Source organism: Limnohabitans sp. TS-CS-82 (genome assembly GCF_002943475.1).
Genome location: NZ_PTQX01000011.1, coordinates 1 through 113,885 on the forward strand (window position 1 = coordinate 1; position 113,885 = coordinate 113,885).

Below are 113,885 nucleotides of genomic sequence, written 5' to 3' on the forward strand. Positions count from 1 at the left end.
TGTCCGCGCCATAGACCTGCAAGTTGGCGTTCCAAACGCGTTGAATGTGAGGGATCAATTCATCATCGCGCTTGGCTCTTGCACAGCGAAGTTGTGGGTTGCGTTGCAGGGCGGCGTGTCGCCTGTAGCAAGACGGGGCAATTTGCAAAACCTTGCAAATTGGCTCGACCCCGAAGGTATTGCGATGCTGGTCGACGAAACGCTTCAAGACTTGAGTCGGCGGTCGAGCTCCGCCTGGGCGAAAAACGCGCTGGCCACCTTCAAGATCTCATTGGCCCGACGCAGCTCTTTGTTCTCGCGTTCAAGCTCCTTGATTCGGTCATGCTCAGCGCTGGTGGTGCCGCCGCGCACGCCGCTGTCGACTTCGTGCTTACGAACCCATTCGTGAAGGGTTTGAGGGGCGCAGCCGATCTTGAGTGCAATTGATTCAATGGCCGCCCATGTGGACGGATATTCGCCACGGTGGTCTTGCAACATGCGAACAGCGCGTTCGCGTACTTCGGGGGAAAAACGATTTGATTTGCTCATAGCTCCATCTTCTCAAAGGTTGGAGCCTCCTCAAAACACGGGGCGATTCAAGAACGATGAGTTCAAAATTCTTTTTCCCATTAGCAGAAGGAATTTGAGACAAGCATTCGTAGCGTGCCGTGCATAAATTAACGTGAGGCAGAGCATGAGAAATCTTTTGCGCCAATTCATCAGAGCAATTAACGAGAGCAATCTCAAGCATGTGCAGAATCTCCCTGAATTCTCTGGCGAGCCACCGCACTGACACCTTGCTTATCGAGCATCCACTGGATTGGTTCGGAAATCAAATTGAGCGCTATTTGGGTTGCTTGCGCCTGCAATGCGCAGGAAGGTTGCTTTTCAATGACCTCAAGAACCCACGAGGGCATAACATCGAATGCAGCCTTCAGGGTTAGAAGCATGAAAGGCTTGTCAAAAAAGTCAGTTGGATAGTTTTCAACGACCTTGAGTATTTCTTGAGCCCGCGCGTCAAATTGCAACTCACCTATATATCCAGCTAGCTCCTTCTGAGTTGTTTGCCAAGTTAAAGGCAAATCAACAGCTCCTAATAGATGACCGATGCGAGCCATCTCACGAATGTATTGATCACATTCAGGCTGAGTGAGTGGCGACTTAGCCAGATGTTGGTATGTGCTTAGGAATGAACTTACCTCAGCAAGATGGATCCACCGTATCAAGGCTGGTTCATTTGCAATATATGGGTTCCCTTTGAGATCGGTGCCGCGAATATGTGCATGAATAGTGTTGACACGGCGAATTGCACTCATAGCCATGGCATCGCTGCCATAAGTTGTGGCCGCGACAAAATAGGCGGTTCGACCTAGACGATCCTTGAGTTTGTTTCGAAAATCTGAATGATCCCAAACTGCCGATAACGCTCGCGGGTGCAAAGACTGAACAATCAAGGACGATAGTCCACCAACCATCATGGCCGTGAAGTTCGCATGTACCTTCCAGGTCACAGAGTCAAGCCCAAAGAAACCTGCGTCACCTTTTGGCGACATGAAATCATCCAAATTTGATTTGGAACCTGTCATTGCACGAACACGCTCGCCTATTGTTTGCAGCGCAAAGTTGGAGAGTGATTCAGTTAGAGACATAAAAATTTAAGTTAACTTTTTAACCAAGAACGTCTTTGGGTTTATCTGCTGCTTCAGCCTCGAAGGGGAGTGATTCTTCATGCTTTGGAAAACACATCTTTTCCCCGTCCCATCTTTGACCACACCAACAAAATCCGTCTTCATTGATGATGCAAGTTCCCGTTCCGCAGCATCTTGTGTCTTCTGTCATATTTATCTCCTTGGTTATTTGAATTAATGCCGTAGCAATTTTTTAATGACTCATCGAGTTTTTGCAAGTCATCAATTTCATATGGATGACGCGATCAGCAGCAGTTACTCTGCTGTAAACAATTGGTGATTTACAACTCGAAAAGATTTCACGGTTTTTGGGCGCCGTGATTTCTGTGTGATCTAGGTAGACGTTCAAAAGGCACAGTTGATCAACAGATACACGCAGATCTATCCACTCAAGAATTGGGCCCAAGTGTTCTAGGCTATCCAAGTCATGAATCCATTGCCAAGCCTGTCCGCACGGCACCCGACGACCACGGCCGTTTTTGTTGTGCAGCATGTATGAGAATCTCATGTTTTGATCACAACTTGCTCAAGTTCCAGCTCGTCAAGCCCAATGGCGTTTCTGGCGTTCTTCGAAATCATGATGCAAACTCCTATTGAGTAGAATTTTCAGATATTTACCTACGCAAAACAGGTTTTGTTTCATAAAAAACTGTATTTCATAATATTATCTATTCAAGATCTACTCAATTGTAAAATTTTGACAAACACATCGCTTTGAAAGATATAAAAGTAGTCATTTTCAAAAAAGAACAATGACTCGACCTGTCTTAAAAATCCCTTTTGTCTGTATGGGAAACATCTGTCGTAGCCCAAGTGCAGAGTGGGTGTTTAAAAAGAAATTAGACGAGCAGAACAAGGGTTTGAACACGTTTTAGACTCGATCGAAGAATCATCAGAAGGTCTCATGAAATTAGTCATCCAAAAGGTCCTGCCATGAATCAAGAACCCTTAAACGTGCTCGGGACACCCCTTGTCCCTTGTTCATACGATCCTTTGACTGGGTACTTTAGAGACGGTTGCTGCAACACAGACGAGCAAGACCAAGGTAGCCATGTCATCTGTGCAAAAGTAACGCAGGCATTTTTGGATTTCTCCCTCCAACAAGGAAACGACTTGATCACACCACGACCTGAATATCGGTTTGCGGGTTTAAAGGCAGGTGATCGCTGGTGCCTGTGTGCTCTCAGGTGGAAACAAGCGCATGATGCTGGCGTCGCTCCGGCCGTTGTTCTTGAAAGCACACATGCCCACGCTCTTGATTACGTTACTTTGGAGCAGCTTCAATCATGAAGACACGAGCGCGTGTCGAGTTACGTGACCTGTCCTTGAAAACCCAAATTGGGACATATGGTCCTGATGAAACCAGGCCCGACGTTCATCTGCTGGATCTAACACTTGAGATCGATACGAATCTAGTTTTAATTTCGAGTGATGCGATGGCACATGTCTTTGACTATGACCCGTTGATTGCAGAAATTGATCGTCTTGCTGGACTTTGTCACTATGAAACGCAAGAACGACTCATGACACGGATTGCTAGCGCTTGTGCTGCTTATCTTGAGATCAAAACGATTGAAATTAACCTTCGTAAAGCCCCAGTTCGAAGTGGCAGCGGCTCACTAGGTGTTCGTTTATTCCTGGATGAGACAACTACTAATGGGCTGCGAAATACCCATCAGGACGCAAAGCGGTGACCATGAATGTTTTCAATAAGCTCAGGAGATTTCAGCGTTCACCCGCTGGAAAGAGAGTCGATTAAATGAATAAAAGAGTTTCATTGATCGTTTTGTGTCTTGTTACTTTAGGAGTTATCTCTTCCCATGTTTCATTGGCACAAAAAGAAAATGGTTCTTTGCTCGTGGTTGATGAACGCGAAATTGATATCGTGGGTGAGGCTAATAATCAGTGGATCAGATGGGCGCGTCGCTGTGACGATGTCTTGCGTCTTTCCAATGACGATCGACGGTATTTAGAGGTAGAGAAAACCATTAAAGCGTACAGCCCACCTAATTCAGACTCAGCACAACTTGCAAGTGTTTGGACAATCGGCGAATGGACACTGGCAGAAGTGGAATTTAAGGAGCTGCTGCCTGCCGTTGTGCTAACAAAGCGTATCAATGACATTTCAGTCATCATCCCAAATGCCGTATGGAGCGGATACACGAAACCATGGAAAGCCGCACCCTACATTCGGGAATATTTGTCAAAACATAGCCCTGAAACGCCGACCCCCTTGTTAGATTGTTTTGAGCCGCAGTCTCATGCCTTTAGATGATTAAAAGGTGGTTAGCAAAGAGCGCCGATCTGTTTCAATTTTTCCATGCAAATATCAGACCCAAGAGTTTCAAACCATAAGATTGACCCAGCATCTCTGGATGCTTTGCCACGTAGTTTTGGTGTTTATATCTTCAAGGGCGATGGAGCGCTGCCACTGTATATCGGCAAGAGCGTTGATATTCGCAATCGGGTGATGAGCCATCTTCGGGCGCCGGATGAAGCCAATATGATCGCGCAAACACGCCGAATTGATTTCATTGAGACAGCAGGTGAAATTGGTGCGCTGTTGCTTGAATCACGCATGATCAAAGCACAGAGCCCGCTGTTTAATCAACGCCTACGACGTCTGCGCACGCTGTGCTCTATTCGTCTGAATCAAACAGACAAGGGCATGGAGCCAGAGATCGTAGACAGTCAATCTGTCCATTTAGGGGGAGCGACTGGAATGTATGGCTTGTTCTCATCAAGTCACGCTGCAAATGCGAAACTTAAAGAGCTGGCACAGCAGTATCGTCTTTGCTTGTCTGTTTTGGGCCTTGAAAGAACCTCTAAACGAGGTTGCTTTGGATTACAGGTCAAAACGTGTCTTGGTGCTTGTATTGGCAAGGAAGATCGGACAGTTCACGACAACAGATTTTTATCTGCATTAATAGATTCACAGGTAGAAATTTGGCCCTTCGATGGCCCCATTGATTTGATCGAAACGTCTGGTGAATGGGTTCAGAAACATCGGATCAATAACTGGTGCTATATAGGAACGCAGTGCTCAAAAGCAGGGGACATAAGTCCGCTAACCGCCTTCGATAAAAATGACTTTGACCTTGATAGCTACAAAATCTTGGTCAGGCCTATCCTCTTAAAAGCAGTCAATTTTGAAAAAATATAAGGTGACGGACCTTGACCCCAGCACTGGCTCCACAGTTAGGGCTGCTCGGTTCCCCGCCTGACCCGGTTGGCCGCTTCACCATGTGGGAAGGCCCGTCGAGCGTAATTGTAGGACACAAGTGGGCTTTTCAAGAGCATGGCCTGCTCGCTTTAGAATCTCGCGCTTATGTCCTACCTTGTGCTCGCCCGTAAATACCGCCCCAAAACCTTCACGGAGATGGTGGGGCAAGAGCACGTTGTCCAAGCGCTGACCAACGCGCTGACCACGCAACGCCTTCACCACGCCTACTTGTTCACCGGCACACGCGGTGTGGGCAAGACCACGGTGTCGCGCGTGCTGGCCAAATCGCTCAATTGCCAAGGCGTGGATGGCACGGGGGGCATCACCGCCAACCCCTGCGGTGTGTGCCAAGCCTGTACCGACATCGATGCCGGTCGCTTTGTGGACTACACCGAGCTCGACGCCGCCTCTAACCGCGGCGTAGACGAAGTGCAAAGCTTGCTGGAGCAAGCCGTCTACAAGCCCGTGCAAGGCCGCTTCAAAGTCTTCATGATTGACGAGGTGCACATGCTCACCAACACCGCGTTCAACGCGATGTTGAAGACGCTCGAAGAGCCACCCGAATATTTGAAATTTGTGCTCGCCACCACCGACCCGCAAAAAGTGCCGGTCACCGTGCTGTCGCGCTGCTTGCAGTTCAACCTGCGCCCCATGGCCCCCGAAACCGTGCTGGAGCACTTGGGCCATGTGTTGGGCCAAGAACAAATTGCTTCCGAGCCCCAAGCCTTGCGCTTGTTGGCCCGCGCCGCACGCGGCTCCATGCGCGATGCCTTGAGCTTGACGGATCAAGCCATTGCTTTTGGCGGCGGTCAGTTGCAAGAGGCCTCGGTGCGCCAAATGTTGGGCAGCGCCGACCGCTCGCATGTGTTCCGTTTGATTGAGGCGTTGGCGCATGGTGACGGCAAATCGGTCGTCGACACCTCCGAAGCTTTGCGTTTGAACGGCCTCAGTGCTGCAGCAACGCTGGAAGACATGTCCATGGTTTTGCAGCGCATGGCCGTGCTGCAAGCTGTGCCGAGCATGGCCGAGTCGGATGCAGACCCCGAAGCCGTCGACATGGCGCGTTTGGCTGACTTGATGCCCGCCGATGAAACCCAGTTGCTGTACAGCCTGTGTTTGCACGGCCGCCAAGAATTGGGCTTGGCCCCTGACGAATACGCCGCGCTCACCATGGTGCTGCTGCGCTTGCTGGCCTTCAAGCCCAAAGGGGCCGCCTCCAGCGCTTCGGCCTCGGCTGAAAAAAAAACTCTGATTGAGGCGCAGCGCGCGCCGTCAGCACCCGCGCCAACCGCTCACCCCGTTGCGCCTGCAACGGTTTCGCCGAGCCTGAACAAGCCGCCCATCGCCACGCCAGCTGCCGTGGCGCCTATCGCAGCCCCGAGTACGACGCCCTTATCCGCCATCCAGCCCGTTGCGCCTGTGGCCATTCAACCGGCCAATGCCGCAGAACCGGCCCAACATGTGTCACCTGTTTCTGCGCCACCGGTTCAAGCCGCAGAGCCGACGCGCTTGCCTCCAGCGCCTCAAGGCCAAGCCCTGCCTGTGCGCGAGATGCCTGCGCCCGCTAATCAGGCGCCCGAATTCATCCCCTCTGACGACGAAGACGACGCGCCTTACACCCCCGACTACGACGACTTTGACCACGACTCGGATGCCGCCGTCGTCGCCATGCCCGTGCGCGACCAGCCTGTGCCCAGTGCGCAACTTGAACCCTTGGTGCCCACCACCGTGGTGCCGCAGGTCGAAGCCACGCCCGAAGGCGAGTTTTGGCATGGTTTGGTCATGCAAATGTCGGCCGCCGAAACCATCAACGCCTTGGTGCGCGAGTTGGGCCTGCAATCGCAACTCATGGCACGCGACACCGACACGTGGATGCTGCGCGTCGAGCGCGAATCGCTCAACAGCACCATGAGCCGCGAGCGCTTGCAAGCCGCGTTGGCCACGGCCGGTTACCCCGTGCGCTTGACCGTTGAAGTCGGCCGCGTGCAAGACAGCCCAGCCAAACGCAACGCCGTAGCTGCCGCCCAGCGTCAAGCGGGCGCCGAAGCCATCATCCTCAACGACCCCTATGTGCAGACCTTGATGCGCGACTTTGGCGCACGCATCGTGCCCGGCAGCATCAAGCCTGTTTAAGTTTTCAATCTCTATTTATAAAAGGACGACCCATGTTCAACAAAGGACAACTCTCTGGCTTGATGAAACAAGCCCAAGCCATGCAAGACAACCTCAAAAAGGCGCAAGACGAGCTGGCTCACATTGACGTCACCGGCGAGTCGGGCTCTGGCTTGGTCAAAGTCTTGATGACGTGCAAACACGATGTCAAACGCATCACCATCGACCCCAGCCTGCTGGCCGACGACAAAGACATGCTCGAAGACTTGGTCGCCGCCGCCTTCAACGACGCCGTGCGCAAAGCCGCTGAAACCAGTGAAGCCAAGATGAGCAAACTCACTGCCGGTTTGCCACCCGGCATGAAGTTGCCCTTTTAATGGCCGCTGTTTCTGCGCTCGATGGCCTGATTCACGCCCTGCGCCGGCTGCCCGGTGTGGGCGTCAAAACCGCGTCGCGCATGGCCTATCACATGCTGCAGCATGACCGCGAAGGCGCTCAGTTGCTCTCGCAAGCCCTGCACGAGGCCGTCGGCCAAGTGCGCCACTGCGAGCTGTGCCACACCTTCACCACCCAAAGCATTTGTGAAACGTGTTTGGACGACAGCCGCGACAACGCGCGCCTGTGTGTGGTCGAAACCCCTGCTGACCAATCGGCCATTGAGCGCACTGCCGCGTTCAAAGGCTTGTACTTCGTCTTGATGGGCCGCATCAGCCCGCTCGACGGCTTTGGCCCCAAAGACATTGGCTTGGAAAAGCTCATTGACCGAGCCAGCGATGGCGTGGTGCAAGAAGTCATCTTGGCCACCAACTTCACGGCTGAGGGCGAAGCCACCGCGCATGTGTTGACCGAAGCTTTGAAGAAGCGCGGCGTGCAAGTGACGCGCTTGGCACGCGGCGTGCCCGTGGGCAGCGAGTTGGAATACGTCGACTTAGGCACCATTGCGCACGCGATGGTGGACAGACGCAACGCTTGACGGTCTTTTCAGGGCATCCCCTATTGACATATTTGTGATTTTTTGTAATTCCCTGTTATTTTTATCGAATTAGAATGAGGCAGCCGTTTATGCGGCCGAATTCAGCAAGGAAAAAATTCAATGAACGTCAAATCTCGGTTGATTTTGGGTGGGATCGTCTCCTTTGTGGGGCTGATCTTGGTGTCCATCGTGGCGCTGTCCATCGAAAAATCCACCATGTTGGAAGACCGCAAGATCAAGACGCGTCATTTGGTGGAGTCGGTGCACGGCGTGGTCACGCATTACCAAGCCTTGCAAAAGGCCGGCACGTTGACGGAAGAAGAGGCCAAGGCTGCGGCCATGCAAACCGTGAAGGCTTTGCGTTACGAGACCAAAGAGTATTTTTGGTTGAACGACCAAACGCAGCCTGTGCCGGTCATGCTCATGCACCCCACCGTACCCGCTCTGGATGGCAAGGTGCTGGATGCGCCCAATTTCAACTCGGCCACCAGCCAGCAGTTTGGTTTGGACACGGCACCCCAAAAAACCGACGGCAAAAAGAACATCTTTGTGGCGTTTACCGAAGTGGCGACCAAGTCAGGTTCGGGCTACGTCACTTACAACTGGCCCAAGCCCAAAGCCGGTGGCGGCACGACCACCGAGGTGTACGAAAAATTGTCTTTCGTGCAAAAAATTGATGGCTGGAATTGGGTGGTGGGCAGCGGCATTTACATCGACGACGTCGAAGTGATCTTCTGGCAACACGCCACGCAGTTTTCGATGTTGGTGTTGTTGGTCATGCTCATCATTGCGGCCGTCATTCGCTGGCAAGTCAAGAGCATCACCGAGCCTTTGGAGGCTCTGCGCAACATGGTCACCTTGGTTGAAACGACCTCTGACTTTTCGCGTCGTATTCAAGATATTTCTGACGATGAGGTGGGGCAAACGGCGCGTGCGTTTAACCAACTCATGGCGGCACAGCAGTTGGCCATTTCTGAAGTGAACAACGCGGTGGAAGCTTTGGCTGCCGGTAACTTTGACGTAGCGATCACCGCCAACCTCAAAGGCGACTTGCGCACCATGAAAGATGCGGTCAACGCCAGCGCTGCCAGCGTCAAAACCACCATGGACGCTTTGGCCGAAGTGATGACGGCCTTGTACAACGGTGACTTCAACCAACGTATGTCTAGCCAAGTGAAGGGCGACTTGCGCCACTTGGTGGACCAAGCCATGCAGGCCATGCAAGCCTTGTTGGGCGATGTTGCGAACGTGATGAACGACGTGGCTTCGGGTGACTTGACCGGCCGCATCACGGCCGACGGTCGCGGTGATTTGGCCAGCCTCAAAGGCAACATCAACCAGTCGCTGGACGCGCTGAGTGCGGCCATGCGTGCCATCAACAGCAACACCCGCCAAGTGGCGGCGGCGGCCAACCAGACCAGCCAAGCCATCAGCCAGATCAGCGATGGCGCGCAAAACCAAATGCACGGCATTGCCCAATTGGCCAACGCGGTGAAAGAAACCGCCGCTTCCGTGACCGACGTGTCGCGCAACACCGAAACCGCCAGCAGCCGCTCGCGTGAGTCGGTGGACATCGTGCGCAGCGGCAAGGCCAAGATGGCCACGATGGTGGAGGTGGTCAACGGCATTGCCGCCAACTCCGAGAAGATCAACAAGATCACTGAGGTGATCGAGAGCATCGCGAACAAAACCAATTTGTTGTCGTTGAACGCGGCCATCGAAGCAGCGCGTGCGGGCGAGCACGGCAAAGGCTTCTCGGTGGTGGCGGAAGAGGTGGGCAAGCTCGCGGCCAGCAGCGCCGAGAGTACGCAAGAGATCACGGTGCTGGTTCAGCAAGCCGTCGCAGAAGCGCGTCGCGCGGTCGCCACCGTGCAAGACGTCAGTGCCGACATGGAACGCATTGAAGCCGGTGCCACCGAAGCCGACGGCATGATGCAGCGCATCTCCGCCGCTTTGGAGGAGCAAAGCAATGCGGTGCAAGAGATCAACGCCAACGTCTCGACCTTGGACCGCATCGCGCAGTCCAACGCCTCGGCCAGCGAAGAGATCACGGCCACGGTGATCGAGTTGTCCAAAATCGCCGACGGCACACGCCGCGAAGTGGAACAGTTCAAGATCTGATTTAGAACGTGTTTTGCAAATGCATGATGCGGTCTGCCGTGTAGCGCACGATGCCGCGAATGCCGGGGTTGGCATGTTCCAAGCCGCGCAAGGCCTTGTCGATGGGGATGTTCATCAAGGTCACGGTGTCTAAGCTGCTCAATTCCCAAGGCAATGTCTTGTCCAGCAGGGCTTCGGCCAAGCCCAGCACGCTGCCTGGCCCTAGCTTGTACTTTTTCTTGCCAATGGCCGCTTCAACGTGGCCTTGCACAATGATGTAGCCCAAGCCCAACTCGGTGTCGTCTGGCGAGCCCAAGACCGTGCCAGCCTCGTGCACCGTGGTGTGCAGTTTGTTCGAAGCGAGCAACTTCAAGAACATCAACTCGTCGCTGCTCATGCCCTTGTTGTCGCCTGTGGCGTAGACCTCGTCGAGAATTTTTTGCACTTGGGTGGACGACAGGTTGTTGTCGTTGGTCACCTCGTAGTCCAACTCATCGCTGTCCACAGACTTGCTGATCTTGTTGGCCATGTTCAGTTGCAGCAGCATGGCCTCGACCACGGGCGTCAAGATGCCAGGGTCTGATTTGAGGATGGCGCGCAGCGGTTCGGTGCTGATCTCCAGACACACCACACGCGTGTGGGCGCGGGCCGATGCACCGCGCACGCCGCCTTCCAAAATAGCTTGTTCGCCAAAGGACACGCCCTTGTTGAGCACGGCAATGCTGTTGCCCGTTTTGGCATCAAAAATCTCGACCGAGCCTTCCAAAATGATGGCCAGATGGTCGGCCTTGTCACCTTGGTTGAATAGCACTTTGCCTTCTTCGTACACCACCGACTCACCCGCGCCTTCGCTGCTCACCTTGCGGCGGGGCACGCGTGGCGCTGCTGCGGCTTGCGGTGCCGCATCTGCCGCTGCTTTGCGAACGGGGGCCGAGGGTGTGGACACGGCGGAGGCACGCACGGGGGCGGCGCCGCGCGCGGGCAAGGACTTGACGTTGAGCTTTTGGACGCGTTCCAAATCGGCCAGTGTGGCGCGGCCATTGGCCACTTCAATCGCCACCCGCAGCTCGTACTCCATGCGACGGGCGAATTCTGACAACACAAAGCCGACTGGAGGACGGCCAGGCGTGTGCATGAACCGCTCGACAGCGTCGGTTTTGGGGGTGCGAGAGGCCGTTGGGGCTTCTTGATTGGGTTGTGCGGACATTGCGGCTTAAAAAGGGGAGGCGGCGTTCAGCGCGTCAACCAAGTTGTTGGGCTTTACGCCTGTTCAAGTTCGGCAATTTGCTGGTCAATGGTGGCTTGGATACCCAGTAATCGGCTCGACGGGCTAGAAAATAAGGCCATGTGCTTTAAAAAAAACAAACGACCTTTGGCAGTCAGTAGCGATTGTGAGCGATCAGGGGACACCGGCGCCCATTCGTCCGAGAGTTGTTGGGTCAAACTGTGGCCTGTGGCGGGCAGGGTGCTGGCCAAAATGTCACATTCTTGAATCAAGACCAACAAACAGCGTGGGTCCGACACATCAAAGGGCACGCCAGCGATGGCCTGGTGTGACTCGGGCACAAAGGCCGGATCGGTCTTCAAGATCAGCGACCCGATCAAGGCTTGGTCGGCCTTGTGCACCTTGTGCTTGGTCATGTGTGGCGTCAGCGCCTTGACCGACAAGGCTTCAATTTCAGAGCGGAATTGGTTGATCTGGCCGTTGTGCAAAAAGTCGTGGCTCACCACGGTCAGCATGGCCAACCATTCGGCGTGGTTGGGCAGTTCGCTGGCAGCGCGGCCCGCCACTTGGCGCTCATTGGCCAAGAGCACCGTCAAGGACACCACCGCATCGGCAAAATGCAAGCGGTTGTGGTACTGAGGCTCTTGGTGACTTTTAGCGCGGCGCTGGCCGTCTTTTTCAATGGCTTGGATGACCGAGAAGATGCAGTCATGCAGGGCTTGATGGCGCGCCGACAGACGCGCACCTTGGCTGAAGCCCAATTGGCCCAGCGCACTGCGAACGACGACAGCCATACCAGGCCAAGCATCGGGCCACTTGGTGCGTAAATTGTCCAACGTGGCTTCTAAATACAAAAGATTCATGACCACCTTATAGGATGAATTTCTCAACTTCACGGCGTGTGGAATCTGCAATCTTGGACAGTTCCATCACGGTTTCCGTGATTTCTTCAGAGGCAGCAGAGTTGCTGCGCGCAATGTTATCAACACTGGAGAGGTTGGCGTTGATCTGCTCCACAGCGGTGCTCTGCTCTTCGAGCGCGCCCGCAATACGTTGCAGCATGTCGTCGGTCTCTTGGGAGCCGCTTTCAATGCGCGCCATATCGGCACTGACTTCTTGCACAGCCAGCACCGCACGGCGGGTTTCTGCCACGGCGTGCTGCACCAACTGGGCAATTTCTTGTGAACTCTCGGCGCTGTTGACGGCCAGCTTGCCCACTTCATCGGCCACCACGGCAAAGCCTTTGCCGTGCTCGCCTGCGCGGGCAGCTTCAATGGCGGCGTTGAGCGAGAGCAGGTTGGTTTTGTTGGCAATCTTTTCGATCACGACGGTGATCTTATTGATCTTTTCAGAGTTGGCCGCAATGCTGTTGACCACCTCCACCATGTGCGCCATTTTGCGAATGCCGTCGCGCACGATGCGCACCGACTCTTTGGATTTTTGGCTGGCCACTTCAGTGTTACGCGACACATCGGCCACCGAGGTGACGGTCTGACGCACGGCCGTGGCCACTTGGCCAATGGCGTGGGTTTGGTTCAGCGCGCCATCCGAAATTTGTCCCACCGCTTGGCTTGATTGGGCCGAGGCGGAGGCCACTTGGCGGGCGTTTTGGTTGATCACCCGCATGGAGCCACTCACGGCATCCAAGGACAGGTTGATGTTGTTTTTCAAGGTCAGCAAATCGCCACTGCCTTGGGCGTTGACGCGCAAGCTCAAGTCGCCTTGCGAGACGCCTTTCATCACGCTGCCCACGTCACCCAGCATGGTGTTGAGCGATTGCATGGCGTCCACCGCTTGCGTCATGGCGCGCTTGTATTCGCCAGTGACTTCGATGTGCAGATGCTTGGAGAAGTCGCCATTTTGCAGGGCTTGCATCATGTCGTTGAGGCCATTCATGGTGGACTTCACGCTCTCCGCTGAGTCGTTCACGGCAGCCTTCATCACGGCCATGTCGCCCTTCAACGGGGCTTCCACGCGACGGCTGAAATCGCCAGCAGACACGGCGCCCACCACCGAGTTGACTTCTTGCACCGCGTTTTGCAGCGATTGCAACAAGGCGTTCAGCGACAGGGCGGTTTGACCGACTTCGTCACCGCTTTCGATCTTCACACGAAGAGAAAAGTCAGCGCGGTCTTCGATGGCAGAAATCTGCGCTTGCATGGCGCGCAAGGGGCGGGCGATTTTTTTACCGGCCACATAGGCCAGCAACAAGCCCGCGAAAATGGCAAACAGCAAAGCAGCGATTTGCACGCCTTGTTGCAAATCGATGCGCTCGTTCAAATTCTTTTGGGCGTTGGAAGCGCCGATGCGGCTGGCCGCACCCACCATGTGCAGGGTTTCGATGAGCTGGTCGTACGCGTTGTCGGCGTCTTGCATCATCATGGCGCCCAAATTGGTGTCCGATGTCGATGAGTCGTACGCCTCGCGTACCGCGTTTTCGTAGGTTTGAATGGGTTTGATCAGGCTGCGCAAGCGTGCGTTCGGGCTGGCTTCGAGGTCACGGCCCACATCGCCCAAGGCGGTGAGCTGCTCCGTCATCATGGTTTCAGCCGATAAGGCGGCTTTGTCGCTCTTGAGGTTGAGCAAGGCCAAGCTGCGGTAAGCCGCCGCATGGGTGGCATTGACCGTGGCTTCGGTTTCTTGGGCCATGCGCTCCGTGGCCACCGAATCTGCCAATAGCGCATTCACGCTGACTTGAAACGCATGCATGTTGGCGTAACTGAAAATGCCAAAGCCCAACAACAAAACAGCCACCAAAAGGGGGGCCATCATGAGCTTGTTGGCAATGCTCATTTTTTTGTAAACAGCGGTCATGGGTTCAGTTCAGCAGAGTTCAGAGCGTCATGACCTCCAAGGAGGCCATGACGGCAGAGGCATCAGAGTTTGTAGACGCCGCCGCAAACGATCACATTGCCCACCTTTTCGCAATAGGCCTGCTTGGCTTGCACGGTTTTGGTCAACGGATCGGTGAACTTGTAGTCTTGCCAGAATTTGCCCTTAGAGCTGGCCAACTCGACGCGCTCTTTGATGAACTCTTTGCCGTCTGGATCTTTCAGATTGATCAGTTCTTTGCCAACTTGCTTGGGGTTTTGACCGTGTGCCAAGCATTTGCCGGTGATGTCGTACACCACCAAATACAAATCGCGATCCGCAAACGCTTTGCTAGGGGCTGTCAGCTCAACATACGCGCCGTCACCTTTGGCTTTGACCGCAGCAACACCCTTGGCCACCATGGCTTCGGCTTCGGCTTTGGTGGCGCGTTCACCGGCTGCAAAGCTCACCGACTGGGTGAGCGCCAAGACGCAAAGTAATGCAGTTGCCAATAAGCTTGTTTTTTTGATCATTTTGTCGTCCTTGTTGTAAAAATAGAATTAATTAGATTTCCACCAACTTAATCTTACATTGAGAATTTCTCAACTTCACGGCGTGTTGCATCGGCAATTTTTGACAGTTCCACCACACTAGCCGTGATTTCTTCAGACGCGGAGGCGTTGCTGCTGGCAATGCGGTCCAAATTGAACACGTTGGCGTTGATTTCTTCGGTGGCGCTGCTTTGCTGCTCCAAGGCGGCGGAGATGCGTTGCAGCATTTGGTCGGTCTCGCGTGAGGCGAGTTCGATGCGCGTCATGTCTTCGCTGACTTCTTTCACTGTGGCGACGGCTTTGGCGGTTTCAGACACCGCTTGTTGCACCAATTGCGCAATCTCTTGTGAGCTTTCCGCGCTGTTGGCGGCCAGTTTGCCCACTTCTTCAGCCACGACCGAGAAGCCCTTGCCGTGTTCGCCTGCGCGGGCCGCTTCGATGGCCGCGTTCAAAGAGAGCAGGTTGGTTTTGTTGGCAATCTTTTCGATCACCTCGGTGATTTGGTTGATCTTGTCCGAGTTGGCGGCAATGCTGTTGACCACATCCACCATATCGCTCATTTTTTTCATGCCGTCGCGCATGATGGCAATCGACTCTTGTGACTTTTGGCTGGCCACGCTGGTGTTGCGCGATACATCGGCCACTGACGTGGCGGTTTGACGCACGGCGGCTGCGACTTGCGAGATGGCGTGGGTTTGGTTTTGTGCGCCGTCCGAAATTTGGCCGATCGCATGGCTGGTTTCGTTGGCCGCGGTGGCCACTTGGCGTGTGTTGCCGTGGATGGCACGCAAGGCAGCGCTCATCGAATCCAGCGAGGTGTTGATGTTGTTTTTGAGGGTGATCAAGTCGCCGCGCCCTTCGGCGGTCACGCGTTGCGACAAGTCGCCCTGAGCCACGCGGCTCATCACATGGCCGACGCCGCCAATCATGGCTTCAAGAGCCTCCATGGCCGATGTGGCTTGGTCCACGGCTTGTTTGAATTCACCATGCACTTGCGCGGTAGAGCGGGCTGCAAAGTTACCTTGTGAGAGCGCGTGCAAGACCTTGCTCAAATCTTGGATGGTGGTTTGAATGCTGTCCACAGAGGCGTTGATAGCCTCTTTCATGGTTTTCAGATCGCCATGCAAATTGGCGTTCACGCGTTGGCTGAAGTCGCCTTCGGCCATGGCAGTGACGGTGCGGTTGACTTCACCAATCGCTGTTTGCTGGGCTTCTAGCAAGGCATTGAAGGCTTGGGCAGTTTGGCCCACTTCGTCATTGCTGCTGACGGCCACGCGTTGTGAGAAGTCTGAGCTTTTGGCCACGTTGCGCACCACTTGGCGCACTTTTTCGAGGGGGCCGCTGACCGAGCGAACAATCCACAGTGCAAATACGGCGCCGAACGCTAAGCCGACCAAGATCAGGCCAATGTTGAACACGCGGTTGAAGGCGTAGCTGTCGTTGGAGGCGTCGTATTCTTGTTTGGCAACTTTGAGTTGAACTTCGATCAGATCCGAGAACTTGCCGCTGATGGGGTCGACGGCGGGGTAGAGCGGTCCTGCCGTGAATTCGGCAATGGCTTGCTTGTCTTCGCGGGTCAAGATGTCGCGCAGATGGTCCAGCTCAATTTGGGTACTTTTAAACAGTGGCTCGATTTCTGCCACCAAGCGTTCTTCTTCGGCGACCAGCACGGTGTTTTTGTAGTGCTTCCATTTTTCGGCAATTTGCAACTCGGCATCGGCCAAGTTTTTACGGCCTTCTTCCCAAGAAATGTTGCCGTTGCGCACTTTGTGTGAGGTGTCCACGATGTTGACGGCGTACATGTCAGCAATGACCTTGAGATCGCGCAGGGGGACCACGCGGTCGGCGTACACCGTTTGCAAACCCGCCACGCACATGGCCATGCCGCGCAGCCCGTTCACGCCAATCGTGACTGACAGCATGCCCAGCAGCGCCACCAACAGCATCAATCGTGTGCCTACGTTTAAATTTTTTAACACGGGTCTTCCTTTTTGTCTTTTGTTTTATCGGTGCGAACGGCTGAATCTGAAGGACTCAGTGAATGGCAAAGGGTTGGCGTTCGATCAACTCAAACGCCTGCAAGGGGTTGACGGCTCGCGAATAGCAAAAGCCTTGGATGGACAAATGGCCGAGACTCTTGGCAATCGAGAGTTGCTGGGGCGACTCCACGCCCTCAATCACAACTTCAAGGCCGAGGCTCTTGGCTAAATTCACGATGCCGCGCAGCAGTTCGAGGTCGCGGCTAGAGTTCGTCACGTCGGAGATGAAAGAGCGGTCCACCTTGATTTCGCGCAAGGGAATGCTGCTCAAGCGCGACAACGAAGAGGTGCCCACGCCAAAGTCGTCCACGCTCAGGCGAAAGCCCGCTTGCTGCAATTCGGTGAAGATGTCTTCGCCTGTGCCGCCCAAGTTGGCCAGCACGGTTTCTGTGATTTCGAGGTAAATCTGATCGGGCGATACGCCCGCAAGTTTGACCAAACGGCTCAAACTGGCGCGGAAGTGCTCGGACAGCAACTCACCGTTGGACACGTTGAACGACACCGGCAAATGCACGCCTTTGGCTTGCCATTGCGCCATGGTGGTGACCACTTGTTCAAAAATTTGCAGCCCGACATCGAGCATCAAGCTGGAGCTTTCCAGCACCGGCAAAAACTCCCCCAGCGGGATCAAGCCGCGCTCTGGGTGTTGCCAGCGCAGCAAGGCTTCAAAGCCCAAAATTTGCCCTGTGTCGGAACACACTTTGGGTTGGAAGAAGGGCTGAAACTGTTTGCGCTCCATGCCCAAAATCACGTTGTGTTCGGTGGTGCGAGGGCGAGAGGATTGGCCATCTTTGGCGGTGTAGATCAGGCAGTCATTGCCTCCGCGCATTTTGACGGCACGCATGGACATTTCGGAGTCGGTCAGCAGGGCTTCAAATTCAGCGTTGACCAATGTGCCCGACGCTACGCCTGCGCTGAGGGAGAACACAAAGCGCTGGTTGTGTGTTTCGAGAGGCTCGCCCAAGCAGCGTTGCAAGCGTTTGCACCAATCGGCCAGCCCTACAAAGGGGTATTCTGAAATCAGCACCAACGCAAACTCATCACCCGACATACGACACATGCCCACGTCCCAGCCGTTGGCATCGCTTTCGCGGCGTAAAAACGCGTCGATGCGCTGGCCAATGGCGGTGATGGCGTGGTCGCCGGCATCGTAGCCCAGCAACTCGTTGACCCGCTTGAAGCGGTCAATGTTGATGCACGCCACCGCCACACAGGCCTGAGGCGCGCTGGCCAGGGCTAAAGCTTTGACTTCGTTGAAACGCTCTTTGAGGTAATTGCGGGTGTGAAACACCGTGGCCGTGTCGGGCTTCTTTAAGCCTAAGCCCTGCAAGGCTTCGCGCAGCTGTTCTTGCAAAGCCAGTTCTTTGCTGCGGTCAGAAAAAAGCGCCACAAAGCGTTCATTCGATGTGCTGACGTTGTTCGGTAGCAAACGCAGCGTCAGCTGCACAGGCACGGCCTGCGCGTTGGAGGTGTGAATGAACGTGTCCAAACTCAGCGTTTGGTGGTTGGCCGCATGTTGGTGGATTTGATCGATGAAATAGGGCAGGTCGTCGCGCAACTCAGTGATCAGATTGACCACGCGCGCGCCTTTGAGCTCCAAATGTCCGAAACGAAACAGACGCTCAGCCGCTGCATTGGCATCGATGACCCAACCTTGGGCGTCAAACGTCAGGATGGCCTCTTGCGAGGCATCCAGCATGGCGCGTAGTTGTAATTCTTGATCGGTTGGCACGTGCATCAATGACAGGTTTTTTCCGTACCCATATTCTTCATTAAAAATGGTTTTTCTAGATTAATTGTTAATTTCGAAAAAATTGCTAATGACATTATGAATGAATCGCACTTAAACAGTGCATCACCGAGAGAACGGCAAGGTCACGATGAAGCTGGTGCCCACGCCCATTTCAGATTGGCAGTCAATGCTGCCGCCCATACGCGTGACGATGCTGCGCACCATCGCCAGTCCCAAGCCCGTGCCTTTGCCGACTTCTTTGGTCGTGAAGAAGGGTTCAAAAATACGCGGCAAGGTTTCCGGGGGAATGCCGCTGCCGTTGTCGATCACGGCCACAGACACAGTGTTGTCGGTGGGGCGGGATGCCGCAATGACGATGCGACCGTCGCGACGCTCGCCAATCGCATGGCTGGCGTTCACGCACAAGTTGACCAACACTTGTTGCAAGCTGCCGCTTTGGCCTTTGAGTTGGACGTTCGCCGCATCGGGGGTGACGGGTTCAATGGCAATTTCAATGCCTTTCAAGCTGGCTTGCAGCAGCGATTTGGTTTCGTCAATCACCGGCGAGAGCTCAAACAGCGTGAGGTTTTCTTCTTCTTCCTCGGGCGGACGTTCGCGGCCCAAGCCGTTGAGTTTGATCACGATGTCGCGTGCGCGGGTCGTGGCTTGCATGATGGCGCTCAAATTCTTGGCCGCTTTTGAGTCTTCGCCGATCTTCATTTCCACCAATTCGGCGTGGTTTTGAATCACGCCTAAGAGGTTGTTGAAGTCATGCGCCACGCCGGCCGCGAGTTGGCCTAAGGCGTCTAAGCGCTGCGATTGCTCCATTTTTTGCACCATGCGCAGGTTTTCGGCTTCTTTTTCCTTGAACTCCCGCATGTCCTTCATCGTGATCACGGCGCCGGTGATCAGGCCATGGGCGTCACGCAAAGGCGCAGCGGTCAGGACCACGGGGATTTGCTCGCCTTCGTGCTGGTTCACCACCCACTCCACGTTTTGGACGGCATGCATGGTTTGGGCTTTGGCTTCTTCCACGCTGTTGCCCAAGCAGGCGATCACCCACAGCTCGGTTTCGGTGTTGACGGTGAAAAACTGTGTGCTCTCAGACACCACGTTCTGGTCCGACTTGAGCCAATTCAGCACATTGGCTTGCGTGGCGATAGCGGTCAGACTGTGTAGGCTGACGGGTTGTGGCAGTTCGTCCAAGCAGGCTTTGGTCAAGATGGACAGCAGGTGGTGGCCGTGCAAGCTGTGGTGGGCGTAGCCCAAAAAGGTTTGACTGGCTAAGTTGGTGAACTTCACGCGCTCGGAGGCGTCAAAGCCCAGCACAGGGTAGGGCATGTCGGCGAGACGCTGCCAGAAGCGCTCGGGGTCCATGTCGTACAAACGTTGCATCACGTCGCCGTGGTACTCGGGCACCCAATGTTCGATCAACTGGTTGTTGTCGGCCGAGGGCAGTAAGGCGCCCAAGGTATGGCCTAGCACATGCACTTTGGCATAACCAAAAATCTCTAAGGCTTTGGGGTTGGCGCTGAGCAACGCACCGGTGCGGTCCACGCGCAGCACACCGTCTTGCATGGCATCCATGGTTTTTTCGAGCAAGCTGTTTTGCAGTTTGATTTGCTCGTTTTTATGAATCAGCGAGGACACATCGTGCACGTTGATGACGGTTTGCTCGGGAATGCCGCGCACGCTGAACATGATGGATGACGAAATTCGCACGGGCGTGCTGGGGCCTTTTTTGTTCTTCAGCAAAGTCACCACGGACTCGTCGTCGTCATTGATCAAACGATTCAGGGTGGTGGTGATCGTGACCGACCAAGGCAGGTCGCGTTCGTTGCGAATGAAGGCCAGCACGGTGCGTTGGCCGTTCACGGTGTGGTTGACCAAGCCCAACTCGATGGAGAGCTTTTCCCCCTCTTTGGTTTGCAGGTACAGCATGCCGCTGTAGCCCGTTTTTTGGTCGTTTTTGTCGCCTAAGAAGCTCTTTAAGAGTTTGGCGTAGTTGTCACGCAAAGGCTCTGGACTGAGCACGGTCAAGGGCTGGCCGATGAGCTCTTTGCCAAAGTACCCGGTCATTTGATTGGCGCGCGAGTTGGCAAACTGGATGCAGCCTTCGGCGTTAATTTGCACGCACCCCAAAGGCGTTTGGTTGAGCAAATTCATATAACCGCCGGGTTCGATGAACTCCAAGCGCGTCAAGCTCTTGCTCAGGCTGTTTAAGAACAGGGACAGCGTGGCCTCGTCGTCGTCGAACAAGATGGTGCTGCGCTGGCCGATCACTTCTTTGCGACTCAGACCCGACAGGCTCAGCAACGCGGTGTTGCAATCGCGAATGTCGCCCAGTTCGTCCACCACGATCAGGCCGCTTTGCATGGACGAGAACAGGCCGTTCACGTACTGAATCTGTTGCTCAATCGAAATTTGGCTGTCTTGCAGTTTTTCTTGGTTTTCTTGCAGTTGGTTGGTCAGCCGGTGCGAGTCCATCAACGAGGCCAGCAAGGTTTCGCGGTTTTGGGCGGACTCGTACGCCACGCCGATGGCTACCGAGCCAGGCAGCATCAACTCGGACACATGGGTGGGCAATTGGTAACGTGACTTGACCACGAAAATGCCGCGCACTCGGTTTTCAAAATGGAACGGAATGATCAAAAAGTGGCGGGATTGCTCGGCACGCGAGGCATCCAGCGCTTCAAGGCAGGTCTCGGGTAAGTCTTTGTTACGCAGCAGCAGCCCATCGCTGGCGGCTTGCTTGAGCAAGTGGCTGGGCAATGGCAATTCGTTAGGGAAGGTGGTGCTGTCATGCGACTCGCTGCCCAAGAGCGTCAGCTTTTGGCGTTGAATCATGGAGTCATCCACCACGCCGAAGCCGTAGGCGTAGAGGGCGCACGCTTGCACATCCAAGTAGTGGGTCATTTTTTGGCTGATTTCCATGGCCAACTGCGAAGGCGAATGCTCGTTGCGCACGGTTTCGTTGATCAGGGCCAAGCCGTTGTCGATCCACAAACGGTGGTGGTTTTTGGCTTGGTTGGCACGCAGGCTATCGACCATCACGCGAATATTGGCCATCGCGCTGGATTTGTCGCCAGCCGCCACATCGATGGTTTGCTCTAAATTACCCAAAACAATGTCATGCGTGACGCTCACCAAGCGTCTGGGTTCTCCGCCCACCAGACTGCGCACGATGCTCACCAACCAGCCCAAAGAGCCCAAAATCAAAGCCAAAGTCAGCGCCACAAGTGCGTAGAACTCAAAAGTCATGCGCTTGTAAGACGCCTGCACCCTGTCGTAATCTTGTTTGGCTTGGACCAGTTGTTGGTTGGTTAATGTGTCGAGCGCCCCCAAAAGAGAGGTGCCGTATCGGTTTTGCGAATTTAAAAGTTCGTTTTGCAAAGCTGTGCTGATGTGTCCTTTTTCGCGGCCCAAATCCAGCAAACGCGTCATTTCATAGTGCCAGCGTGAAAACGCAGATTCATAGCCAGCGCGAGCGGGTTGCAATTCAGGCTCAATGCCGCCTGCTACCAAGGCGTCTTGCACCACTCGGCTGGTTTGCTGCATGGCGTAGGCTTTGCGCATCAGGCGGTCAATGCTTTGGTTTGAGGTGACATCGGCGGACGACAGACTCGCGCCAAAATCCATCAGCGCATGCTCCATCTCCAGCAGCCGCTTCATCGATACGACGCGGTTCTCGTACATGCGCGAGAGCGATGACTCTAAAGCCTGCATCTGCGACCCTGTGAGCAAAGCCAGCATCGCCATGACCAAGATCAAGAGGGCACCCATCCAGCGCACAGCGCCGCGTAATGTGAAAGATAGATTTTTGATCAGGGCATTCATACGAAAAGGAGAACAGTCTCAACTTTCAAAGTGTTGAGTCGAATACAAAAAGTGCTTTCAAGTTTCTCACGCATTTGCGAAAGACTTGTGATCTAATCAATAAAATCGCTAAATAAGCGTTCATTTTATTTAAATTTACAAAAAAGAAAAGGTTGGTAATGGCGACGATATTGTTGGTTGATGACGAAGACTTGTTGCGTGAAGGTGTACGCGAAATTTTGGAAATGTCTGATTTTTCCGTGATCGAAGCCTCCGATGGGCAAGAAGCTTTGCGTCAATTTGCAATGGCTGAAAAAGTCGATTTGGTGATCACCGACATCGTGATGCCCAATATGGACGGTGTTGATTTCGTCACCAAATTGCGCGAAATGTTCCCAGATGTGCCAATTTTGACGATTTCAGGCGGCAGCCGTGTCGTGAGCGCACGTTTTGGTTTGGACTCGGCGTTGTTGTCTGGTGCCAATGCCAGCTTGACCAAGCCGTTCACGGCCAAGCAATTGATCGAAAAAGTCAAAACCTTATTGACCGCTTGAGGCTTCGCAAGATATACCGTCCATGAGTTCGTTGAATCTGAACCTTGCTTCTGAACCGGTCACCCCCGAGTTAGTCATTGAAGCCGTCGCCACAGGCCGTAAGGGTTTGGAGAGCGCGCGCGTTTTGTTGGTGGACGACAGTGTCATGTTGCGCATGGGTTTGCGTCGCTCGCTTGAAGAAGTGGGGCTTCGAAACATCCGCGAAGCCAACAACGGCAAAGAAGCCATCGAAATTTTGATGCGCGAGCCCTTCGACTTGATGTTGCTCGACATGGAAATGCCCGTGATGAGCGGCATGGAAGTGTTGGAAGTGATCCGCGAAACACCTTACCAAGCTTGGCCACCCGTCATCGTGATTTCCGGTGGCGCGGGCAGCTCGGGCATTGACGATGCGGTGCGATGCATTGAGTTGGGCGCTGAAGATTACTTGCCCAAGCCATTCAATCCAGTGTTGTTGCGTGCGCGTGTGACCACCTGCATCGATAAAAAGCACTTGAAAGACCAAAACGCGCTACGCATGCGTCAGCTCAAAAAGCAACACGAGCAGCTGAGTCAAGAAAAAGAAAAGACCGAGCAGTTGTTGCTCAACATCTTGCCGCGCACGATTGCCAAGCGCTTGAAGGCGGGTGAGGAGCGCATTGCCGACGCATGTCCATCGGTCAGCGTGTTGTTTGCCGACATGGTGGGCTTCACCAAAATGACCCGCACCATCACGGCGACCGCCTTGGTGGAAATGCTGGGCGATTTGTTCTCTCGGTTTGACTTGATCACCGAGCGTCACGGCCTCGAAAAAATCAAAACCATTGGTGACTGCTACATGCTTGCGGGCGGTGTGCCTGAAGCGCGTACGGACCATGCCGAAGCCACCGTCATGGCCGCGATGGACATGTGCGAAGCCTTGAAAGAACTGTATGAGCGGACCAACGGCGCGCTGAACATGCGCATTGGCATCCACAGCGGCGCGGTGGTGGCGGGTGTGATTGGTATTCGCAAGTTCACTTACGACCTCTGGGGCGACACGGTCAACGTGGCGAGCCGCATGGAGTCCACCGGTCAGCCCGGAAAAATTCACGTCTCTTCAGCCACTGCCGATTTGCTAGCGGGCAAGTTCGAGTTGGAGGCGCGGGGCATGATTGAAGTCAAGAGTTTGGGTCAGGTCGAGACATTTTTTGTTGGGCCGCAAATTAAGGCATCGGCTTGATGCCATGGGAGTTGCTTTGAAAAATTCTGTACGGAGAAACCAGCCATGAGTCTGCGTGACATTGTCCCCACGGACAAAGAAATTGTGATGCGTGAAGATGACTTCATCGTCTCGAAGACCGATTTGAAAGGCCGCATCACGTACGGCAACAAAACCTTCATCGAGTTTTCAGGCTTTGATGAAAAAGACATTTTGGGGATTCAGCACAACCTGATCCGTCATCCTGACATGCCACGCGCGGTGTTCAAGTTGTTGTGGGGCAGCATCCAAGACGGCAAAGAAATTTTTGCGTATGTGAAAAACATTTGCAGAGATGGCAGCTTCTATTGGGTCATTGCCAACGTCACGCCCTCGATTGACGAGGCTGGCAAAGTGCTGGGCTATTACTCGGTGCGTCGCAAACCTCACCCACGCGCGATTCCAGTGATTTCGGAGTTGTACCGCAAGATGTTGGACGAAGAGCGTCGTGCAGGCACGCGTGATGCGATTGCGGCATCCAGCCAATTGATGGAAAAGTTTTTGAATGAAAAAGGTATGAGCTATGAGCACTTTGTCCTCTCTCTTCAGTCGGCTTGAGTTGAGCCCGGCCAAGGGCTTGTGGCTGCAGGCGCTTTTGGGCGCAATCGCCGTGGCGTTCTTGTTGGTGTTGACCAGCATGTCACCCGTTGTCATCGTTTTAGCGGTGGTGATGGTGGTGGTGTTGGCGTTGTCCATCCGTGGTCAAAACAACGAGGCCGCTTTGGTCAAGCGCATGAATGCGGTGTTGAGTGGCGCTGCCAGCGGCGTGCTTGAGCCGCGCGTGACCAACATCACCAGCACCGGCCCATTGGCTGAATGTGCTTGGAGCTTGAACGAAGTGCTCGACCAAGTCGAAGCCGTGTTCCGCGAGTCACTCACGGTGGTGTCACGCATGAGCGCGGGCAACTTCTCACGCCAACCCCAACCCGCAGGCTTGAAGGGCATTTACCCGCAAGTGCTGCACAAAATGGCCGAAGCGCAAAACAGCGTCTCGCGCACGGTGAAAGCCTTGCGTTCAGCCATGGGGTCTATGGCTTCGGGCGACTTCACGGTGCGCTTGGATGCCAGCAAAGACCAAGGCGAGTACAAGTTGATTCTTGAAAACGCCCAATTGGCGATCAGCTCTTTGGACGTCGTGCTGGGCCAAGTGGTGCATGTCATGGACGCCATGGTGCGTGGTGACTTGACCAGCCGCGTGCACGCCCAAGGCGAAGGCAGTTTGGGCAAGCTCAAAGACGACATCAACCGTTCTTTGGATGCGTTGGCCATCTCCATGCGCAGCATTGGCGAAAACGCCCAGCAAGTGGCCGGTGCCGCCAGCGACACCAGCACCGCCATTGGTCAATTGGCCGATGGTGCGCAAAGCCAAACCCACTACATCAGTGAAGTGGTCACCGCGATTCGCCAAACATCGAGCGCGGTCAGCGACATTTCCAACAGCACCGAGTCGGCCAGCCGTCAGGCGCAAGAGTCGGCCACCATCGTGCGCGATGGTCGCGTGAAGATGGAGCAAATGGTCGAGGTCGTCAACGGCATCGCCCGCAACTCCGAGAAGATCAACAAGATCACGGACGTGATCGAGAAGATTGCCAACAAGACCAACTTGTTGTCCCTCAACGCAGCGATTGAAGCGGCCCGCGCCGGCGAACATGGCAAAGGTTTTGCCGTGGTGGCCGATGAAGTGGGCAAGCTCGCTGCCAGCAGCGCAGACAGCACCAAAGAGATCACGCAGCTGATTCAGCAAGCCGTGTCCGAAGCCAACCGCGCCGTTTTGGCGGTGCGTGAGGTGAGCGGTGACATGGAGCGCATCGTGGCCAGCTCGTCGCAAACCGATGGCATGTTGCAGCGTATCTCTGCCGCCGTGGAAGAGCAAACGCGAACCATGCAAGAGATCAACAACAGCGTCTCCAACCTTGAAAAGATTGCGCACACCAACTCCGCGGCTTCAGAAGAGTTGGCTGCCAGCATGATCGAGTTGTCGAAGGTGGCTGACTCGACACGTCGCGAAATCGAAAAATTCAAGATCTGACGGAACACGCCATGGAACTGGTTCTCTTTGAAGTTGGCAAGGGGCGATTCGCCTTCTCAGCCATTGGTGTCAGCAAGGTCTTGGACGTTCTGCCCGTGACGCCGCTGCCCTATGCGCCCGCCGATGTGGAGGGCTTGGTCAACGTGGCGGGCGCGGTCTACCTGAAGGTGGACTTGGCCGCGCGTTTGGGAATGGGTGAGCGTTCAGCCGATCCCAACGGTAATTTGTTGGTGGTCACGGCCCAAAAAGACACGGTCGTGGTGCAAGTGGACCGCGTGTTCAACAAAATCAGCCTAGAGTCAGACGCGATCAAGCTGTATGACGAAAGCGATTCTGATGCGCTGGTGCGCGGCGAGTTCATGTTGCCCGATGGCATGGTGTTGTTGCTCAACGAGGCCTCATTGGGTCTGCAAAACATGGAGCCTGTGGGCGTGCCTGAAGGCGGCGGCGGTTTGGTGGGGCAAATCGAAGCCACCACGGTGACGCAAGCGGCCGAGTTGGTGAACAACGACATGCCCACTGTGACGGTGCAAGACGGTGACGAAACCTACGCCTTCCACATGGAAGACGTGTTGGAGATCATCGAAATTCGCGATCTCACGGCCCTGCCTGGTGCTGGCCCTGAGGTGGAAGGTTTGATGCAGTTGCGTGGCTCGGCTTTGCTGGTGCTGTCGCTCTCCAAGCTGCTCAAATGCGAGCAGACGGTTGCTCCTAAATTTGTGTTGGTGGTGGCCGTTCATGGCTCACGTCTGGGCATTTCGGTGGCCGACATGGTGGGCATTGAGCGCTACGAAAAAGACATTTTGCAAACCATCACCGGTGGTGACTCTCAGCTTGAAGGCTACTTGCCTGGTTACGGTGCTTGGGAAGGCCGCATGACCGGTTTGGTGGCTTTAGGCGGCTTGGTCTCGCTGGACAGCATGGCGCATTTCCGCCGTTATTTGATTCAACACGGAGTGGACATGGCTGCCATCTCAGAGCAAGAAATGAAATCTGTACGGCGCTTGCTGTCTTTCCGTTTGGGCGATGAACGCTGCGCGTTGCCACTGTCGTTGGTGGATCGCGTGGAGGAATATGGCTCTGCCGTGAACTTGCCACAAGGCGACGACTCGCTCGCGGGCGTCGTGCAAATCAAAGGCGAGGTGGCGCCTGTGCTGGACATGCGTGACATGTTGGGCATCAAGGGCAAAGACACCTCCGCTTATGTGGTGGTGCGTATTCAAGGTGCGCCTTGGGCGTTGGTGGTGGACAAGGTCGATCGCGTGATTGAGATTGCCGAAAAAGACATCACACCTGTGCGCACCAGCCAGAACGATTATTTGACCGAAGTCGGTCGTTTAGATGGCGAGTTGATTTCTCTGCTGTCTTTGGAGCCCTTGTCTAGGGCTGCCTAATTTCAAAGGAATATGTTTGTCTAAAGACAATGTCGATGATTTGATTGCGCAAATGCGTGCCGCCGTGCAAAACGCAAAGGGCAGCACCGCGGCGCTGAACAACACATTTGCACCTGCGGCTGCTGCGCCGGTGTCTGCGCACACGCGTTCCGATACAGCCACACAGCTTGAAATCGTGAACCAACTGATGCTGGGTGTGGAGTCACGTTTTGGTATCAAGCCAGGCACCTTGGTCGAGCGCAAGTTGGTGCGCATTTTGAAAGAAATGCCTATTTCCGTGTTGCGCGATTGGGTCAATTCGATGAACACCTGTTCGTCGGAGCACCCCGAATGGCAATCGTTGGTGGAGAACTTGACGGTTCATGAAACCTACTTCTGCCGCGACCCTGATTTGATGGACATGCTGGGCAAAGACATCTTGCCTAACTTGATCGCTTCGCGTGAAAAAAACCGCCAATTGCAAGTCTGGTCTGGTGCGAGTTCAACCGGCGAAGAGGTCTACGACTTGGCCTATATGTGCCTGCGTGGTTTGCAAAAAGCAGGCAAGGCACGGCAACAAGCCGATGGCCGTGTGGTCCCTGAAGGCGGATGGTCTTTGTTTGTGATGGGCAGCGATGTGTCCAACCAAGCTTTGCGTACCGCCCGCGAAGGCGTGTATGGCGAACTGGGCATGGGCTCATTCCGCAATTTGCCAGACCATTGGCGCGCCATGTTTGACGATGTGTCGATGGCGCCTTCTAACGCCATGCCTGGTGTGCGCTACCACAAGGTGCGCGATTGGGTGAAGAGCTGTGTGCGCTTTGAGCGCTTCAATTTGATGAACAGCCGCCCACCTGTGCAAGGTATGGATTTGGTGTTTTGCCGCAATGTGCTGATTTACTTTGAAGACTCGGTGAAGAAGTCGGTGCAAACCATGTTGGCCCGTTCCATGTCCACTGGCGGCGTGTTGGTGATGGGTGCATCTGTGCAAATGCTGGTGCCTGAATATTTCGAACAACGCTTGGGTAACGGTGGCCCTTGGTATGTGCGAAATGGGGTGTCCGTATGATCAAGTTGCTCATCTCCGACGACTCCGCGTTCATGCGTATCGCCATTCGCAAAATGGTCGAAGGGCATCCCGACATTGAGGTGGTGGGTGAAGCTCGCACGGGCCAAATGTGCGTGGAAATGGCCGAAACACTGCGTCCTGATGTGATCACCATGGACGTCGAAATGCCCGTCATGGATGGTTTAGAGGCCACCCGCCAAATCATGGCGCGTTGTGCTTGCCCGATCATCATGTTGAGCAGTTTGACCGAGCGCAATTCGGTCACCACCATCAAAGCTTTGGAGCTGGGTGCGGTTGATTTCATCGCCAAAAAATCCTCGTTTGTGCAACTCGACATCGTGAAAATCGGTGATGAGTTGGTGGACAAGCTGCGCTATTGGGCCAAGAAGCGGTCGCGTTTTTCTGCGGGGGGCTTGCGTCCTGCAGTGAGCAGCGTGGACACCTCTAAGCCGGTGTTTCAGCGCAAAACTGAAAACCAAGGCGTGCCAGGTTTGGTGGTGTTGGGCATCTCGACAGGCGGGCCCGCCACCTTGCCGCAAACGCTCAAAGCGATGGGCAAGCTGAAATGTCCCTTGGTCGTGGCCCAGCACATGCCGCCCATGTTTACCAGCGGTTTTGCCCGTCACTTGAGCACCGAAACGGGCTTGGAAGTGGTGGAGAGCACCGACGGCATGGAAGCCAAACCAGGCATGGTGATCATCATCAAAGGCGGGACCGATGTGGTGATTCGTGAGCCGTTTCCTGGCCGCATCATGTTGTACGAGCGCACCAGCCCCGAGGCGCCAATTCACCCCAATGCTGACGTGTTGTTTCGCTCAGCGGCGACGGTGTCGTGCCCAGTTGTGGCGGTCGTGATGACCGGCATGGGCAATGACGGCATGAAGGGCGCGCAAGAGTTGGTGGCGCGCAAAGGCAGCGCCGTTTTGGCGCAAACGCCTGACAGTTGTATCGTGGACGGCATGCCGTCTTCTGTGATTGATGCCGGCTTAGCCACCGCCGTACTCGCGCCCGCAGCGCTGGGTGCTCGGTTGGCACGCATGGCAGGTGTGGGTGGCCTGTTAGGCGCATCCCTTGTTTGATTTGTTTTGAGGTGAATTGAAATGTCGAAGAAAAATATCCTGATCGTTGATGACTCTTTCGTGATGCGCGCTTTGTTGCGAGGCATCATCAGTGCCGACCCTGATTTGGCAGTGGTGGGCGAAGCGACCAACGGCCTTGAAGCCTTGCAAAACATCAAAGAACTCAACCCTGATTTGGTGTTGCTGGACATCGAAATGCCGCACATGGACGGCATCGAGTGTCTGAAGCGTTTGCGCCTCATCAGTAACGTGCCCGTCATCATCGTGTCTTCGGTGGCCCAAACAGGTTCACCACAAGCGTTGGAGACACGCAAGCTGGGCGCTGCAGAAGTGATCGCCAAACCATCGGGTGCCATGAGCTTGGACTTGAATGCGAAGAAGGGCCACGAGATCGTGACCGCGTCACGCAAAGTGCTCGGCATCTGATTTTTCGCTCGCGAAACAATCAACGCACCACGTCATTCAGGTAATCAGCGCACAAGGGGCACAAGTCAATGTCAGATGACTTTATCGAGACCATATGGGCTCAATATGCAGTAGAAACCGAAGAGCATATTGAGGGCATTGAATCACTGTTGGTGCGTGCCGACGGCGGCGAGCTGTCGGGCGAAGAAATTTCTAGCCTCTTTCGCGCTTTTCACTCGCTCAAAGGTTTGAGCCGTGTGATGGAGTTGGGTGCGCTTGAAGCTGTTGCGCATCGTGCCGAAGATTTGCTTGGACTGGTTCGCGAAGGTGTGACCGGTTTGGACAAACCGACGGTCGACGTGTTGCTACGCGCTTTAGACGCCATCAAAGGACTGCGCGACATTGCGGTGGCAGAGCGCTCCGATGGTCAAAAGCCTGAAGCCTTGTGCAAAGAACTCGAAGCGGCGTTTCGCAAAGCCTCTGGCGGTGGTGCGGAAGCCGCTGAACCTGAGGTGCCTGCTGCACCTGCTGCCGCGACGGAGCAAGCGACTGCCCCTGCAGCCCCTAAAACACCCGCGAAAAAAGCAGTACCCCCTGAGCCCAAACAGTTGGTGAAAATCTCTGCGTCTGGCACCGACGAAGATGCGCCCGACGATCAGTCGATCTTCTTGCGTTTGCTCAAGAACGGTTTGCCCATCCTTGAGCAATTGGCTTTGTCGATTGCCGCCAAAGAAGACCCCAAACAAATTTTGTCCGTTGCCAACGACATCCGCCGTCCGTTGATTTGGATGGTGCGTGCGTCCAATAAATTGGGTTACTTGGGGATCACCAAGCGCATTCAAGACATTTCGGAAGCCTTGCCCAAAGACGAAACCATCAGCCGTGAAAACGGTGAGTTGGTGGTGGACACCATCGTGGCGTTTTTGAGCGATTTGCGTAATTTGGGTGAAACCACAGGCAGCGATCTCGGTGGTGAGTCGCTGAGCCAAGTGCTGTCGCGCACCTTGCGTGAGAGTTTGGACCATCTGCTCAACAACATTGCTCAAAATTTAGAAACTTTAGAGGCCGCAGTCGCCTACGCCGATGAGACCGTTGCGGGCAATGTGTCGCAAGAATTCTCGCGCGTGAACGCTTATCTGACCTCGTTGTACCCAGACGCCCATTGCGATGTGCCGTTGTTGTTGATGGATGCTTATGCCCGTGCAGCGCGTTCGCATTTGACGTTGAACAACGAAGTCATCAGCTTGACCCGCGATGCGGTGGCCTTCGTTCGTGATGTGTGCCAGAGCAAAGACAAAAAACCATTGCTCAACGCGACGTTCGTGGCGCAACAAGACAGCTTGTCGCAGCGCATGAAAGACTATGTCTGGGCGCACGACAACGCCAGCGACATGTCGGCCCAGGAAATTCAAGCGTTCCATACCTCTTTGCGCATTCCGCCTGAGTTGGCTGAGTTGTTGTCCTCAGAAAACACGCGTGAGTTGAAAGACATGATCGACGATGGGTCCAAGGCCTATTTGATCGTGGCGCATTTGGAGTCGTCAGAGCAAATTGCGACCTCATTTTTGTCGTGGGTTTCTGAGCGTGGCCGCATCATCACCAACCGTTCGGTGTTTGTGGACGATGAGAGCTGGTACGAGATGTTGTTCATCTCCAAAGGCGACTTCGAAGAAATTGACGCAGAGATCAAACAACTCGATGCCGGCAAAAACCTCATCAAGTTGTTGGGCCAGTTCGGTGTGACCAGCGGCCCCGCCATGATTGAGTTTGCTGACGTGTCGACAGACGCAGCGCCTGCTGTTGCATCCACACCTGTGGCGGCGGTCTCCGTTCCTGCGCCCACATCGTCACCTGCGGCATTGCCGGACCCTGTGCATGCGCCTGTGATGGTGGACACGCCAGCGCCCGCCGTGGCGCCTGTGGCCACGGCCCCTGTCTCTGCACCCGAACCTGCCGCTGCGGCCGCAGCCCCGACCGCCAACGCGTCACCGGCGCCAGCGCCAGCAGCTGCACCCGCCGCCCCCGCGCGTGCCCCAGCCCCCGCAGCTGCCGCTGCCAACGTGATTCGTGTGCCGGGCGAAATGCTCGACCAGTTCATGAACCAAATTGGCGAAATGGTGTTGGTGCGTGGCCAGTTGGCCCACGTCATTGCCGACCAGCGTTTGCGTGAGCAAGCGGTGGCACTGCGCCGTTCGAGCGATGCCGGTTTGGCCGACCTCACAGGCGTGGCGCAATTTCAGCGCTTGATTGATTTGATTGACGAGCAAAACCGCCGTCTGCAAGAAACAGACACCTTGATTCAAGGCGCCTTGTCTCGCTTGCAAGACAGCGTGATGGGCTTGCGTGTGGTGCCCGTGGAGTTGGTGTTCAAACGCTTCCCACGCATGGTGCGCGATTTGGCACAAGCGCAAGGCAAGCAAATCCGTTTGGAATTGACGGGCCAAGAGGTCAAGATCGACAAGGCCATGGTCGAGTCGCTGGCTGACCCGTTGTTGCACATGGTGCGCAACAGCGCCGACCACGGCATTGAAACGATTGCGGAACGCAAGTTGACGGGCAAGCCCGAAGAGGCGGTCATTCGCATTCAAGCCGAGCAGCAGGGCAGTCGCATTTTGATTCGCGTCAGCGATGACGGCAAAGGCATTGACCCCGAGCGCGTGCGCCGCAAAGCGGTGGAGCGCGGCTTGGTCAAAGAAGAAGACAGCCTGCTGATGAGCCGCGACGAGATTTTGAAATTCATCTTCCGTGCGGGCTTCAGTACAGCAGATGTGGTGACTGAAACTTCGGGCCGTGGTGTGGGCATGGACGTGGTCCGTACCAACGTGATGCGTTTGGGCGGCAACATTCACCTCGATTCCGAGTTGGGCCGTGGCACCATCTTCACCATGCAAATGCCTTTGTCGGCGGCGGTGCAAGAGGTGTTGTTGGTCAACACAGCCGGTCAAACCTTGGCGGTGCCAGGGCGCTATGTGGCCGAATTGGTTGAAATCAGCGAAGCCGATGTGCAGTCGGTCAAAGGCCGCACGGCCATCATGTTGCGCGGTAACTTCTTGCCCATCGTGCGACTTGAAGAGTTGTTGGGCTTCAAGCAAACCAGCGAAGGTCAACACCGTTTCGTGGTGGTGCTCTCCGATGGTCAACGCACCTTGGGTGTGTCGGTGGATGAGTTTGTGGGCCGCCAAGAGCTGTTCACCAAAGACATCCATCCACGCTTGGCTGCTTTGCCAGGTGTGGGCGGTGCATCGATCTTGGGCGACGGTCGCGTGGTGTTGATTCTGGATGGCGCAGCGATTTACCGCTTGGCCGAGAACATTGGCAACCATGCGCAACTGCCTCAGTTGCCCCAAATGTCTCAAATGCCAGTCGCTGCCTGATCTGTATGGCCATTTATCTCCAAGTTCGCGCGGGTCCTTTGCAACTCTTGGTGGACGCCTTGGGCGTGCATGAGGTGCTGAGTCTGGACGACTTGGCGGTAGGCGGGCAGGGTGGTCATGTCGAGTGGCGCAAGCAAGTGCTGAACGCCGTCGCTGTGCACACGTTTTTCGGTCAAACGCAGGGTGAGCGCTTGATGGGCGTGGTCTACAGCGCGACCGAGGGCGATGAGCCGTTGATGCTTGAGGTCGATGAGGTGGTGGGTTTGCGCAACATCACCCCCGCACAGTGGCTGCCCATGCCACGCTTGCCCGATGCCACCAAGGTGTTTTTTGACGCGCTGATTGGGGACCTCAATTCAGACGCGCAGGTTTATCGCCTGCGCCGTCCTTTGGACCGCGCGTTGTTTCAGGCCGACGTGACGCCTGACGACATCACGAGTTAAGTTCGGGAATGGCAGAACGGATGGAGTTCTGCAAATACAGCTGAAGGAACAGACCTTCTAAGACCGGACGAATCAGCGAAGTTTGGCTCTGCACAATTTCTTGCAACGATTCAGCGGTCATTTGGATACAGACCATGTCGGTCACGGCAATGGCCGTGGCACCGCGCACACCGCCCGTCAAAATGGCTTGCTCTCCAAACGCTTCGCCTGCGCCTAAACGAACCAAAAATGTGTTGGCGGGCGGCACGAACAAGTCGACTTCGCCAGATTCAATCATGTAGAACGTGTGCGCTGCATCGCCACGTGAAAACAGCACATCGCCCGCTTTGTAACTTTGAATGGGGAAATAGGCTTCGCTCATCGCAAACTTTCTGGGGTTTGGTCTACGCCTAAAGTGCGCATGACCGTGACGCGACAAATGCTGCGCAAGCCAGCGTCAGTGGTGCGGATTTCTTCCACCGCACGTTTGATGGGGATGGTTCGGGTGTTTAACAAGGTTTCGGCTTGCAGTGTCCAACGCATGGGCACGCCCGCAATGCCTTCGGCCAAGCCAATCACGGCACCGGGCCCCATGTAAAACGAGGTGTCACCCGCGATCACACGCACTTGCCCTTGAAAGATGACGTGGGCCTCTTCCACCATGTCGCCTTGGCTGAACAAGATGTGGCCTTTGCTGAAAATGGCACTGCGCAAAAAGCTCGAAGAACGCAGGCGCGAAAACAAATGTTCCTCGCTGCTGAGCTTGGTGTCTTGTTCGGCATCAGTGAGGGGGACGCCATGGCTGTCAAGCAGTCCCATTTTTGACAATTTTTGGGTATTGATCCCGAAAAAGAATGAATCCACGATGAAATAAACCCTTGATATTTATTGTGATTTCATCACTTTTGCTAAACTAGTGACAATTTTAAACCTTACTGAGAATACTGCTGATGAACGACCCCGTTCTTGCAACGTTTGACGCTGCCACGTTTCTGGCAAGCGAAGCTGCTGCATGGATGGAATGTTTTGAATCTGAGCAAGTTGTCCGTGGTTTAGCGCAGAGCTTACAACGCCTGCATCAGGCTGAGCGTTGTGAAATTGGCGTCGCCCGCCCCGCGCATGACGATGACCGCGCACAACCCTTTGTGGGCCGTTATTTGTTGGTAGACGGCACCTCTGTGCGTGTGTTGGAAATGATCGCCCCTCAAGTCGTGGGTGAGCATGTGGGGCAATTGGGCGAGCATTTGCGCATCCTCGCGCAGCGTTGGTTAACGGCGGTTTCGGCCTTGGCTGCGCAAAATCAACCGCAGTCCGTCGCTACGCAAGCTGTGCCACAAGGCCATGACGCGGAGCGTTTGGCGTGGATGGCCCATTTGACCCACAGCCTTGAAGCCGCGCAGCGTCATGCCTATGGCGTGGCATGCATTCATGTCGACATCAAGGCCTTCAAAGCGCTCAACGATGTGCTGGGGGCAAGCACAGCACGCAATATGTTGTACGAGATGGGCACGCGCATCATGACCATGTTGCGCAAGCACGATCGCGTGATTCGTCTGGGCGACCACGAGTTCGGCATCATCATTGACCGGCTCACGCAGCCCGAAGGCATTGCGGCGGTGGTGCAGCGTTTGATGAACAAACTTGAAAGCCCACCTTCGCCGCTGGCTCCTTGGAAGGGCGTGCGCCTCGGGGTGGCGTTGTTTCCTAATGATGCGACGACGGCCGAAGATTTGGTGGCCTTGTCGCATCTTCGTTTGACAGATGCCAAACACCGCGATGTGTTGGAGGATGAGCGTTGGGCGCGTGAGATGCGTGCCCAATCTCGGACTGCCGGCTCTTCGACACAAACTGAGTTGAAAGCAAACCTCTCCAAATGACGATGATTTTTTGTGGTGTCAAGCGGCGCACCTTGATGCTGCCTCGTGTGTGCTTGGTTGCTTTGTTGGGTCTGTGCGCAGCACTGTTGCCTGCGTTGTCACATGCGCAGGCGGCCAATTGCTTGGGCGATGTCAGCGCAAGCAAACCTTACGTGGTCTCTGTGGTGCCTCAGTTGCCTGCGTCTGAGACTTACAGCCATTGGGCGCCTGTTTTGGAAGCGATTGGCCTTGCCACCAAACAGTGCTTCACGCTGAATATTTCCAAAACAATTCCTGATTTTGAGTTGGAGTTGTTGGCCGGTACGCCTGATTTTTCGTACATGAACCCTTACCACCAAGTGATGGCCTATCGCCGTCAGGCTTATCGGCCTTTGGTGGCCGATGCCACCCCCTTGACGGGCATTTTGGTGGTACGTCGAGACAGTGGCATAAGTAAGTTGGAGGACTTAAATGGCAAGCAATTGGCATTTCCGTCACCCAACGCGTTTGCCGCATCGTTGATCACGCGTGCCACCCTGAGCCAACGTGGCATTGACATCAAGCCCCTCTACGTGAAAACGCACAGCAATGTGTACCGTAGCGTGCTGCAAGCCGATGTGGTCGCGGGTGGCGCTGTGAACAACACCTTGGTGCGAGAGCCAGAGGGTTTGCAGTCTCAACTCAAAGTGCTCTTTGAGTCGTCGGGCTATCGCGCCCATCCGTTTTCTGCGCATCCGCGGGTGCCCGCCGCCGTGCAAGAGAGCGTGCGCAAAGCGCTCATCGCCTACGCCAGCACCGACGCAGGCAAAGCGGCCATGAACAAGGCGCAAATGCCTCAACCCGTGGCCGTGGACTACGCCCGTGATTACTTGCCTCTTGAATATTTAAAAATTGAAGCGTTTGTCGAAGTTCCCAAGCGCTGATCGTTGACCACCTACATGACCGATTTGAAAAAAAACTCATCCCGAGCTTTCGCTCGTATGGCGATCTTCCTTGTGGCGTTGGTGTCATGTTTGTTGCTGGGTGGCTCGTGGCTGGTGTACAGCCATTCTGAAAAACTCTTTGAAGAGCGTCGCCAAACCTCCATGGTCATGCTCACGGAAGGCGTGTCTTTGGCAGTGTTAGAGAGCTTGTTGGTGCGCGACTTCGGTGCGATTGAGGCACGCTTGATACAAGCCTTGTCCAACGGTAACGTGCAATCTGCAGCGGTGACAGATGTGCGTGGTAATGTGATTGCCAATGTGGCTCGTGATCCCAAAACAGGCCGTCCGATGGCGGTGTTTTCTACGCAGCGCATGACGCTGCCTACCAGTGGTTCAACTTCGGTGTTGGACGATGATGGTAATTTGTTGAGCTGGCATGCCCTCAATGGCGCGAACCCTGTGGGGTGGTTGCGTTTGGAAGTCGTCGACGACACCAAAAAAGCTTTGCGTAGCTTGGCGCGTGAGACCTTGACTGTGGCGGTGATTTTTTCGGGCTTCATGTTGTTGGTGTTTGGTTGGATTTTGCGCCGCGCCTATGTGGTGATTGATGGCAACGAAGTGCGTCTGCAAACCGAGAACTCCCACCTGACCGACAAAGCCAACAACGACCCCCTCACGGGCTTACCGAACCGAACAGCCTTGATGCAAAAGTTGCAAGACAGCATGGCGCGCGTGGACGAAGCGGGCTCAGGCAGCTTGGCGGTGTGCTTCATCGATTTAGACCGTTTTAAGCCCGTCAATGACGAGCACGGCCATCGCGTTGGCGACAAGGTGCTGCAGTCGGTTACCAGCCGTATTCGTACCATGGCACGCCAAGGCGATTTTCTGGCACGCATTGGCGGCGACGAATTTGTGTTGATCGTGCACGGCTTAGAAAACACATGGGAAATCGAGCCCGTGCTCAGCCGTTTGTTGCATGTAACGACCACCCCATTTTTGGCGGAAGGCCACTCGGCGCGTTTGGGCTTCAGCATTGGCGTGACGATTTATCCACAAGACAAATCGGATGCCAATACCTTGATCAACCATGCCGATCAAGCCATGTACAAAACCAAACGCACCGGTGGTGGTGGTTGGGCACTTTGGCAAGCGGGTGCGGAGTGATGCGCAAGGGTTTGGTCTGGCCCTTGTTGTTGGCGTGGTTGGTTTACAGCACTGTTGCTTTGGGTTGGTACATCCACCAGAACCCTGGTTTTTTAAATGCTTTTTGCAGGACAACTTGAGATGAATCTGAATCAATCTAAAAGAGACGCTCACAACATTGAGTTGATTCTTCAGCCGCAAAGGGCCAAAGCCGATGTGGTGATGTTGGGCACCTTGGTGTTCTTGGCTGTGATCAGCGCTGGCATTGCTTACTTCACGCAAACGTGGGGTGTGGCCTTGGCGATTGGCTTGCCTGCGGTTGCCGTGCCATTCGTCATTTATTCGATGGCGCCTGGTTCACTGGGTTCGCGCTTGGCCAATGCCAGCGCGTTCATGGTGTATTCGGCGTTGATGATTCAGCAAACCAGCGGCATGTCCGAAATGCATTTCGGTATTTTTGCGTTGCTGGCCTTCTTGTTGTACTACCGCGATTGGCGTCCGTTGGTAGCCGCAGCAGCGGTGATCGCGGTGCACCACGTGGGCTTTGCTTTCTTGCAAGCCACGGGGTTCGGCGGCATCTTTGTGATCGACGGTGCGATCAACCCTTGGATCATCATCTTGCATGCCGCCTTCGTGGTGTTTGAGACCTCGGTGTTGATTTTCATGGCCGTGATCTTGCGTCGCGAAGCCGTCGAGGCGGCCTTGGTGGCTGAGTTAGCGGGTGACATCAGCCAAGGCAATTTTGCCGCGAAGGGGCATCAAACGACACAAGCGGGTTTCCCATTGTTGAAGCAAGTCTCGGACATGCAAAAGTCTTTGGATTCAACGCTGCAAGACATCACCAAGGTGATGAACGGCGTGGCGCAAGGTAACTTTGCAGGACGCGTGACCGTTGAAGCCAAAGGCGATTTGAATGCGTTGAAGCAAAACATCAACCAAAGCATTGAGGCACAACAAGCGGTTTTCCACGACATCACGTCCGTGATGAATGCGGTGGCGCATGGCAATTTGGCAGACCGTGTGACAGTGTCGGCCAAAGGTGATTTGGAAGCCTTGAAGCACAACGTGAACCAAAGCATCGAAGCTCAGCAGTCGGTGTTTGAAGACATCACCTTGGTGATGAAGGGCCTGGCCCAAGGCAATTTGAACGGCCGCGTGACGGTGGCTGCCAAGGGTGACTTGGAAGCGCTCAAAGCCAACATCAACAGCTCATTAGAAGCGCTGCGCAACGCCATGATGTTGATCCACAACAACACCCGTCAAGTGGCCGCAGCCTCGAACCAGACCAGCAACGCGATTGGTCAGATTTCGGATGGCGCTCAAAATCAAACGCACGCCATTGGCCAAGTGGCGACGGCCGTGCGTCAAACCGTCACCTCGGTGTCGGATGTGTCCAAGAACACCGAGTTCGCCAGCCACCAATCCAAAAAGTCGGTCGAGTCCGTGCGCTCCAGCATGCGCAAGATGGAAGAGATGGTCACGGTGGTCAACAACATCGCGAGCAACTCGGAGAAGATCAACAAGATCACGGAAGTGATCGAAAAGATCGCCAACAAAACCAACCTGTTGTCGCTGAACGCGGCCATTGAAGCTGCGCGTGCAGGCGAGCATGGCAAAGGATTTGCCGTGGTGGCCGATGAAGTGGGTAAGTTGGCTTTGAACAGCGCCCAAAGCTCGCAAGAGATTGCTGCCTTGGTGCAACAAGCGGTGGAAGAAGCGCACCGTGCGGTGGCCGCTGTGATGGAGGTCAACAAAGACATGACCAACATCGAGCAAGGCGCGCGCGAAACCGACACCATGCTGCAACGCATTGCGGCCGCCCTTGAGCAGCAAAGCGCCGCTGTGGAAGAGATCAACGCGAACCTGAGCAACGTGGACAACATTGCCCGCAGCAACGCGGCTGCTTCTGAAGAAATCACGGCCACCGTGATTGAACTCTCCAAAATCGCGGATGCAACACGCCGCGAAGTTGAGAAGTTCGAAACTTAAACGTGAGATGTGTCCCGCTCAGAGATTGGGTCAGCCCCAGCTCTGAAAAGGGCATGGCGTTTTAAGCCTCTTGCAAGCCCAGTACGAAGTCGTCGTAGCTGATTTGGTTGGCCGCCAAGGTGTCGGTCAACAACTGAGTGGATGCCGCGATGGCATCGCGCGTGCCTGCGCTGCGCTCGGCCTGTAGCATTTGACGGTACAGCGGTTGAATTTGCGCAATGGCCTTGGGGTTGGGTTTGCGGCGCACGGAGAAGTAACCCAAGAGCGTGCCTTGTGCGTCATACGATGGCGTGACGTTGGCAAGCACCCAATAGAACGAGCCGTCTTTGCAGATATTCTTCACAAAGGCAAACACCTCTTGACCTGCTTGTATGCGGTCCCACAAAAGCTTGAACACAGCCCTTGGCATGTCGGGGTGGCGAATGATGTTGTGTTGCGTGCCTAAGAGCTCGTTCTCTGTGAATCCTGAAAATTCATTGAACGTGCGATTGCCATAGGTGATGCGACCCTTGATGTCGGTCTTGGAGACGATCAAGTCTCCTTCACGCATGACTTTTTCTTCGTTCGTTGGGGTGATGCGCAAGGATGTCATTTCAATCTGTCTTGGTTAGAACACAGATTTTCTTCACCCTACGCCGATGACGATTTGATGTGCGTCAACTCCACGAGCAATAGACCCCAAATAACATCCATCCACGCCGTGGTCGATTTAGCGCTTGGCGTACTTGGTGCCCGCATTGGCCTTGCTGTTGCTCGTTACCGTGACTTTTTTGCCTTTGGTGGCTGCAATATGCGTGTTGCCGCTGCGTACTTTGCCGGACACAAACAGCACCACTTGCTGGCCTGACTTGAAGCTGGCATTGGCCGCCACCTTGTTCCATTCCGCCACTTGCTCGGGTTTGACGTTGTTGCGTTTGGCGATGCTGGCCACGGTGTCTTGCTTGCTGGCTTTGATCGTGATGCGTTTGAGCACTTGTTCGGGCGACAAGTCGAGTCGGCCGTTGTCGGCCACGCGGGCTGTCACGTCATCGGCCATGTGCGAGGTGCGAGGCACCAGCAGCGCAGAGCCTGCGCGGATCATCATGTGGGGTGGGATGTTGTTGATGCTGCGAAAGTCGGCTTCGCTCATGCCGACTTTTTGGGCAGCGTCGGACACCTTCATGGTGCTGGGCGCAATCCAAGCAGTCCATGTGGCCATGCGACCTGTGGCGGAGGCTTCGTAGTTGCGCTGGAACACTTCGGCGTTGTCCCAAGGCAGCAAGATGGCAGGAATGCCAGCTGCTAACAACACAGGCCGGTGGGCCGATGGGTTCAAGGCTTTGAAGTCGTCCAACGAAATTTCAGCCAATTTGGCTGCCACCGTCACATCCATGTCGCGCGGCAGGGGCACGCTCTGAAAGTAGGGGTGGTTGGGAATGTTGGGCAGCGACACGCTGTAGGTGCTCGGGTTGCCCACAATGTTTTTCATGGCTTGGAGCTTGGGCACATACATACGCGTTTCCATGGGCATGTTCAAGTCAGCGTAGGTGGTGGGCAAGCCCGCGTTTTGATTGCGCGTGATGGCCTTGCGAACGTTGCCTTCGCCCCAGTTGTAGGCGGCCAGTGCCAAGTGCCAGTCGCCAAACATTTTGTAGAGACGTTCTAAATAGTCGAGTGCGGCGCGGGTTGAGGCTTGCACATCGCGGCGGTCGTCACGAAAAGCGTTTTGCTTCAAGTCAAAGCTTTTTCCGGTGGCTGGCATGAACTGCCACATGCCACTGGCGCGAGCGCTTGACACGGCTTGGGGATTGAAGGCGCTCTCAATGAAGGGCAGCAACGCCAACTCGGTGGGCATGTTGCGCTGCTCAAGTTCTTCGACGATGTGATACAGATATTTGCTGGAGCGCTCGCCCATGCGTTGCAAATAGTCGGGCTTGTTGCTGTACCACTGCGTGCGGTCAGTGACCAACTCGTTGTCCAAGTTGGGCATGGCGTAGCCCTTGCGAATGCGTTCCCACAAATCGTTGGGCAGGGCCAAGGGCGTGACCGTTTCATGGCGAACTTGACCTTTGGCGATGGGGCTCAGGCCGGGGGCTGTTGGCATCAGCGGCGCATTGGACGCTCGCGGTGTTATCAGGGGCTCAGCTTGTTCTAAGTTGGCGCAACCCGCTAAAACGGTAAGAGCCAGCAGCAACGCAGTGTTTAAAAATCTCATTGAAAGTCGTTTTTCCATTGGCGCAGAGCCGCAAAGACAGCCACATCATCGGCTTGGGTCTTGGCATTGAGGCCTGCGTGTTGTGCCACAGCGTGTCGCACATCGGGGTGACGAGCCCGTAAGAACGGGTTGATCTGCAATTCGGTACCAAGTCGGGCGGGCAGGGTGGGTGTTCCTTGTGCGCGCAAACTTTGGCAATGGGTCTGGTAGGCCTGCAAGTCTGTATTGCGGGGGTCTACAGCGAGGGCGAATCGCAAGTTGGTCAGAGTGTACTCGTGGGCGCAACACACCTGCGTGTGGGCGGGTAAGGCGGCTAGAACGTCGAGGGAGTTCAGCATTTGCGCGGCTGTGCCCTCAAACAAACGCCCGCACCCGCCAGAAAACAAGGTGTCGCCGCAAAACAACACAGGACTGGGCTGCGCGTCGGGTAAAAAGTACGCCACATGGCCCGCTGTGTGGCCAGGGACATCGAACACGTCCACGCGCTGACCTAATAAAGACAAGGGCTCGCCGGCCATCACGGGGGTGAAGGGTTGGGGGATGTTTTCGCGCGCGGGACCGAAGACTTGCGCACCTGTTGCGGCGCGCAATTGGGCAACACCACCCACATGGTCAGCATGGTGGTGGGTGACTAGAATCGCGGTCAGTGCCAGACCTTCACGTGCTAGTGCTTGCAGCACAGGGGCGGCGTCTCCGGGGTCGACCACCACCGCTTGGTCGTCTTGTTGCCACAACCACAGGTAGTTGTCGGTGAAGGCGGGCAGTTCAACAAGTTTCATGACATCTCCACGCATAAAAACCGATAGTTTGCACGACTGGCTGGCAACCCCAACGGGGCAGTATTTGCTGCGTTGGGAGCAAGCTCAGTTTGACCGTGCGGTGAGCGACGTTTTTGGTTTCCATGCGTTGCAATTGGGCTTGCCCGAGTGCGACGCGCTGGCCACCAATCGCATGCCGCATCGTTGGTTGGGGTGCGACCGCTTGCCAGTTCATGGGCCGTTGGGGCGTGAGTTGTTGTTGACCCAGTATGAAGCGTTGCCGTTTTCGGATGCCAGCCTTGATTTGTTGGTCTTGCCCCACACGCTTGAGCTGAGCTTTGACCCCCATGCCACGCTGCGAGAGGTTGAGCGTGTGTTGGTACCCGAAGGGCGGGTGGTGATTTGTGGTTTCAATCCCACCAGTTTGTGGGGTGTGCAAAAAAGCTGTGGCAAAGGCCCGCCCGAGGTGGGGGACTTCATTGGCCATTGGCGTTTGCGTGATTGGTTGCGGCTCTTGAGCTTTGAGGTGCAGGACAACCACTTTGGCTGCTACCGGCCCGCCTTGCGCTCGGAACGTTGGTTGCAGCGCTTGGCTTGGATGGACCCTGCGGGTTCGCGCTCGTGGCCCATTTTTGGCGGCGTTTATATGGTGTCGGCGATCAAGCGTGTGCGTGGCATGCGCTTGATGGGACCGGCTTGGAAGACATCACCGGCCCGCGCGGCCAAGGCCGTCACGACGGCCACCAAAGGAATGGAATGAACGCAGTTGAGATTTACACCGATGGCGCTTGCAAGGGCAATCCCGGCCCAGGCGGCTGGGGCGCTTTGTTGCGCTCACCTTCGGGCGAGGAGAAAGAGCTGTTCGGCGGCGAGTTGGGTACCACCAACAACCGCATGGAGCTGTTGGCCGTGATTGAGGCCTTGCGTGCGCTGAAGCGACCTTGCCACGTCTCCTTGTACTTGGACAGCGAATACGTGCGCAAAGGCATCACCGAGTGGATCCATGGCTGGAAAGCACGCGGGTGGCGCACGGCCGCCAAGCAGCCTGTGAAGAACGCAGATTTGTGGCAAATGTTGGATGCTTTGGTGCACGACGGCGATCACCACATCCATTGGCATTGGGTCAAAGGCCACGCCGGTCACGTCGACAACGAACGTGCCGATGGCTTGGCTAACCGAGGTGTGGAATTGGTGCTGTCCTCTCGGTGACAAGCTGTGTGAAGCCTTGGTAAATCTGTGGTGACGTACACCCCGACTGGTACATTGACCGGCTGTGTGAATGAAACTCAAAAGAAATAACTTCATGGCATCCAAAAAGATTTATCCCCTTGTCGCGCTGATCGGTATTGCTGCGGCATCGGGTGTGGCGTGGTGGTATCAAAACAGCCCAAAGTCGGACACTGTGGTGGCCGGTGCCAGTGCACCTAATGGCGCCAAGATGGTGGGGGTGGAAGTTGTGCCGGTGAAAAAAACCACCTTGCGCGACGACGCTCAAGCCGTTGGCAGTTTGCGCTCGCGACAAAGTGTGATGCTGCGTCCCGAAGTGGCGGGTCGCATTGTGTCGCTGGGCTTTTCCGATGGCGCGCGCGTGAGTGCGGGCCAGCTGTTGGTGCAGTTGGACGACACCTTTCAACGTGCAGAAGTGCAGCAGTCGTTGGCACAAATGTCGGTGGCGCGTGCCAATTACAAGCGTAACCAAGACTTGGTCGCGCAAAACTTTGTGGCGCAACGCGTGTTGGATGAAAGCGCCGCCGCCATGCAAGTGGCCGATGCGCAATTGGGGTTGTCGTGTGCCCGTTTAGAGCGCATGCGCATCGTGTCCCCGTTCAATGGCGTGGTGGGACTGCGCAACGTCAACGTGGGCGATTATGTGAAAGACGGCGCGGACCTCATCAATCTGGAAGACATTGGCATGCTGTATGTCGATTACCGATTGCCTGAGCGTTACCAAGTGCAAGTCAAGCCCGGCCAAGTGGTGGACATCAAGCTGGATGCCATTGCCAACCGCTTGTTCAAAGCGACGGTCGAAGCCGTCGATCCTTTGATTGATGCCAATGGCCGCTCAATTGGCGTGCGTGCCGTGCTGGTCAATGGCCCAGGCGAAGCCTTGGCGCCGGTTGGTGAACGTCGCCAAGCTTCGGCGGACGCTGCCGCGCCCAAAGCCAGTTACACCTCCGTGCCTGTCGGGCGCACCACGCCTTTGCCCACACCGCAAAGCTTGGGTTGCCCGCCTGGCATGTTTGAGCATCGCAAAAATGCAGCCCCTTCGGGTGGCAATGGCCCATTGCGTCCGGGCATGTTTGCCCGTGTGACCGCGGTGTTTTCGGTGAAGCCCAATGCGCTGGTGGTGCCTGAAGAGGCCATCGTGCCGCAGGGGGGCAAACAGTTTGTGATCAAAGCGGTGGCACCTGCCGATTTACCCGCAGCCTCAGCCAGTGCGCCGACTTTGCCGGCTGACACGAAGTGGGTGTCTCAACGTACCGAGGTGCAGTTGGGGGTTCGACGTGCGGGTCAAGTGGAAGTGATCAGTGGTCTTGCTGAGGGCGATGTGGTGGTGTCCGCGGGACAGCAGCGCTTGCAAAAAGACGGTTCGCCCTTGCGTGTGGTCGACATGGGTAAGTCGCCTGCCAATCCTGCGTCAGCCGCCGCATCGGCGTCTTCTGCAGCAGCGACTCCAGCCAACCGCTAACCCCTTCGCAAAGAACACCTTATGCAGTTGCCTGAGATATCCATTCGTCGTCCGGTGTTTGCCACCGTACTTTCGTTGCTGATTGTGTTGGTGGGTTTTGTGTCGTTCACACGCTTGAATGTGCGCGAATATCCCAAGATCGACAACCCCGTGGTCACGGTGGAAACCAAATACACCGGTGCGTCCAGTGCGGTGGTCGAGTCGCAGGTGACCAAGGTGCTGGAAGACTCCTTGTCGGGCATTGAAGGCGTGGACGTGATTACCTCCATCAGTCGCCAAGAGCAAAGTCAAATCACCGTCAACTTTGTGCTCTCTCGGGATGCGGACTCGGCAGCGGCCGATGTGCGCGACAAAGTCAGCCGCGTGCGTCAAAAGTTGCCGCAAGGCATTGACGAACCGGTGATCGCCAAGGTGGAGGCTGACGCATTTCCGGTGATTTGGCTGTCCTTCAGCGCGGACACCTTGAACGTGCTTCAGCTCACGGATTACGCCAACCGCATTGCCAAACCGATGATGCAGACGGCACCCGGTGCGTCTGACGTGCGTGTGTACGGTGAGCGTAAATATGCGATGCGCATTTGGCTCGATGCCGATCGTTTGGCCGCCTACAAGCTCACGCCACAAGATGTGGAAGACGCGTTGCGTCGCTCTAATGTCGACGTGCCGGCCGGTCGTGTGGAAAGTAAGTTGCGTGAATTCAACGTCACCACCTCCACAGATTTACAAAAACCTGCGGAATTCAGCCAAGTCGTCATCAAGACGGTCAACGGTTTTCAAGTGCGCATTGGCGATGTCGCGCGCGTGGAGCAGGGCCCGCAATTGGAACGCACCTCGACGCGCTTGAATGGCAAAGACGCCATCACCTTGGGCGTGATTCGCAATGCCACGGCCAACCCGCTGGATTTGAGTGCCGCCGTGCGCGCCATGATTCCGCGCATCAAAGAGAACTTGCCGCCTGGCGTTGAAATCGAAATAGCCAACGACAACTCGGTGTTCATTGATCGCTCCATCAAAGCGGTGTATCAAACCATCATTGAAGCAGCCATTTTGGTGGCCTTGGTGATTTTTGTGTTCTTGCGCACCTTGCGCGCGTCGATCATCCCGCTGGTGACCATTCCTGTTTGCTTGATCGGCACGTTTGCGTTGATGGCCATGTTTGGCTTCACCGTGAACACGCTCACCATGCTGGCCTTGGTGCTCGCCATTGGTTTGGTGGTGGATGATGCCATCGTGGTTTTAGAGAACATTTACCGCCACATCGAAGAGGGCATGTCGCCTTTTCATGCCGCCATCAAGGGCGCGAAAGAAGTGGGCTTTGCGGTGGTGGCCATGACCATGACCTTGGCCGCGGTGTACGCCCCGCTGGCGTTCACGCCGGGGCGCACGGGCAAATTGTTCACCGAGTTTGCGTTGGTCTTGGCCGGTTCCGTGGTGGTGTCTGGCTTTGTGGCGCTCACGCTCACACCCATGATGTGTTCGTTGATGCTCAAGCACAACCACAACCCGAGTTGGTTTGATCGCACGATGGAGACGCAGTTGCAGCGTTTGTCCGGCGCTTATGGGCGTGTGCTGACGTGGACCCTGTCTCGCGGACGTGTGGCTGGGTTTGAGATGTCTCGCCGCTGGTTGGTGGTGGCGGTCATGGTGGCAGCCGGTATGGGGACGTTCACCTTGCTCAAGTCGACCAAAAGTGAATTGGCGCCACTCGAAGACCGCGGCGTGATCTTGACGGTCATCAACGGTCCTGACGGTGCCACGATGGACTACACCACGCGCTATGCCAAAGCCATTGAGAGCATGTCGTCCAAGTACACCGAGTTCGATCGCATTTTCACCGTGGTGGGCAACCCTACGGTGGCGCAAGGTAACGTGTTTTATCGCGCGTTGCCTTGGGAAGAGCGCAAGAGAAGTACGCTTGAAATCGCCCGTGACATGACGCCCGCTGTGGCTTCGTTGCCCGGTGTGACGGCGTTTCCGATCACCCCGCCGTCCTTGGGGCAGGCGTTCCGCGAACGCCCGTTGAACTTTGTGATTTTGACCTCGGACAGCTATCAAAACTTGTCGCAAGTGGTGCGTAGTTTTCAAGAAGAGTTGGCTAAAAATCCGGGCATTGTCAGCGTGGACACCGACTTGCGTTTGAACAAACCCGAGATCAGCATGGAGGTGGACCGCGAGCGTGCCGCAGACATGGGGGTTCCTGTCGATGCCATTGCCCGTGCGGTGGAAACCATGATGGGTGGCCGACAAGTGACCCGCTACAAACGTGAGGGCGATCAATACGATGTGATCGTGCAAACTGCGCCCACGGGACGTGACACGCCGGATGACATCGAGCATATTTTTGTGCGCGGTCGCAACGAAGCCATGATCCCGTTGTCCGCGTTGGTCAAGATCAAAGAGGTGGTGGTGCCGCGCGAGTTGAACCACTTTGGCCAGCGTCGCAGCGCCTCGATCACCGCCAACTTAGCGCCGACCTATTCCTTGGGGGAGGCATTGACCTTCATGGATGCCACCTCGAAGAAGTTGCTCAAGCCCGGTTATTCGACCGATTTGAATGGCACATCGCGTGAGTTTGTGAAGTCGTCCGGCTCGTTGGTGATTGTGTTTGTGCTGGCACTGCTGTTCATCTTCTTGGTGCTGTCTGCGCAGTTTGAGAGTTTCATCGATCCTTTGGTCATCATGCTCTCTGTGCCTTTGTCGATGGTGGGCGCTTTGTTGGCTTTGCAGTTCAGTGGCGGCACTTTGAACGTGTTCAGCCAAATTGGTTTGATCACTTTGGTGGGCCTGATCACCAAGCACGGCATTTTGATCGTGGAGTTTGCCAATCAGTTGCGTGAAGAGGGCATGGAGTTGTTTGCGGCCATCACGCAATCGGCCACCTTGCGCTTGCGTCCCATTTTGATGACCACCGGTGCGATGGTGCTGGGTGCTATTCCCTTGGCCTTGGCAACGGGTGCGGGTGCTGAGAGCCGCAAACAAATCGGTTGGGTGATTGTGGGGGGCATGAGCTTGGGTACCTTGCTCACGATTTTTGTGGTGCCTACCATGTACACCTTGTTGGCACGTCACAAAGTGCCAGGCGCCATCACGATTCGTCACGAAGATGACGATGTGGGTGCGTGACGCATGTCTGTTTGAGGTGAACGTGGGGCCACGCGATGACGTTTGATTTCTCTCAACTTCAATGCCCCGTCATTCAAGCGCCCATGGCGGGCGGTGTGAATACGCCTCAGCTTGCCGCAGCGGTGGCCAATGCAGGCGGGGTGGGGAGTTTTGGGTTTGCCTACAGCAGCCCCGACAAAATCAGTGCCGATTTGGCGGCCACCCAAGCCTTGACGGCAGGGCCGTTGAATGCCAACTTCTTTGTGTTTCAACCCGTGGCATTGCCTGACGTGGCACAACAAACAGCAGCCTTGGCTGCATTGCACGCACTTGGCTTGTCTGAGGACTGTGTGTTGCGCATGCCGCAAGCGCCGTTTTATCCGGATCTAGAAACCTTGCTACTGCCCGTGTGGCAGTATCGGCCCGCCATGCTGACCTTCCACTTCGGTATTCCGTCTGCGGCCGTCATGCAACAGGCCAAAGCGTTGGGGATTGCCGTGGGCATCACCGCGACGAGTCTGGCTGAAGCGAAGCAGATTGAAGCCGCGGGCGCTGACTTCATCGTGGCGCAAGGATCAGAGGCAGGCGGGCACCGTGGCACGTTTGAGCCCGATGGCGCTGACGCAGAGCTGCCGTTGGACGACTTGCTGCATGCTCTGATGCCAAGCATACGCTTGCCCATCGTGGCTGCGGGTGCCGTTATGGATGGCGCAGACATTCACCGCGTGTTGCGTTTAGGCGCAGTGGCCGCGCAAATGGGGACAGCGTTTTTGTGCTGTGACGAATCGGGGGCGAGCCCCGCGCACAAAGCGTTCATTCGCCATGAACATGCCAGAAGTACGGCCTTCACGCGTGGTTTTTCGGGGCGACGTGCGCAAGGCATTGCCAACGATTTCATCGCAGCGCTGCAAGGCCAGCCTACCTTGCCCTTCCCCATTCAAAACACCTTGACTGGCCCCATTCGCCAGCGCGCTGTGCAACGCAACGATGGTGAGCATCAAAGCCTGTGGGCGGGAACTGCCTACCCAAAAGCGCAAGCCTTGCCTGCGGCGATCTTGATGCAGCGTTGGGGTGAGCAGCTGTTGGTTTGCCAGCAAGCTTGAGCTGGTCTGAGGCAGTGCTGCCTGCTGGCAGAGCGGCTATGGGGCGGTATTTAAATCGCCCCGTCAAACATCATCACATCGACCTCGTCGCCCACGGCCACGTTGCCTTGGTCGTGGTGCAAAACAATCAAGCCATTGCCTTGCACCATGGAGCTGAGGACGCCTGAACCTTGGTTGCCGGTGGTACGCACTTGCAGCGAGCCATCCGCGGCGCTGCTGACAAAGCCACGTTGGTACTCGGTACGGCCTGCTTTTTTGCGCAAAGGCTCCAAGCACTTGGCGCGCAGCAGTGGCGCAGCTTGTGCTGTGCTGCCCATCATGCGCAGCAGTGCAGGGCGCACAAAAGCGAGGAAGGTGACCATCACTGCCACGGGGTTGCCGGGTAAGCCAAACAGCACCGATTTGCCAATGCGCCCTACGGCCATGGGGCGACCCGGGCGCATGGCGATTTTCCAAAAGGCCACATCGCCGAGTTTTTTCATCATGGCTTTGGTGAAGTCGGCTTCGCCCACGCTCACGCCACCGCTGGTGATGATGGCATCGGCTTCTTGCGCAGCTTTGGCAAACGCTGCTTCTAAAAGCGCCGGGTCGTCGCGCACCACGCCCATGTCGATCACCTCGCAGCCCAGGCGTGTGAGCAAGCCAAAGATGGTGAAGCGGTTACTGTCGTACACCGCGCCTTCACGCGGTGATTCGCCCAAGCTCATCACTTCGTCACCGGTGGAGAAATAAGCCACGCGCAAACGGCGGTGTACCCGCACATCAGGCAGGCCTAAGCTGGCGATCAACCCAAGGGCGGCCGGTGTGAGGTGTTGTCCCGCTTTCAAGGCGGGTTGGCCTTGCATTAGGTCCTCGCCCGCTAAGCGGCGGTTGTCGCCGGCTTTCAAGAGCTTGGGAGGGAGGGTGACTGTGGTCACATCGTGTTCGGTCTTGATGTGGGCCAACTCTTGCGGCACCACGGTGTCGAGTCCATCGGGCAGGATGGCGCCGGTCATGATCTTCAAGCATTCGCCAGTGTTGACTTTGCCCTGCCAAGCTTTACCAGCCAAGGCTGTGCCCACCACGCGCAGGGTGAGGGGCTGGTCAGGTTGCAGTTGCGCGGCATCGAACGCAAAGCCGTCCATCGCCGAGTTGTTGTGGGCGGGTACGCTGATGGGCGAGATCACGTCTTGGGCCAATATGCGGCCTAAGGCGTCAAACAAAAACACGTCTTGCGCTTCGCTGGCGGATAAGGGTTGCGTCAAGTGGTTCAGAAAATCGCCCACTTGGCGCACGCTCAGGGCTTGTGGGTCGTAGCCTTGCAGGGCTGCGGCGATGTCGTCGATGCTTTTCATGGCGCGGCGTTTTCGAGGGCTTGCAGTTCGTTCAATGTGTTGACGTTGGCAAAGGCCAGTGGGTCATCGTTGGGCGCGTCAAAGGGCACGATGGCGGTTTTGTGTTGGGCGGTCCACGCGTCGATCTTGCGCCCGCCTGCATGGGTGAATTGCACCAAGCTTTCAGCCAGCGCAATCTTCATCAAGCAAAACACGGGTTGGGTGCGAATTTGGGTGCGGTTTGAACCCTCGCCATCGCTCTCAGTTTCGGGTGCAGCGGCCATCGCGATGTCGGCATCTTCGCGCACTAAGGCTTGGGCCAAACGCTCGGCCAAGTCCAGCGGCAAACGCGGCGTGTCGCAAGGCACGGTCAGCAAATAAGGCGTTTCGCAGCGCTCCAGGCCAACCAAAAAGCCAGACAACGGCCCCGCGAAGTCGGCCGAGGCATCGGGCCAAACGGAGGAGCCAAATGACTCATAGGCAGACAGGTTGCGGTTGGCATTGACCATCACGCTTTCGACCTGTGGCCCCAAGCGCATCAGGGTGTGCAGGGCGAGGGGGATGCCGTTGAAGTTTTGCAGACCTTTGTCAACGCCGCCCATGCGGCTGCCGCGTCCACCGGCCAAGATGAGGCCCGTGATGTCTTGTGGATGAATGGCGTCGGTCATGGCAAGGTGTGTGAGGGAAGAGGGGTTAACCACCGATGTAGCTCATCTCCACGCGACGCACCGCAGGGGCGTTGTCGGCGGGTAAGCTGGCTCGGAGTTCGGAATAGCGGTCGTCGCGGCGGTGCCAAATGTGGCCGATGGCCGAGGCGAGTTGGTCGTCGGTGGCGCTGTCTTGGCGCATCAGGGTACGCAAGTCATAGCCTTGGGTGGCAAACAAGCACAGGTAGAGCTTGCCTTCCGTGGACAGACGTGCGCGGTTGCAATCGCTGCAAAACGCTTGGGTCACGCTGCTGATGACGCCGACTTCGCCCAAGCTTGGGTCGAACTGACCGGCTACGTTGGCGTAGCCCCAACGTTGCGCGGTTTCGCCGAGCGCGCTGGCTTCAAGCGGCACCAAGGGGAATTCTTGTTGCAGCTTGGCAATCACGTCTGCAGAGGGCAGCACATCGTCCATGCACCAACCGTTGGTGGCGCCCACATCCATGTACTCGATGAAGCGCAGCGTGATGCCGCTGCCGCGAAAGTGGCGTGCCATCGGCAAAATTTGGTCAACATTGGTACGGCGTTTGACCACCATGTTGACTTTGAGACCACTCAAGCGGCCCTGTGCGTCGAGTCCAAGGCCGGCGGCTTTGGCGGCTTCGATGCCTTCCAACACATCGGCCACCGGAAAGTCGACGTCGTTCATTTGACGGAACACAGCGTCGTCTAAACCATCCAGGCTGACCGTCACGCGGTTCAGGCCAGCGTCTTTGAGTTGCTGGGCTTTGCGTTTGAGCAAGGAGCCGTTGGTGGTGAGGGTCAGGTCGAGTGGTGTGCCGTCAGGGGTGCGAATGTTGGCCAGTTGTTCGACCAAGATTTCTAAGTTTTTACGCAGCAGTGGCTCGCCGCCTGTGAGTCGAATTTTGCGCACGCCGTGGGCTACAAAAATGTGGGCAAGGCGTGTGATTTCTTCAAAGTTCAACAAGCTGCTGTGCGGCAAATACGCGTAGTCTTTGTCGAACACCTCTTTGGGCATGCAGTAGTTGCAGCGGAAATTACAACGGTCTGTCACGCTGATGCGCAGATCGTGCAAGGGGCGACCCAAGCTGTCGCTCAACAAGCCGAGGGTGGCAATGGGCTGTGCAGGCACAGTGGCCACCAAGGCTTGGAGCCGTTGATCGACTAAGGGAATAACGCGTTCAGACATGGCCGTGATTTTGCCTGATTGGCGATAACCCTTGCGCGAGAGACGCGGTGGAGACAGCGACTCGGGATAACCATGACCGAAGGGTTCAGGTACAGATCTCAGAATCACGGCATGTCTGAATCCATCATCTTAGAAACCCGTGAATTGGTGAAAGAGTTCAAGGGCTTCGTCGCCGTCAACGGTGTGAACCTGTCGGTCAAGCGTGGACAAATTCATGCCTTGATTGGTCCTAACGGCGCGGGTAAAACCACGGTCTTTAATTTGTTGACCAAGTTTTTGATCCCTACGCGGGGTCAGATTTTGTTCAACGGCAAAGACATCACCTCCGACAAACCCGCGCAAGTGGCGCGCATGGGCTTGGTTCGGTCGTTTCAAATTTCGGCAACATTCCCTAATTTGACAGTGCTTGAAAACGTGCGTGTGGCGCTGCAACGTGCCACGGGTTTGTCGATGCACTTTTGGCGCTCTGAGCGCGTGTTGCATCAACTCAACGACCAAGCCATGGCTTTGTTGAACGAAGTGGATTTGCATGACATGGCCGACATCACGGCGGTTGAGTTGCCTTATGGCCGCAAGCGCGCTTTGGAAATTGCCACCACCTTGGCGATGAACCCTGAGCTGATGCTGTTGGATGAACCCACCCAAGGCATGGGCCATGAAGATGTGGGCCGAGTCACAGAATTGATTAAAAAAGTGGGCGCAAACCGCACCATTTTGATGGTGGAGCACAACATGAGCGTGGTGTCGAGCATTGCCGACACCATCAGCGTGTTGCAGCGCGGCCAAATCATTGCCGAAGGCCCTTACGCCGTGGTCTCGAAGAACCCCCAAGTGCTGGAAGCCTACATGGGCACCACCGACAACGAATTAGAGGGTGCCCATGTCTGAGCCTCAAGAGTTTTTGCGCGTTTCAAATTTGCACGCGTTTTACGGCGAGTCGCACATCTTGCATGGCGTGGACATGACCGTGAACCAGGGCGAGGTGGTGACCTTGCTTGGACGCAACGGTGCAGGGCGCACCACCACTGTTAAATCACTGCTAGGTTTGGTGGGGCGACGCACGGGGTCTGTGAAGATCAATGGCCAAGAAACCATCACTTGGGCACCGCACCAAATTGCACGCTTGGGGCTGGGGTATTGCCCAGAAGAGCGTGGCATTTTTTCAGCACTGACCTGTGAAGAAAACTTGCTGCTGCCCCCGGTAATTGCACCGAATGGCATGTCGGTGGACGAAATTTACGAGATGTTTCCCAACTTGTTAGAGCGCCGTGACAGCCCTGGCACGCGCTTGTCTGGCGGCGAACAACAGATGTTGGCGGTGGGGCGAATTTTGCGCACCGGAGCCAAGTTTTTATTGCTCGATGAAATTTCTGAAGGCTTGGCGCCCGTCATTGTTCAGACCTTGGCGCGCATGATTTTGGCGCTCAAGGCCAAGGGCTTCACCATCATCATGGTGGAGCAAAACTTCCGCTTTGCCGCACCGCTGGCTGATCGCTTTTACGTGATGGAGCACGGCCAAATGGTGCAAGGTTTTACCGCCGCAGAACTGCCTGACAAGATGGCCTTGCTGCATGAATACCTCGGTGTTTGATTTTTTCCTAGGAGACAACTTGATGAATCGCAAACTTATCGCAATGGCAGCCACTTTGGCCTGTGCTTTCACGGGCGCAGCGCAAGCGCAAATCTCAGACGGCATCGTCAAAATCGGTGTGCTCAACGACATGTCGGGCGTGTACTCTGACATCACGGGCCAAGGCTCGGTGACCGCCGCCAAGATGGCGGTGGAAGACTATTTGAAAGCGTCTAAAAGTGCGCTCAAAGTGGAAGTGGTCGGCGCCGATCACCAAAACAAACCTGACGTGGGTTCCAACATCACACGCCAGTGGTATGACGCCGACAAGGTTGACATGGTGGTGGACGTTCCCACCTCGTCAGTTGCTTTGGCGGTGAGCCAAATTTCCAAAGAAAAAGGCAAGATTCACGTCAACACAGGCGGCGCTACGTCAGACCTGACGGGCAAGTCTTGCAACGCCAACACCATCCATTGGCTGTACGACACCTACATGTTGGCCAACGGCACGGGCAAAGCGATTGTGAAAAACGGTGGCAACACCTGGTTCTTCTTGACCGCAGATTACGCCTTCGGCCAAGCCTTGGAGCGCGACACGGAGGCAGTGGTGGTGAAGAACGGCGGCAAGGTGTTGGGCAAAGTGCGCACACCATTCCCGACCCAAGACTTCTCGTCTTTCTTGCTGCAAGCGCAAGCATCCAAGGCCAAGATCATTGGCTTGGCCAACGCAGGCGGTGACACCACCAACTCGATCAAGCAGGCTTACGAGTTTGGCATCACCAAGGGTGGTCAAAACTTGGCCGGTTTGTTGGTGTTCTTGCCCGACGTGCACGCCTTGGGTCTGGAAAAAGCACAAGGCTTGTTGCTGACCGAGACCTTCTATTGGGATTTGAATGACAACACCCGTGCTTGGTCCAAGCGTTTTGCGGCCGCCAACAGTGGCAAGTACCCCTCGATGAACCATGCCGGCGTGTACGCCAGCGTGATCCATTACCTCAAAGCGGTCGATGCTGCCAAGACCGACGACGGCACCAAAGTCACCGCGCAGATGAAGACCTTGCCCACCGACGACGTGCTGTTTGGCAAAGGCACGATTCGCCAAGATGGCCGCAAGCTGCACCCTGCGTACTTGTTTGAAGTCAAGAAGCCTTCGGAATCCAAAGGCCCTTACGACTACTACAAGCTGATGGCGACCATTCCAGCGGACGAAGCTTTCCGACCATTGTCTGAAAGCGACTGTCCTTTGGTGAAAAAGTAAAACGAAACTGAGCAAGTCGAACGCACATCATGGAAATTTTTGGCATTCCCTCCCAAGCCCTGTTTGGGCAGTTGTTGATCGGACTGATTAACGGTTCGTTTTATGCGCTGCTCTCACTGGGTTTGGCTGTGATTTTCGGCTTGCTGAACATCATCAACTTCACCCACGGCGCGCAGTACATGCTGGGCGCTTTTGTGGCGTATTTGGGCCTGAGCAAACTGGGGCTCAATTACTGGGTGGCGTTGGTGGTGACGCCGGTTTTGGTGGGCGCGACGGGCGTGGTGATTGAACGCACCATGCTGTCGCGGCTCTACAAACTCGACCACTTGTACGGCTTGCTGCTGACGTTTGGTTTGGCCTTGATCATTCAAGGTTTGTTTCGCAATGAATTTGGTTCCTCGGGCATGCCTTATCCGGTGCCCGAGGTGTTTCAAGGCGTGTTCAATTTGGGCTTCATGTTTTTGCCCAAATACCGCGCTTGGGTGATCGTGGCGTCCGTGGTGGTGTGCTTCTCGACGTGGTACGTGATTGAGCGCACCAAGCTGGGCGCTTATTTGCGTGCGGCGACCGAGAACCCCAGTTTGGTTCAGGCCTTTGGCATCAACGTGCCGCGCATGATCACCTTGACCTACGGTTTTGGCGTCGGCTTAGCCGCTTTGGCTGGCGTGATGGCTGCGCCTATTTACCAAGTGAACCCAATGATGGGCGTGGACATCATCATTGTGGTGTTTGCGGTGGTGGTGATTGGTGGCATGGGCTCCATCATGGGGGCGATCTTGACGGGCTTTGGCCTCGGCTTGGTGGAGGGGTTGACCAAGGTGTTCTATCCCGAAGCGTCTAACACTGTGATTTTCGTCATCATGGCCATCGTGCTGTTGATCAAGCCCGCAGGGCTCTTTGGTACCCAAAAGTAAGACTCCCATGCGCAACCCTTCGCTTTCTGCTGCTCCTGTCCAATCGATGACGCATCAATGGGTGGCGTTTGCCATCATGGTGCTGGCATTTGCCATTGCGCCGATTTGGATTTATCCCGTCTTCTTGATGAAGGTGATGTGCTTCGCCTTGTTTGCTTGCGCGTTCAACTTGTTGATTGGGTTTGGTGGTTTGCTGTCTTTCGGTCACGCCATGTTCTTAGGCACCGCAGGCTATGCCGCCGCCCATGCGGCCAAGGTGTGGGGCTGGAACCCTGAGTGGGCGGTGTTGTTTGCCACCGCGTGTTCGGCGTTGCTGGCGGTGGTGACGGGGCTGTTGGCCATTCGTCGCCAAGGCATTTACTTCGCCATGATCACCTTGGCGTTGTCGCAAATGGTGTTTTTTGTGTATTTGCAAACCCCGTTCACGGGCGGAGAAGATGGCATTCAAGCGGTGCCGCGCGGTCAATTGTTTGGTCTGTTTGATTTGTCGAACAACACCGCGATGTACATGTTTGTGATGGCCATTTTCTTGATCGGTTTTGCCATGATTTGGCGCATCGTGCATTCACCGTTTGGCCAAATTTTGAAAGCCATTCGCGAGAACCAAGACCGCGCGATTTCGTTGGGTTACGACACCGACCATTACAAATGGGTCGCGTTCATCATGTCGGGCGCGATTGCGGGCATGGCAGGTGCCACCAAGTCGTTGGTGTTTCAACTCGCGTCGCTGACCGATGTGCATTGGTCCATGTCAGGCGAGGTGGTGTTGATGACGCTGGTGGGTGGCTTGGGCACTTTGTTTGGCCCCGTGCTGGGCGCCGCGGTGATTGTGTCGATGCAAAACTATTTGGCCCATTTGGGCGCTTGGGTGACCATCATCCAAGGCTTGATCTTTGTGATTTGCGTGATGGCGTTTCGACGCGGCATCATTGGCGAGATTGCCAACTGGATCAAGAAACCGCTTTGACACCTGCCCTCACCGGCGGTGAGACCTCATGAAAAAACCGCCTAGGCGGTTTTTTCATTTGTTTCAGCCTGTTCAGCGGATGAATTGTTTGACGTAATCTGCGCCTAAGCCGACGGCTTCAAAGTGGGCACGGTATTTCTCGATGCGGGTGAACACATCGTCATAGCCGGTGGCGTTGCCTTGGGTGTCGACGTACATCAGCGAGCCATGGACGGTGAACATGGTGACCATGTCTTGGCAATCGTCGGGCACCACCAAGGTGTGGGTTTCACCCGGTGGCTCAAACACATAGCTGCCTTCTTCGGCGACCCAGTCGTGCTCTAAATACAGCCATTTGCCACGCAACACATGGGCGTGCACTTGACCGGAATGGCGGTGGCGCTGCAAAAGGCCTGAGCGCTTGACTTTGAGCAAGTGGATGTAAAAACCGCCCGACACGTTCAAATGCAGTGGTCGCGACCAAATGCCGGGCGCGACAGGCGCCCACAGACGCTCGTCCGTGGTTTGCACGTCATGAATGACCATGTCGGGGGCCATGCCCCACGGTTGGGGTTTGGCGTAAGGCACGCGGTCATCTGCGGCGGGAGGTGCTGTGTTGGGCTGCGTCACGGTGGCTCCAAAAAGTGAAGGCTATACCTTATGGCAGGGGGTAGAGCTTGTCAGCCTAATGGGCGACAGCAGCCTTGACGGATTGCTTAATCCATAGGCAACTGATCGCGCAAGCCCCATGAAAGTAAAATCAGACCTAATCTTCGCTGTTTGTTTTAACTTTTCTAACGAGACACCATGTCCCTCAACAAAGTCACCCCCGGTAAGAACGTGCCAGAAACTTTCAACGTGATCATCGAAATTCCGATGAACGCTGATCCTGTGAAGTACGAAGTGGACAAAGAGTCCGGCGCGTTGTTCGTCGACCGCTTCATGGGTACCGCCATGCATTACCCCACCAACTACGGTTACGTGCCTCAAACCATCGCTGGCGATGGCGATCCCGTGGACGTGCTGGTCATGACCCCGTTCCCATTGCCACCCGGCGTGGTGGTGCCTTGCCGTGCGTTGGGCATCTTGATGATGGAAGACGAAGGCGGCTTGGACGGCAAAGTGTTGGCTGTGCCCACCGAGAAAATTTTGGCCCGTTACAGCAACATCCAATCGTTGGCTGATATCCATGATTTGCAGTTGCAGCAAATTTCTCACTTCTTCGAGCATTACAAAGACCTCGAAAAAGGCAAGTGGGTCAAGGTCAAGGGTTGGGAAGGTTTGGATTCCGCCAAGAAAGAAATCTTGGACGGCATCACGAACTACAACAACGCCAAGTAATTCCTGGCGCTGATGTGCAAAAGCCCGCCTCGGCAACGAGGGCGGGCTTTTTCATGTCCGTGTTCAAGCACGAGTGCGGTGTTTTATTGTGGCTCGTGGTGTTTGAAAGGGCTGCGTGCGGCCAAGTGGTCGAGGTAGCTGTCGACGCCTGCACGTTCGCGCTCTAAGAATCGTTCCACCGCATCGGCAAAAGCGGGATGCGCCAACCAGTGTGCGCTGTAGGTGGCCACAGGCATGAGGGCGCGGGCCATTTTGTGCTCGCCTTGAGCGCCGCCTTCAAAGCGCTGCACGCCGTTGGCGATGCACCAACTCAGGGGTTGGTAGTAGCAGGCTTCAAAGTGCAAACAATCGACGCGTTCTAAGGCGCCCCAATAGCGGCCGTAGGCGATGGGTTCGGGGCCGCCCAAGCCTTGAACCGCAATGAGGCTGCTGGCGATGGGCTGGCCTTCACGTTCGGCGATGCACATCACCCAGTTTTCAGGCATGTCGGTGTGCATGCGTTCAAAGAATTCACGACTCAGGTAGGGGGAGTTGCCGTGTTCGAGGTAGGTGCGTTCGTAGCAGCGGTAGAAGAAGTCCCAGTCGGCGGAGGGGATGGCCGTGCCGACTTGGGTGCGAAACACCACGCCCGCATCGGCAACGCGACGGCGCTCTTGGCGGATTTTTTTACGTTTCTCTTGCGACAGGCTGGCTAAAAAAGCCTCGAAATCGGTAAAGCCGTGGTTGTGCCAATGGAATTGCACGGTTTGTCGCTGCATCAAGCCCAGCGCGTCGCAGGCCACACGGTCGTTCGGGCTGTTGAACAGCAGGTGAAAGGAGGACAGTTCCAGCTGCTGGCACACCCCCACGACGGCTTCGAGCAGGGCTTGACGGGTTGTTGCGTCGACCGCGAGCAAGCGCGAGCCTGGCACAGGGGTGAAGGGCACGGCGCTGGTGGCTTTGGGGTAGTAATGCAAGCCGTGCTCGCCATAGGCATTGGCCCACGCCCAATCGAAGACGTATTCGCCGTAAGAGTGGTCTTTGAGGTAGAGCGCACAGCCTGCGATCAACGCCTCGTTGTGCCAGAGCGTGACAAAGCGCGGTGTCCAACCTGTGTCTGTTGTGGCGCTGCCGCTGCTGTGTAGGGCGGCCAAATAGGCGTGACGCATGAAGGGGGAGGGGACGTCTTGGCTTTGGTTCAAAGCGTCCCAAGCGGCGGCAGGGAGATCGCTGGGGTTGTCGAGCACGCGAATGACATAATCAGTCAGCTTTTTAGACATGTTTTTTTCGGACGGTGTTGCTTCTGCCATGACTCTCAAAATTTGCGTTGCTCAGTTGAATTTTGTCGTGGGTGACATGGCTGGGAATGCCCAAAAAATCATCCACTGCGCCCAAGAGGCTTACGCGCAAGGCGTACGTTTGGTGTTGACGCCAGAACTCTCTTTGTGCGGCTATGCGGCCGAAGATTTGTTCTTGCGCCCCTCGTTCATGGCGACGTGTGATGATGCCTTGAAAACAGTGTCCCATGCGCTGGCAGGTCTTGCCGGTTTGCATGTGGTGGTCGGGCACCCCACGGGCGAGAGCCACCGCACACGGTCTGTGTCGGTGCAGCAGCGCTTCAACATGGCGAGTGTGGTGTGCGAAGGTCGCGTGGTGGCCGCTTACGCCAAGCGCGAATTGCCTAATTACCAAGTCTTTGACGAGCGCCGTTACTTCACGCCGGGCAATGCGCCCTGTGTGTTTGAGGTGCAGGGCGTGCGCGTGGGTTTGCTCATTTGTGAAGACGCTTGGTTTGATGCGCCTGCCGCAGATGCCAAAGCGGCGGGGGCGGAGTTGTTGGCGGTGATCAACGCCTCGCCGTTCCATGTGGGCAAGGGGGATGAGCGCGAGCAAGCCATGCGTGGTCGCGTGCAAGCCACGCAATTGCCGTTGATTTACGCCCATTTGGTGGGGGGGCAAGACGAGGTGGTGTTTGAAGGGCGTTCATTCGCTTTGAACGCAGACGGTGGTTTGGCTGCACGCGCTCCGAGTTTTGAAGCGCGTCATTTCCACATCACGTACCTGGCTGGTGCGGGGGCTGCCTTGCAAGGCGAGGTGGTGCCTGAGGCGTCGCTGGAGTCTGATTTGTGGCACGCATTGGTGTTGGGCGTGCGAGATTACATTGGTAAAAACGGCTTTCCTGGTGCCTTGCTCGGCTTGTCTGGTGGCATCGATTCGGCTTTGGTGTTGGCGATTGCGGTGGATGCTTTGGGCGCCAACCGAGTTCGCACGGTGATGATGCCGTCGCCTTACACGGCCGAGATCAGCTGGGTAGATGCCCGTGACATGGCGCAACGCTTGGGTGTGCGCTACGACGAGGTGTCCATCGTGCCGGAGTTCGAGGCGTTTTTGGGCTCGCTCAAGGCCGACTTTGAAGGCACGCAACTCGACACCACCGAAGAGAACATTCAGGCCCGCATTCGCGGCACGCTGTTGATGGCCTTGTCCAACAAGTTTGGGTCTATCGTGTTGACGACGGGCAACAAGAGTGAGATGGCCACGGGCTACTGCACGCTCTACGGCGACATGGCGGGTGGTTTCGCGGTGATCAAAGATGTGGCCAAGACCTTGGTGTTCAAGTTGGCCCATTGGCGCAACGCGAATGACCCGTTTGGCACAGGCGCTGAGCCCATTCCAGAGCGCATCATCACGCGCCCGCCCAGCGCTGAGTTGCGCCCCGACCAAACCGACCAAGACAGTTTGCCGCCTTACGAGGTGCTGGACGAGATCGTGTCGCGCTTCATGGAGAACGACCAAAGTTCGGCCGACATCATCGCCGCTGGTTTTGCGCCCGCAGATGTGGAGAAAGTGACGCGTTTGATTCGCATCAACGAGTACAAACGCCGCCAGTCGCCGGTGGGCATTCGCGTGACGCATCGCAGTTTTGGCAAAGATTGGCGTTATCCTATTACCAACAAATTTCGCGCTTGATGTTCTGTTCAGAGCGTCGTGCGCAACCTCTCTTCATCTCGTTTTAAAGTTCAAGGAGCCTTCCCCATGAAGCAAATTACAGCAGTCATTAAACCGTTCAAACTCGAAGAAGTGCGTGAAGCGCTGGCGGAGTGCGGTGTGACAGGCTTGACCGTCACGGAAGTCAAAGGGTTTGGTCGCCAAAAGGGACACACCGAGTTGTACCGCGGTGCGGAGTATGTGGTGGACTTTCTGCCCAAGGTGAAGGTCGAGGTGGTGGTTAAGTCCAGCGATGTGGACAACTGTGTCGACGCCATCGTTCGCGCAGCCCGCACCGGCAAGATCGGTGACGGCAAAATCTTCGTCACGCCGGTGGAGCGTGTGGTGCGTATCCGTACCGGCGAGTTGGACGAAACTGCGATTTAAACGCGTCGCCCCAAATTAAAAGCCGCTGTCTGCAAAGACGGCGGCTTTTTTAATGGTTCTCGCGTGAAGCTTGGCGTTCAGATCGTGGCCAATTGAGGTTGGGGCGTGAAGCCCGCGGCTTGCACCAAGTCGCGCAACAGGGGTTGTGCTTGGTCGCCGGTACGGATTAAGTCCATTTGCCAGTCGCTCAAAAAGCCTTGGTCTACGCTGCTTTTGGCAAAGCTCAAAAGACCGTCGTAATAGCCTTGTGTGTTGAGCAAGCCAATGGGTTTGTCGTGGTAGCCGAGTTGGCGCCATGTCCAAACCTCAAAGAATTCTTCAAAGGTGCCAATGCCGCCTGGCAGCGCTAAAAACACATCCGCCCGTTCGGCCATCATGCGTTTGCGTTCGTGCATGGTGTCAACCACATGCAGTTCGTTGCAGGCGGTGCGCGTGTTTTCTTTGGGTTGAAGCGCTTTAGGAATGATGCCCACGACGCGACCGCCAGCATCTGCCGTTGCTTGCGCCACCAAGCCCATCAAGCCGTTGTTGCCGCCGCCGTAAACCAATTGCCCGTTGTGGCTGCCAATCCATTGGCCGACTTCGCGAGCGACGTGCGCGTAAATGGGTAGTGCGCCATCGCGTGAGCCGCAATACACACAGACTGAAAAAGCGGGGGTGTTGTTGTCAGTGGTCATGAGGCGATGACGTGGGTCCAAACTGCGCCAAACCAAACGCCCAAGCACAGCACCAAGCTCATCAGCACCGCAGCGCTGCCAATGTCTTTGGCGCGTTTGGCGAGCTCGTGCCACTCAGGGCCAATTCGGTCGATGGCCGATTCGATGCCTGTGTTGAGTAACTCGACAATCATGACCAAAAAGAGCACGCTGACGAGCATGGCAATTTCAAGCCATGTTTTGCCCAACCAAAATGCAGAAGGTACCAAGACAAAAGCGGCGATGGCTTCTTGGCGGAATGCTTTTTCAAACCAAGCTGCGCGTAACCCGCTGAGTGAGTAGCCAAAGGCATGAACGAGCCGATTAAGCCCTGTGCGTTGTTTTTGAGGGTTGACGTCCATATCGGTGACTTTAACGGCTCAGCGGTTCAGAGTGGATGAGCCGTGTGCCTGCCCAGATGTCGTGCCAAAACTGACCTTCTGGTTGAAAACGACTCAGCACGGCCCACACACACGCCCAGCCCAAAAGCAACCAGAGCGTTTCAGCACCAGACAGTGACAAGCCAGAGATCAATATCAAAGGCGGTAAAAACCAAACCCAGCTCAAGCAATAGCGCCATAAGGCACGGGCTTGTGTGAGTGCGTGTCCGGAGGTGTCGACCACTCTGATGCGCCAAGTTTTCATGGCTAAAGTTTGACCTTTGTGACCAAACCAAGTGAAGTAAATGCCAAAAATTAAAAAGAGAAAAGCTTGTAAACCGTGTCGGTTATCGAGAGCGTGTCGGGTTTGGCTTAGTGTGCTGAACAAGTAGCCCGCCATGAACATGACGGCGAACAGCAGCAAACCTTCGTAGATCCAACATGCCATGCGTCGACGCAAGCTAGGCGCGCGGAGTGCCGCGCCGGTTACCTCAAGATGCGCGCTCATTCGGGCGAAACCGTGCTTTCGGGAATGGGCGCGACGTCCGGTGCTGCACTGGTGGTGATGGGCAGCAAAGTGGCTGGCGCCACTTGATCAGAGGCAATACGCGGCAGTGCTTTGGTGTTGCTGGCAGCGGGGGGTGTTGTGATTTTTCCAGCCGCCACAGGCTTGACGGCGGGGGCCGCACCGATGACGGGTTTGGCGTGCTGAGCGGCTAGTTTTTGTCTCGCTTCGTCTGGCAGTGCCAAGTAGGCTTCCCACTTTGCGCGCTTGTCTTCTTGCAGCAATTGCTGGGCGTTGGCGAAGTTCAAGCGGGCCGCTGCGCGCTGTTGTGCGGTCAGTCCTGCCCATTCGCGCATGCGGCTTTGGATGGTGGCGCGCTCGTCGGCAGACAGTTGCGCAAAGTTTTGCGAGACGGCAAGCCATTTGCGTTTATGCGGCTCGGTCATCGATGGCCACAGCTGGACCAAGGGCGATAAGGCTTGTTGTTGTACCGATGAGAGCTCTTGCCACATTGGGCGGCTGAGCGTGGTGACTGTTGCCATCTGTGGCGCCGTGACTGCCGTGGTCTGCGCGGCACTCAAATTGCAAACACTGAACATGGCAAAGCCTGCCAACAAAGATGGCATGAAAAGCAACGAAAGCGGGCGCAACACAGGCATGGGGCTCGATTTACTCTTGTTTATCAAGAGCGATGGGGTTTTTGAGGAATTGAAGGAAGCCTGGATCTGCGTAGGCGGCTGGGGGCAGGTCATCGGTCAACAACACAGAATCGATTTCGGCCAATTCATTGGCACGATCGTCATCTAAAAGTGTAGAAATAAGTGCCAAACCAGCCACCAGCGCAATGAGGGGGAAGAATGAGGCCAAACGGCTCCACAGGTTCAGACCTTCGTCGCCAAAGTGAAGCAAGGCCGTTGCGTTTTGGCTGACCACGGCTTGACTGGTTTGCAATCGAGTTTGCGGGGTGAGGCGGGCTGCAACAGCGCGCGTACGTGCTGCGCGCAGTCGCTCGGTGATGTCGTGGGGCAAGTCCAGCGTGTCGGCACTGAGGCGCGCAGCGATGCGCTGCCCCAATTTGTCTTGAAGCGAAGGGCTGAATGTGTGTGTGGTCGTCATGGTTGAATTCCCTTTGCTTTGAGCGCTTTGCTGAGCGCTAGAACTGCACGCGAACAGTGCGTTTTGACACTTCCTTCTGAACATCCCATGGCAGCTGCCGTCTCAGCAACGTCGAGGTCCTCCCAATAACGCAGCAGGAAGGCTTCTCGTTGACGCGCTGGCAGATTTTGTATCTCTTCTTCAATATCTTCGACACGCGCTGTGCTGGAGAAATTATCTTCTGCGCTTTGTGTCGTTTGTGTGTCGTTGTCTGCGGCCAATGACTCTAAAAGGTCAAAGTCACCGTCCTCGCTGCCCGATTCGAAATCGCTGAAGTTGCTGAACAAGGCGCGTTTGGTTTTATTTCGGCGAAACCAGTCCAAGGTGGTGTTGGACAAAATCCGATGGAACAACATGGGCAGCTCGTTGGCGGGCTTGTCACCGTAATGTTCGGCAAGTTTCATCATGCTGTCTTGAACGATGTCAAGGGCCGCTTCATCGTCTCGAACGTGATAAACCGAGCGCTTGAAGGCTCGTTTTTCTACGCTGCGGAGGAAGTCGGAAAGTTCTTTTTCTGAGGCCACGAAGGACAGTGTTCAAGATGAGACGGGCGCGATTATGTCACTTGCTTCATGTCTGCGTCGATGTGTTGGCCGATTGTGGGCGTCGCTTGATGCCATAATCGTGGGCTGCAATTCGACAAAAAATAGGCAAACGGGTCTGGGTCCGACGCAATCACTCATGCGTCCATGGCTGAAGGCCTCAAGTTTCGACGCTGCCCCACAAGGGTTCGCCAAGAAGCACCCCGGGTTTTTCGTTGACGAAATTCACTAAGGTTAATCATGAATACTTCCAATGCGGATAAAAACTCCGCCACAGCCTTGAACGGGCAATCGCAGGAGCTGATGGGCTCTGAGATTCTCGTGAAAGCGCTTCAAGCTGAGAGCGTTAAGTACGTCTGGGGCTATCCCGGCGGTGCCGTTCTCTATATTTACGATGCTTTGTACAAGCAAGACACCATTCAGCATGTGCTGGTTCGCCACGAGCAAGCTGCGGTTCATGCGGCTGATGGCTATGCGCGCGCCACAGGCGATGTCGGCGTTGCCCTTGTCACGTCGGGCCCTGGTGCGACCAACGCCGTGACGGGTATTGCCACGGCTTACATGGACAGCATTCCGATGGTGATCATCACCGGTCAAGTGCCCACGCATGCGATTGGTTTGGATGCATTCCAAGAGTGCGACACCATTGGCATCACACGTCCGATCGTCAAGCACAACTTTTTGGTGAAAGACGTTCGCGATTTGGAAATCACGCTCAAGAAAGCGTTTCACATTGCCCGCAGCGGTCGCCCAGGCCCTGTGGTGGTGGATATTCCAAAGGATGTGTCTTTCAACAAGACGACTTACGAAGGCTATACCGCCGACGTACAAATGCGTTCTTACAACCCTGTGCGCAAAGGCCACGGCGGTCAAATCCGTAAAGCGCTGCAGTTGTTGATGGCCGCAAAGCGCCCCTACATCTACACCGGTGGTGGTGTGTTGTTGGGCAATGCGTCGCAAGAACTGCGCACCTTGGTTGACATGTTGGGCTACCCCTGCACCAACACCCTGATGGGCTTGGGCGCTTACCCATCCAGTGATCCCAAGTTCTTGGGCATGCTGGGCATGCACGGCACGTTGGAAGCCAACAACGCCATGCAAAACTGCGATGTTTTGTTGGCCGTGGGCGCGCGTTTTGACGACCGCGTGATTGGTAACCCCAAGCACTTCGCGCAGAACGAACGCAAGATCATTCACATTGACATTGACCCTTCGAGCATTTCCAAGCGCGTGAAAGTCGACATCCCCATCGTTGGCGATGTCAAAGACGTGTTGGTCGAGATGATCGAGATGATCAAAGAGTCGGGCCTCAAGCCAGATTCACACGCCTTGGGCGGCTGGTGGGAAACCATTGATGCATGGCGCAAGCGCGATTGCATGAAGTACGACCGCGAGAACACGACCGTGATCAAGCCACAGTACGTCATCGAAACCTTGCACAAAATGACCAAGGGCACGGACACCTACATCACCTCTGACGTGGGTCAGCACCAGATGTGGGCCGCGCAGTACTACGGCTTTGACGAGCCACGTCGCTGGATCAATTCGGGCGGTCTGGGCACCATGGGCGTGGGTATCCCTTATGCCATGGGCATCAAGTTGGCCAAGCCCGACAGCGAAGTGTTTTGTGTGACGGGCGAAGGCTCGGTGCAAATGTGCATTCAAGAACTGTCTACTTGCTTGCAATACAACACGCCAATCAAGATCATGGCGCTGAACAACCGTTACCTCGGTATGGTGCGCCAGTGGCAAGAGATCGAATACTCGGGCCGTTACAGCCACAGCTACATGGACGCGCTGCCTAACTTCGTGAAGTTGGCCGAGGCCTACGGCCATGTGGGCATGTTGATTGAGCGTCCCGAGGATGTCGAGCCCGCGTTGCGCGAAGCACGCAAACTCAAAGATCGCACGGTGTTCATGGACTTCCGAACCGACCCCACCGAGAACGTGTTCCCGATGGTCAAGGCAGGTAAGGGCATCACCGAAATGCTGTTGAACAGCGAAGATTTGTGATCAGGGAGAACAAGACATGAAACATATCATTTCCCTGATGCTCGAAAACGAACCCGGCGCACTCTCGCGTGTGGTGGGTTTGTTCTCTGCCCGTGGTTACAACATTGAGTCGTTGACCGTGGCGCCTACCGAAGACGCCAGTTTGTCACGCATGACCATCCAAACCCACGGTTCAGATGACGTCATTGAGCAAATCACCAAGCACTTGAACCGCCTTATTGAAGTGGTCAAAGTGGTTGATTTGACCGAAGGCCCTTACACCGAGCGCGAGTTGATGATGGTCAAAGTTCGCGCGGTGGGCAAAGAGCGTGAAGAGATGAAGCGCATGGCGGATATATTCCGTGGCCGCATCATTGACGTGACGGAGAAGAGCTACACCATTGAGTTGACGGGCGATTTGACCAAGAACGACGCGTTCTTGGAGGCGATCGACCGCAGCGCAATTCTTGAAACTGTTCGCACGGGCGCTTGTGGCATTGGCCGCGGTGAGCGCATCTTGCGCGTTTGATTTTTAACCCCTTTCAAAAGATTTTTTAGGAGAGACCATGAAGGTTTATTACGACAAAGACTGTGACTTGAGCCTGATCAAAGGCAAAACCGTGGCCATCATCGGCTACGGCTCACAAGGCCACGCCCATGCACAAAACTTGAACGACAGCGGCGTCAAAGTCGTCGTTGGTCTGCGCAAAGGTGGCGCATCTTGGGACAAAGTCGGCAAAGCCGGCTTGACCGTGATGGAAGTCAACGATGCAGTGAAAGCCGCTGACGTCGTCATGATCTTGTTGCCCGACGAAATGATTTCTGAGGTCTATGCCAACAACGTGGCCCCTCACATCAAGCAAGGCGCTTCATTGGCTTTTGCCCACGGCTTCAACGTGCATTACAACCAAGTCGTGCCACGCGCTGACTTGGATGTGTGGATGGTGGCGCCTAAGGCCCCTGGTCACACCGTGCGTAACACGTACACCCAAGGTGGCGGCGTGCCTCACCTCGTGGCCGTGCATCAAGACAAGAGCGGCAAGGCCCGCGACTTGGCTTTGAGCTACGCCATGGCTAACGGTGGCGGCAAGGCTGGCATCATCGAAACCAACTTCAAAGAAGAAACAGAAACCGACTTGTTCGGTGAACAAGCCGTTTTGTGCGGTGGCGCGGTTGAATTGGTGAAGATGGGCTTTGAGACTCTGGTCGAAGCTGGTTACGCCCCTGAAATGGCTTACTTCGAGTGCTTGCACGAGTTGAAGCTGATCGTTGACTTGATCTATGAAGGCGGCATCGCCAACATGAACTACTCGATCTCGAACAACGCCGAATACGGCGAGTACGTGACCGGTCCTGAAGTGATCAACGCACAAAGCCGTGAAGCCATGCGCAACGCTTTGAAGCGCATTCAAGACGGCGAATACGCCAAGATGTTCATTCAAGAAGGTCGCTTGAACTACCCAAGCATGACCGCACGCCGTCGCAACACTGCCGATCACCAGATCGAAGTGGTGGGTGGCCAATTGCGCGCCATGATGCCTTGGATTGCCAAGAACAAATTGGTTGATCAAACCCGCAACTAAGCTTCGCTTGTTTGCATGAACAAAGGCCACTTCGGTGGCCTTTGTCATTCATGGGGACGGCGCCATTTCGAGCGTGCTAGCCCTTACACTCAACGTCTACTTTTCGGAGCAAGACTCATGTCAGATTTACACGATAGCGCTGAGGAATACGTGCCTCGCAAACCGCGCAAAGGCATTTATGTGTTGCCTAATTTATTTACCTTGGCGGCTTTATTTGGTGGCTTTTATGCCATCGTGATGGCCATGAATGATCGCTTTGAAATGGCCGCCATTGGTGTGTTTTGCGCCATGGTGCTAGACAGCTTAGATGGCCGTGTGGCCCGCATGACCAATACCCAAAGCGCCTTCGGCGAACAAATGGACTCTTTGGCCGACATGGTGTCGTTTGGTGCGGCGCCTGCTTTGATTTCTTACGAATGGGCCTTGAAAGGGGCCGGGCGTTGGGGCTGGATGGCTGCCTTTGTCTACATCTCTTGTGCAGCTTTGCGTTTGGCCCGTTTCAACGTGAACACCGCTGTGGTGGATCGTCGCTTTTTTCAAGGTTTGCCATCGCCCGCTGCGGCAGCGTTGGTGATGGGCTTTATCTGGGTGATGAATGACATGGGCTACAAAGGCGAAGAGGTCATGTGGCCGATGTTCGCCATGTGCTTGTATTCCGGCTTGACCATGGTCACCAACGTGCCGTTTTACAGTTTCAAAGACGTGCAAATGAAGAAAAGTGTGCCGTTCGCTGTCATCGTGATGCTGGCTTTGGTGATTGCGGTCATCAACATTCATCCCCCCATTGTTTTGTTTGCTTTGTTCATGTTTTATGGCTTGAGTGGCTACGCGCTGTATGCGTGGCGCCGAGCAAAAGGGTTGCAAACCAGTGTCATCAGCATGTCTACGGATGAGCCTGATGAGCAAGGTTTACACAAATGAGACAGGGAACGGGTTTGGCTTTGTGCTAAATTCGAGTCATGCAAAATTTTTCGCTGACACTACTGCTTCTATCCCCCAACGGGCGGAGTTGGTAGCGCACGCGCAATCCCAAACAAGGCCCGTATGCACCTGCAGCGGGCCTTTTGCTTTGGGGTCGATCAACACGTTGCAAGTTTTCTCAAGTTTTTAGGAGTTCTGACCATGACCGACAAGCTCATCATTTTTGACACCACCTTGCGTGACGGCGAACAATCGCCCGGCGCCTCCATGACGCGCGACGAAAAATTGCGCATTGCTCGCCAGTTGGAACGTCTGAAAGTCGATGTGATTGAAGCCGGTTTTGCCGCCAGTTCGAATGGCGACTTTGAAGCGGTGCAAGCGATCGCTAACGTCATCAAAGATTCCACCATTTGTTCATTGTCTCGTGCCAATGACCGTGACATCAGCCGTGCTGCCGAGGCATTGAAGGGCGCCAATAGTGCTCGTATTCATACCTTCATCGCCACGTCGCCATTGCACATGGAGAAGAAGTTGCGCATGTCGCCTGAGCAGGTGTTGGAGCAGGCCAAACAATCGGTGCGTTTTGCGCGTAATTTGGTGGGTGACATTGAGTTCAGCCCTGAAGACGGCTATCGCAGCGAGATGGACTTTCTCTGCCGCGTGATCGAAGCGGTGATTGCCGAAGGTGCCACCACCATCAACGTGCCTGACACGGTGGGTTACGCCGTGCCAGAGCTGTATGGCAATTTCATCAAGACCTTGCGTGAGCGTGTGCCTAACAGCGACAAAGCCATTTGGTCGGTGCATTGCCACAACGACTTGGGCATGGCGGTTGCCAACTCTTTGGCCGGTGTGAAGATTGGTGGAGCGCGTCAAGTGGAGTGCACGATCAACGGTTTGGGCGAGCGCGCGGGCAACTGCTCGCTGGAAGAAATTGTCATGGCCGTTAAAACGCGCAAAGACTATTTTGATTTGTCCATGGGCATTGATACCAAGCAAATCGTGGCAGCCAGCCGCATGGTGAGCCAAACCACGGGCTTTGTGGTCCAACCCAATAAGGCCGTGGTCGGTGCCAATGCCTTTGCGCATGCCTCTGGCATCCATCAAGACGGCGTGCTCAAGGCGCGTGACACCTACGAAATCATGCGAGCAGAAGATGTGGGCTGGAGTGCCAACAAAATTGTGTTGGGCAAACTCAGTGGCCGCAACGCCTTCAAGCAACGCTTGGAAGATTTGGGTGTGCAGATGGAGAGCGAAAGCGACACCAACACCGCATTTGCCAAATTCAAAGAGTTGGCCGACCGTAAGAGCGAGATTTTTGACGAAGACATTTTGGCTTTGGTCAGTGAAGAAAGCGTGATTGCCGATAAGGAGCAATTCGCGTTCGTGTCTTTGTCGCAGCACAGTGAAACAGGTGAGCGCCCACATGCCAGCGTGGTCTTTACCGTTGCAGGCAAAGAGGTGCGCGGTGACGCGGATGGCAATGGCCCCGTCGATGCCTCGCTCAAGGCGATCGAGTCTCATGTCAAGAGCGGTGCTGAAATGGTCTTGTATTCGGTCAATGCCATCAGCGGCTCCACCGAAAGTCAGGGCGAAGTGACGGTTCGTTTACAAAATAGTGGTCGTGTGGTGAACGGTGTGGGTTCTGACCCCGATATCGTGGTGGCCTCGGCTAAGGCATACTTAAGTGCGCTGAATAAGCTCCAAAGTAAGTCGGATCGCGTTGCAGCGCAAGGCTAAGTTGTACGGAACTTAACTTCTTATCAGTTATCTCATGTAAATCGCGCAAGTCTTTGATCTTGCGCGATTTTTTGATTTTTGTTAGACTATGCACAACTCTTATTTTCAAGCTTAAGGATTTCACCTTGAAACGACTGCTACTCGCCATTTCTTTAGGTTGTCTGACCGCTTTGTGTTCGGTTGCTGTACAAGCTGCAACGCAACACAAGCCTACGGTTCAAAAGACGAAGAAATCTGTGGTGAAGGCGCATATTCGCAGTCAAGCAAGCAAGGTTGTTGCGGCTAAACCTTCTTATGGCCAAATCGCGGGCTTGCATGCGACGGCCGACGATCTCGATTTGAAATCGAGTGTGGCTTATGTGATCGACCAAGACACGCATGAAGTGTTGCTCAGCAAAAACGACCGTGCTGTGTTGCCAATCGCATCCATCACCAAGCTCATGACTGGCTTGATCGTGAGCGAAGCGAAATTACCGATGGATGAGTCCATCACCATCACCCAAGACGATGTGGACACTGAAAAGGGCAGCAGTTCGCGCTTGCGCGTTGGCACGACCTTGACGCGTGGTGAATTGATGCACTTGGCTTTGATGTCCAGTGAAAACCGTGCGGCCCATGCTCTGGGACGTACCTATCCCGGTGGTTTGTCTGCCTTTGTTGGCTTGATGAATAACAAGGCTGCTCAGTTGGGTATGCGCGACACGCGCTACAGCGAACCCACCGGTTTGTCTAGCCAGAACCAATCTAGCGCCAAAGATTTGGCCACATTGGTGTCGACGGCTTACCACGATGCCATGTTGCGTGAATTGTCAACCTCACCCAGCTATCAAGTGGAAGTGGGCAAGCGCACCTTGCAATACAACACCACCAATCGACTGGTGAAAAATCCGAACTGGGATATCGGTTTGCAAAAAACCGGTTACATCTCTGAAGCGGGTCAATGCTTGGTCATGCAAGCCAAAATTGCGGGTCGCAAGTTGATTTTGGTGTTTTTGGATTCCGCAGGCAAACTCAGCCGTATCGGTGATGCCGAGCGTGTGCGCCGTTGGGTAGAAGTGAATCACGCTTACCGTCCCCAGACCTGAAAGCGCACCAAGCTATAAAAAGCCAGCAAATTTGCTGGCTTTTTTTACGCGTCATGTTGGGTTTAATTTGTCTTTGAAACCCAATGCATGCGAAATAGCTTGGGTGGTGACTTGCAGCTTGGGCAGCCACTCTTCATCCAGTCGATCTGCCGGTGCTGAAATAGACAAACCTGCGACCAGCTTGCCTTGATCGTCGTAAATCCCTGAGGCCATGCAACGCACGCCGAGTTCGAGTTCTTCGTTGTCGCGTGCCACGCCGTATTGACGGGCTTTGGAGAGCTCGCGTTCTAAAGCCGGTAATTGGGTGATGCTGTTGCGCGTTTGTCCACTGAGCCCCGTGCGGGTGGCATAGGCACGAACACGTTGGGCGTCGTCCATGGCCAAGAACAATTTACCCACCGAGGTCAGATGCAAAGGGGCTCGACCACCAATGGCGCGAACCACTTGCATGCCTGAGCGTTCGCTGAATGCCCGTTCCACATAGACGATTTCGTCGCCTTGGCGCACGCTCAAATTCACAGGCTGTTGAATCAATTTATGCAATTCACGCATAGGTTGAAAAGCCACATCGCGCACATTCAAGCGATCTTTGACCAAATTACCCAGTTCTAACAAGCGCATGCCTAGGCGGTAGCTTCCCGCTTCTGGTCGATCTACAAAACGACCCACGGCAAGATCATTCAAGATGCGATGGGTGGTCGAGGGGTGCAGTCCTGTTCGTTCGCTGATTTCTTTCAACGAAATGGCCTCTTCGCGAGAGGCCAAGACGTCAATGAGCGAGAACATTCGCTCGATCACTTGAATGTTAGGAGTCGCTGGAACGGTAGATTTGCGCATGACGATATTTTACTTCGTGAAATCGCAATTCACCCATTCTCCGTCGGTGAGCAATTGAAACGGTTGGAAATTGGTTTTGTAGCGCATCTTGGGACTGTCTTCAACCCAATACCCAAGATAAACAAAAGGCAGACCTAATTGTTGTGCGTATGCGATTTGCCACATGACGTTGTAGGTGCCATAACTGCTGGCTGTGTCGTCTGGGTCGTAAAAGGTGTAGACCGCAGAGAGCCCATCTTCGATTTCGTCAACGATCGACACCATTTTCAAGCTGCCAAGTTGACCGTCTTCTGCTGCAGGCTCGCGAAACTCAACCAATTTAGAGCGAATGCGACTTTGCAAGAGAAACTGGGCATATTGTTCAACGCTGTCTTGATCCATGCCTCCACCTGGGTGACGCTGGGCTTGGTAGCGCTTGTAAAACGCGTAATGCTCCGCATGAAAATGCAAGGGCAAAACGCGTGCGACCAAATGGGCGTGTTTTTTCCAGGCACGTTTTTGACTTCGGGTCGGAACAAAGTCCGCTGCTTGCACGCGCAACGCCATGCAGGCTCTGCAGTTGTCACAGTAAGGCCTGTAGGTGAACAAACCACTGCGCCGAAAACCTTGGCGTATCAATGCTGAATACGCGCCATGGTCGACCTGTTCGCTGGGTGAAGCCACTTGTGATCGCGCAGTACGCTCGGCTAAATAACTGCAAGGGTAGGGCGCCGTTGCATAAAACTGCAAGGCTTGTGAGGGCAAGTCTTGAAGGTGGGTCATGGCTCGTGGACTGCATGGGGTAAGAGTTCTTGCCAGTGTATCGGCTTGAATTGCCAATCCATCGCGGGTGCGCGTTGGGCGCTTGCAATGCCTGTTAGAAATGTCGCTCTGTCTATTTCTTGGGCGCCGAGTGACGCCAAATGGCGGGTGTTTTGTTGGCAATCAATCCAAGGCACATGGTGTGCTTTGGCAAATGCAACCAAACCTGATAAGGCAATTTTGGAGGCATCGGTTTGCAGCGCAAACATGGATTCACCAAACACCGCATGACCGATGGCTACGCAATATAACCCACCCACAAGTTGGCCATTGACCCAGGTTTCGACGCTGTGCGCAAACCCTGCTTCGTGAAGCGTCACATAGGCATCAATCATGTCGCGCACGATCCATGTGCCGGGTTGACCCGCGCGTGAGGTCTGCGCGCAATGTGTGATGACTTGAGAAAAAGCGCTGTCTATTTTGAGTTCGCAATTCGAGCTTGCGGCGAATTTGGCAATCGTTTTACGCAACGAGCGGTGAAGCTTGAAGGCCTCAGGCCTGAGCACCATACGTGGATCAGGCGACCACCATAAAACGGGTTGCCCGTCACTGAACCAAGGAAACATACCTTGGCCATATGCTTCATGCAGCCGTTGCACGGACAGGCCTCCGCCTGCCGCGACCAAGCCAGCGAGTTCGGTGCTTTTGGCTTGTGCCGTCGTTGGATGTGGCAGTTGAGTGTCGTTGTCTAGCCAAGGAATGTGATTTGATGGTTTGGTCATTTATCTGGCTTGATATATGTCAACTTTTAATTATTAAAATACATAATTATTATTTTTATTAGTTAATTGGTATTGCATTTAGGGTTTTCTCCGTTGAGTTCATGTAATTATTAGATAAAGAACTCCCTACAATCACCTTCTAGATTCCTTTAAGATCTTATTTAACTTGATTAATTTTCGGAGCTGTCCATGCAATTGATGTGGGTGTCTGGGCCCACCGCCTCGGTGCGGACCATTTCTATCACGACGCGCAAAATCCTATGGAGCGCGGGCGCTTGTGCGTTTGTGTTGGTCGCTTTTGGTGTGCTTTTACATTTTGTGGGGTTTCGCATTGCCATTGAATTCAGCCCTAGCTTAGCGCGAAGTCTTGGTGGCGTGACCACGGAGGCTGAGCAGCAAAAGGTCGAGGCGACGTACCGTGATCGTTTGGATCAATTGCGTCAAACGCTCAACACCACAGTGCAAGAGATTCGGCAATTAGAAACGCTGAAAAATCGCTTCATGGACATTGCAACGCCCTCCAATTTGCGTGACAAATACACCAAAAAAGACGAAGCGAAAGGCGGGCCTTGGGTCGCGCCGCGTTACCAGAGCAATCGCACACAGCCTTTGCATCAAGACTTGTCCATCGCGATGGATGAGTTTGCGCAAACACAAGCAGCCGTCAAGTCGTTGGCCCAAAGTTGGACAACGCAGCTCAGTTGGCTCAATGCGTTGCCTACCGGCACGCCCATGGGTAAAGAGTACCGTGTGACCAGCGGTTTTGGCATTCGCAATGATCCGTTCACGGGTCAGCTCGCGATGCATGAAGGTCTTGATTTTGTGGCTGAATTGGGTTCTAGCATCGTGACTACAGCGGCCGGTACGGTTACGCGCTCCGGTTGGGATACGTCGTATGGCAATGTGGTTGAAATCAGCCATTTGGAAGGATTCACGACCCGTTACGCGCATTTGAGTAAACGCATCGTGCAAGAAGGACAAAAAGTCCAACGCGGTGAGGCCATTGCACAACTTGGCAGCACAGGACGTTCCACGGGGCCGCATTTGCATTACGAAGTGATGCGCCATGATCGGGTGTTGAATCCCATGCAAGTGTTGTTGCAAACCAGCGTCAGTGCTCAGTGAGCATGGCGTCATTTCACAAGGACCGTCATGTTTGAAAAACTCAAAGACAAGTCATTCACCCCGTCACAAGAGCGGTTTGACACCATCATTGGGCGCACCACGCAAATTTACGGTCGACTCGTTTTGCTCGATAGCGTTCGCATCGATGGCAAAGTCACGGGCAACATTGAAACGGCCAAAGACAACAAGGTCACCGTTGCGATTGGTCACACGGGTGAGGTGTCGGGTGACATCACTGCACACCGCGTGATGGTCGCTGGCAGGGTTGAGGGCAATATTTACGCGGCAGAGCGTGTCGAGTTTCACAAAGACTCGGTGGTGCAAGGCGACATTTCGTACGGCTCCATTGCGGTTGAACACGGTGCCCGTCTGTTGGGCTTGGTGATTCAAAACCCAAACAGTGCAGCGACTGCCAACAGCAATGCGGATGCCCAAAACGTCATTCGCAAAGCTCAAGAAGGTAGCAGTAGCTAAGCCGCGAAGCCAAAGAAAAGACAAACAAAGAAAAGACAAAGATACGCAGGCGAAAAAAAACGTCCCCAAAAGGGACGTTTTTTATTTTTGTGGTGGCGGAGCAAGCGGGATTCGAACCCGCGGTGGGCTATTAACCCACACACGCTTTCCAGGCGTGCGACTTAAACCACTCATCCATCGCTCCTAAGCCTCACATTGTAACAGCGGGCGAGTACACTTCCGCGCTATTGTTTAGTTGACGCTTAATTCTGTCGGAGTGCTGCATGAAATTTCGTTTCCCCATCGTCATCATTGACGAGGATTTTCGTTCTGAAAATACCTCGGGCTTAGGCATTCGTGCGTTGGCCGACGCCATTGAAGGCGAGGGCTATGAGGTGATGGGGGCGACGAGCTATGGCGACTTGAGTCAGTTCGCACAACAGCAGTCACGCGCCAGTGCGTTCATCTTGTCGATTGACGACGAAGAATTCACCCCCGGCCCTGATCTAGATCCCGCCGTGTTGAACCTGCGCAACTTCATCGAAGAAGTGCGCCGCAAAAACGCAGACGTGCCAATTTATGTGTACGGCGAAACCAAAACCTCACGTCATTTGCCCAATGACATCTTGCGTGAGTTGCATGGTTTCATTCACATGTTTGAAGACACGCCCGAGTTCGTGGCGCGTCACATCATCCGTGAAGCCAAGAGCTATTTGGAGAGCGTGCAGCCCCCGTTTTTCAAAGCCTTGTTGGATTACGCCGAAGACGGTTCGTACTCATGGCATTGCCCAGGCCACTCTGGTGGCGTGGCGTTCTTGAAGAGCCCTGTGGGTCAGATGTACCACCAGTTTTACGGCGAGAACATGCTGCGTGCTGACGTGTGTAACGCGGTCGAGGAGTTGGGGCAGCTGCTGGACCACAACGGCGCGATTGGCGAGAGCGAGCGCAACGCTGCCCGCATCTTTAATGCGGACCATTGCTTCTTTGTCACCAACGGAACGAGCACTTCCAACAAGATCGTTTGGCACCACACGGTGGCGCCCGATGATGTGGTGGTGGTGGACCGCAACTGTCACAAGTCGGTGTTGCACGCCATCATCATGACGGGCGCTGTGCCTGTGTTTTTGAAGCCCACGCGTAACCACTACGGCATCATCGGCCCCATTCCGCAAAGTGAGTTTGAGCCTGAGGCGATTCAAGCCAAGATTGCGGCCAACCCTTTGCTCAAAGGCGTGGATGCCAAGACCGTCAAGCCTCGCGTTCTCACATTGACGCAATCGACCTACGACGGTGTGTTGTACAACACCGAAACCATCAAAAAGATGTTGGATGGCTATGTGGCCAACTTGCATTTTGACGAAGCTTGGTTGCCACACGCAGCCTTTAACCCGTTCTACGGTACTTACCACGCCATGGGTAAAAAGCGTGAACGCCCCATGCACTCGGTCGTTTACGCCACGCAATCGATTCACAAATTGTTGGCAGGCATCAGCCAAGCCAGCCATGTATTGGTGCAAGACTCGCAACAAACCAAGTTGGACCGTCATCTGTTCAACGAAGCGTATTTGATGCACACCAGCACCAGTCCGCAATACAGCATCATTGCCAGCTGTGACGTGGCTGCCGCGATGATGGAGCCCCCAGGCGGTACCGCTTTGGTGGAAGAAAGCATTGCCGAAGCGCTCGATTTCCGCCGCGCCATGCGCAAGGTGGACGATGAGTACGGTCTAGATTGGTGGTTCAAAGTGTGGGGCCCCGATGAGTTGGTTGACGACGGCATTGGCCGCGCAGAAAGCTGGATCATCAAGGGCCAAGGCGAGTCGTCCAAGTGGCACGGCTTTGGCAATTTGGCCGATGGCTTCAACATGCTTGACCCCATCAAGGCGACCATCGTGACGCCAGGCATGGACTTGGACGGCAAGTTCGACAAGTCCGGCATTCCTGCCAGCATCGTGACCAAATTCTTGGCTGAGCATGGTGTGATTGTTGAAAAAACGGGTCTTTACAGTTTTTTCATCATGTTCACCATTGGCATTACCAAGGGCCGTTGGAACTCGTTGTTGACGGCTTTGCAGCAGTTCAAAGACGATTACGACCGCAACCAACCCATGTGGCGCGTTCTGCCCGAGTTCTGTCAAAAGCACCGCGCTTACGAGCGCATGGGCTTGCGCGACTTGTGTCAACACGTCCACACGCTCTACGCCAAGTACGACATTGCACGCTTGACCACCGAGATGTACTTGAGCGATCTCACCCCCTCCATGAAGCCGAGCGACGCCTACGCGCAAATCGCGCACCGCAACACAGAGCGCGTGGCGATTGACGACTTGGAAGGCCGCATCACCACCAGCTTGGTGACGCCTTACCCACCCGGTATTCCGTTGCTGATTCCAGGCGAAGTGTTCAACAAGAAAATCGTGGACTACCTCAAGTTCGCCCGCGAATTCAACTTGCAGTGCCCAGGGTTTGAAACCGACATCCACGGTTTGGTGGAGGTGGTTGGCGTCGACGGTAAGAAAACTTACTTTGCCGATTGCGTCAAGGCCTGAGTTTTCCCCAGCGCGTTGTTTCGCGTATGACTTAGACGGCCTTGAACCTTCAAGGCCGTTTTTCTATGTCCGGCTGAATTCGTAAAAAGCTGGCAAAGCGTGGCAAGCCTTTGTCGGTGAGGCCGCGATAGCGGTAAGTGACCCATTCACCGATTGCAGGTGGCGTTTGGCGGTCTTCGCTGCGCAAGCCAGTGCCCAGTTTGAACCGTTGGCCTTGCCGTGTCTCGACCAACAAGGCGCCCGTTTGTCCTGCAAATTGCCCAGTCCCCCGCATATGTCCCACCACGCGGGCTTCTGCGTCGTCATAGGTTTTCACTTTGAGTTGATCGTTGCTGCGGCCTGATTTGTAAGTGGCATTGGCACGGTGCAGCATCAAACCTTCGGCGCCAGCGCTGACTTTGTCGTGCAACAGTTGTTTGAGCATTGCTGCGGATGCCACTTGCGTTTGTGGCACGGCTTCGACCCACATCAAGCCAAGCGTCGCCACCAGGGTTTCGTAGGCGCTGATGCGTTCGGTAAACGTACCTGTGTGTTTTGGCAAATCAAACACCATGAAACGCAGCTTTTGCCAATCGGCATCCACGGCTTGCGTTTGTTGAATCACGGAAACGGCGGTGGTGAATTGACCACGTCCTGCCCACAGCTCGCCTTCAAAGGGGGTGTTGGGCCAGCCTTGGGTGAACCATGCGGGCGGATGCAACACGGTGCCACCTCGGGTGAGCAGTTGCTGCCCATTCCAGTAGCCGCGAACGCCATCGAACTTCTCACTCACCCAAAAATTGCGCAAGTCGGTGTGGGCTTGGTACGAGTTCGCCAGCCAAATGGACGGCGGTGTGGCGGCTTGGGCGTGAGGCCGCCAGAGAAAAAACAAGGAGAAGAGGGAAAGCAAAGAGCGGCGTTGCATGCGGGCTTCTCCTTGGCGCGCATCAGCGTGCGCGCGTGGATCACAAAGCCACACCCATGTGGCTTTTGCGCCAGCTTACTCGGCAGCGGGCTCCGCAATGCCACCTACAACTTGGCTAAATCCGCCGTCAACGTAGGTAATTTCAGCCGTCACGCCGGCAGCCAAGTCGCTCATCAAGAACGCGGCCACGTTGCCCACGTCATCGATGGTGACGTTGCGTCGAATGGGGGACGCTTCAGCCACCACGCTCAAAATCTTGCCAAAGCCTTTGATGCCGCTGGCGGCCAAGGTCTTGATAGGACCTGCGCTGATGCCGTTGGCGCGCAAGCTGCGACCGCGTGCACCCAGCGATTCGGCCAAGTAGCGCACCGACGCTTCCAGCGATGCTTTGGCCAAGCCCATGGTGTTGTAGTTCGGCACGGTGCGGATGGCCCCCAAGTACGACAAGGTCAGCACGGCCGATTTGTCGTTCAAGTAAGGCAGAGCTGCTTTGGCCATGGCGGGGAAGCTGTACGCGCTGATGTCGTGTGCGATTTGGAACGCTTCGCGCGACAAGCCATCCAAGAAATCTCCTGCAATCGCTTCGCGTGGTGCGTAACCAATGCTGTGCACGAAGCCGTCAAACGTGGGCCAATGGGTCGACAAATCTTTGAAGAGTTGCTCAATTTGTGCGTCGCTGCCAACGTCACAGTCAAAAATCAGCTTAGAGTCGAAGTCCGCAGCAAACTCGGTGATGCGGTCTTTGAAACGCTCACCCACGTAGCTGAATGCCAATTCGGCACCTTGATCGTGGCACGCTTTGGCAATGCCATAAGCGATTGAGCGGTTAGACAACACGCCAGTGATCAACAATTTTTTGCCAGAAAGAAAACCTGTTTTTGTACCCATGGATGAATCGCTCCAAAAAAATCTTGCAGAATTGTCGCATGCGATTCTTGGCGTTTTTATTGGCGATCTTTTGTGTGTCTCCCTCTTGGGCCGTTCACGCCTACGCCCAATTTGGCGACATCAAATATCCACCGCAGTTTAAAAACTTTGATTACGTCAACCCGCTGGCTGCCAAGGGCGGTGAGTTGGTACTGGTGCCGCCGTCACGCTTGTCCAGTTTTGACAAATACAACCCCTTCACACTCAAAGGCAACGCGGCCCCAGGCTTGGGCAGTTTGTTGTTCGAGTCGCTGCTGACCGGCACCATGGATGAGCCCGCCACAGCCTATGGTTTGTTGGCTGAAGATGTGAGCGTTGCGGCCGATCGGCGTTCGGTGCAATTTCGCTTGCGCCCCCAAGCCCGTTTCAGCAATGGCGATGCCGTCATGGCCGACGATGTGAAACACAGCTTTGAGACACTCACCAGCAAGCAAGCCGCGCCGCAATTTCGCACCTTGTATGCCGATGTGACGGGGGTGGTGGTGGTCAACCCACGCACTGTGCGTTTCGATTTCAAAAGTGCCAATCCCGAACTGCCGTTGATCGTGGGCGGCATGCCTGTCTTTAGTCGCGCTTGGGGCGTGCAGGGTGGGGTGCGCAAGCCGTTCGACCAAATCGTGACTGAGGCGCCGATTGGCAGCGGGCCTTACAAAATTGGCCAAGTGGCTTTTGGCCGAGACATCAGTTACGAGCGTGATTCGAAATACTGGGCCAAAGATTTGAACGTGCGGCTCGGGATGTTCAACTTTGACCGCATCACGTACAGGCTCTACAAAGACAACACGGCGCAACTCGAAGGCTTCAAGGCGGGCGAGTTTGACTTCATTCAGTCGTTCATCGCGCGGGAATGGGCGCGCGGCTATGCGGGCAAATCTTTTGACAATGGCTTGCTGATCAAGCGTGAGCTCAAGCATGGCAACGCTGGCGATTTTCAAGGCTTTTTGTTCAACACCCGCTTGCCCAAGTTTCAAGACGTGCGCGTGCGTCAAGCGATTGGTTTGGCCATGGACTTTGAATGGATGAACCGTCAGCTGTTCTACAACGCCTACCAGCGTGTGCGCGGTTATTTTGTCGCCAGCGACTTTGAAGCCAAGAGCGTGCCAGACGCGGCGGAGTTGGCCTTGCTGGAGCCGCTGCGCAGCAAGCTGCCGCCTCAAGTTTTTAACCAGCCTGTGCCTTTGCCGCCCTACACCTCGTTAGACCCGAAGTCAGGCGACACCTTGCGTGACCACTTGCGCCAAGCCAAGGCTTTGCTGGCTGACGCTGGGTGGACTTACCGCGACGGCGCGTTGCGCAATGCGGCAGGCGATGCCTTCAGCTTGGAGTTCTTAGACAACTCAGGCGCCATGGGCCGCGTGGTGACCCCATTTGCGAAGAACCTTGAAAAACTTGGGTTTGTGGTGAATTACAAAGTCATCGACTTTGCGGTGCTTCAAAAGCGGTTGGACGTGTTTGACTTCGAGATCATCAGCAACCGCAACGTGGGCAGTGAGTCGCCAGGCACTGAATTGTTGGAGCGTTTTGGTTCGCAAGCGGCCACAACTGAGGGCTCGGGCAACTTCATCGGCGTGCGTGATCCGGCGGTGGATGCTTTGCTGAGCCATGTCACAGCTGCAAAAACGCGTCCCCAGTTGATCTCGGCGGCGCGTGCATTAGATCGTGTGCTGCGCCACGGCCATTACACCGTGCCGCATTGGTACGGTGGTGTGCACCGTGTATCGTGGCGCAGTGGCAAATTTGAGCAACCGGCCATCACGCCGCGCTTTTATCAGCCTGAGAGTTGGGTGACGTCCACTTGGTCGGCCACCTTGGAAAACCGTTCATCGCTGGCCGCTGCGCAGCGGGCGGAGCATTGACATGATGGCCTACATTTTTAAGCGCTTGCTCCTCATGGTGCCGACCTTGTTTGGCGTGTTGTTGCTGACCTTTGCGGTCATTCAGTTTGTGCCGGGTGGGCCTGTGGAGCAAATGGTGGCGCAGTTGCAAGGGCGCGACAGCGGCGGCGAGGGGGCTGCGGCTGGTGGAGCCGGTTATCGGGGTCGCCAAGGCGTGGATGCCGCGCGCATCGAAGAGATCAAACAGCTCTACGGCTTTGACAAGCCAGCGCCCGAGCGCTTTTGGCAAATGCTTCAACAATTTGCGCGCTTTGATTTGGGCAAGAGCTTTTATTACCCCAAAGACGTGTGGGCCTTGGTGCAAGAAAAGTTGCCGGTCTCGATCAGCTTGGGGCTGTGGACGTTCTTTTTGAGTTACCTCATTTCCGTGCCTTTGGGCGTGGCCAAGGCCGTGCGTGCGGGTTCGCGGTTTGACACGTTGACGAGCTTGGTGGTGTTGACGGGCTACGCCATTCCCGGTTTTGTGCTTGGCGTGGCGTTGTTGGTGGTGTTTGGCGGCCAGTTGCAGTGGTTTCCTTTGCGTGGGTTGACCTCGGCCAATTGGTCGCAGCTGAGTTGGGGCGCGCGCATCGTCGATTATTTGTGGCACATCGTGTTGCCCATCACAGCCAGCGTGATGGGCGCTTTTGCAGTCACCACCATGCTGACCAAAAACGCGATGCTGGAAGAGATTCGCAAACAGTACGTGTTGACCGCACGCGCCAAAGGCTTGTCGCAACGCCGCGTGTTGTGGCGTCATGTGTTTCGCAATGCGCTGATTCCGTTGGTGACTGGGTTTCCCAGCGCCTTCATTGGCGCGTTTTTCACAGGCTCGCTCCTGATTGAAACCTTGTTTTCTCTGGATGGCCTAGGACTTTTGAGTTTCGAGAGCGTGATGCGACGCGACTATCCTGTGGTGCTGGGCACTTTGTATTTGTTCACGCTGATTGGCTTGGTCACCAAGCTCATCAGCGACCTTTGTTATGTCTGGGTGGACCCGCGTGTCAAATTCGACTGAACGTTCTGCGTCACCCAACTTGCGTGCCTGGCAACGCTTTCGCGCGAACCGCTTGGGGTATGGCAGCTTGGTGCTGTTTGTGGTGTTGTTTGCACTGAGCCTGTTGGCTGAGGTGCTCTCCAACGACAAGCCTTTGGTGGCGCGTTACGAAGGCCATTGGTATGCGCCCATTGTTCAAAACCTGCCCGAAACCACCTTTGGTGGCGACTTCGCGAGCCCCACTGATTTTTTAGACCCCTTCATCCAAGCCCAGTTTGAGCGGCCGGGCAATTGGGCCCTGTACCCGCCCAACCCCTATCACCACAGCACGCTCAATTACTTTGCCAAGCAGCCCAATCCTGCGCCCCCGTCGTCGGACAACTGGTTAGGCACGGACGACCGAGGGCGCGATGTGGTCGCGCGCTTGTTGTATGGCTTTCGCTTGTCGGTGCTGTTTGCTTTGGCCTTGACCTTGTTTGGCACCGTGATTGGGGTGTTGACTGGCGCGTTGCAAGGCTTCTTTGGCGGCAAAACCGACTTGGCGATGCAGCGTTTCATTGAGGTGTGGAGCGCCATGCCCGAGCTGTATTTGCTGATTATTTTCAGCGCCGTGTTTGACCCGAGCGTGACTTTGCTCTTGGTGCTCTTGGGATTGTTCGGATGGATGGGCTTGTCGGATTACGTGCGCGCCGAGTTCTTGCGCAATCGCCAACTCGACTATGTGCGTGCCGCGCGTGCCTTGGGTTTGTCGAACACGCAAATCATTTGGCGTCATGTGCTGCCCAACAGCCTGACGCCCGTGGTGACCTTTTTGCCATTTCGCATGAGTGGCGCCATCTTGGCGTTGACCTCGCTCGACTTTTTGGGTTTGGGCGTTCCGCCGGGCACGCCCAGCTTGGGTGAGTTGTTGGCGCAAGGCAAAAACAACATCGATGCATGGTGGATTTCCTTGTCCACCTTTGCGGTGTTGGTGGTCACGCTCATGTTGCTGACCTTCATGGGCGACGCCTTGCGCGATGCGCTTGACCCTAGAAAGGCCAACACATGAAGTTGCCGTTGCTTCAAGTCCGTGACTTGCATGTGCGTTTCGGTGCCCATGACGTGGTGCGGGGTGTCAGTTTCAGCCTGAAATTGGGCGAAAAATTGGCGCTGGTGGGCGAGTCGGGTTCTGGCAAAAGCGTCATGGCCTTGAGTCTGGTCAAACTCGTGGAAGGCGCGCAGCTTTCGGGGCGCTGTTTGTGGACCGAGCAAGATGCACTTGACGCATGGCCCATGGCCCCAGAAAACGTTTCAGACAGCGCCTCGGTTCATGCCACAGACCATCCAGCGTCAGAGCGCTTGGCCCCCCAAATTCTCGACTTGGTCAAACTCTCCGAGCGCGAACTGGTCCCCATCCGGGGGCAAGACATTGCTTATGTCTTTCAAGAGCCGATGACCGCGCTCAACCCCTTGTTCACGGTGGGGGATCAAATTGCCGAGGTCTTACAAGTCAAACGTGGCATGCGCAGCGCTCAGGCTTGGCAAGAGGTCTTGGTTTTGCTTGAGCAAACAGGCATTCCTGAGCCTGCGCGACGTGCATTGGCTTACCCGCACCAGCTCTCCGGTGGCCAGCGCCAGCGTGTGTTGATTGCCATGGCGTTGGCATGCCGCCCACGTTTGTTGGTGGCGGATGAGCCAACCACCGCGCTCGACGTCACCCTGCGCGGACAAATTTTGGACTTGCTCGACAGTTTGCAGCAGCGCTACGGCATGGCCGTGCTGCTTATTTCGCATGATTTGACGGCCGTGCGTCGTTTTGCCGATCGCGTGCTGGTGATGGAGCGTGGCTTGGTGGTGGAGGAGGGCGCCACACGGTCCGTACTCGATACGCCTGCGCATCCGTACACACAAAAACTGCTGGATAGCCAGCCCATGCGCGATGTGCCTTTACCGCTCAGTGATGCACCCGTGGTCATGCAAGCACAAGGCTTGCGTGTGAGCTACCCCGTGCCACGCGCGGGTTGGCGCGGTTGGTTCGGGCGTGGTGAGTTTGTGGCGGTGCAGGGTGCAGACTTTGCGTTATCTGCTGGACAAACCTTGGGCGTCATGGGGGAGTCGGGCTCTGGCAAATCGAGTTTGGCGTTGGCGGTTTTGGGACTGATTCCAAGTCAAGGGCAATTGACCATGGCGGGACAGGCGTGGTCAGGGCGTGCTGCGGCTGATTTGCCTTTGCGGCGTCGCGTGCAGGTGGTGTTTCAAGATCCGTTTTCATCGTTGTCGCCACGCATGACGGTGCAGGAGTTGGTGTCTGAAGGCTTGGCGCTGCACTTTCCTGAGCTCGATGCCTTGGGTCGTTTGCGCCGTGTTTTGCTCGCACTGTCGGATGTGGGCTTGACCGAATCTGAATTTATCGGCTTGCTGCAGCGCTATCCCCACGAATTTTCAGGTGGCCAGCGTCAACGCTTGGCCATTGCTCGGGCTTTGGTGGTCGAGCCGCAAATTTTGGTGCTTGATGAGCCGACCAGCGCTTTGGATGTGACCACGCAAAAGCAAGTACTGCAACTGTTGCAACAACTTCAAAAGCAACGGGGGTTGAGCTACTTTTTGATTACCCATGATGTTGCCGTGATCCGTGCCATGGCGCACCAGGTCATGGTCATGCAATCAGGGCAAGTGGTGGAGGTAGGGGCTGTGGATCAAATCTTGCAAGCACCCAAGCAGGCCTATACCCAACTTTTGGTGAGCGCGTGAAAGAGAAAATCAGCTAAACCCTTGAGAATCAAGCATTTAGACGCTACAATCGCAGCTTCACGACCAAACGGGCGGGTAATTACCGCCCGTTTTTTTTGGTCGATCGTTTTTTGACCCCCACCTTTTGAAGGCTTTTTGTCGACGTGAGCTTGCAGCAAACAGTAGAACAAACCGTGACCGGCTTAGGTTACGACCTGGTTGAGATTGAACGCTCGGCCGGTGGGCTTTTGCGCATCACCATCGACTGGCCTTGGCTGCCGGATGCCCCCGCGCAGATGATCAACGTGGAAGATTGCGAGCGCGTCACCCGCCAGCTGCAATTCGCTCTTGAGGTGGATGGTGCCGATTACAACCGGCTTGAGGTGTCTTCGCCCGGTATTGACCGTCCCTTGCGCCATGTGGCCGACTTTGAGCGTTTTGTAGGCGAAGAGATTGATCTCACGCTCAAAGTGCCCATGGGTGTGGCAGCGGCAGGGCAGGTGTCTGCCAATCGTAAAAAATTCCGAGGTGTCCTTGAGCGCACCGAAGACGGCCAAGGTTGGCAAATCACTTGGCGTGATGCCGTGAATGCCAAGCCAGGTCAAAAAATCAGTAAAAAAAGAGCCGAAACCCCGCTGCATGCACTGGGTTTCACGCTGGACGAGTTGCGTGAAGCACGTCTGGCCCCGATTGTGGATTTCAAGGGCAGACAGCCCCGTTGAATTTTGGTCTTGAGAAGGAGTAGTCGTCATGAACCGCGAAATGTTGATGTTGGTTGAAGCCATCTCGCGCGAGAAAAACGTCGAGCGCGATGTGGTGTTTGGTGCAGTTGAGTCTGCCTTGGCACAAGCCACCAAGAAGTTGTACGAGGGTGAAGTGGACATTCGCGTGGCCATGGATCGCGATACCGGCGACTACGAAACTTTCCGCCGTTGGTTGGTGGTGCCTGATGAGGCGGGTTTGCAAAACCCAGAAGCCGAAGAGATGTTGATGGACGCCCGCGAGCGCGTGCCTGAAGCTGAAGAAGGCGAGTACATCGAAGAAGCCATTGAGTCGCTGCCTATTGGCCGCATTGGTGCGATGGCGGCCAAGCAAGTTATTTTGCAAAAAATTCGTGACGCTGAGCGCGAGATGCTGCTCAACGACTTTATGTCGCGTGGCGACAAGATTTTTGTGGGCACGGTCAAGCGCATGGACAAGGGCGACATCATTGTCGAATCCGGTCGCATCGAAGGCCGTTTGCGTCGCAGCGAAATGATTCCCAAAGAAAACCTCCGCAGTGGCGACCGTGTGCGCGCCATGATCATGGAAGTGGACTTGACCTTGCGCGGTGCGCCCATTATCTTGTCGCGTTCAGCGCCTGAATTTATGGTGGAGTTGTTCCGCCATGAGGTGCCTGAGATCGAGCAAGGCATGTTGGAAATCAAATCGTGCGCCCGTGACGCGGGTTCGCGCGCCAAGATCGCCGTGGTGTCGCATGACAAACGTGTGGACCCTATCGGTACCTGTGTTGGCGTGCGTGGCACCCGTGTGAATGCTGTGACCACCGAACTCGCTGGCGAGCGTGTGGACATCGTGTTGTGGAGTGAAGATCCTGCTCAGTTTGTGATTGGTGCTTTGGCGCCTGCCAACGTCAGCTCCATCGTGGTGGACGAAGAGAAGCATGCCATGGACGTGGTGGTTGACGAGGAGAACCTCGCCATCGCCATTGGTCGTGGTGGTCAAAACGTGCGCTTGGCTTCTGAATTGACCGGTTGGCGCATCAACATCATGGATGCGGCGGAATCGGCTCAAAAACAAGCGGATGAAACCCACACCATTCGTGCGCTGTTCATGGCCAAGTTGGACGTGGACCAAGAAGTCGCCGATATTTTGATCGAAGAAGGTTTCACCAACCTCGAAGAAGTGGCCTACGTGCCATTGCAAGAGATGCTCGAAATCGAGAGCTTCGATGAAGATACCGTCAATGAGCTGCGCACACGTGCCAAGGATGCGCTGCTTACGCTGGAAATTGCACGCGAAGAGAGTGTCGAAGAAGTTTCGCAAGATTTGCGCGACCTTGAGGGCCTGAATGTTGAGCTCATTGCCAAGTTGGCTGAGGGCGGCGTCCATACCCGTGACGATTTGGCCGATTTGGCCGTAGACGAGCTCACCGCCATCACTGGCCAGAGCGAAGAAGAGGCCAAAGCCATGATCTTGAAGGCACGTGAACATTGGTTCACGGGTCAAGAGTAACGGTCATGGAGAGGAACACCACATATGTCAAGTACGACCGTCGCTGAATTTGCCAGCGAACTTAAAAAACCGACCGATACCTTGCTTGAGCAGCTCAAAGCTGCGGGCGTGTCGAAATCATCGGCCAGCGATGCGCTGACCGAGGGTGACAAACAAATGCTCTTGAGCCATTTGCAAGCCAGCCATGGCACTGTTTCTGCTGAACGCAAAAAGATCACCTTGGTCAAAAAATCGACCAGCGAGATCAAGCAAGCTGACGCCACAGGCAAAGCCCGCACGATCCAAGTGGAAGTGCGCAAGAAACGCACATTCTTCAAACGCGATGATGACGTGAGCGAAACGCCTGCAGCGGCATCTGACGTGTTTGAAGAAACCGCGGCACCTTCGATCGACCATGCTGAGTTGGCACGTCGTGAAGAAGAAGCCCGTCGTCAAGCTGAGCTGATTCGTCGTCAAGAACAAGAGCTGGCTGAAAAACGCCGTGCTCGCGAAGCGCAAGAAGCCGCGGAGCGCGCCAAAGCAGAAGAGGCCAAAGCGGCCGCAGATGCTGCACAGGCCGAAAAAGCCGCAGCTGCAGCCAAAGCCGCAGCCAAAGAGAACCCACCTGTGGTGGGCGCTCGTGTCTACGCTGAAACCAAGCCTGCTGCCCCTGCCGCACCCGCTGCGCCTTCACAAGCGCAAATCGATGCCCAAGCTTTGGTCGAATCCAAAGCTGCGGCTGCAGAAACAGCACGCTTAGAAGCGGCTGCCGCGTCACAAGCACGTGCCGATGAAGATGCTGCACGCGCCAAAGATTTGGACTCTCGTCGTCGCAAAGCCTTGGCTGAAGCCGAAGCCATTCGCTTGATGATGAGCACGCCTCAAAAGGTGTTGGTGGCTAAAAAGCCTGAGCCTGTGGTGGACCCCAAAGCGGCCATCAAAGGCACGTTGCACAAGCCCGCAGGCACCCCAGGTGCTGCACCGCGTCCTGGTGCCGCACCCGCTGCTGCTGCCACAACACCCGGTAACAAAGAAGTCAAGAGCGCCAAGTTGTCGTCCAGCTGGGCGGACGACCAAGCGAAGAAGAAAGCCATCAAAACACGTGGCGACAGCAGTGGCGGCGTTGGCCGTAACAGCTGGCGTGGTGGCCCGCGTGGCCGTCGTGAACGCGGTGGCCGCGATGACGACCACAACGCATCTGTGCAAACCGAAGCGCGTGTGCTCGAAGTTCACGTGCCCGAAACCATCACCGTGGGTGAGTTGGCACACAAGATGGCCATCAAGGCCTCTGAAGTGATCAAGCAGTTGATGAAACTGGGCCAAATGGCCACCATCAACCAGCCTTTGGACCAAGACACCGCCATGATTTTGGTGGAAGAGTTGGGCCACAAAGCCGTTGTTGCAGCCTTGGACGATCCTGAAGCCTTCACGGAAGAAGAAGCATCCGCACACCAAGCTGAATCCTTGACACGCGCCCCTGTGGTGACGGTCATGGGCCACGTTGACCACGGTAAAACCTCGTTGCTGGACTACATCCGTCGCGCCAAAGTCGCGTCGGGCGAAGCCGGCGGCATTACCCAACACATTGGTGCTTACCATGTCGAGACGCCTCGCGGCATGATCTCCTTCTTGGACACCCCAGGTCACGAGGCCTTCACGGCCATGCGTGCCCGTGGTGCCAAAGCGACCGACATCGTCATCTTGGTGGTGGCGGCGGACGACGGCGTGATGCCGCAAACCAAAGAAGCCATCAAGCACGCGAAAGCGGCGGGTGTGCCCATCGTGGTGGCGGTCAACAAGATTGACAAACCCGGTGCCAACCCAGAACGCGTCAAAGGCGAGTTGGTGTCTGAGGAAGTCGTGCCCGAAGAGTTCGGTGGCGATTCTCCATTCGTCTTGGTCTCGGCCAAAACTGGCGCTGGCATTGACGACTTGCTCGAACAAGTCTTGTTGCAAGCCGAAGTGCTCGAACTCAAAGCGCCTGTCGACGCCATGGCCAAAGGCTTGGTGATCGAAGCGCGCTTGGACAAAGGTCGCGGTCCTGTGGCCACGGTGCTGGTTCAGTCCGGTACGCTCAATGTGGGCGATGTGGTCTTGGGTGGTCAAACCTATGGCCGCGTGCGTGCCATGTTGGATGAGAACGGCAAGTCGATCAAATCTGCGGGTCCTTCGATTCCTGTTGAGATTCAAGGTCTTACCGAAGTGCCACAAGCTGGCGATGAATTCATGGTCATGTCCGACGAGCGTCGTGCCCGTGAAATCGCCACCTACCGCGCCGGTAAAGTGCGCAACACCAAGTTGGCCAAGCAGCAAGCGTCGAAGTTGGAGAACATGTTCTCCGACATGACGTCTGGCGAAGTCAAGCTGTTGCCCATCATCGTCAAAGCCGACGTGCAAGGTTCGCAAGAAGCTTTGGCAGCCTCGCTGCTCAAGTTGTCGACGGCCGAAGTCAAGGTTCAACTCGTGTATGCAGCCGTCGGTGGCATCAGCGAGAGCGATGTCAACTTGTCGATCGCGTCCAAGGCCGTGATCATTGGTTTCAACACCCGTGCCGATGCAGGTGCGCGCAAGTTGGCCGAGAGCAATGGCGTGGACATTCGTTACTACAACATCATTTATGACGCTGTGGACGAACTCAAAGCGGCCATGTCCGGCATGCTCACGCCCGACAAGAAAGAAGAAGTCATCGGTACCGCCGAGATTCGCCAAGTGCTGCGCGTCAGCAAGATTGGTGCGATCGCGGGCTGTATGGTCACTTCGGGCGTGGTACGTCGTTCGGCCAAGTTGCGTTTGTTGCGCAACAACGTGGTCGTCTTCACCGGCGAACTCGACAGCTTGAAGCGTTTCAAAGACGATGCCAAAGAAGTGAAAGAAAACTTCGAGTGCGGTTTGACCGTCAAGAACTACAACGACATCGTCGAAGGCGACGTGTTGGAATTCTTCGAAATCAAAGAGGTGGCACGTACGCTGTAAAGCGTCACGGCATGAAGCATGGCACGTAAACCGAGCAGCACCCCCAACCGCAGCTACCAAGTGGCCGACCAGATCCAGCGCGATCTGGCCGAGTTGATCGCGCGTGAGTTGAAAGACCCACGCGTGGGCATGGTCACGCTGCAAGGCGTGGAAGTCACACCCGATTACGCCCATGCCAAAGTGCATTTCAGCGTGCTGAATGGCGATCCTGTGAAAACAGGCGAGGGCTTGAACCAAGCCGCAGGTTTCCTGCGCAACGGCTTGTTCAAGCGCTTGCACATTCACACCGTGCCCACCTTGCACTTTGTGTACGACCGTACGCCTGAGCGAGCCTCGGACATGAACGCCTTGATTGCCAAGGCAGTCGCCTCCAAAGCCAAGGACGACTGAGCATGAACGCGCCCCGTACCAGGGTGCAGCGTCGCCCTGTACACGGGGTGTTGCTGCTTGACAAACCCTATGGACTCTCCAGCAACGACGCCTTGCAAAAGGCGAAGTGGTTGCTGCGCGCCGAAAAAGCGGGCCATACCGGTACGTTAGATCCTTTGGCCACGGGCGTCTTGCCTTTGTGCTTTGGTGCAGCCACCAAGTTCAGTCAGTTGCATTTGGATGCAGACAAGTCTTACGAAGCCATTGCGGTGTTGGGCATTCAAACCAGCACCGGCGACCTCGAAGGCGAAGTCGTTCTTGAAAAGTCTGTGGATTTCACGCCTGAGCAATTGCGCGCTGTGCAAGCCCAATTCACAGGACCGATCAGCCAAGTACCGCCCATGTACAGCGCCTTGAAAAAGGACGGCAAAGCTTTATATGACTATGCTCGCGCGGGCATTGAGGTGGAACGCGAAGCGCGTCAGGTCACGATTCAGGCTTTGCACATAGAAGAGATCGAACCTGAGAATGGCCGTCGCCGTTTGAAGATCGAGGTCACTTGCAGCAAGGGCACTTACATCCGTACTTTGGGCGAAGACATTGCCATCGCCTTGGGCACCTGTGCGCATTTGAGCGCCTTGCGCCGCACGGTGACCGGTCCTTTTGTGGCCAGTCAATGCATCACTGTGGCTGAATTAGAAGCCCTCACCGAACAAGCGCGCGAAACGCGCCTGTTGCCCGTCGATGCGTTGCTCGACGGACATACCCCTGTCACCCTTGCCCCTGAAGATGCGGGCAGGTTTTTAAGCGGTGTGCGCCGCCGTGGCTCTTGGCCCGACAGTGCGCACATCGCTGTGTACGGCCAGACGCCGCACGCCCTGTTGGGCACTGCGCACGTCACGGCTGGTGAACTGATTCCCGGGCGCTTGTTGAGCCCGATCGAAATTCAATCAATATTGGAGTGTCAAGCATGAGTAAACAAATCCGTAACATCGCCATCATCGCCCACGTTGACCATGGCAAAACCACCATGGTTGACCAGCTGCTGCGTCAATCTGGCACCTTTGCCGATCACGAAAAAGTGGTCGACACCGTGATGGACAACAACGCCATCGAACGCGAGCGCGGCATCACCATTCTTGCCAAGAACTGCGCCGTGAGCTGGGAAGGTACCCACATCAACATCGTTGACACCCCAGGTCACGCGGACTTCGGCGGCGAAGTTGAACGCGCTTTGTCCATGGTAGACGGTGTGGTGTTGTTGATCGACGCGCAAGAAGGCCCTATGCCTCAAACGCGTTTCGTGACCAAGAAGGCTTTGGCCTTGGGTCTGCGCCCCATTTTGGTGGTGAACAAAGTGGACAAGCCCGGTGCACGTCCTGACTTCGTGGTCAACGCCGCCTTCGACTTGTTTGACAAGCTCGGTGCCACCGACGAACAACTCGATTTCCCCGTGGTCTACGCTTCGGGCATCAACGGCTGGACGTCTTTGGAAGAAGGCACCCCTGGCGAGCAGTGGGGCCCCGACATGTCGGCCCTGTTCAACACCGTGTTGAAGCACGTTCCTGCACAAAAGGGTGACCCTGCTGCACCTTTGCAATTGCAAATTTCTGCGCTCGACTTCTCGACCTTCGTCGGTCGTATCGGCGTGGGCCGTATCAGCCAAGGCACGATCAAGCCACAAATGGACGTGGTCGTCATGGAAGGCCCAGACGGCAAAGCCATCAAAGGCCGTGTCAACCAAGTGCTCAAGTTCCAAGGTTTGGACCGCGTGCAAGTGACCGAAGCCGGTCCTGGCGACATCGTGTTGATCAACGGTATTGCTGACCTGAACATCGGCGTGACCGTGACAGACGTCGCCAACCCTGCACCTTTGGCCATGTTGAAGGTGGATGAGCCCACGCTGACCATGAACTTCTGCGTGAACACCAGCCCCTTGGCTGGCCGTGAAGGCAAGTTCGTCACCAGCCGTCAAATCTGGGACCGCCTGCAAAAAGAACTGCAACACAACGTGGCCTTGCGCGTCAAAGAGACCGACGAAGAAGGTATCTTCGAAGTCATGGGTCGCGGCGAATTGCACTTGACCATTTTGTTGGAAAACATGCGCCGCGAAGGCTACGAGTTGGCTGTGTCTAAGCCACGCGTGGTGTTCCGCGACATCGACGGTGTGCGTCACGAGCCTATCGAGATGGTGACTGCTGACATCGAAGAAACCCATCAAGGCGGCGTCATGCAAGCCTTGGGCGAGCGCAAAGGCGAACTCGTGAACATGGAGCCAGATGGCCGTGGTCGCGTTCGTTTGGAATACCGCATTCCTGCGCGTGGTTTGATTGGTTTCACCAACGAGTTCTTGAACTTGACACGTGGTTCCGGTTTGATCTCCAACATCTTTGACAGCTACGAGCCACACAAAGGTGACATCGGCGGCCGTAAGAACGGTGTGTTGATCTCCATGGACGACGGTGAAATCTTCACCTACGCCTTGGGCAAGTTGGACGACCGCGGCCGTATGTTCGTCAAGGCGAACGACCCCGTGTACGAAGGCATGATTGTGGGTATCCACAGCCGTGACAACGACTTGGTGGTCAACGCCACTCGTACCAAGCAGCTCACCAACTTCCGCGTGTCTGGCAAAGAAGACGCGATCAAGATCACGCCCCCGATTGACCTGACTCTGGAATACGGCGTCGAGTTCATTGAGGACGACGAGTTGGTCGAAATCACACCTAAGAGCGTGCGTCTGCGCAAGCGCTTCTTGACCGAAAGCGAACGCAAGCGCAACAAGTAAGCGCCTTCAACAAGCGCGAGAAACTGATGCGTTGGACGCATGCCCGTGCAGTGTGGACCATGGTGGGGGTCACCGCCCTGTGGTCGATTGCGGGCATCGTCACACGCCAGCTAGAAAGTGCCCAAAGTTTTGAGGTCACGTTCTGGCGGAGCTTGTTCACCGTGGTTTCTCTGCTGGTGATCTTGCCCCTCTATCAAGGCCGAGAGTTTTTCTCTCGGCTTTTTTACGCCCCGCGCGTGTTGTGGTTGAGTGGGGTCTGCTGGGCGGTGATGTTCACGGCCTTCATGGTCGCGCTCACGTTGGCTCCGGTGGCCGAAGTTTTGATCACCATGGCGGTGGGGCCGTTGCTGTCGGCCTTGGTGGCTCGTGTTTTCTTTGGCCAGCGCATTTCCCCCCACACTTGGTGGTCCATTGCTTTGGCCGGTGTTGGCATGGCGTGGATGTTCGCGCTGCCATCCACGGCTGCCACCGCGTCGGCTGCACCTTGGGGAACTTGGGTCGCTTTACTGGTCCCCACGGCCGCCGCTGTGAATTGGAGCGTGGTGCAACATGCGCAAACACGGGGTGAATCGGTGGACATGGTGCCTGCGGTCTTGGTTGGCGCTGTCTTGTCTGCTTTGTGCACCTTGCCTTTGGCATGGCCGCTGCAAGCCAGCGCACCCGATGTGGCATGGTTGGCCTTGTTAGGCTTGGTGCAATTGGCCGTGCCGTGTGTCCTCGTGGTGGTGTGCGCACGCGTCCTACCTGCCCCCGAAATTTCATTGCTGGCGTTGCTGGAAGTGCTGTTCGGTATTGCTTTGGCATGGCTGGGTGCGAATGAAGTCCCCAGCACGCAAGTGCTCAGTGGCGGAACCTTGGTCTTGTTGGCTTTGCTGTTCAACGCCTGGTGGGCCCAACGATTAACAACAGGAGATAGAAACACATGAACCGCTATACCGAAGACGTGCAACACAGCTGTGTGGGTCACGTAGGCTTGATCACCTTGAACCGTCCCAAGGCTTTGAATGCCTTGTCGTTGGCCATGGTGCGTGAGTTGACCCATGTGTTGCAGACCTGGCAAAACGACCCGCAAGTTTGGGCCGTTGCCATTCGCGGCAGCAACAAAGAGGGGCCTTTTGGTGCCTTTTGTGCAGGCGGTGACATTCGTTACTTTCACCAAGCTGCGTTGTCTGGTGATGCGAGCTTGGAAGACTTTTTCACCGAGGAATACAACCTCAACCATCTGATTCACAACTACCCCAAACCCTACATCGCCTTCATGGATGGCATCGTCATGGGCGGCGGTATGGGCATCAGCCAAGGGGGCGCGTTACGCATCGTGACGGAACGCACGCAAATGGCTATGCCTGAAACACACATCGGCTTGTTTCCCGATGTGGGCGGGGGCTACTTTTTAAGCCGCTGTGCCGATGCGATGGGCGAGTATTTGGCCTTGACTGGTCAGGTGCTGCGCGGCGGCGAAGCCGTGACCGTGGGGTTGGCTGATGTGCGCGCACCGTCCGCTGAGTTGCCTGCTTTGTGGCAAGCCCTGTCTGAAAAAAGCTGGCCTGACGCCAATGCCATGGTGGCTTGGCTGCGCACGCAAACGCAGGCCACCACACAAGCCGCACTAACCCAGCCACCTGCTTGGCAAGCGCCCGCACTCAATGCGGTGTTTTCGCTGCACACCGTCCGTGACATGGTGCAGGCCTTGCAAGCGCAAATTCAAGAAGCGCAAGCCAAAGCAAAAGGCGACGAGGAGGGCGGCACTTGGGCCAGCCAGACTTTGGAGGCCTTGCGCCACCGTTCGCCGTTGATGCTGCACGTCACCTTAGAGCTGGTGCGTCGTGGTCGAAGCTTGACCTTGGCTGAAGACTTGCGTTTGGAGCGTGACTTGGTGCGTCATTGTTTCAATACGGACCATTTGGCCCGTCGTGGCGTGAGCAGCGAAACCGTGGAAGGCATCCGCGCTTTGGCTGTTGACAAAGACCGTCAACCGAAGTGGCAGCCTAGCCGCATCGAAGATGTCACGCCCGAGATGGTGTTGCCATTTTTTGAAAGTCCTTGGCCCAGCAGCGCACACCCTTTGCGCCATTTGAGCTAAACCTTCGTGGTCAAAACTCGGCGGTTTGTGCTGCGAAGTGCTCACCGTGGGCCAAGCGATGGCCCATGTTGCCTTGCTTAACGCGTCAGCGAATGCAGCGGAATGTCTTTGCTTGCGGCCAAGCGGTCGAGTTGTTGACGCGTTTGGGTGAGGAAGAAAGCAGCCAAGGCTTCGTGCGTGACCTTTTTGTGCATCTGCTTGGCGGCGTCTGCACCTAGGCCTGCCGCTTCACACAAACGAGCGGCAAAGTGTGGCTCTAAAGCAGCCACGGCCACGCGACCATTTTTGCAAGGGTAGACCTTGTAGCCTGCATGTGCGCCGCCCACATCGCCTTGCGGCGTGGTCAGGCCCCATGTGCGCGGCAGCGCCAAGTAGGCGGCCGCATCGCTGAGTGCGATCTCTTGAAACACGCCTTTGCCATGGCCGCGTCCTGGGCGCTGACGCAGCAACAAGGCTTGCAACACGGCTTCGGTCGTGAGCAATGAGCCGCCCATGTCGGCATACAAGGTGGCCGGCAAATCGAGACCTGTCACCAAGTGGTTCTCGGCCAAATACGTCAAATCATGACCAGGCTCTTCGGCACGTTCGCCGGGACAACCCACGACGCTGATCAGACACAAGCCTGGGTAGAGGCGGTGCAAATCCGCCCAATGAAGCCCTAGTTTTTTCAGGGCAGAAGGTCGAAACGAGGTGATCAGCACATCGGTTTGTGCCAATTGTTTGTGCAGCGCTCCTTGGCCTAGTTCGGTTTTCAAGTCCGCCTGAACCACCTTCACGCCTTGGTGCATCACGGCGTAGGCCTCGGGCTTGTAGAGGCCCATGGGGTCCGAGGTGCTGCCTTTGCCTGCCAGCGACAACGGTTCGAGTTTGGTGCATTTGGCGCCCATGGCTTGCAGTCGCATGACGGCAGCGGGGCCAGGCAGATTCAGGGCGAGTGTGAGAACGCGCACCCCTTTCAAGGGGGCGGCTTTGAGGAGCGATGTGGCAGCAGTCATGCCACCATTATCAACGGGCTGTGATGAATGCTCGCCTAGGTTACATGCGCAAGTTGAGAGACATACTGCAGCTCATTCCCCAAAGTTCAGGGGCAGGCCCACGTAGTTTTCGGCCAAAGCGCGTGACGCGGACTCGCTGTGGATGAGGTAGTCCAACTCGGCTTCTTGGATTTTTTGACCAAACCCAGCAGTTTCTGGGAACTGGTGCATGAGTGAGGTGAACCACCACGAAAAGCGCTCGGCGCGCCAAATGCGGCGCAAGCAGCGTTGTGAATAGTGGTCGATGCCAGCTTGGCTCTTCTCAGCGTAGTACTCGGTGATGGCATCGCCCAAATACTTCACGTCGGTGGCTGCCAAGTTCAGGCCTTTGGCGCCCGTGGGCGGGACGATGTGTGCGGCGTCGCCAGCCAAAAACATGCGACCAAAGCGCATAGGTTCGGCCACGAAGCTGCGCAAGGGGGCAATACTTTTTTCGATGGAGGGGCCTGTGACCAAAGATTCGCGGGCTTCAGGGTCGAGGTGGTCTTTGAGGTCGGCCCAGAAACGTTCGTCAGACCACGCTTCCACTTTGTCAGTCAGCGGCACTTGCACGTAGTAGCGGCTGCGTGTGGGGCTGCGCATGGAACACAAGGCAAAGCCACGGTCGGTGTTGGCGTAAATCAATTCATGCGAGACGGGGGGCACATCGGCCAACACACCCAACCAACCGAAGGGGTAGACCTTTTCGTATTCTTGGATCGAGCCTTCCGGCACGCTGGCACGGCACACACCGTGAAAGCCATCGCAGCCCGCGATGAAGTCGCATTGCAGCGTGTGGGTTTGGCCGTCCTTGGTGTACGTGACAGAAGGGTTGGCGCTGTCAAAGTCGTGCACTTGCACGTTGTCGGCTTCGTAAACGGTGGTGAGGCCTTTGGCGGCACGGTCGTCCATCAGATCGCGTGTGACTTCGGTTTGGCCATAGACCACCACGTTTTTACCGCCGGTGAGTTGGTGCATATCGATGCGGTGGCGTTTGCCTGCAAACAGCAACTCAAAGCCACCGTGCACCAAGCCTTCTTTGTGCAAGCGTTGGTTGACGCCGACTTCGTTCAGCAAGTCCACGGTGACCTGTTCCAGCACGCCCGCGCGAATACGGCCCAGCACATAGTCGCCACTTTGACGCTCCACAATGATGTTGTCGATGCCTGCTTTGTGGAGCAAAGCACCGAGCAAAAGTCCTGAGGGGCCCGCGCCAATGATGGCTACTTGTGTACGCATGAGTGTCTCCTGATTGATATGAGCAAAGCATAGGTTTGATCTGCATCCACTGCGCGGGTGTGGTGTGAACCTTGTGCGATCATCGGCATGAATGTGCGATGATCGCGCAAAGCGTGGAGGCCTGTATGGCGATTGCAAAAGCAGATTTAATCGAGGGCATGGTCAAAGGCATGGCGGTCCTTGAAAGTTTTGACACCGAGCGCCAGCGACTTAATGCCACCTTGGCGGCTCAGCGTGCGGGCATCACCCGCGCTGCGGCGCGTCGGCATTTGCTCACCCTCAGTCACTTGGGTTATTTGGAAACCGACGGTAGCTACTTTTGGTTGGCCTCGAAGGTGATGCGGTTTTCAGGCAGCTACTTGGCGTCATCGCGTTTGCCGCGCGTGGTGCAGCCCACCTTGAACCGTTTGGCGGTGCAATCGGTGCACTCTTTTTCTGCGGTGGTGTTGGACGATGAAGAGGTGGTCATCGTGGCGCGCAGCGATGTGGCGCGTGTCATGGCTTACGGTTTGCATTTGGGGGCGCGCTTGCCTGCGCACGCCACATCCACAGGGCGTGTGCTGCTGGCGGCTCAAACCAAGACGGCGTTGAATGCGTGGTTGAAAGGGCGTGAGTTACCGCGTTTCACGGGGCATACCGTGACGGACGCCAAGGTCTTACGCGCTCGCATTGCGCAAGCGCAAACCGATGATTTCGTCATCAGTTGCGAAGAGCACGAGTTGGGGGTGAGCGCCATGTCTGTGCCTTTGCGTAATGCACAAGGCAAAACCGTGGCGGCTTTGAATGTGGTGCTGTCTGCGGCCGAAATGACCGTGCCACAAATTCAGCAGCGTTTTTTACCGCTGTTGCAAGGCGCCGCACAAGAGCTGCGGGCCTTGCTTTGAGGCGTGAGGGGCAATGCAGGTTGATGAACGCCTGTCCTTGTATCGACTGTATCGACGCCCCTCCGTTCAAGCGCGTAACTTGAAACGCTGAATCTTGCCTGTCGCGGTTTTGGGCAACTCGGTGACGAACTCAATCCAGCGCGGATATTTGTAGGGCGCCAATTGCGCTTTCACATGTTGCTTCAAATCTTCAGCGCTGACGTTCTCGCCCGCTATGAGCACCACATAGGCTTTGGGTTTGATGAGTTCATCGACATCGGCCACGCCCACCACCGCAGCTTCCAAGATGCTGGGGTGCGTCATCAGCGAGGCTTCGACCTCAAAGGGTGAGACGTAAATACCGCCAACTTTGAGCATGTCGTCGCTGCGCCCACCGTAGGTGTAGTAGCCGTCGGCATCGCGGATGTATTTGTCGCCACTGCGGGTCCATTCACCGGCAAAGGTGGCTTTGGTTTTCTCGCGGTTGTTCCAGTACATCAGCGCGGCACTGGGGCCGTTGATTTGTAATTCACCCAACTCGTCATCGCCGCAGATTCGGCCATCGTCGCCGACGATACGCAGCTCATAACCCGGCACAGCTTTGCCTGTGGTGCCGTAGCGCACTTCACCAGGTCGGTTGCTCAAAAAGATGTGCAGCATTTCTGTGGAGCCGATGCCATCCAAAATTTCGCAGCCGTATTCAGCGTTCCACTTCTTTCCGATTTCTGCGGGCAAGGCTTCGCCTGCGCTGGTGCACACGCGCAGATTGAGGTCTGACTTTTTGGGGCGCTTCGGGTCTGCCATCAGCGAGGCATACAAAGTGGGGACGCCATAAAAAATGGTGGGCTGGTGTTTTTCAAGAATGGCGAACACATCCGTGGGCGTGGGGCGTGCTGGCAGCAGCACCGTGGTCGCGCCCGCATAGAGCGGAAAAGTCAAGGCATTGCCCAAACCATAAGCAAAGAACAGCTTGGCGGCGGAATACACCACGTCGCTTTCTTGAATCCCCAGCACGCCGCGGCCATACAACTCGGCGGTCTGCATCATGTGGCTGTGCAAATGCACGGTGCCTTTGGGCGAACCGGTGGAGCCGCTGGAATAGAGCCAAAAACACATGTCGTCGGCGCAGGTGGCCTCACATGTCATCTCAGGCGACGCGTTGGCCAGCAGTGTGTCGAGCGACGCATGCGGATGCGTATCGGTTCCACCTGCCACGATCACGGTTTTCAAGTCGGGCAATTGGCCGATCAATGTTTGAAAGGCTGGCAGCAGGGCGCTGGAGACCACCAAGCCGCGTGCGCGGGAGTCGCGCAGCATGTAATCAAAATCTTTGGTGGTCAGCAGTGTGTTGGTGGCGACCGGCACGACGCCTGCCAGCATGCAACCCAAAAACACCACCGGCCACTGCGGCGTGTCGAGCATGCACAGCATCAAACGACTTTCAGGCTCGAACCCTTGTGCGCGCAGCACATTGGCAAAGCGGTACGCTTGCGTGTTGAGTTGACCAAAGGTCAGCGTACGGCCTGATATGGCGTCGATGAACGCCACTTTGTCTGCACGCCGCGTGTTGCGTTCTAGCAAAGCTTGGGCGGCGTTGTACTGGCGTGGAATGTTGATGATCGGTTGCATTGCGTCTCCTGCATTAAATTGCAACTCTACAGACTTTCGGCAATATATTGCATCATGGTTTCCCCGCGCTTATTTCAGGTTACAATAATCGTCATCGGGGCGTAGCGCAGTCTGGTAGCGCATCTGGTTTGGGACCAGAGGGTCGTAGGTTCGAATCCTATCGCCCCGACCATTTCATGAAAAGGCTCCCTTTTGGGAGCCTTTTTTCATGTCTGCCCGTAGCTCAGTTGGATAGAGCAACAACCTTCTAAGTTGTGGGTCACTGGTTCGATCCCAGTCGGGCAGGCCAAGGTTCAATGGGCTAATTCGGCCTAATTTTAGAAAGCACCCATGTCTGAACTGATCCAAAAGCTCCAATGGCGTTATGCCGCTAAAAAACTCGACGCTGCCAAACCGGTGTCCGAAGACAAAGTGGCCCTGATTTTGGAAGCCGCACGCTTGGCTCCCACATCCAGTGGTCTGCAACCCTTCGAGATCGTCGTGGTGAAGAACAAAGCGGTGCTCGAACAAATCAAGCCTAAGGCGTTTGGCCAACAACAGGTGACCGATTGTTCGCACCTCTTGGTGTTTGCGGCTTGGGACAACTACACCGCCGAGCGCATCAACCACATGTTTGATTTGACCAACGCAGAGCGCGGCGGCACCAACGAAGGCTGGGAAAACTACCGCAACATGTTGTTGACCAATTACCCCGCGCGTGATGCCGAGGTGAATTTCCAGCATGCGGCCCGCCAAGCCTACATCGGTTTGGCTGCCGCCATGATGTCTGCCGCGTTTGAGGGCGTCGATTGCACCCCCATGGAAGGCTTTGAGCCTGCCGCTGTGGATGAGATTTTGGGCTTGCGTGCCCGTGGTTTGCGCAGCGTGGTGATTTTGCCGTTGGGCTACCGCGAAGCCGACAAAGACTGGTTGGTGAACTTGAAAAAAGTGCGTCGTCCCAACGCTGAGTTCATCACTGAAGTGAACTGATCCACCCGCGAGATCCAGCGTTTCGGCGCTGACTTGAACAAGCCCGCTCAGACGATTCGTTTCAGCGGGCTTGTTTCGTTTCAGTCTGCGCTGGCACTCCAGCGATCATTCCATGCATGCTCAATTTGGCGGCGATCGCGTTTGGTGGGGCGCCCGTGTTCAATGCTGTGTGCGGGCTCACGTGCCAGTCGGTTTTGTTCGGCTTCGCGCGTGCGCTTGGCCAGACTTTCGGGCGTTTCTTCGTAGAGCAATTGCGCCGCAGGAGCAGGGCCGCGCACGGCACTGATACCTTTGACCGTGACTGTTTTTTCGATCTGACCTTGGCGAATACAAACCGTGTTACCCACCTTCACTTCGCGTGAAGGCTTGGCATCTTGCCCGTTGATCTGAACGCGGTTTTTACTCACCTCATCGCTGGCGAGGCTGCGTGTTTTGTAAAACCGAGCCGCCCAAAGCCATTTGTCGATGCGAAGGCTGTCCATGTCAGTTGAACAGCCAATCAGGATTCACAGCCACGTAACAGCTTTTTTCACCCAAAAGTTGCCCTTGGGGTGACACGCAAAACGACGCTCTGCGGTACTTTCGTTCATCAGTTAACACGTAAGAGCGGTAGACGTCTTTGCTTTTTTTACCGGTTTTGTCTTTGGGGAACAGCATCACGAGTCGGGTTGATCCGCATTCACCCTGCTTGATGCACTCTTTAGCGGCCAATTCGTCAACATAAAACTCAATGTAAATGGCACCAGGCAACTTGGTATTGGCTTTGGCCACTTTGACCATGCAGGGTGTGTCTTGCGCACGCGGCAGCCCCATGCGGTCTGCAAAGGTATTGATTTCATCCAACACGGTGTCGCGGTATTTGTCAGAGATGGTTTTGCGGCACAAAAAGTAATCAGCGTAGGCGTTGCTTTGCACGGCTTTGGTCAAGGGGCGATGTGTGATATCGAGCTTGATGACTTCGGGGTCATAAACGGCACTGAGGATGGGGCTTGGTGGTTTGGCTTTGCCATGCGCATCACCGTGTCCATCGCCACTTTTTTTAGCGTCCTTTTTGTCGTCTTTTTTCTTTTCTTCTTTTTTAGGCGCGTCGTGGCCGTCATCTTTCTTTTCTACTTTTTTCTCACCATGGGCATCGGGTTTTCCGTGCTCATCTTTGGGCGCAGCTTTGGGTTCTTTGGCAGGCTCCCAAGATTTAGGTTTGGGCTCCTCTTCGTTAGGCCGGAGCGCGCGTTTGTAGACATAGCCGCTGCGACCGGTTTCACCTTCTTCATCGGCGTATTTGAATTTTTTTTCCTCAATCTCAGGCACAACAGATTTTTTGGGTTCGTTGGCCCAAACGGGCGTGAGCCAAGCTCCCCATGCGCCAAGCAACAGGATGAGCAGGTGTAGAAAAGATAAACGGGTGGTGGGCTTCATGACAAACGCGAACTTGAGTCTTAAGAAGATCGACACCGCTGGCGAGGGCTTTAGCGTGCCCGTCAAAATAATCAAGGTACCGTGTAGCAGGTGGTATCGCTGTGTAGCTTACCTTTGTCGGTTACACAGTGCTGTGCGATCAGCTTACGTGACATGTCTGACAAAAAGTAGGAGCGGTAAAGCACCAAGTCCTTGGGAATCAAGCTGACGCTACGAAAGACGGGGCACTGCTCGCTGCGGATGCAAGCCGACAAACGTTGCAGATTGGTGTAGAGATGAATGCTGATGCGCCCAGGCGTCAAGCTTTTGGTGGTGCCAATGCTCACGACACAAGCGTCGCCTTTGACAAAGGGAAGCTCAGACAGCTCGGCGAAGTAGTTCATCTCTGCCACGACCAACTCACGGAACCAAGGTGCCACGATGCCGTCACAGTCGAAATACTCAAGCTTGGTGGTGTGTGCAATGGGCTCGGTCATGGGGCGATTTTTGGGCGCCAACAACAGCATGGGCTCGTTGCCTGACTGAGGGGGTCTGGCCAAAATCGCGCGGGGTGCCAATGTTTCCGAAGGCTTGCCTTGTGCGAACGCACTGGTGCCGAGCACACACAGCAGGCAAAGAGAGAGGCAAAACTTCTGAAACATGGATTTGAAATACATCGGTTGCAACATGGATAACTTTATCAGCAACTGTGAGACGCCCCACAAATGTCAAGTAAAGTGAATTCAAACCGATGAAGAACCTTATGAAAAACATGTTTCCCGGATGGTTGGTATGGACGGCACTCGCGTTGACAGGTTGTGGCGGTGGCGGTGGCAGCGCAGGGCCCGATGCCAAAGTGGCGCCGACGCCCTTGGCTGTTTTAGCGACCTCGTACGAAAACAAAAACCTGCGCGTTGCAGCTTTGGATGTCTCGCAAATTCCAGTGATGGCCGCTGACGCGGCACTGTGGACCCAGGTTCCTGAGTCTTTGGCATTTGGCGATTTTTTCCAAGAGGGCAAATATTCCGCCTTCGTCGCCGCGAATCAAGCCAACGGCGCAGCCAAAGCCTATTTCTTGAAAAAAAATGACGCAGGTACATGGACCGATGCCACGGCTGACCTGTTGACCGATCGCACCGTTTGTACTCACGTGGTCCAAGCTATCTCGGCCGATTTCAATGGCGACGGCAAACCTGATATTTACGTCGCATGCGGCGGTACTGCGGCGATGCAGCAAGTTTTCTTCATGAGCCGCACGGGCTCGGGACAGACTGGATATGTCCGGCAGGAAACCGGCTTCGGGTTGCAGTCCTGGGGCGCTGCTGCGGGTGACATCGATGGTGATGGCGACATTGATTTGGTGGTGACCGACAACAATTTAAGCGTGGCCTTGCTCAACGACGGGCTCAAAAATGGGGCGTCTAGCTTTACCAAAGACACGACCGGACGTGTCCCCACAAGTGGAGGCCCGCCCATCAATGGTGTTGTGCCCAGTTTTCCAACCCTGCATCGCAAAGTGTTCTTGATCCCACAAGCCAATGCCAATCCAGATTTGGTCATCGCCGGTACAGGAGCAGGTGCCAATTCGACCGCCATTTATCTGAAGAACAACAGCGTCAGCGGCACTCAGGGGCATTTCTACGTCAGCCCCTCCACCGGTGCTTCAGCCATGTTTGAGGACAAACTCATCAACAGTGTGGCGGTGAAGTTTTACGACGTGGTGGCCGATAGCCAGTCTTTGTATGTGTTGGCCAAGAACGTAGGTGTCGAGTCGGCCCAAACAGCCACGGAAATGGTGGTTTTGAAATACGAAAGTGCCAGCACGATCAGTTCTTCAAACGTCTTGCTCAATTTGCAAGGTGGCAACAACGGTGTTTTGTCTCTACCTAGTGGATACGCGCCCACCGACGGTTTTGTGTCGCAATTCAAAATCAACATGGCAGGGCACTTGGTTGCTTTTGATGGTGCATGCGCCATCGGCTCTCAGCGCTGCGCGTTTGACATCGCACCTTAAGCCATCTCGGTCCTGAGCAAGCGCTTGAGCACCTTGCCATTCGCATTGCGAGGCAAGGGCGTCTCCAGCCAGGTGAACGATTCGGGCACCTTGTAATCCGCCAATGCGGCGCGGCAATGCGCGATGACGCTGGCTTCTTCTGGCGCGTCGTTCGGGGCATAAATGAACGCATGCACGCGTTCACCCAAGACGGGGCAGGGCTTGCCCACGATGGCCGCCTCCAACACGCCTTCGATGCGGGTCAGGCAGTTTTCCACCTCGACCGAGTAAATCTTGAAACCGCCTCGGTTGAGCATGTCTTTTTTACGGTCAAAGATGCGCACAAAACCTTGCGCATCGACGGAGCCCAAATCACCCGAGTGCCAATGGCCTGCCGTGAACGATTGCGCGGTGGCTTGCGGGTTGTTCCAATACCCAGGCACCACCATGGGGCCGCTGATCCACAACTCACCGGTGTCACCTGGCGCGACTTCGCAGCCCTCGTCGTCCATCACGCGCACATCGCCGCAGGGCAGCACCGCGCCCACTGTGTCGGCATGCAAGCGGTTAGCGCCTGCAGGCATCAGCGTCACGGGGGAGGTGGTTTCGGTGGCGCCATAGGCGTTGCGCAGGTCAAGCTGGGGCAGTTCTTTGGCCAATTGCTCGATCACATGAACAGGCATAGGCGCGCCGCCATAGCCGCCTAAGCGCCAGCTTTGTAGCGTGGATGCTTGAAAGTTCGCGGACATCAAGCACAGGTTGTACATGGCGGGCACCATCAAGGTGTGCGTGATTTTTTCGTGGGCCACGGTGTCTAAAAACCCCGCCGCTTTGAATTCAGGCAACACCACCACGGCGCCACCCACATGCACCATCGTGGCGATGATGGCAATCAGTCCCGTCACATGGCTGGCGGGCACGGCCAAGGCCGATTTGTCGTCACAGGTCAAGCCCATGCCATGTTCAAAATGCATCACCGAATGGGCAATGTTTTGCTGCGTGAGCATGGCCCCTTTGGGGTTGCCTGTGGTGCCGGAGGTGTAGAGGATGACCGCCACATCAGCTCCGTGTGCCGTGTGGCTAGCAAGTGCGGTGTCATTGTTATTGATGGCCGCATGTTCAAGTGACGGCCACAAAATGATGTCGTCTGCCTGCACATCGTCCAAACTCAAACGGGCCTGCAGACTGGGCACATCGGTTTGGGTGGGAATGCGATCGGCCAGCACGCCATCAAACACCACGGCCTTGGCCTCGCATTGGTTCAAGATGAAGGTCAAGCCCGGACGCTGCTCTCGGGTGCCCACAGGCACGGCAATGGCGCCCAAGTACTGAACGGCAAACAGCACAAAGACGAATTCAGGGCGGTTGCTGACGAACAGGGCCACCCGGTCGCCCGCTCCAATTCCTAAGCTGTGCAGCGCCTGTGCGGTGCGTTGTACCTCGTGCCACGTCTCTTCATAAGTCCAACGCTGTGCGTCAAAGATGACCGCATCGCGTGCGCCATGCAGGTCTTTGGCACGCACCAACATGCTGAGTAAAGAGGTGGGGCGTTGTACAAAGCAGCGCACCAAGCGATCGTTTCCCCATGCTTCGACGCGCTGAGGGGGTAGCGTTTGCGTAGGCCAGTGCATCAATCAGGCGGTTGTGAGTAAGTTGGCACCGCGTTCAATCACCACGGTGTGGTCAATCAAACTGCTGGAATGGTTCAAATCTGATTGCGAGATCAGTACCGACAAATCGTTGCCGCGCAAACCCGAAATGACCTCGCTCAAACGCATGGACAGGGCAGGTGCCACGCCTTCAAACGGCTCGTCCAGCATCAACAGGTGTGTGCCAATGCCAAGGGCGCGGGCCAAGGCCACCAACTTTTGTTGACCGCCCGACAGCAGCAGCGCCTTGCGCTGTGACATGGCTTTGAGCTCGGGCAGCACGTCGTACACAAAGGCCAAGCGTTGGTCGACGTTGAGATGTGGTGAAACCCACAGCGGAATCAAGATGTTTTCTTCCACCGTCAACTCGGGCACCAAGCCGCGATCTTCGGGCATGTAGCCAATGCCTAAACGCGCACGCGCTTCGGGGGGCAAGGCGGTCAAGTCTTGGCCTTTGAAGGTGACGCGTCCTTGATGAACAGGCAAATGTCCCATCACGCTGCGCATCAAACTGGTTTTGCCGGCGCCATTGCGCCCCACTAAACCTGTCATTTTTCCGAGCGGCACTTGCAGGCTGATGCCACGCAGCACTTGGACCGATTCGATGGCCACATGCAGGTCTTGAACTTCAAGCATGGGCCACCTCCTGGCGTAATTCACCCGTGACGTAACGGCGCACATCGTCGGTGGCGAGTGCTTTCTCGGGCGTGTCGTCGGCGATCACGCGACCGCTGTAGAAGGCAATGATGCGGTCCGCATGGCGACGCACAATGTCCATGTCGTGCTCCACAAACAAAGCGGTCAAGGGTTCGTCCCCGAGCCCGCGCATGACGGTTTCCATCATCGGAAATTTCTCTTCTGCTGAGACCCCGCTCGTGGGTTCATCCAACAGCAGCAGCTTGGGCGAACCGGTCATGGCCAAAGCGATGTCTAGTAATTTACGCACACCACCCGGCAACTCGCTGACGCGACGGTTTCGGTGCTGAATCAATTCAAACCGTTCCAGCAAGGCGGCGCCGCGCTCGATTTCCTCAGCTTGCGCAGCAGGGCGCCAGACGGACAGTCGATTGCCGTGACAGGCCATGGCGACCAGCATGTTGTCCATCACACTCAAGGTGGGGTAGAGCTGCGGGATTTGAAACGAGCGAGCCACGCCCAAGCGTGTGATTTGCCGCGGCGACATGGGCGTGATGTCAGTCTCGCCCAAATGAATGGTGCCTTGATCGGGCTTGAGGTAGCCCGTGATCATGTTGACGAAAGTGGTTTTGCCGGCACCGTTGCTGCCGATCAAGCTCACGCGCTGGCCCACAGGAATGTCGATGCACAAGTCTTGTGCGGCAACCACCGCACCAAACTGTTTTTGCAAGTGCCGTGCACTCAGCAAGATGGGGGCGGTCATGCGCGCTCCTTGTGTTGCTTGCCGCTCCAAAGCGAGCCAATGCCAAAAGGTAAAAACCGAATCACAAACAGCAAAAACAAACCCAGTACCAGCTGCCATGTGTTGGGAAAGTATGAGCTGGAGAACGAGCGCACAGCTTCCAAAATCACAGATGCCAGCATGATGGCCACCACGCTTTGTGAGCCCGCCAAAATGGCGACAAACACAAATTCGCCCGAGGTGGTCCAGTAGCTGAAGGTGGGGTCAATGTGTCCCAAGGCCATGACGGCCAATGCCCCGCCGCAGCCGCCCAAAAATGCGGCCAGCACAAAGTTCAAGGCCATGGTGTGACGCACGGAGCTGCCCAAATACTCCACACGCAGTTCGTTGTCGCGAATGGCTTGGGTGATCAGGCCGCGGGTCGAGTCAAAGTAAATGCGGCACAGGTAAGACATCACCACGGCAAAGCACATCGCGAGGGCGTAAAGCGCGTAGCCCACGCCATCGTCAGACAGGGCTTGACCAGCGAGGGTGATGCGGCCCAAGTTAAACCCGTCAGAGCCACCCAAGCGTTCGGTCTTCACCAAAATACCGTAGCCGACCATCGACAACGCCAAGGTCAACATGGAAAAGAAAATGCCACGGTAGCGCGACAGCAGCGGTGCGAAGGGCGCGGTCAGCAACGTGGCGGCGAGCCCGCCCAGCAGCGTGAGCGCGATGCCATCCGTGAACCCGAGCTTTTGAAATATCAAGGCAGCTGTGTAGCCCCCGATGGCGGACATCAGACCTTGCCCAAAAGCCACCACACCGCCACGCATCAACATCACAATGCCCAGCGACACCAAGCCGTTGGCAAACGCCATGGTGCACATGAACAGCAGCCATTTGGGAATGATCAAACCGACAGCGAGCAGGGCGGCTGTGCAGACCATCATGCACAGCGTTAAATTCCGAATCGATAAGTGCATGGTCAAATTTTTCGTGCTTGGATGCGTTGAAATAAGCCTTCAGGTTTGACCATCAAGACCAAGGCCATCACAACGTAGATGGAAAACAACTCGGCCACTGGCACCACATGAACGGCGAATGCGCGTGCTAAGCCCACGATCAAGGCGCCAATCGCAGCGCCTTCAATGCTGCCCAAGCCGCCAATGATGACCACTGCAAAAGACACGATGATCACGCCGACCGACAACCCCGGTTGCACCGAAATCATGGGTGCTGTGAACGCGCCACCCAGTGCCGCTAAGAACACGCCCACCCCAAAAGCCATCATGTAGACCTTGGAGACTTTCACCCCCATGCTGCTGGCAATCTCAGGGCTGTGGATCACGGCCGTCACGATCTTGCCTTGGCGTGTGCGGTTCAAACCAAACCACACCACAGAGCCCACGACCACCGCGATCACGATCAGCAAGAAGTCGTAGCCCACATAAATCTGGTTGCCGATCTCGACGTTGCCAAACATGCTGTAGGGCTCTGACACGTAATAAGGGTTGGCGCCCCAAATGAGTTTGGTGATGTCTTCCATGCACAAGAACAGCGCGTAGGTCACCAAGACCAACAGCACTTCGTCGTGACCATAAAAGAAACGAAGAAGCCCTTTTTCGGTCAAAGGGGCGACCAAAACTGCAATCGCGATTGCCGCCATGAACATGGCCACCAAGGTCCAACCCGGAGCCCAATGCATGGTGGCCACCCAACCGACAAACGTGGCGGCAGCATACGCGCCTAGGGCATAAAAACTGCCGTGTGCGATGTTGAGAATTTTCAACACCCCAAACACCAGCGTTAAGCCCAAGGCGACGATGAACAGCCACGACGCATAGGTCAAGCCATCAATGAAAATGGTGATGGCGAGTTCCATGCGCTACTCCTTCAATTGCACTTAGCGCCAGGGAAGCCAGCCTTCAGCCAGTCATCCGATTTCATGTTGGCCGGTGGGTTCACGCAGTCAGCAGGGAAGCGCTGGATGTCGTCGATCATCACCATCTTCTTTGCGGCGTCCCAGCGTGTGCGGCCAATGGCTGTGTCTTGAACGGCCTGGTTACCGCCACCCAAGGTCATGCGAATTTTGCCGGCTGGTGAATCCCACTCGCTGTTTTTCAGCGCGGCGGCCAATTGCTCGGCGGTTGGTTTTTTGCCACCGTTGGCGGCCATGGCTTTTTCAACGGCCAGTTTCAAACCCAGCAGGGCTTGTGCCATGCGATAGGGGGCTTGCACGGGGTAGACGTTGTTGGCCTTTTGGTAGGACTCCCACCACCAGTCGTTGAGGGCCGATTTCGGCGCCATCAAACCGTAAGCACCCCGCGCACCCAAGATCGTGCCATCGGGTACTTTTTCGCCCAAGGTGGGCAACACATGGTCACCTGCAGACAAGACCACCTGTGAGCGCTTGAACAAGCCGCGTGGTGCGGACTGCATGATGAATGCTTGCAAGTCGCCGCCCCACAAACTGGAGTGCACCAAATCGGCAGGCTTGGACATCAAGGCAGAAATTTCAGTGCCGTATTGACCTGCGCCAAACTTGGGCAGCAAATCTTCGCCGGGTTTGGCATCGGGGTACAACTTCTCCATCGAGAACATGAAGTCTTTGCGGGAGTCTTGGCCCCATGCATAGTCTTGGTTGATCATGTTGAAGGTCTTCACAGGAATGTTGCGAGACTTCAAGTAGCGCGCCAAGGCCACGTTGTCCATCGTGGCGTGGGCCGCGGTGCGGAACACGTAGTTGTATTTGGCGTCTTCAAAAATGCGTGGTGTGCCGCAGTCGTACAAGATCAAAAACTTCTTCATCTCTTCGGCCACGGGCGCCACCGCCAAGCAGTCACCAGAACCGACGTAGCCCACCACGGCATCGACTTTGTCGCGGTCGTACAAATTGCGCAGCTCTTGCACTTGCTTGGTCGCGCCACCGTTCTCATCGACGTAGATGGGCTCGATGGTCAAGCCGCCAAAGCCCTTTTTGTTGTAAGGCGCAGGCGCTTGACCTTTGTTGAACGCGTCGACCAAAACCTTGGCGCCGTTGACCGCCGGAATGCCAAAGCTCTCTGCCGCTTGGCCGGATAAGAAACTCACCACACCGACCTTGAACGTCTCTTGCGCCATGGCGCTGAACGAGGTCACTGCGAGTGCCGCCGCGACCGCTAAGGTGCGCCATGGCATATTGGATTGAGGTGTCATCATGTGCGAAGTCTCCTTGAGTTGAGTGCTCGAACTATCAATGCAATCCAACGGTTCCCCGAGGGGGCTAACCCTAGGGAGGTGTTGCCTTAGCGACTCTTGTATTGGGCCTTGCCAAACAAGACCTCACGCGCTTTGTCATCTTGCAAAGGCTTGCGCAGATCGGCCAGCACTTGCACGCCGCGTTGCACGGCAGGGCGAGCGGCGATGGTGTCGAACCATTGTTTGAGCGTGGGGTAGTCGGCCCAATCGATGCCTTGGTTTTGCCAACTGCGCAGCCACGGAAAAATAGCGACATCGGCAATGCTGTAGCTGTTGCCTGCGATGTATTTGGTTTTTTCGAGCTGCTTGTTCATCACTCCATACAAGCGCTTGGCTTCGTTGGTGTAACGGTCGTAGGCATAGTCAATTTTCTCGGGGGCGTAAATGCGAAAGTGATGTGCTTGGCCCAGCATGGGTCCGACGCCGCCCATTTGGAACATCAACCATTGCATGACTTCAAACTTGGCGCGATCGCTCTTGGGCAACAGCTTGCCCGTCTTCGCTGCCAAGTACAACAAAATCGCGCCCGATTCAAACAGGCTGATGGGTTTGCCATCGGGCCCGTTTGGATCGACCATGGCGGGGATTTTGTTGTTCGGACTGATCTTCAAAAACTCAGGTGTGAATTGGTCGCCTTGTCCGATGTTGATCGGATGCGCCAACCAATCACGCCCCAGTCGCAAGCCACACTCTTCGAGCATGATGTGGACCTTGTGTCCGTTGGGCGTGGGCCATGAGTAAACGTCGATCATCGTGTGTCCTTAGCAGCCGCGTGTGATGGGCATTTCAACGTCTTGCGGCGCTGTGGCAATGTGGCGCGCCAGTTCGAGCTTGGCGATGGCATTGCGGTGCACTTCATCAGGACCGTCGGCCAAACGCAGGGTGCGCTGATGCGCATACGAGTAGGCCAGCGGGAAGTCGTCGCTCACGCCACCTGCACCGTGTGCTTGAATCGCCCAGTCGATGATTTGGGTGGCCATGTTGGGGGCAATCACCTTGATCATGGCGATCTCGGCGCGGGCCACTTTGTTGCCCACGGTGTCCATCATGTAGGCCGCTTTGAGGGTGAGCAAACGGGCTTGCTCAATCATGATGCGCGCATCGGCCAAACGCTCGTGCCACACGCCTTGCGCAGACACAGGCTTGCCAAATGCGACGCGGCTGTTGAGGCGACGGCACATCAATTCGAGGGCGCGTTCTGCGGCACCGATGGTGCGCATGCAATGGTGAATGCGGCCAGGGCCTAAGCGGCCTTGTGCAATTTCGAAACCACGACCTTCGCCAAGCAGTAGGTTGCCCACGGGCACACGCACGTTGGTCAAGGTCACTTCCATGTGGCCGTGTGGCGCGTCGTCGTAGCCAAACACGGTCAAGGGGCGCACCACTTTCACGCCAGGCGAGTTAGCGGGCACGATGATCATGCTTTGTTGTGAGTGGCGAGGTGCCTCTGGGTCTGTTTTGCCCATCACGATGTAGACCGCGCAACGGGGATCACCGGCGCCAGAGCTCCACCATTTGGTGCCGTTGAT

The 113,885-nt window shown here is 55.6% G+C and carries 104 protein-coding genes, 3 tRNA genes, 1 other RNA gene, 1 pseudogene and 1 other annotated feature (1 of these 110 running past the window's edge); of the genes and pseudogenes, 62 read left to right on the forward strand and 47 right to left on the reverse strand.

The features are described 5' to 3' along the window. From C5F52_RS19390 to C5F52_RS29940, 3 genes and pseudogenes are all read right to left on the reverse strand, one after another. Positions 1 to 528 (reverse strand): annotated as a pseudogene (locus tag C5F52_RS19390) (transposase); the annotation flags it as partial. Beyond that, positions 134 to 250: a sequence feature (AL1L pseudoknot), on the reverse strand. It overlaps the preceding pseudogene by 117 nt. Positions 529 to 722: 194 nt before the next feature. Then, positions 723 to 1,628 carry an oxygenase MpaB family protein gene (locus C5F52_RS19395; RefSeq protein WP_104800011.1) on the reverse strand — a complete coding sequence of 302 codons (906 nt, stop codon included), beginning with the start codon at positions 1,626 to 1,628 and terminating at the stop codon, positions 723 to 725. 19 nt (positions 1,629 to 1,647) lie between these two features. Beyond that, positions 1,648 to 1,818 carry a hypothetical protein gene (locus C5F52_RS29940; protein ID WP_161499740.1) on the reverse strand — a complete coding sequence of 57 codons (171 nt, stop codon included), beginning with the start codon at positions 1,816 to 1,818 and terminating at the stop codon, positions 1,648 to 1,650. 601 nt (positions 1,819 to 2,419) lie between these two features. On the opposite strand from C5F52_RS29940, the gene C5F52_RS30440 reads away from it, so the two are divergent. The 5 genes from C5F52_RS30440 to C5F52_RS19415 all read left to right on the forward strand — a co-directional run bounded on the left by C5F52_RS30440 (position 2,420) and on the right by C5F52_RS19415 (position 4,830). Then, positions 2,420 to 2,542 (forward strand): hypothetical protein, encoded by a 123-nt coding sequence (locus C5F52_RS30440; protein WP_104800012.1) that lies wholly within the window; start codon positions 2,420 to 2,422, stop codon positions 2,540 to 2,542. Positions 2,543 to 2,600: 58 nt separating this feature from the next. After that, positions 2,601 to 2,957, forward strand: a complete 357-nt coding sequence (locus C5F52_RS19405; RefSeq protein WP_104800013.1) for a DUF2237 family protein — start codon at positions 2,601 to 2,603, stop codon at positions 2,955 to 2,957. Beyond that, positions 2,954 to 3,361, forward strand: coding sequence for a dihydroneopterin aldolase (locus tag C5F52_RS19410; protein WP_104800014.1), 408 nt, complete (start codon positions 2,954 to 2,956; stop codon positions 3,359 to 3,361). The genes C5F52_RS19405 and C5F52_RS19410 overlap by 4 nt, the downstream gene beginning before the upstream one ends. Before the next feature lie 65 nt (positions 3,362 to 3,426). Then, positions 3,427 to 3,942: a hypothetical protein gene (locus C5F52_RS29740; RefSeq protein ID WP_146100126.1), complete on the forward strand. Its 516-nt coding sequence runs from the start codon at positions 3,427 to 3,429 to the stop codon at positions 3,940 to 3,942. Between the two features lie 45 nt (positions 3,943 to 3,987). Continuing rightward, positions 3,988 to 4,830, forward strand: a complete 843-nt coding sequence (locus tag C5F52_RS19415; RefSeq protein WP_104800015.1) for an endonuclease — start codon at positions 3,988 to 3,990, stop codon at positions 4,828 to 4,830. Here the strand turns inward: C5F52_RS19415 and ffs are convergent. Beyond that, positions 4,831 to 4,927: signal recognition particle sRNA small type (ffs, locus tag C5F52_RS19420), an RNA gene on the reverse strand. Between the two features lie 68 nt (positions 4,928 to 4,995). On the opposite strand from ffs, the gene dnaX reads away from it, so the two are divergent. The 4 genes from dnaX (at position 4,996) to C5F52_RS19440 (ending at position 10,096) form a co-directional block, all read left to right on the forward strand. Next, positions 4,996 to 7,023 (forward strand): DNA polymerase III subunit gamma/tau, encoded by a 2,028-nt coding sequence (gene dnaX, locus C5F52_RS19425; protein ID WP_104800016.1) that lies wholly within the window; start codon positions 4,996 to 4,998, stop codon positions 7,021 to 7,023. 32 nt (positions 7,024 to 7,055) lie between these two features. After that, the gene (locus tag C5F52_RS19430) at positions 7,056 to 7,379 is read left to right on the forward strand and encodes a YbaB/EbfC family nucleoid-associated protein (RefSeq protein WP_104800017.1); all 324 of its coding nucleotides are present in this window, start codon (positions 7,056 to 7,058) and stop codon (positions 7,377 to 7,379) included. After that, positions 7,379 to 7,975 carry a recombination mediator RecR gene (gene recR / locus C5F52_RS19435; protein WP_104800018.1) on the forward strand — a complete coding sequence of 199 codons (597 nt, stop codon included), beginning with the start codon at positions 7,379 to 7,381 and terminating at the stop codon, positions 7,973 to 7,975. The genes C5F52_RS19430 and recR overlap by 1 nt, the downstream gene beginning before the upstream one ends. A 120-nt stretch (positions 7,976 to 8,095) precedes the next feature. Next, complete coding sequence (locus tag C5F52_RS19440; RefSeq protein WP_104800019.1) at positions 8,096 to 10,096, forward strand: methyl-accepting chemotaxis protein; 2,001 nt, start codon at positions 8,096 to 8,098, stop codon at positions 10,094 to 10,096. Between the two features lies 1 nt (position 10,097). On the opposite strand, the gene C5F52_RS19445 is transcribed toward C5F52_RS19440, so the two are convergent. The 7 genes from C5F52_RS19445 to C5F52_RS19475 form a co-directional block, all read right to left on the reverse strand. Then, a complete protein-coding gene (locus C5F52_RS19445; RefSeq protein WP_104800020.1) occupies positions 10,098 to 11,282 on the reverse strand; it encodes a cyclic nucleotide-binding domain-containing protein in 1,185 nt (394 codons plus the stop codon). A gap of 53 nt (positions 11,283 to 11,335) precedes the next feature. Continuing rightward, entirely contained in the window at positions 11,336 to 12,163 is an 828-nt protein-coding gene (locus C5F52_RS19450) for a hypothetical protein (RefSeq protein ID WP_104800021.1), read from the reverse strand. Between the two features lie 7 nt (positions 12,164 to 12,170). After that, on the reverse strand, positions 12,171 to 14,114 hold the full coding sequence (locus C5F52_RS19455; protein WP_104800022.1) for a methyl-accepting chemotaxis protein: 1,944 nt from the start codon (positions 14,112 to 14,114) through the stop codon (positions 12,171 to 12,173). A gap of 62 nt (positions 14,115 to 14,176) precedes the next feature. After that, the gene (locus C5F52_RS19460; RefSeq protein ID WP_104800023.1) at positions 14,177 to 14,644 is read right to left on the reverse strand and encodes a cache domain-containing protein; all 468 of its coding nucleotides are present in this window, start codon (positions 14,642 to 14,644) and stop codon (positions 14,177 to 14,179) included. A 53-nt stretch (positions 14,645 to 14,697) separates the two neighbouring features. Continuing rightward, complete coding sequence (locus tag C5F52_RS19465; protein ID WP_236657935.1) at positions 14,698 to 16,641, reverse strand: methyl-accepting chemotaxis protein; 1,944 nt, start codon at positions 16,639 to 16,641, stop codon at positions 14,698 to 14,700. Between the two features lie 55 nt (positions 16,642 to 16,696). Continuing rightward, entirely contained in the window at positions 16,697 to 18,439 is a 1,743-nt protein-coding gene (locus C5F52_RS19470) for a bifunctional diguanylate cyclase/phosphodiesterase (protein ID WP_104800025.1), read from the reverse strand. 117 nt (positions 18,440 to 18,556) lie between these two features. Continuing rightward, the gene (locus C5F52_RS19475; protein ID WP_104800026.1) at positions 18,557 to 22,270 is read right to left on the reverse strand and encodes a PAS domain S-box protein; all 3,714 of its coding nucleotides are present in this window, start codon (positions 22,268 to 22,270) and stop codon (positions 18,557 to 18,559) included. Positions 22,271 to 22,428: 158 nt separating this feature from the next. On the opposite strand from C5F52_RS19475, the gene C5F52_RS19480 reads away from it, so the two are divergent. From C5F52_RS19480 to C5F52_RS19525, 10 genes are all read left to right on the forward strand, one after another. After that, a complete protein-coding gene (locus C5F52_RS19480) occupies positions 22,429 to 22,803 on the forward strand; it encodes a response regulator transcription factor (protein ID WP_104800027.1) in 375 nt (124 codons plus the stop codon). 22 nt (positions 22,804 to 22,825) lie between these two features. After that, positions 22,826 to 24,004: an adenylate/guanylate cyclase domain-containing protein gene (locus C5F52_RS19485; protein ID WP_104800028.1), complete on the forward strand. Its 1,179-nt coding sequence runs from the start codon at positions 22,826 to 22,828 to the stop codon at positions 24,002 to 24,004. Between the two features lie 45 nt (positions 24,005 to 24,049). Continuing rightward, the gene (locus tag C5F52_RS19490; protein WP_104800029.1) at positions 24,050 to 24,580 is read left to right on the forward strand and encodes a PAS domain-containing protein; all 531 of its coding nucleotides are present in this window, start codon (positions 24,050 to 24,052) and stop codon (positions 24,578 to 24,580) included. Continuing rightward, entirely contained in the window at positions 24,546 to 26,051 is a 1,506-nt protein-coding gene (locus C5F52_RS19495) for a methyl-accepting chemotaxis protein (protein WP_104800030.1), read from the forward strand. Before C5F52_RS19490 ends, C5F52_RS19495 begins: the two co-directional genes overlap by 35 nt. An 11-nt stretch (positions 26,052 to 26,062) precedes the next feature. Next, positions 26,063 to 27,445, forward strand: coding sequence for a chemotaxis protein CheW (locus tag C5F52_RS19500; RefSeq protein WP_104800031.1), 1,383 nt, complete (start codon positions 26,063 to 26,065; stop codon positions 27,443 to 27,445). Positions 27,446 to 27,461: 16 nt separating this feature from the next. Further along, positions 27,462 to 28,493 carry a protein-glutamate O-methyltransferase CheR gene (locus C5F52_RS19505; protein WP_104800032.1) on the forward strand — a complete coding sequence of 344 codons (1,032 nt, stop codon included), beginning with the start codon at positions 27,462 to 27,464 and terminating at the stop codon, positions 28,491 to 28,493. Continuing rightward, positions 28,490 to 29,572, forward strand: a complete 1,083-nt coding sequence (cheB, locus tag C5F52_RS19510) for a chemotaxis-specific protein-glutamate methyltransferase CheB (RefSeq protein WP_104800033.1) — start codon at positions 28,490 to 28,492, stop codon at positions 29,570 to 29,572. The genes C5F52_RS19505 and cheB overlap by 4 nt, the downstream gene beginning before the upstream one ends. A gap of 21 nt (positions 29,573 to 29,593) precedes the next feature. After that, complete coding sequence (locus tag C5F52_RS19515; protein ID WP_100133259.1) at positions 29,594 to 29,998, forward strand: response regulator; 405 nt, start codon at positions 29,594 to 29,596, stop codon at positions 29,996 to 29,998. Between the two features lie 68 nt (positions 29,999 to 30,066). After that, on the forward strand, positions 30,067 to 33,351 hold the full coding sequence (locus C5F52_RS19520; RefSeq protein WP_104800034.1) for a chemotaxis protein CheA: 3,285 nt from the start codon (positions 30,067 to 30,069) through the stop codon (positions 33,349 to 33,351). Between the two features lie 5 nt (positions 33,352 to 33,356). Then, positions 33,357 to 33,794: a hypothetical protein gene (locus C5F52_RS19525; RefSeq protein ID WP_104800035.1), complete on the forward strand. Its 438-nt coding sequence runs from the start codon at positions 33,357 to 33,359 to the stop codon at positions 33,792 to 33,794. Here the strand turns inward: C5F52_RS19525 and C5F52_RS19530 are convergent. Then, positions 33,784 to 34,155: a cyclic nucleotide-binding domain-containing protein gene (locus C5F52_RS19530; RefSeq protein ID WP_104800036.1), complete on the reverse strand. Its 372-nt coding sequence runs from the start codon at positions 34,153 to 34,155 to the stop codon at positions 33,784 to 33,786. The genes C5F52_RS19525 and C5F52_RS19530 overlap by 11 nt on opposite strands. Further along, positions 34,152 to 34,592: a cyclic nucleotide-binding domain-containing protein gene (locus tag C5F52_RS19535; RefSeq protein WP_104800037.1), complete on the reverse strand. Its 441-nt coding sequence runs from the start codon at positions 34,590 to 34,592 to the stop codon at positions 34,152 to 34,154. Before C5F52_RS19535 ends, C5F52_RS19530 begins: the two co-directional genes overlap by 4 nt. Before the next feature lie 131 nt (positions 34,593 to 34,723). Here C5F52_RS19535 and C5F52_RS19540 point away from each other — a divergent pair, with 131 nt between their 5' ends. From C5F52_RS19540 to C5F52_RS19555, 4 genes are all read left to right on the forward strand, one after another. Next, the gene (locus C5F52_RS19540) at positions 34,724 to 35,650 is read left to right on the forward strand and encodes a GGDEF domain-containing protein (protein WP_104800038.1); all 927 of its coding nucleotides are present in this window, start codon (positions 34,724 to 34,726) and stop codon (positions 35,648 to 35,650) included. After that, positions 35,647 to 36,552, forward strand: coding sequence for a phosphate/phosphite/phosphonate ABC transporter substrate-binding protein (locus C5F52_RS19545; protein WP_104800039.1), 906 nt, complete (start codon positions 35,647 to 35,649; stop codon positions 36,550 to 36,552). Before C5F52_RS19540 ends, C5F52_RS19545 begins: the two co-directional genes overlap by 4 nt. Before the next feature lie 57 nt (positions 36,553 to 36,609). Further along, entirely contained in the window at positions 36,610 to 37,716 is a 1,107-nt protein-coding gene (locus C5F52_RS19550) for a sensor domain-containing diguanylate cyclase (RefSeq protein WP_161499741.1), read from the forward strand. A gap of 120 nt (positions 37,717 to 37,836) precedes the next feature. Next, entirely contained in the window at positions 37,837 to 39,684 is a 1,848-nt protein-coding gene (locus tag C5F52_RS19555; protein WP_236657937.1) for a methyl-accepting chemotaxis protein, read from the forward strand. A 61-nt stretch (positions 39,685 to 39,745) separates the two neighbouring features. On the opposite strand, the gene C5F52_RS19560 is transcribed toward C5F52_RS19555, so the two are convergent. The 3 genes from C5F52_RS19560 to gloB all read right to left on the reverse strand — a co-directional run bounded on the left by C5F52_RS19560 (position 39,746) and on the right by gloB (position 42,657). After that, positions 39,746 to 40,276, reverse strand: a complete 531-nt coding sequence (locus C5F52_RS19560) for a PAS domain-containing protein (RefSeq protein WP_236657938.1) — start codon at positions 40,274 to 40,276, stop codon at positions 39,746 to 39,748. Between the two features lie 117 nt (positions 40,277 to 40,393). Next, on the reverse strand, positions 40,394 to 41,878 hold the full coding sequence (locus C5F52_RS19565; RefSeq protein WP_104800042.1) for a transglycosylase SLT domain-containing protein: 1,485 nt from the start codon (positions 41,876 to 41,878) through the stop codon (positions 40,394 to 40,396). Then, the gene (gene gloB / locus C5F52_RS19570) at positions 41,875 to 42,657 is read right to left on the reverse strand and encodes a hydroxyacylglutathione hydrolase (protein WP_104800043.1); all 783 of its coding nucleotides are present in this window, start codon (positions 42,655 to 42,657) and stop codon (positions 41,875 to 41,877) included. The genes C5F52_RS19565 and gloB overlap by 4 nt, the downstream gene beginning before the upstream one ends. On the opposite strand from gloB, the gene C5F52_RS19575 reads away from it, so the two are divergent. The 5 genes from C5F52_RS19575 (at position 42,656) to C5F52_RS19595 (ending at position 49,530) form a co-directional block, all read left to right on the forward strand. Beyond that, positions 42,656 to 43,396, forward strand: coding sequence for a class I SAM-dependent methyltransferase (locus tag C5F52_RS19575; RefSeq protein WP_236657939.1), 741 nt, complete (start codon positions 42,656 to 42,658; stop codon positions 43,394 to 43,396). The genes gloB and C5F52_RS19575 overlap by 2 nt on opposite strands. Beyond that, complete coding sequence (gene rnhA / locus C5F52_RS19580; RefSeq protein ID WP_104800044.1) at positions 43,393 to 43,845, forward strand: ribonuclease HI; 453 nt, start codon at positions 43,393 to 43,395, stop codon at positions 43,843 to 43,845. Before C5F52_RS19575 ends, rnhA begins: the two co-directional genes overlap by 4 nt. A 94-nt stretch (positions 43,846 to 43,939) precedes the next feature. Beyond that, the gene (locus tag C5F52_RS30270) at positions 43,940 to 45,325 is read left to right on the forward strand and encodes an efflux RND transporter periplasmic adaptor subunit (RefSeq protein ID WP_236657940.1); all 1,386 of its coding nucleotides are present in this window, start codon (positions 43,940 to 43,942) and stop codon (positions 45,323 to 45,325) included. A 21-nt stretch (positions 45,326 to 45,346) separates the two neighbouring features. Further along, positions 45,347 to 48,448: an efflux RND transporter permease subunit gene (locus C5F52_RS19590; protein WP_104800045.1), complete on the forward strand. Its 3,102-nt coding sequence runs from the start codon at positions 45,347 to 45,349 to the stop codon at positions 48,446 to 48,448. A 35-nt stretch (positions 48,449 to 48,483) separates the two neighbouring features. Beyond that, positions 48,484 to 49,530, forward strand: a complete 1,047-nt coding sequence (locus C5F52_RS19595) for a nitronate monooxygenase family protein (protein ID WP_104800046.1) — start codon at positions 48,484 to 48,486, stop codon at positions 49,528 to 49,530. A gap of 50 nt (positions 49,531 to 49,580) precedes the next feature. On the opposite strand, the gene glp is transcribed toward C5F52_RS19595, so the two are convergent. From glp to moaA, 3 genes are read right to left on the reverse strand one after another with little or no spacing between them, the layout of a single operon-like run. Continuing rightward, a complete protein-coding gene (glp, locus tag C5F52_RS19600; RefSeq protein ID WP_104800047.1) occupies positions 49,581 to 50,864 on the reverse strand; it encodes a gephyrin-like molybdotransferase Glp in 1,284 nt (427 codons plus the stop codon). Beyond that, the gene (gene mobA / locus C5F52_RS19605; RefSeq protein ID WP_104800048.1) at positions 50,861 to 51,511 is read right to left on the reverse strand and encodes a molybdenum cofactor guanylyltransferase MobA; all 651 of its coding nucleotides are present in this window, start codon (positions 51,509 to 51,511) and stop codon (positions 50,861 to 50,863) included. Before mobA ends, glp begins: the two co-directional genes overlap by 4 nt. A 25-nt stretch (positions 51,512 to 51,536) precedes the next feature. Continuing rightward, positions 51,537 to 52,700 carry a GTP 3',8-cyclase MoaA gene (gene moaA, locus C5F52_RS19610; protein ID WP_104800185.1) on the reverse strand — a complete coding sequence of 388 codons (1,164 nt, stop codon included), beginning with the start codon at positions 52,698 to 52,700 and terminating at the stop codon, positions 51,537 to 51,539. A 111-nt stretch (positions 52,701 to 52,811) separates the two neighbouring features. Here moaA and C5F52_RS19615 point away from each other — a divergent pair, with 111 nt between their 5' ends. From C5F52_RS19615 to C5F52_RS19635, 5 genes are read left to right on the forward strand one after another with little or no spacing between them, the layout of a single operon-like run. Continuing rightward, a complete protein-coding gene (locus tag C5F52_RS19615; RefSeq protein ID WP_104800049.1) occupies positions 52,812 to 53,588 on the forward strand; it encodes an ABC transporter ATP-binding protein in 777 nt (258 codons plus the stop codon). After that, entirely contained in the window at positions 53,581 to 54,291 is a 711-nt protein-coding gene (locus C5F52_RS19620) for an ABC transporter ATP-binding protein (protein WP_104800050.1), read from the forward strand. The genes C5F52_RS19615 and C5F52_RS19620 overlap by 8 nt, the downstream gene beginning before the upstream one ends. 22 nt (positions 54,292 to 54,313) lie before the next feature. Then, positions 54,314 to 55,528 carry an ABC transporter substrate-binding protein gene (locus tag C5F52_RS19625; RefSeq protein ID WP_104800051.1) on the forward strand — a complete coding sequence of 405 codons (1,215 nt, stop codon included), beginning with the start codon at positions 54,314 to 54,316 and terminating at the stop codon, positions 55,526 to 55,528. Between the two features lie 29 nt (positions 55,529 to 55,557). Further along, on the forward strand, positions 55,558 to 56,442 hold the full coding sequence (locus C5F52_RS19630; protein ID WP_104800052.1) for a branched-chain amino acid ABC transporter permease: 885 nt from the start codon (positions 55,558 to 55,560) through the stop codon (positions 56,440 to 56,442). A gap of 46 nt (positions 56,443 to 56,488) precedes the next feature. Then, positions 56,489 to 57,409: a branched-chain amino acid ABC transporter permease gene (locus C5F52_RS19635; protein ID WP_201747063.1), complete on the forward strand. Its 921-nt coding sequence runs from the start codon at positions 56,489 to 56,491 to the stop codon at positions 57,407 to 57,409. Between the two features lie 72 nt (positions 57,410 to 57,481). Here C5F52_RS19635 and C5F52_RS19640 read toward each other — a convergent pair whose 3' ends face one another. Beyond that, positions 57,482 to 57,946, reverse strand: coding sequence for a 2,4'-dihydroxyacetophenone dioxygenase family protein (locus C5F52_RS19640; protein WP_201747064.1), 465 nt, complete (start codon positions 57,944 to 57,946; stop codon positions 57,482 to 57,484). 249 nt (positions 57,947 to 58,195) lie between these two features. Between C5F52_RS19640 and ppa the strand changes: the two genes are divergently transcribed. Beyond that, on the forward strand, positions 58,196 to 58,729 hold the full coding sequence (gene ppa, locus C5F52_RS19645; protein ID WP_104800055.1) for an inorganic diphosphatase: 534 nt from the start codon (positions 58,196 to 58,198) through the stop codon (positions 58,727 to 58,729). A gap of 83 nt (positions 58,730 to 58,812) precedes the next feature. On the opposite strand, the gene C5F52_RS19650 is transcribed toward ppa, so the two are convergent. Next, a complete protein-coding gene (locus tag C5F52_RS19650) occupies positions 58,813 to 59,988 on the reverse strand; it encodes a GNAT family N-acetyltransferase (RefSeq protein WP_104800186.1) in 1,176 nt (391 codons plus the stop codon). A gap of 28 nt (positions 59,989 to 60,016) precedes the next feature. Between C5F52_RS19650 and C5F52_RS19655 the strand changes: the two genes are divergently transcribed. Then, positions 60,017 to 61,678 carry an NAD+ synthase gene (locus C5F52_RS19655; RefSeq protein WP_104800056.1) on the forward strand — a complete coding sequence of 554 codons (1,662 nt, stop codon included), beginning with the start codon at positions 60,017 to 60,019 and terminating at the stop codon, positions 61,676 to 61,678. A 66-nt stretch (positions 61,679 to 61,744) separates the two neighbouring features. Further along, complete coding sequence (locus tag C5F52_RS19660) at positions 61,745 to 62,083, forward strand: P-II family nitrogen regulator (RefSeq protein WP_104800057.1); 339 nt, start codon at positions 61,745 to 61,747, stop codon at positions 62,081 to 62,083. A gap of 77 nt (positions 62,084 to 62,160) precedes the next feature. Here the strand turns inward: C5F52_RS19660 and C5F52_RS19665 are convergent, their stop codons facing one another. The 6 genes from C5F52_RS19665 to C5F52_RS19690 are packed head-to-tail and all read right to left on the reverse strand — an operon-like array spanning position 62,161 to position 65,342. Further along, the gene (locus C5F52_RS19665; protein ID WP_104800058.1) at positions 62,161 to 62,760 is read right to left on the reverse strand and encodes a TIGR00730 family Rossman fold protein; all 600 of its coding nucleotides are present in this window, start codon (positions 62,758 to 62,760) and stop codon (positions 62,161 to 62,163) included. Then, entirely contained in the window at positions 62,757 to 63,140 is a 384-nt protein-coding gene (locus C5F52_RS19670) for a diacylglycerol kinase (protein ID WP_104800059.1), read from the reverse strand. The genes C5F52_RS19665 and C5F52_RS19670 overlap by 4 nt, the downstream gene beginning before the upstream one ends. Positions 63,141 to 63,150: 10 nt before the next feature. Next, positions 63,151 to 63,666, reverse strand: coding sequence for an RDD family protein (locus C5F52_RS19675; RefSeq protein WP_104800060.1), 516 nt, complete (start codon positions 63,664 to 63,666; stop codon positions 63,151 to 63,153). After that, complete coding sequence (locus C5F52_RS19680) at positions 63,663 to 64,289, reverse strand: DUF3106 domain-containing protein (RefSeq protein ID WP_161499742.1); 627 nt, start codon at positions 64,287 to 64,289, stop codon at positions 63,663 to 63,665. Before C5F52_RS19680 ends, C5F52_RS19675 begins: the two co-directional genes overlap by 4 nt. 43 nt (positions 64,290 to 64,332) lie before the next feature. Then, positions 64,333 to 64,779 carry a DUF3619 family protein gene (locus C5F52_RS19685; protein ID WP_104800062.1) on the reverse strand — a complete coding sequence of 149 codons (447 nt, stop codon included), beginning with the start codon at positions 64,777 to 64,779 and terminating at the stop codon, positions 64,333 to 64,335. Then, positions 64,776 to 65,342 carry an RNA polymerase sigma factor gene (locus tag C5F52_RS19690; protein ID WP_104800063.1) on the reverse strand — a complete coding sequence of 189 codons (567 nt, stop codon included), beginning with the start codon at positions 65,340 to 65,342 and terminating at the stop codon, positions 64,776 to 64,778. The genes C5F52_RS19685 and C5F52_RS19690 overlap by 4 nt, the downstream gene beginning before the upstream one ends. A gap of 258 nt (positions 65,343 to 65,600) precedes the next feature. Here C5F52_RS19690 and C5F52_RS19695 point away from each other — a divergent pair, with 258 nt between their 5' ends. From C5F52_RS19695 to C5F52_RS19720, 6 genes are all read left to right on the forward strand, one after another. Continuing rightward, on the forward strand, positions 65,601 to 67,373 hold the full coding sequence (locus tag C5F52_RS19695; protein ID WP_104800064.1) for an acetolactate synthase 3 catalytic subunit: 1,773 nt from the start codon (positions 65,601 to 65,603) through the stop codon (positions 67,371 to 67,373). Between the two features lie 16 nt (positions 67,374 to 67,389). Beyond that, the gene (gene ilvN / locus C5F52_RS19700; protein WP_104800065.1) at positions 67,390 to 67,881 is read left to right on the forward strand and encodes an acetolactate synthase small subunit; all 492 of its coding nucleotides are present in this window, start codon (positions 67,390 to 67,392) and stop codon (positions 67,879 to 67,881) included. Between the two features lie 37 nt (positions 67,882 to 67,918). After that, on the forward strand, positions 67,919 to 68,935 hold the full coding sequence (gene ilvC, locus C5F52_RS19705; protein ID WP_104800066.1) for a ketol-acid reductoisomerase: 1,017 nt from the start codon (positions 67,919 to 67,921) through the stop codon (positions 68,933 to 68,935). A gap of 117 nt (positions 68,936 to 69,052) precedes the next feature. Beyond that, a complete protein-coding gene (pssA, locus tag C5F52_RS19710) occupies positions 69,053 to 69,856 on the forward strand; it encodes a CDP-diacylglycerol--serine O-phosphatidyltransferase (RefSeq protein ID WP_104800067.1) in 804 nt (267 codons plus the stop codon). Positions 69,857 to 70,057: 201 nt separating this feature from the next. After that, positions 70,058 to 71,596, forward strand: coding sequence for a 2-isopropylmalate synthase (locus C5F52_RS19715; RefSeq protein ID WP_104800068.1), 1,539 nt, complete (start codon positions 70,058 to 70,060; stop codon positions 71,594 to 71,596). Positions 71,597 to 71,757: 161 nt separating this feature from the next. Next, positions 71,758 to 72,681 carry a serine hydrolase gene (locus tag C5F52_RS19720; protein ID WP_369953569.1) on the forward strand — a complete coding sequence of 308 codons (924 nt, stop codon included), beginning with the start codon at positions 71,758 to 71,760 and terminating at the stop codon, positions 72,679 to 72,681. Positions 72,682 to 72,732: 51 nt separating this feature from the next. On the opposite strand, the gene C5F52_RS19725 is transcribed toward C5F52_RS19720, so the two are convergent. From C5F52_RS19725 to aat, 3 genes are read right to left on the reverse strand one after another with little or no spacing between them, the layout of a single operon-like run. Beyond that, positions 72,733 to 73,518: an IclR family transcriptional regulator gene (locus tag C5F52_RS19725; protein ID WP_104800069.1), complete on the reverse strand. Its 786-nt coding sequence runs from the start codon at positions 73,516 to 73,518 to the stop codon at positions 72,733 to 72,735. Between the two features lie 9 nt (positions 73,519 to 73,527). Continuing rightward, entirely contained in the window at positions 73,528 to 74,280 is a 753-nt protein-coding gene (locus C5F52_RS19730) for an arginyltransferase (protein WP_104800070.1), read from the reverse strand. Continuing rightward, positions 74,277 to 75,041 carry a leucyl/phenylalanyl-tRNA--protein transferase gene (aat, locus tag C5F52_RS19735; RefSeq protein WP_104800071.1) on the reverse strand — a complete coding sequence of 255 codons (765 nt, stop codon included), beginning with the start codon at positions 75,039 to 75,041 and terminating at the stop codon, positions 74,277 to 74,279. Before aat ends, C5F52_RS19730 begins: the two co-directional genes overlap by 4 nt. A gap of 189 nt (positions 75,042 to 75,230) precedes the next feature. Between aat and C5F52_RS19740 the strand changes: the two genes are divergently transcribed. After that, positions 75,231 to 76,166 carry a M23 family metallopeptidase gene (locus C5F52_RS19740; RefSeq protein ID WP_104800072.1) on the forward strand — a complete coding sequence of 312 codons (936 nt, stop codon included), beginning with the start codon at positions 75,231 to 75,233 and terminating at the stop codon, positions 76,164 to 76,166. 27 nt (positions 76,167 to 76,193) lie between these two features. Beyond that, positions 76,194 to 76,640 (forward strand): polymer-forming cytoskeletal protein, encoded by a 447-nt coding sequence (locus tag C5F52_RS19745; protein WP_104800073.1) that lies wholly within the window; start codon positions 76,194 to 76,196, stop codon positions 76,638 to 76,640. A gap of 93 nt (positions 76,641 to 76,733) precedes the next feature. On the opposite strand, the gene C5F52_RS19750 is transcribed toward C5F52_RS19745, so the two are convergent. Continuing rightward, a tRNA-Ser gene (locus tag C5F52_RS19750) sits at positions 76,734 to 76,824 on the reverse strand. A 79-nt stretch (positions 76,825 to 76,903) separates the two neighbouring features. Between C5F52_RS19750 and C5F52_RS19755 the strand changes: the two genes are divergently transcribed. Next, a complete protein-coding gene (locus tag C5F52_RS19755; RefSeq protein ID WP_104800074.1) occupies positions 76,904 to 79,168 on the forward strand; it encodes an arginine/lysine/ornithine decarboxylase in 2,265 nt (754 codons plus the stop codon). A 49-nt stretch (positions 79,169 to 79,217) separates the two neighbouring features. On the opposite strand, the gene C5F52_RS19760 is transcribed toward C5F52_RS19755, so the two are convergent. Continuing rightward, positions 79,218 to 80,072, reverse strand: coding sequence for a DNA ligase (locus C5F52_RS19760; RefSeq protein WP_104800075.1), 855 nt, complete (start codon positions 80,070 to 80,072; stop codon positions 79,218 to 79,220). 75 nt (positions 80,073 to 80,147) lie between these two features. Beyond that, complete coding sequence (gene fabI / locus C5F52_RS19765; protein WP_104800076.1) at positions 80,148 to 80,960, reverse strand: enoyl-ACP reductase FabI; 813 nt, start codon at positions 80,958 to 80,960, stop codon at positions 80,148 to 80,150. A gap of 38 nt (positions 80,961 to 80,998) precedes the next feature. On the opposite strand from fabI, the gene C5F52_RS19770 reads away from it, so the two are divergent. The 12 genes from C5F52_RS19770 (at position 80,999) to C5F52_RS19825 (ending at position 97,006) form a co-directional block, all read left to right on the forward strand. Next, positions 80,999 to 82,855: an extracellular solute-binding protein gene (locus tag C5F52_RS19770; RefSeq protein WP_104800188.1), complete on the forward strand. Its 1,857-nt coding sequence runs from the start codon at positions 80,999 to 81,001 to the stop codon at positions 82,853 to 82,855. 1 nt (position 82,856) lies between these two features. After that, on the forward strand, positions 82,857 to 83,891 hold the full coding sequence (locus tag C5F52_RS19775; protein WP_104800077.1) for a microcin C ABC transporter permease YejB: 1,035 nt from the start codon (positions 82,857 to 82,859) through the stop codon (positions 83,889 to 83,891). After that, a complete protein-coding gene (locus tag C5F52_RS19780; protein WP_104800078.1) occupies positions 83,857 to 84,918 on the forward strand; it encodes an ABC transporter permease in 1,062 nt (353 codons plus the stop codon). The genes C5F52_RS19775 and C5F52_RS19780 overlap by 35 nt, the downstream gene beginning before the upstream one ends. After that, positions 84,915 to 86,600, forward strand: a complete 1,686-nt coding sequence (locus C5F52_RS19785) for an ABC transporter ATP-binding protein (RefSeq protein ID WP_104800079.1) — start codon at positions 84,915 to 84,917, stop codon at positions 86,598 to 86,600. The genes C5F52_RS19780 and C5F52_RS19785 overlap by 4 nt, the downstream gene beginning before the upstream one ends. A gap of 143 nt (positions 86,601 to 86,743) precedes the next feature. Next, entirely contained in the window at positions 86,744 to 87,301 is a 558-nt protein-coding gene (rimP, locus tag C5F52_RS19790) for a ribosome maturation factor RimP (protein ID WP_104800080.1), read from the forward strand. 28 nt (positions 87,302 to 87,329) lie between these two features. Beyond that, positions 87,330 to 88,814, forward strand: a complete 1,485-nt coding sequence (gene nusA / locus C5F52_RS19795) for a transcription termination factor NusA (protein ID WP_104800081.1) — start codon at positions 87,330 to 87,332, stop codon at positions 88,812 to 88,814. Between the two features lie 24 nt (positions 88,815 to 88,838). Continuing rightward, positions 88,839 to 91,766 carry a translation initiation factor IF-2 gene (gene infB / locus C5F52_RS19800; protein ID WP_104800082.1) on the forward strand — a complete coding sequence of 976 codons (2,928 nt, stop codon included), beginning with the start codon at positions 88,839 to 88,841 and terminating at the stop codon, positions 91,764 to 91,766. Positions 91,767 to 91,784: 18 nt separating this feature from the next. Beyond that, the gene (gene rbfA / locus C5F52_RS19805) at positions 91,785 to 92,156 is read left to right on the forward strand and encodes a 30S ribosome-binding factor RbfA (protein WP_104800083.1); all 372 of its coding nucleotides are present in this window, start codon (positions 91,785 to 91,787) and stop codon (positions 92,154 to 92,156) included. A gap of 2 nt (positions 92,157 to 92,158) precedes the next feature. Continuing rightward, positions 92,159 to 93,109 (forward strand): tRNA pseudouridine(55) synthase TruB, encoded by a 951-nt coding sequence (gene truB, locus C5F52_RS19810; RefSeq protein ID WP_104800084.1) that lies wholly within the window; start codon positions 92,159 to 92,161, stop codon positions 93,107 to 93,109. Further along, a complete protein-coding gene (gene typA / locus C5F52_RS19815) occupies positions 93,106 to 94,923 on the forward strand; it encodes a translational GTPase TypA (protein WP_104800085.1) in 1,818 nt (605 codons plus the stop codon). Before truB ends, typA begins: the two co-directional genes overlap by 4 nt. 26 nt (positions 94,924 to 94,949) lie before the next feature. Beyond that, on the forward strand, positions 94,950 to 95,849 hold the full coding sequence (locus C5F52_RS19820; RefSeq protein ID WP_104800086.1) for a DMT family transporter: 900 nt from the start codon (positions 94,950 to 94,952) through the stop codon (positions 95,847 to 95,849). After that, complete coding sequence (locus tag C5F52_RS19825) at positions 95,846 to 97,006, forward strand: enoyl-CoA hydratase/isomerase family protein (RefSeq protein WP_104800087.1); 1,161 nt, start codon at positions 95,846 to 95,848, stop codon at positions 97,004 to 97,006. The genes C5F52_RS19820 and C5F52_RS19825 overlap by 4 nt, the downstream gene beginning before the upstream one ends. A 77-nt stretch (positions 97,007 to 97,083) precedes the next feature. Here the strand turns inward: C5F52_RS19825 and C5F52_RS19830 are convergent, their stop codons facing one another. Then, complete coding sequence (locus C5F52_RS19830) at positions 97,084 to 98,001, reverse strand: CoA transferase (RefSeq protein WP_104800088.1); 918 nt, start codon at positions 97,999 to 98,001, stop codon at positions 97,084 to 97,086. Positions 98,002 to 98,073: 72 nt separating this feature from the next. Further along, positions 98,074 to 99,258, reverse strand: coding sequence for a 4-hydroxybenzoate 3-monooxygenase (gene pobA / locus C5F52_RS19835; RefSeq protein ID WP_104800089.1), 1,185 nt, complete (start codon positions 99,256 to 99,258; stop codon positions 98,074 to 98,076). A 125-nt stretch (positions 99,259 to 99,383) separates the two neighbouring features. Here pobA and C5F52_RS19840 point away from each other — a divergent pair, with 125 nt between their 5' ends. Continuing rightward, positions 99,384 to 100,142, forward strand: a complete 759-nt coding sequence (locus tag C5F52_RS19840) for an IclR family transcriptional regulator C-terminal domain-containing protein (protein ID WP_104800189.1) — start codon at positions 99,384 to 99,386, stop codon at positions 100,140 to 100,142. Positions 100,143 to 100,208: 66 nt separating this feature from the next. Here C5F52_RS19840 and C5F52_RS19845 read toward each other — a convergent pair whose 3' ends face one another. After that, positions 100,209 to 101,750 (reverse strand): benzoate-CoA ligase family protein, encoded by a 1,542-nt coding sequence (locus tag C5F52_RS19845; RefSeq protein ID WP_104800090.1) that lies wholly within the window; start codon positions 101,748 to 101,750, stop codon positions 100,209 to 100,211. Positions 101,751 to 101,845: 95 nt separating this feature from the next. Here C5F52_RS19845 and C5F52_RS19850 point away from each other — a divergent pair. From C5F52_RS19850 to C5F52_RS19860, 3 genes are all read left to right on the forward strand, one after another. Further along, positions 101,846 to 101,922: transfer RNA gene (locus C5F52_RS19850), tRNA-Pro, on the forward strand. Positions 101,923 to 101,962: 40 nt separating this feature from the next. Next, positions 101,963 to 102,039: transfer RNA gene (locus tag C5F52_RS19855), tRNA-Arg, on the forward strand. Between the two features lie 41 nt (positions 102,040 to 102,080). After that, positions 102,081 to 102,719, forward strand: coding sequence for an NAD(P)H-dependent oxidoreductase (locus C5F52_RS19860; RefSeq protein ID WP_104800091.1), 639 nt, complete (start codon positions 102,081 to 102,083; stop codon positions 102,717 to 102,719). A gap of 80 nt (positions 102,720 to 102,799) precedes the next feature. On the opposite strand, the gene C5F52_RS19865 is transcribed toward C5F52_RS19860, so the two are convergent. The 3 genes from C5F52_RS19865 to C5F52_RS19875 all read right to left on the reverse strand — a co-directional run bounded on the left by C5F52_RS19865 (position 102,800) and on the right by C5F52_RS19875 (position 104,803). After that, on the reverse strand, positions 102,800 to 103,201 hold the full coding sequence (locus tag C5F52_RS19865) for an RNA-binding S4 domain-containing protein (protein WP_104800092.1): 402 nt from the start codon (positions 103,199 to 103,201) through the stop codon (positions 102,800 to 102,802). Between the two features lies 1 nt (position 103,202). Then, positions 103,203 to 104,135 carry a hypothetical protein gene (locus C5F52_RS19870; RefSeq protein WP_104800093.1) on the reverse strand — a complete coding sequence of 311 codons (933 nt, stop codon included), beginning with the start codon at positions 104,133 to 104,135 and terminating at the stop codon, positions 103,203 to 103,205. A 71-nt stretch (positions 104,136 to 104,206) separates the two neighbouring features. Beyond that, positions 104,207 to 104,803, reverse strand: coding sequence for a hypothetical protein (locus tag C5F52_RS19875; protein ID WP_104800094.1), 597 nt, complete (start codon positions 104,801 to 104,803; stop codon positions 104,207 to 104,209). 74 nt (positions 104,804 to 104,877) lie between these two features. Here C5F52_RS19875 and C5F52_RS19880 point away from each other — a divergent pair, with 74 nt between their 5' ends. Beyond that, positions 104,878 to 106,128, forward strand: coding sequence for a VCBS repeat-containing protein (locus tag C5F52_RS19880; RefSeq protein WP_161499743.1), 1,251 nt, complete (start codon positions 104,878 to 104,880; stop codon positions 106,126 to 106,128). Here the strand turns inward: C5F52_RS19880 and C5F52_RS19885 are convergent. The 8 genes from C5F52_RS19885 to C5F52_RS19920 all read right to left on the reverse strand — a co-directional run. Beyond that, positions 106,125 to 107,738 carry a class I adenylate-forming enzyme family protein gene (locus C5F52_RS19885; RefSeq protein ID WP_104800096.1) on the reverse strand — a complete coding sequence of 538 codons (1,614 nt, stop codon included), beginning with the start codon at positions 107,736 to 107,738 and terminating at the stop codon, positions 106,125 to 106,127. The genes C5F52_RS19880 and C5F52_RS19885 overlap by 4 nt on opposite strands. 3 nt (positions 107,739 to 107,741) lie before the next feature. Then, the gene (locus C5F52_RS19890) at positions 107,742 to 108,392 is read right to left on the reverse strand and encodes an ABC transporter ATP-binding protein (RefSeq protein ID WP_104800097.1); all 651 of its coding nucleotides are present in this window, start codon (positions 108,390 to 108,392) and stop codon (positions 107,742 to 107,744) included. Beyond that, positions 108,385 to 109,155: an ABC transporter ATP-binding protein gene (locus tag C5F52_RS19895; RefSeq protein WP_104800098.1), complete on the reverse strand. Its 771-nt coding sequence runs from the start codon at positions 109,153 to 109,155 to the stop codon at positions 108,385 to 108,387. The genes C5F52_RS19890 and C5F52_RS19895 overlap by 8 nt, the downstream gene beginning before the upstream one ends. Beyond that, complete coding sequence (locus C5F52_RS19900; protein WP_201747054.1) at positions 109,152 to 110,102, reverse strand: branched-chain amino acid ABC transporter permease; 951 nt, start codon at positions 110,100 to 110,102, stop codon at positions 109,152 to 109,154. The genes C5F52_RS19895 and C5F52_RS19900 overlap by 4 nt, the downstream gene beginning before the upstream one ends. A 2-nt stretch (positions 110,103 to 110,104) precedes the next feature. Then, entirely contained in the window at positions 110,105 to 111,001 is an 897-nt protein-coding gene (locus tag C5F52_RS19905; RefSeq protein ID WP_104800100.1) for a branched-chain amino acid ABC transporter permease, read from the reverse strand. A gap of 11 nt (positions 111,002 to 111,012) precedes the next feature. Next, entirely contained in the window at positions 111,013 to 112,317 is a 1,305-nt protein-coding gene (locus C5F52_RS19910; RefSeq protein ID WP_104800101.1) for an ABC transporter substrate-binding protein, read from the reverse strand. An 86-nt stretch (positions 112,318 to 112,403) separates the two neighbouring features. Then, a complete protein-coding gene (locus tag C5F52_RS19915; protein ID WP_104800102.1) occupies positions 112,404 to 113,108 on the reverse strand; it encodes a glutathione binding-like protein in 705 nt (234 codons plus the stop codon). A 9-nt stretch (positions 113,109 to 113,117) separates the two neighbouring features. Next, positions 113,118 to 113,885 carry the 3' portion of an acyl-CoA dehydrogenase family protein gene (locus C5F52_RS19920; RefSeq protein WP_104800103.1) on the reverse strand. The gene runs 495 nt beyond the window's last position, so 768 of the gene's 1,263 nt are visible here — the last part of the coding sequence; its start codon lies off the right edge, out of view; it ends in the stop codon at positions 113,118 to 113,120.

Bases quoted from the DNA above. Each gene is read 5' to 3' on its own strand.
- truB (WP_104800084.1), top strand. From the start codon at position 92,159: ATGAACGCGCCCCGTACCAGGGTGCAGCGTCGCCCTGTACACGGGGTG.
- C5F52_RS19445 (WP_104800020.1), bottom strand. From the start codon at position 11,282: ATGTCCGCACAACCCAATCAAGAAGCCCCAACGGCCTCTCGCACCCCC.
- C5F52_RS29740 (WP_146100126.1), top strand. From the start codon at position 3,427: ATGAATAAAAGAGTTTCATTGATCGTTTTGTGTCTTGTTACTTTAGGA.
- C5F52_RS19500 (WP_104800031.1), top strand. From the start codon at position 26,063: ATGGAACTGGTTCTCTTTGAAGTTGGCAAGGGGCGATTCGCCTTCTCA.
- C5F52_RS19520 (WP_104800034.1), top strand. From the start codon at position 30,067: ATGTCAGATGACTTTATCGAGACCATATGGGCTCAATATGCAGTAGAA.
- C5F52_RS19565 (WP_104800042.1), bottom strand. From the start codon at position 41,878: ATGAGATTTTTAAACACTGCGTTGCTGCTGGCTCTTACCGTTTTAGCG.
- C5F52_RS19590 (WP_104800045.1), top strand. From the start codon at position 45,347: ATGCAGTTGCCTGAGATATCCATTCGTCGTCCGGTGTTTGCCACCGTA.
- gloB (WP_104800043.1), bottom strand. From the start codon at position 42,657: ATGAAACTTGTTGAACTGCCCGCCTTCACCGACAACTACCTGTGGTTG.
- C5F52_RS19725 (WP_104800069.1), bottom strand. From the start codon at position 73,518: ATGCGCAAATCTACCGTTCCAGCGACTCCTAACATTCAAGTGATCGAG.
- C5F52_RS19910 (WP_104800101.1), bottom strand. From the start codon at position 112,317: ATGATGACACCTCAATCCAATATGCCATGGCGCACCTTAGCGGTCGCG.
- rnhA (WP_104800044.1), top strand. From the start codon at position 43,393: ATGAACGCAGTTGAGATTTACACCGATGGCGCTTGCAAGGGCAATCCC.
- C5F52_RS19715 (WP_104800068.1), top strand. From the start codon at position 70,058: ATGACCGACAAGCTCATCATTTTTGACACCACCTTGCGTGACGGCGAA.
- C5F52_RS19460 (WP_104800023.1), bottom strand. From the start codon at position 14,644: ATGATCAAAAAAACAAGCTTATTGGCAACTGCATTACTTTGCGTCTTG.
- ilvN (WP_104800065.1), top strand. From the start codon at position 67,390: ATGAAACATATCATTTCCCTGATGCTCGAAAACGAACCCGGCGCACTC.
- cheB (WP_104800033.1), top strand. From the start codon at position 28,490: ATGATCAAGTTGCTCATCTCCGACGACTCCGCGTTCATGCGTATCGCC.
- C5F52_RS19775 (WP_104800077.1), top strand. From the start codon at position 82,857: ATGATGGCCTACATTTTTAAGCGCTTGCTCCTCATGGTGCCGACCTTG.
- C5F52_RS19480 (WP_104800027.1), top strand. From the start codon at position 22,429: ATGGCGACGATATTGTTGGTTGATGACGAAGACTTGTTGCGTGAAGGT.
- C5F52_RS19755 (WP_104800074.1), top strand. From the start codon at position 76,904: ATGAAATTTCGTTTCCCCATCGTCATCATTGACGAGGATTTTCGTTCT.
- C5F52_RS19595 (WP_104800046.1), top strand. From the start codon at position 48,484: ATGACGTTTGATTTCTCTCAACTTCAATGCCCCGTCATTCAAGCGCCC.
- C5F52_RS19530 (WP_104800036.1), bottom strand. From the start codon at position 34,155: ATGAGCGAAGCCTATTTCCCCATTCAAAGTTACAAAGCGGGCGATGTG.
- C5F52_RS19455 (WP_104800022.1), bottom strand. From the start codon at position 14,114: ATGACCGCTGTTTACAAAAAAATGAGCATTGCCAACAAGCTCATGATG.
- C5F52_RS19895 (WP_104800098.1), bottom strand. From the start codon at position 109,155: ATGACCGCCCCCATCTTGCTGAGTGCACGGCACTTGCAAAAACAGTTT.
- C5F52_RS19875 (WP_104800094.1), bottom strand. From the start codon at position 104,803: ATGTTGCAACCGATGTATTTCAAATCCATGTTTCAGAAGTTTTGCCTC.
- C5F52_RS19525 (WP_104800035.1), top strand. From the start codon at position 33,357: ATGGCCATTTATCTCCAAGTTCGCGCGGGTCCTTTGCAACTCTTGGTG.
- C5F52_RS19760 (WP_104800075.1), bottom strand. From the start codon at position 80,072: ATGCAACGCCGCTCTTTGCTTTCCCTCTTCTCCTTGTTTTTTCTCTGG.
- C5F52_RS19825 (WP_104800087.1), top strand. From the start codon at position 95,846: ATGAACCGCTATACCGAAGACGTGCAACACAGCTGTGTGGGTCACGTA.
- C5F52_RS19515 (WP_100133259.1), top strand. From the start codon at position 29,594: ATGTCGAAGAAAAATATCCTGATCGTTGATGACTCTTTCGTGATGCGC.
- aat (WP_104800071.1), bottom strand. From the start codon at position 75,041: ATGACCAAACCATCAAATCACATTCCTTGGCTAGACAACGACACTCAA.
- C5F52_RS19670 (WP_104800059.1), bottom strand. From the start codon at position 63,140: ATGGACGTCAACCCTCAAAAACAACGCACAGGGCTTAATCGGCTCGTT.
- C5F52_RS19405 (WP_104800013.1), top strand. From the start codon at position 2,601: ATGAATCAAGAACCCTTAAACGTGCTCGGGACACCCCTTGTCCCTTGT.
- pobA (WP_104800089.1), bottom strand. From the start codon at position 99,258: ATGCGTACACAAGTAGCCATCATTGGCGCGGGCCCCTCAGGACTTTTG.
- C5F52_RS19900 (WP_201747054.1), bottom strand. From the start codon at position 110,102: ATGCACTTATCGATTCGGAATTTAACGCTGTGCATGATGGTCTGCACA.
- C5F52_RS19660 (WP_104800057.1), top strand. From the start codon at position 61,745: ATGAAGCAAATTACAGCAGTCATTAAACCGTTCAAACTCGAAGAAGTG.
- C5F52_RS19865 (WP_104800092.1), bottom strand. From the start codon at position 103,201: ATGGACAGCCTTCGCATCGACAAATGGCTTTGGGCGGCTCGGTTTTAC.
- C5F52_RS19475 (WP_104800026.1), bottom strand. From the start codon at position 22,270: ATGAATGCCCTGATCAAAAATCTATCTTTCACATTACGCGGCGCTGTG.
- ppa (WP_104800055.1), top strand. From the start codon at position 58,196: ATGTCCCTCAACAAAGTCACCCCCGGTAAGAACGTGCCAGAAACTTTC.
- C5F52_RS19470 (WP_104800025.1), bottom strand. From the start codon at position 18,439: ATGCACGTGCCAACCGATCAAGAATTACAACTACGCGCCATGCTGGAT.
- C5F52_RS19430 (WP_104800017.1), top strand. From the start codon at position 7,056: ATGTTCAACAAAGGACAACTCTCTGGCTTGATGAAACAAGCCCAAGCC.
- C5F52_RS19830 (WP_104800088.1), bottom strand. From the start codon at position 98,001: ATGACTGCTGCCACATCGCTCCTCAAAGCCGCCCCCTTGAAAGGGGTG.
- typA (WP_104800085.1), top strand. From the start codon at position 93,106: ATGAGTAAACAAATCCGTAACATCGCCATCATCGCCCACGTTGACCAT.
- fabI (WP_104800076.1), bottom strand. From the start codon at position 80,960: ATGGGTACAAAAACAGGTTTTCTTTCTGGCAAAAAATTGTTGATCACT.
- C5F52_RS30270 (WP_236657940.1), top strand. From the start codon at position 43,940: ATGGCATCCAAAAAGATTTATCCCCTTGTCGCGCTGATCGGTATTGCT.
- C5F52_RS19870 (WP_104800093.1), bottom strand. From the start codon at position 104,135: ATGAAGCCCACCACCCGTTTATCTTTTCTACACCTGCTCATCCTGTTG.
- C5F52_RS19410 (WP_104800014.1), top strand. From the start codon at position 2,954: ATGAAGACACGAGCGCGTGTCGAGTTACGTGACCTGTCCTTGAAAACC.
- C5F52_RS19535 (WP_104800037.1), bottom strand. From the start codon at position 34,592: ATGGGACTGCTTGACAGCCATGGCGTCCCCCTCACTGATGCCGAACAA.
- C5F52_RS19650 (WP_104800186.1), bottom strand. From the start codon at position 59,988: ATGTCTAAAAAGCTGACTGATTATGTCATTCGCGTGCTCGACAACCCC.
- nusA (WP_104800081.1), top strand. From the start codon at position 87,330: ATGAACCGCGAAATGTTGATGTTGGTTGAAGCCATCTCGCGCGAGAAA.
- C5F52_RS19885 (WP_104800096.1), bottom strand. From the start codon at position 107,738: ATGCACTGGCCTACGCAAACGCTACCCCCTCAGCGCGTCGAAGCATGG.
- C5F52_RS19575 (WP_236657939.1), top strand. From the start codon at position 42,656: ATGACATCTCCACGCATAAAAACCGATAGTTTGCACGACTGGCTGGCA.
- C5F52_RS19490 (WP_104800029.1), top strand. From the start codon at position 24,050: ATGAGTCTGCGTGACATTGTCCCCACGGACAAAGAAATTGTGATGCGT.
- C5F52_RS19485 (WP_104800028.1), top strand. From the start codon at position 22,826: ATGAGTTCGTTGAATCTGAACCTTGCTTCTGAACCGGTCACCCCCGAG.
- C5F52_RS19695 (WP_104800064.1), top strand. From the start codon at position 65,601: ATGAATACTTCCAATGCGGATAAAAACTCCGCCACAGCCTTGAACGGG.
- C5F52_RS19555 (WP_236657937.1), top strand. From the start codon at position 37,837: ATGAATCTGAATCAATCTAAAAGAGACGCTCACAACATTGAGTTGATT.
- C5F52_RS19615 (WP_104800049.1), top strand. From the start codon at position 52,812: ATGTCTGAATCCATCATCTTAGAAACCCGTGAATTGGTGAAAGAGTTC.
- C5F52_RS30440 (WP_104800012.1), top strand. From the start codon at position 2,420: ATGACTCGACCTGTCTTAAAAATCCCTTTTGTCTGTATGGGAAACATC.
- C5F52_RS19680 (WP_161499742.1), bottom strand. From the start codon at position 64,289: ATGCCATCTTTGTTGGCAGGCTTTGCCATGTTCAGTGTTTGCAATTTG.
- C5F52_RS19630 (WP_104800052.1), top strand. From the start codon at position 55,558: ATGGAAATTTTTGGCATTCCCTCCCAAGCCCTGTTTGGGCAGTTGTTG.
- ilvC (WP_104800066.1), top strand. From the start codon at position 67,919: ATGAAGGTTTATTACGACAAAGACTGTGACTTGAGCCTGATCAAAGGC.
- mobA (WP_104800048.1), bottom strand. From the start codon at position 51,511: ATGACCGACGCCATTCATCCACAAGACATCACGGGCCTCATCTTGGCC.
- moaA (WP_104800185.1), bottom strand. From the start codon at position 52,700: ATGTCTGAACGCGTTATTCCCTTAGTCGATCAACGGCTCCAAGCCTTG.
- recR (WP_104800018.1), top strand. From the start codon at position 7,379: ATGGCCGCTGTTTCTGCGCTCGATGGCCTGATTCACGCCCTGCGCCGG.
- C5F52_RS19450 (WP_104800021.1), bottom strand. From the start codon at position 12,163: ATGAATCTTTTGTATTTAGAAGCCACGTTGGACAATTTACGCACCAAG.
- C5F52_RS19415 (WP_104800015.1), top strand. From the start codon at position 3,988: ATGCAAATATCAGACCCAAGAGTTTCAAACCATAAGATTGACCCAGCA.
- C5F52_RS19495 (WP_104800030.1), top strand. From the start codon at position 24,546: ATGAGCACTTTGTCCTCTCTCTTCAGTCGGCTTGAGTTGAGCCCGGCC.
- C5F52_RS19905 (WP_104800100.1), bottom strand. From the start codon at position 111,001: ATGGAACTCGCCATCACCATTTTCATTGATGGCTTGACCTATGCGTCG.
- rbfA (WP_104800083.1), top strand. From the start codon at position 91,785: ATGGCACGTAAACCGAGCAGCACCCCCAACCGCAGCTACCAAGTGGCC.
- C5F52_RS19545 (WP_104800039.1), top strand. From the start codon at position 35,647: ATGACGATGATTTTTTGTGGTGTCAAGCGGCGCACCTTGATGCTGCCT.
- infB (WP_104800082.1), top strand. From the start codon at position 88,839: ATGTCAAGTACGACCGTCGCTGAATTTGCCAGCGAACTTAAAAAACCG.
- dnaX (WP_104800016.1), top strand. From the start codon at position 4,996: ATGTCCTACCTTGTGCTCGCCCGTAAATACCGCCCCAAAACCTTCACG.
- C5F52_RS19770 (WP_104800188.1), top strand. From the start codon at position 80,999: ATGCGATTCTTGGCGTTTTTATTGGCGATCTTTTGTGTGTCTCCCTCT.
- C5F52_RS19845 (WP_104800090.1), bottom strand. From the start codon at position 101,750: ATGCAACCGATCATCAACATTCCACGCCAGTACAACGCCGCCCAAGCT.
- C5F52_RS19730 (WP_104800070.1), bottom strand. From the start codon at position 74,280: ATGACCCACCTTCAAGACTTGCCCTCACAAGCCTTGCAGTTTTATGCA.
- C5F52_RS19655 (WP_104800056.1), top strand. From the start codon at position 60,017: ATGACTCTCAAAATTTGCGTTGCTCAGTTGAATTTTGTCGTGGGTGAC.
- C5F52_RS19635 (WP_201747063.1), top strand. From the start codon at position 56,489: ATGACGCATCAATGGGTGGCGTTTGCCATCATGGTGCTGGCATTTGCC.
- C5F52_RS19880 (WP_161499743.1), top strand. From the start codon at position 104,878: ATGAAAAACATGTTTCCCGGATGGTTGGTATGGACGGCACTCGCGTTG.
- C5F52_RS19860 (WP_104800091.1), top strand. From the start codon at position 102,081: ATGTCTGAACTGATCCAAAAGCTCCAATGGCGTTATGCCGCTAAAAAA.
- C5F52_RS19540 (WP_104800038.1), top strand. From the start codon at position 34,724: ATGAACGACCCCGTTCTTGCAACGTTTGACGCTGCCACGTTTCTGGCA.
- C5F52_RS19620 (WP_104800050.1), top strand. From the start codon at position 53,581: ATGTCTGAGCCTCAAGAGTTTTTGCGCGTTTCAAATTTGCACGCGTTT.
- C5F52_RS19395 (WP_104800011.1), bottom strand. From the start codon at position 1,628: ATGTCTCTAACTGAATCACTCTCCAACTTTGCGCTGCAAACAATAGGC.
- C5F52_RS19745 (WP_104800073.1), top strand. From the start codon at position 76,194: ATGTTTGAAAAACTCAAAGACAAGTCATTCACCCCGTCACAAGAGCGG.
- glp (WP_104800047.1), bottom strand. From the start codon at position 50,864: ATGAAAAGCATCGACGACATCGCCGCAGCCCTGCAAGGCTACGACCCA.
- C5F52_RS19780 (WP_104800078.1), top strand. From the start codon at position 83,857: ATGTCTGGGTGGACCCGCGTGTCAAATTCGACTGAACGTTCTGCGTCA.
- C5F52_RS29940 (WP_161499740.1), bottom strand. From the start codon at position 1,818: ATGACAGAAGACACAAGATGCTGCGGAACGGGAACTTGCATCATCAAT.
- C5F52_RS19440 (WP_104800019.1), top strand. From the start codon at position 8,096: ATGAACGTCAAATCTCGGTTGATTTTGGGTGGGATCGTCTCCTTTGTG.
- C5F52_RS19915 (WP_104800102.1), bottom strand. From the start codon at position 113,108: ATGATCGACGTTTACTCATGGCCCACGCCCAACGGACACAAGGTCCAC.
- C5F52_RS19625 (WP_104800051.1), top strand. From the start codon at position 54,314: ATGAATCGCAAACTTATCGCAATGGCAGCCACTTTGGCCTGTGCTTTC.
- C5F52_RS19820 (WP_104800086.1), top strand. From the start codon at position 94,950: ATGCGTTGGACGCATGCCCGTGCAGTGTGGACCATGGTGGGGGTCACC.
- C5F52_RS19785 (WP_104800079.1), top strand. From the start codon at position 84,915: ATGAAGTTGCCGTTGCTTCAAGTCCGTGACTTGCATGTGCGTTTCGGT.
- C5F52_RS19685 (WP_104800062.1), bottom strand. From the start codon at position 64,779: ATGACGACCACACACACATTCAGCCCTTCGCTTCAAGACAAATTGGGG.
- C5F52_RS19675 (WP_104800060.1), bottom strand. From the start codon at position 63,666: ATGAGCGCGCATCTTGAGGTAACCGGCGCGGCACTCCGCGCGCCTAGC.
- C5F52_RS19640 (WP_201747064.1), bottom strand. From the start codon at position 57,946: ATGGCCCCCGACATGGTCATTCATGACGTGCAAACCACGGACGAGCGT.
- C5F52_RS19665 (WP_104800058.1), bottom strand. From the start codon at position 62,760: ATGACCACTGACAACAACACCCCCGCTTTTTCAGTCTGTGTGTATTGC.
- pssA (WP_104800067.1), top strand. From the start codon at position 69,053: ATGTCAGATTTACACGATAGCGCTGAGGAATACGTGCCTCGCAAACCG.
- C5F52_RS19890 (WP_104800097.1), bottom strand. From the start codon at position 108,392: ATGCTTGAAGTTCAAGACCTGCATGTGGCCATCGAATCGGTCCAAGTG.
- C5F52_RS19560 (WP_236657938.1), bottom strand. From the start codon at position 40,276: ATGACATCCTTGCGCATCACCCCAACGAACGAAGAAAAAGTCATGCGT.
- C5F52_RS19740 (WP_104800072.1), top strand. From the start codon at position 75,231: ATGCAATTGATGTGGGTGTCTGGGCCCACCGCCTCGGTGCGGACCATT.
- C5F52_RS19550 (WP_161499741.1), top strand. From the start codon at position 36,610: ATGGCGATCTTCCTTGTGGCGTTGGTGTCATGTTTGTTGCTGGGTGGC.
- C5F52_RS19840 (WP_104800189.1), top strand. From the start codon at position 99,384: ATGGCGATTGCAAAAGCAGATTTAATCGAGGGCATGGTCAAAGGCATG.